The 115,343-nt window shown below is 72.5% G+C and carries 99 protein-coding genes, 2 pseudogenes and 1 riboswitch; of the genes and pseudogenes, 74 read left to right on the forward strand and 27 right to left on the reverse strand.

What is annotated here, in order from left to right; all coding sequences use genetic code 11:
- From ABT171_RS30115 to nusB, 5 genes and pseudogenes are all read left to right on the forward strand, one after another.
- Window positions 1-163 (forward strand): annotated as a pseudogene (locus ABT171_RS30115) (3-dehydroquinate synthase); the annotation flags it as partial.
- A gap of 163 nt (window positions 164-326) precedes the next feature.
- On the forward strand, window positions 327-1,211 hold the full coding sequence (locus ABT171_RS30120) for a Pro-rich N-terminal domain-containing protein (protein WP_351249287.1): 885 nt from the start codon (window positions 327-329) through the stop codon (window positions 1,209-1,211).
- Between the two features lie 183 nt (window positions 1,212-1,394).
- The gene (locus ABT171_RS30125; RefSeq protein WP_351249289.1) at window positions 1,395-2,498 is read left to right on the forward strand and encodes an aminopeptidase P family protein; all 1,104 of its coding nucleotides are present in this window, start codon (window positions 1,395-1,397) and stop codon (window positions 2,496-2,498) included.
- Between the two features lie 49 nt (window positions 2,499-2,547).
- Window positions 2,548-3,114 carry an elongation factor P gene (gene efp, locus ABT171_RS30130; protein ID WP_225836740.1) on the forward strand — a complete coding sequence of 189 codons (567 nt, stop codon included), beginning with the start codon at window positions 2,548-2,550 and terminating at the stop codon, window positions 3,112-3,114.
- A 2-nt stretch (window positions 3,115-3,116) separates the two neighbouring features.
- A complete protein-coding gene (gene nusB, locus ABT171_RS30135) occupies window positions 3,117-3,551 on the forward strand; it encodes a transcription antitermination factor NusB (RefSeq protein WP_351249291.1) in 435 nt (144 codons plus the stop codon).
- A gap of 155 nt (window positions 3,552-3,706) precedes the next feature.
- Here the strand turns inward: nusB and bldD are convergent, their stop codons facing one another.
- Window positions 3,707-4,210 (reverse strand): transcriptional regulator BldD, encoded by a 504-nt coding sequence (gene bldD / locus ABT171_RS30140; protein ID WP_014671524.1) that lies wholly within the window; start codon window positions 4,208-4,210, stop codon window positions 3,707-3,709.
- Window positions 4,211-4,463: 253 nt separating this feature from the next.
- On the opposite strand from bldD, the gene pyrR reads away from it, so the two are divergent.
- The 14 genes and pseudogenes from pyrR (at window position 4,464) to ABT171_RS30210 (ending at window position 21,015) form a co-directional block, all read left to right on the forward strand.
- Window positions 4,464-5,045 (forward strand): bifunctional pyr operon transcriptional regulator/uracil phosphoribosyltransferase PyrR, encoded by a 582-nt coding sequence (gene pyrR, locus ABT171_RS30145; RefSeq protein ID WP_351249293.1) that lies wholly within the window; start codon window positions 4,464-4,466, stop codon window positions 5,043-5,045.
- A gap of 91 nt (window positions 5,046-5,136) precedes the next feature.
- Window positions 5,137-6,108: an aspartate carbamoyltransferase catalytic subunit gene (locus tag ABT171_RS30150; RefSeq protein ID WP_351249295.1), complete on the forward strand. Its 972-nt coding sequence runs from the start codon at window positions 5,137-5,139 to the stop codon at window positions 6,106-6,108.
- Window positions 6,109-6,113: 5 nt separating this feature from the next.
- Window positions 6,114-7,400: a dihydroorotase gene (locus ABT171_RS30155; protein WP_351249297.1), complete on the forward strand. Its 1,287-nt coding sequence runs from the start codon at window positions 6,114-6,116 to the stop codon at window positions 7,398-7,400.
- Window positions 7,397-7,957 carry a PH-like domain-containing protein gene (locus ABT171_RS30160; RefSeq protein WP_351249299.1) on the forward strand — a complete coding sequence of 187 codons (561 nt, stop codon included), beginning with the start codon at window positions 7,397-7,399 and terminating at the stop codon, window positions 7,955-7,957. The genes ABT171_RS30155 and ABT171_RS30160 overlap by 4 nt, the downstream gene beginning before the upstream one ends.
- Entirely contained in the window at window positions 7,954-9,096 is a 1,143-nt protein-coding gene (gene carA / locus ABT171_RS30165) for a glutamine-hydrolyzing carbamoyl-phosphate synthase small subunit (protein WP_351249301.1), read from the forward strand. The genes ABT171_RS30160 and carA overlap by 4 nt, the downstream gene beginning before the upstream one ends.
- Window positions 9,089-12,397, forward strand: coding sequence for a carbamoyl-phosphate synthase large subunit (carB, locus tag ABT171_RS30170; protein WP_351249303.1), 3,309 nt, complete (start codon window positions 9,089-9,091; stop codon window positions 12,395-12,397). The genes carA and carB overlap by 8 nt, the downstream gene beginning before the upstream one ends.
- A gap of 55 nt (window positions 12,398-12,452) precedes the next feature.
- Window positions 12,453-13,559, forward strand: coding sequence for a quinone-dependent dihydroorotate dehydrogenase (locus ABT171_RS30175; RefSeq protein ID WP_351249305.1), 1,107 nt, complete (start codon window positions 12,453-12,455; stop codon window positions 13,557-13,559).
- Window positions 13,556-14,401 (forward strand): orotidine-5'-phosphate decarboxylase, encoded by an 846-nt coding sequence (gene pyrF, locus ABT171_RS30180; protein ID WP_351249307.1) that lies wholly within the window; start codon window positions 13,556-13,558, stop codon window positions 14,399-14,401. Before ABT171_RS30175 ends, pyrF begins: the two co-directional genes overlap by 4 nt.
- Window positions 14,402-14,701: 300 nt before the next feature.
- Window positions 14,702-15,025: an integration host factor gene (locus ABT171_RS30185; RefSeq protein ID WP_003977346.1), complete on the forward strand. Its 324-nt coding sequence runs from the start codon at window positions 14,702-14,704 to the stop codon at window positions 15,023-15,025.
- A gap of 27 nt (window positions 15,026-15,052) precedes the next feature.
- Window positions 15,053-15,643: pseudogene (gmk, locus tag ABT171_RS30190) on the forward strand (guanylate kinase); the annotation flags it as partial.
- A gap of 38 nt (window positions 15,644-15,681) precedes the next feature.
- The gene (gene rpoZ / locus ABT171_RS30195; RefSeq protein WP_003982715.1) at window positions 15,682-15,954 is read left to right on the forward strand and encodes a DNA-directed RNA polymerase subunit omega; all 273 of its coding nucleotides are present in this window, start codon (window positions 15,682-15,684) and stop codon (window positions 15,952-15,954) included.
- A gap of 115 nt (window positions 15,955-16,069) precedes the next feature.
- Window positions 16,070-17,272: a bifunctional phosphopantothenoylcysteine decarboxylase/phosphopantothenate--cysteine ligase CoaBC gene (gene coaBC / locus ABT171_RS30200; protein WP_351249311.1), complete on the forward strand. Its 1,203-nt coding sequence runs from the start codon at window positions 16,070-16,072 to the stop codon at window positions 17,270-17,272.
- Between the two features lie 251 nt (window positions 17,273-17,523).
- Window positions 17,524-18,732, forward strand: coding sequence for a methionine adenosyltransferase (gene metK, locus ABT171_RS30205; RefSeq protein ID WP_351249313.1), 1,209 nt, complete (start codon window positions 17,524-17,526; stop codon window positions 18,730-18,732).
- Window positions 18,733-18,855: 123 nt separating this feature from the next.
- A complete protein-coding gene (locus ABT171_RS30210) occupies window positions 18,856-21,015 on the forward strand; it encodes a primosomal protein N' (protein WP_351249315.1) in 2,160 nt (719 codons plus the stop codon).
- 75 nt (window positions 21,016-21,090) lie between these two features.
- On the opposite strand, the gene ABT171_RS30215 is transcribed toward ABT171_RS30210, so the two are convergent.
- Window positions 21,091-21,624 (reverse strand): hypothetical protein, encoded by a 534-nt coding sequence (locus ABT171_RS30215; RefSeq protein WP_351249317.1) that lies wholly within the window; start codon window positions 21,622-21,624, stop codon window positions 21,091-21,093.
- Window positions 21,625-21,868: 244 nt separating this feature from the next.
- On the opposite strand from ABT171_RS30215, the gene fmt reads away from it, so the two are divergent.
- The 7 genes from fmt (at window position 21,869) to ABT171_RS30250 (ending at window position 29,667) form a co-directional block, all read left to right on the forward strand.
- Window positions 21,869-22,801, forward strand: coding sequence for a methionyl-tRNA formyltransferase (fmt, locus tag ABT171_RS30220; RefSeq protein WP_351249319.1), 933 nt, complete (start codon window positions 21,869-21,871; stop codon window positions 22,799-22,801).
- A gap of 80 nt (window positions 22,802-22,881) precedes the next feature.
- Window positions 22,882-24,300 (forward strand): RsmB/NOP family class I SAM-dependent RNA methyltransferase, encoded by a 1,419-nt coding sequence (locus ABT171_RS30225; protein ID WP_351249321.1) that lies wholly within the window; start codon window positions 22,882-22,884, stop codon window positions 24,298-24,300.
- 129 nt (window positions 24,301-24,429) lie between these two features.
- Window positions 24,430-25,116, forward strand: a complete 687-nt coding sequence (gene rpe, locus ABT171_RS30230; protein WP_351249323.1) for a ribulose-phosphate 3-epimerase — start codon at window positions 24,430-24,432, stop codon at window positions 25,114-25,116.
- A gap of 90 nt (window positions 25,117-25,206) precedes the next feature.
- A complete protein-coding gene (locus tag ABT171_RS30235) occupies window positions 25,207-26,250 on the forward strand; it encodes a sugar-binding transcriptional regulator (protein WP_351249325.1) in 1,044 nt (347 codons plus the stop codon).
- A 576-nt stretch (window positions 26,251-26,826) separates the two neighbouring features.
- Window positions 26,827-27,258 carry a guanyl-specific ribonuclease gene (locus ABT171_RS30240; protein WP_351249327.1) on the forward strand — a complete coding sequence of 144 codons (432 nt, stop codon included), beginning with the start codon at window positions 26,827-26,829 and terminating at the stop codon, window positions 27,256-27,258.
- Window positions 27,255-27,575, forward strand: coding sequence for a barstar family protein (locus tag ABT171_RS30245; RefSeq protein WP_351249329.1), 321 nt, complete (start codon window positions 27,255-27,257; stop codon window positions 27,573-27,575). The genes ABT171_RS30240 and ABT171_RS30245 overlap by 4 nt, the downstream gene beginning before the upstream one ends.
- A gap of 88 nt (window positions 27,576-27,663) precedes the next feature.
- On the forward strand, window positions 27,664-29,667 hold the full coding sequence (locus ABT171_RS30250) for a tetratricopeptide repeat protein (protein ID WP_351249331.1): 2,004 nt from the start codon (window positions 27,664-27,666) through the stop codon (window positions 29,665-29,667).
- Window positions 29,668-29,670: 3 nt separating this feature from the next.
- Here the strand turns inward: ABT171_RS30250 and ABT171_RS30255 are convergent, their stop codons facing one another.
- Window positions 29,671-31,428 (reverse strand): translation initiation factor 2, encoded by a 1,758-nt coding sequence (locus ABT171_RS30255; RefSeq protein WP_351249333.1) that lies wholly within the window; start codon window positions 31,426-31,428, stop codon window positions 29,671-29,673.
- Between the two features lie 153 nt (window positions 31,429-31,581).
- Between ABT171_RS30255 and ABT171_RS30260 the strand changes: the two genes are divergently transcribed.
- From ABT171_RS30260 to ABT171_RS30275, 4 genes are all read left to right on the forward strand, one after another.
- Entirely contained in the window at window positions 31,582-32,010 is a 429-nt protein-coding gene (locus tag ABT171_RS30260; protein WP_351249335.1) for a hypothetical protein, read from the forward strand.
- A 153-nt stretch (window positions 32,011-32,163) separates the two neighbouring features.
- Entirely contained in the window at window positions 32,164-33,606 is a 1,443-nt protein-coding gene (locus ABT171_RS30265) for a GuaB1 family IMP dehydrogenase-related protein (protein WP_351249337.1), read from the forward strand.
- Between the two features lie 334 nt (window positions 33,607-33,940).
- On the forward strand, window positions 33,941-35,428 hold the full coding sequence (locus tag ABT171_RS30270) for an amino acid permease (protein ID WP_351249339.1): 1,488 nt from the start codon (window positions 33,941-33,943) through the stop codon (window positions 35,426-35,428).
- Window positions 35,429-35,455: 27 nt separating this feature from the next.
- Window positions 35,456-35,908 (forward strand): Lrp/AsnC family transcriptional regulator, encoded by a 453-nt coding sequence (locus ABT171_RS30275; RefSeq protein WP_351249341.1) that lies wholly within the window; start codon window positions 35,456-35,458, stop codon window positions 35,906-35,908.
- A 130-nt stretch (window positions 35,909-36,038) separates the two neighbouring features.
- Here the strand turns inward: ABT171_RS30275 and ABT171_RS30280 are convergent, their stop codons facing one another.
- Window positions 36,039-36,779 (reverse strand): GntR family transcriptional regulator, encoded by a 741-nt coding sequence (locus tag ABT171_RS30280; RefSeq protein WP_351249343.1) that lies wholly within the window; start codon window positions 36,777-36,779, stop codon window positions 36,039-36,041.
- A 207-nt stretch (window positions 36,780-36,986) separates the two neighbouring features.
- Here ABT171_RS30280 and ABT171_RS30285 point away from each other — a divergent pair, with 207 nt between their 5' ends.
- The 8 genes from ABT171_RS30285 (at window position 36,987) to ABT171_RS30320 (ending at window position 45,648) form a co-directional block, all read left to right on the forward strand.
- Window positions 36,987-38,147 carry an ABC transporter substrate-binding protein gene (locus ABT171_RS30285; protein ID WP_351249345.1) on the forward strand — a complete coding sequence of 387 codons (1,161 nt, stop codon included), beginning with the start codon at window positions 36,987-36,989 and terminating at the stop codon, window positions 38,145-38,147.
- On the forward strand, window positions 38,144-39,043 hold the full coding sequence (locus ABT171_RS30290; RefSeq protein WP_351249347.1) for an ABC transporter permease: 900 nt from the start codon (window positions 38,144-38,146) through the stop codon (window positions 39,041-39,043). The genes ABT171_RS30285 and ABT171_RS30290 overlap by 4 nt, the downstream gene beginning before the upstream one ends.
- Entirely contained in the window at window positions 39,028-39,846 is an 819-nt protein-coding gene (locus ABT171_RS30295) for an ABC transporter permease (protein WP_351249349.1), read from the forward strand. The genes ABT171_RS30290 and ABT171_RS30295 overlap by 16 nt, the downstream gene beginning before the upstream one ends.
- A gap of 5 nt (window positions 39,847-39,851) precedes the next feature.
- Window positions 39,852-40,922 carry an ABC transporter ATP-binding protein gene (locus ABT171_RS30300; RefSeq protein WP_503077163.1) on the forward strand — a complete coding sequence of 357 codons (1,071 nt, stop codon included), beginning with the start codon at window positions 39,852-39,854 and terminating at the stop codon, window positions 40,920-40,922.
- An 11-nt stretch (window positions 40,923-40,933) separates the two neighbouring features.
- A complete protein-coding gene (locus tag ABT171_RS30305; protein ID WP_351249353.1) occupies window positions 40,934-42,391 on the forward strand; it encodes an HAD-IA family hydrolase in 1,458 nt (485 codons plus the stop codon).
- A 95-nt stretch (window positions 42,392-42,486) separates the two neighbouring features.
- Entirely contained in the window at window positions 42,487-44,844 is a 2,358-nt protein-coding gene (locus ABT171_RS30310) for a sensor histidine kinase (RefSeq protein WP_351249355.1), read from the forward strand.
- On the forward strand, window positions 44,834-45,259 hold the full coding sequence (locus ABT171_RS30315; RefSeq protein WP_351249357.1) for a roadblock/LC7 domain-containing protein: 426 nt from the start codon (window positions 44,834-44,836) through the stop codon (window positions 45,257-45,259). Before ABT171_RS30310 ends, ABT171_RS30315 begins: the two co-directional genes overlap by 11 nt.
- 8 nt (window positions 45,260-45,267) lie before the next feature.
- Entirely contained in the window at window positions 45,268-45,648 is a 381-nt protein-coding gene (locus ABT171_RS30320; RefSeq protein ID WP_351249359.1) for a DUF742 domain-containing protein, read from the forward strand.
- 28 nt (window positions 45,649-45,676) lie between these two features.
- Here the strand turns inward: ABT171_RS30320 and ABT171_RS30325 are convergent, their stop codons facing one another.
- Complete coding sequence (locus ABT171_RS30325) at window positions 45,677-46,228, reverse strand: Repetin (protein ID WP_351249361.1); 552 nt, start codon at window positions 46,226-46,228, stop codon at window positions 45,677-45,679.
- Window positions 46,229-46,551: 323 nt separating this feature from the next.
- On the opposite strand from ABT171_RS30325, the gene ABT171_RS30330 reads away from it, so the two are divergent.
- Together ABT171_RS30330 and ABT171_RS30335 are read left to right on the forward strand one after the other, a co-directional pair.
- Window positions 46,552-47,340 (forward strand): carbon-nitrogen hydrolase family protein, encoded by a 789-nt coding sequence (locus ABT171_RS30330; protein ID WP_351249363.1) that lies wholly within the window; start codon window positions 46,552-46,554, stop codon window positions 47,338-47,340.
- Between the two features lie 49 nt (window positions 47,341-47,389).
- Window positions 47,390-49,087: a flavin monoamine oxidase family protein gene (locus ABT171_RS30335; RefSeq protein ID WP_351249365.1), complete on the forward strand. Its 1,698-nt coding sequence runs from the start codon at window positions 47,390-47,392 to the stop codon at window positions 49,085-49,087.
- Between the two features lie 39 nt (window positions 49,088-49,126).
- Here ABT171_RS30335 and ABT171_RS30340 read toward each other — a convergent pair whose 3' ends face one another.
- On the reverse strand, window positions 49,127-50,056 hold the full coding sequence (locus ABT171_RS30340; RefSeq protein WP_351249367.1) for an LLM class F420-dependent oxidoreductase: 930 nt from the start codon (window positions 50,054-50,056) through the stop codon (window positions 49,127-49,129).
- A 97-nt stretch (window positions 50,057-50,153) separates the two neighbouring features.
- A complete protein-coding gene (locus ABT171_RS30345; RefSeq protein ID WP_351249369.1) occupies window positions 50,154-50,840 on the reverse strand; it encodes a DUF5995 family protein in 687 nt (228 codons plus the stop codon).
- Window positions 50,841-51,019: 179 nt separating this feature from the next.
- Between ABT171_RS30345 and ABT171_RS30350 the strand changes: the two genes are divergently transcribed.
- Window positions 51,020-52,141: a glycoside hydrolase family 6 protein gene (locus tag ABT171_RS30350; protein WP_351249505.1), complete on the forward strand. Its 1,122-nt coding sequence runs from the start codon at window positions 51,020-51,022 to the stop codon at window positions 52,139-52,141.
- Here the strand turns inward: ABT171_RS30350 and ABT171_RS30355 are convergent.
- Both ABT171_RS30355 and ABT171_RS30360 read right to left on the reverse strand, forming a co-directional pair.
- Window positions 52,114-53,508 carry a uracil-xanthine permease family protein gene (locus ABT171_RS30355; protein WP_351249371.1) on the reverse strand — a complete coding sequence of 465 codons (1,395 nt, stop codon included), beginning with the start codon at window positions 53,506-53,508 and terminating at the stop codon, window positions 52,114-52,116. The genes ABT171_RS30350 and ABT171_RS30355 overlap by 28 nt on opposite strands.
- Before the next feature lie 86 nt (window positions 53,509-53,594).
- A complete protein-coding gene (locus ABT171_RS30360; RefSeq protein ID WP_351249373.1) occupies window positions 53,595-54,809 on the reverse strand; it encodes an MFS transporter in 1,215 nt (404 codons plus the stop codon).
- A 98-nt stretch (window positions 54,810-54,907) separates the two neighbouring features.
- Between ABT171_RS30360 and ABT171_RS30365 the strand changes: the two genes are divergently transcribed.
- Entirely contained in the window at window positions 54,908-56,125 is a 1,218-nt protein-coding gene (locus tag ABT171_RS30365; RefSeq protein WP_351249375.1) for an ROK family transcriptional regulator, read from the forward strand.
- Between the two features lie 319 nt (window positions 56,126-56,444).
- Here ABT171_RS30365 and ABT171_RS30370 read toward each other — a convergent pair whose 3' ends face one another.
- Window positions 56,445-57,188: an SDR family oxidoreductase gene (locus ABT171_RS30370; RefSeq protein WP_351249377.1), complete on the reverse strand. Its 744-nt coding sequence runs from the start codon at window positions 57,186-57,188 to the stop codon at window positions 56,445-56,447.
- Between the two features lie 359 nt (window positions 57,189-57,547).
- A riboswitch (FMN riboswitch) is annotated at window positions 57,548-57,678 on the forward strand.
- A gap of 162 nt (window positions 57,679-57,840) precedes the next feature.
- On the opposite strand from ABT171_RS30370, the gene ABT171_RS30375 reads away from it, so the two are divergent.
- The 9 genes from ABT171_RS30375 (at window position 57,841) to ABT171_RS30415 (ending at window position 65,191) form a co-directional block, all read left to right on the forward strand.
- The gene (locus ABT171_RS30375) at window positions 57,841-58,449 is read left to right on the forward strand and encodes a riboflavin synthase (RefSeq protein ID WP_351249379.1); all 609 of its coding nucleotides are present in this window, start codon (window positions 57,841-57,843) and stop codon (window positions 58,447-58,449) included.
- Window positions 58,446-59,087, forward strand: coding sequence for a nicotinamide mononucleotide transporter family protein (locus tag ABT171_RS30380; protein WP_351249381.1), 642 nt, complete (start codon window positions 58,446-58,448; stop codon window positions 59,085-59,087). Before ABT171_RS30375 ends, ABT171_RS30380 begins: the two co-directional genes overlap by 4 nt.
- Entirely contained in the window at window positions 59,084-60,373 is a 1,290-nt protein-coding gene (locus ABT171_RS30385) for a bifunctional 3,4-dihydroxy-2-butanone-4-phosphate synthase/GTP cyclohydrolase II (RefSeq protein ID WP_351249383.1), read from the forward strand. Before ABT171_RS30380 ends, ABT171_RS30385 begins: the two co-directional genes overlap by 4 nt.
- A gap of 27 nt (window positions 60,374-60,400) precedes the next feature.
- Entirely contained in the window at window positions 60,401-60,886 is a 486-nt protein-coding gene (ribH, locus tag ABT171_RS30390) for a 6,7-dimethyl-8-ribityllumazine synthase (RefSeq protein ID WP_351249385.1), read from the forward strand.
- Between the two features lie 34 nt (window positions 60,887-60,920).
- Complete coding sequence (locus ABT171_RS30395) at window positions 60,921-61,193, forward strand: phosphoribosyl-ATP diphosphatase (RefSeq protein WP_007491392.1); 273 nt, start codon at window positions 60,921-60,923, stop codon at window positions 61,191-61,193.
- A 50-nt stretch (window positions 61,194-61,243) separates the two neighbouring features.
- Window positions 61,244-62,092 carry an ATP phosphoribosyltransferase gene (hisG, locus tag ABT171_RS30400; protein ID WP_351249387.1) on the forward strand — a complete coding sequence of 283 codons (849 nt, stop codon included), beginning with the start codon at window positions 61,244-61,246 and terminating at the stop codon, window positions 62,090-62,092.
- Window positions 62,093-62,107: 15 nt separating this feature from the next.
- Window positions 62,108-62,572 (forward strand): PH domain-containing protein, encoded by a 465-nt coding sequence (locus ABT171_RS30405; RefSeq protein WP_351249389.1) that lies wholly within the window; start codon window positions 62,108-62,110, stop codon window positions 62,570-62,572.
- Window positions 62,573-62,774: 202 nt separating this feature from the next.
- Window positions 62,775-64,109 (forward strand): hemolysin family protein, encoded by a 1,335-nt coding sequence (locus ABT171_RS30410; protein ID WP_351249391.1) that lies wholly within the window; start codon window positions 62,775-62,777, stop codon window positions 64,107-64,109.
- Entirely contained in the window at window positions 64,106-65,191 is a 1,086-nt protein-coding gene (locus ABT171_RS30415) for a hemolysin family protein (RefSeq protein WP_351249393.1), read from the forward strand. The genes ABT171_RS30410 and ABT171_RS30415 overlap by 4 nt, the downstream gene beginning before the upstream one ends.
- Before the next feature lie 105 nt (window positions 65,192-65,296).
- Here the strand turns inward: ABT171_RS30415 and ABT171_RS30420 are convergent, their stop codons facing one another.
- Both ABT171_RS30420 and ABT171_RS30425 read right to left on the reverse strand, forming a co-directional pair.
- Window positions 65,297-67,159, reverse strand: a complete 1,863-nt coding sequence (locus ABT171_RS30420) for an AAA family ATPase (protein WP_351249395.1) — start codon at window positions 67,157-67,159, stop codon at window positions 65,297-65,299.
- A 429-nt stretch (window positions 67,160-67,588) separates the two neighbouring features.
- Entirely contained in the window at window positions 67,589-68,323 is a 735-nt protein-coding gene (locus ABT171_RS30425; protein ID WP_503077173.1) for a uridine kinase family protein, read from the reverse strand.
- 145 nt (window positions 68,324-68,468) lie between these two features.
- Here ABT171_RS30425 and ABT171_RS30430 point away from each other — a divergent pair, with 145 nt between their 5' ends.
- The 8 genes from ABT171_RS30430 (at window position 68,469) to ABT171_RS30470 (ending at window position 77,569) form a co-directional block, all read left to right on the forward strand.
- Window positions 68,469-69,416 (forward strand): hypothetical protein, encoded by a 948-nt coding sequence (locus ABT171_RS30430; RefSeq protein ID WP_351249397.1) that lies wholly within the window; start codon window positions 68,469-68,471, stop codon window positions 69,414-69,416.
- Between the two features lie 66 nt (window positions 69,417-69,482).
- A complete protein-coding gene (locus ABT171_RS30435) occupies window positions 69,483-71,012 on the forward strand; it encodes an amino acid permease (protein WP_503077174.1) in 1,530 nt (509 codons plus the stop codon).
- 269 nt (window positions 71,013-71,281) lie between these two features.
- Window positions 71,282-72,631 carry a C39 family peptidase gene (locus ABT171_RS30440; RefSeq protein WP_351249401.1) on the forward strand — a complete coding sequence of 450 codons (1,350 nt, stop codon included), beginning with the start codon at window positions 71,282-71,284 and terminating at the stop codon, window positions 72,629-72,631.
- Between the two features lie 107 nt (window positions 72,632-72,738).
- On the forward strand, window positions 72,739-72,879 hold the full coding sequence (locus ABT171_RS30445) for an SCO1431 family membrane protein (RefSeq protein WP_351249403.1): 141 nt from the start codon (window positions 72,739-72,741) through the stop codon (window positions 72,877-72,879).
- A gap of 78 nt (window positions 72,880-72,957) precedes the next feature.
- The gene (locus tag ABT171_RS30450; RefSeq protein WP_351249405.1) at window positions 72,958-73,611 is read left to right on the forward strand and encodes a TetR/AcrR family transcriptional regulator; all 654 of its coding nucleotides are present in this window, start codon (window positions 72,958-72,960) and stop codon (window positions 73,609-73,611) included.
- A gap of 230 nt (window positions 73,612-73,841) precedes the next feature.
- Window positions 73,842-75,014, forward strand: coding sequence for an acyl-CoA dehydrogenase family protein (locus ABT171_RS30455; RefSeq protein WP_351249407.1), 1,173 nt, complete (start codon window positions 73,842-73,844; stop codon window positions 75,012-75,014).
- 342 nt (window positions 75,015-75,356) lie between these two features.
- Complete coding sequence (locus ABT171_RS30465) at window positions 75,357-76,457, forward strand: Rv3169 family protein (protein ID WP_351249411.1); 1,101 nt, start codon at window positions 75,357-75,359, stop codon at window positions 76,455-76,457.
- A gap of 14 nt (window positions 76,458-76,471) precedes the next feature.
- Complete coding sequence (locus tag ABT171_RS30470; protein ID WP_351249413.1) at window positions 76,472-77,569, forward strand: phosphotransferase family protein; 1,098 nt, start codon at window positions 76,472-76,474, stop codon at window positions 77,567-77,569.
- 7 nt (window positions 77,570-77,576) lie between these two features.
- On the opposite strand, the gene ABT171_RS30475 is transcribed toward ABT171_RS30470, so the two are convergent.
- Complete coding sequence (locus ABT171_RS30475) at window positions 77,577-78,011, reverse strand: hypothetical protein (RefSeq protein ID WP_351249415.1); 435 nt, start codon at window positions 78,009-78,011, stop codon at window positions 77,577-77,579.
- Window positions 78,012-78,188: 177 nt separating this feature from the next.
- Here ABT171_RS30475 and ABT171_RS30480 point away from each other — a divergent pair, with 177 nt between their 5' ends.
- From ABT171_RS30480 to fxsA, 4 genes are all read left to right on the forward strand, one after another.
- Window positions 78,189-78,629 carry an Lrp/AsnC family transcriptional regulator gene (locus tag ABT171_RS30480; protein WP_043498889.1) on the forward strand — a complete coding sequence of 147 codons (441 nt, stop codon included), beginning with the start codon at window positions 78,189-78,191 and terminating at the stop codon, window positions 78,627-78,629.
- 81 nt (window positions 78,630-78,710) lie between these two features.
- Window positions 78,711-80,318 carry an amidohydrolase gene (locus tag ABT171_RS30485; RefSeq protein WP_351249417.1) on the forward strand — a complete coding sequence of 536 codons (1,608 nt, stop codon included), beginning with the start codon at window positions 78,711-78,713 and terminating at the stop codon, window positions 80,316-80,318.
- Between the two features lie 552 nt (window positions 80,319-80,870).
- Window positions 80,871-81,668 (forward strand): polyprenol monophosphomannose synthase, encoded by a 798-nt coding sequence (locus ABT171_RS30490; RefSeq protein WP_351249419.1) that lies wholly within the window; start codon window positions 80,871-80,873, stop codon window positions 81,666-81,668.
- Window positions 81,669-81,733: 65 nt separating this feature from the next.
- Window positions 81,734-82,294 carry an FxsA family membrane protein gene (fxsA, locus tag ABT171_RS30495; protein ID WP_351249421.1) on the forward strand — a complete coding sequence of 187 codons (561 nt, stop codon included), beginning with the start codon at window positions 81,734-81,736 and terminating at the stop codon, window positions 82,292-82,294.
- 71 nt (window positions 82,295-82,365) lie between these two features.
- Here the strand turns inward: fxsA and ABT171_RS30500 are convergent, their stop codons facing one another.
- The 4 genes from ABT171_RS30500 to yczE all read right to left on the reverse strand — a co-directional run bounded on the left by ABT171_RS30500 (window position 82,366) and on the right by yczE (window position 85,852).
- Complete coding sequence (locus ABT171_RS30500; RefSeq protein WP_003977404.1) at window positions 82,366-82,740, reverse strand: RNA polymerase-binding protein RbpA; 375 nt, start codon at window positions 82,738-82,740, stop codon at window positions 82,366-82,368.
- A 278-nt stretch (window positions 82,741-83,018) separates the two neighbouring features.
- A complete protein-coding gene (locus ABT171_RS30505) occupies window positions 83,019-84,368 on the reverse strand; it encodes an MFS transporter (protein ID WP_351249423.1) in 1,350 nt (449 codons plus the stop codon).
- 57 nt (window positions 84,369-84,425) lie between these two features.
- Window positions 84,426-85,202, reverse strand: coding sequence for a glycerophosphodiester phosphodiesterase family protein (locus tag ABT171_RS30510; protein WP_351249425.1), 777 nt, complete (start codon window positions 85,200-85,202; stop codon window positions 84,426-84,428).
- Window positions 85,199-85,852: a membrane protein YczE gene (yczE, locus tag ABT171_RS30515; RefSeq protein ID WP_351249427.1), complete on the reverse strand. Its 654-nt coding sequence runs from the start codon at window positions 85,850-85,852 to the stop codon at window positions 85,199-85,201. The genes ABT171_RS30510 and yczE overlap by 4 nt, the downstream gene beginning before the upstream one ends.
- Before the next feature lie 102 nt (window positions 85,853-85,954).
- On the opposite strand from yczE, the gene ABT171_RS30520 reads away from it, so the two are divergent.
- Window positions 85,955-87,463 carry an SCO1417 family PLP biosynthesis transcription factor gene (locus tag ABT171_RS30520; protein ID WP_351249429.1) on the forward strand — a complete coding sequence of 503 codons (1,509 nt, stop codon included), beginning with the start codon at window positions 85,955-85,957 and terminating at the stop codon, window positions 87,461-87,463.
- A gap of 82 nt (window positions 87,464-87,545) precedes the next feature.
- On the opposite strand, the gene ABT171_RS30525 is transcribed toward ABT171_RS30520, so the two are convergent.
- Together ABT171_RS30525 and ABT171_RS30530 are read right to left on the reverse strand one after the other, a co-directional pair.
- Window positions 87,546-89,147, reverse strand: coding sequence for a hypothetical protein (locus ABT171_RS30525; protein ID WP_351249431.1), 1,602 nt, complete (start codon window positions 89,145-89,147; stop codon window positions 87,546-87,548).
- A gap of 40 nt (window positions 89,148-89,187) precedes the next feature.
- On the reverse strand, window positions 89,188-89,382 hold the full coding sequence (locus tag ABT171_RS30530; protein WP_351249433.1) for a hypothetical protein: 195 nt from the start codon (window positions 89,380-89,382) through the stop codon (window positions 89,188-89,190).
- A 311-nt stretch (window positions 89,383-89,693) separates the two neighbouring features.
- On the opposite strand from ABT171_RS30530, the gene ABT171_RS30535 reads away from it, so the two are divergent.
- The 9 genes from ABT171_RS30535 to ABT171_RS30575 all read left to right on the forward strand — a co-directional run bounded on the left by ABT171_RS30535 (window position 89,694) and on the right by ABT171_RS30575 (window position 103,215).
- The gene (locus ABT171_RS30535; protein WP_351249435.1) at window positions 89,694-90,086 is read left to right on the forward strand and encodes an ankyrin repeat domain-containing protein; all 393 of its coding nucleotides are present in this window, start codon (window positions 89,694-89,696) and stop codon (window positions 90,084-90,086) included.
- A gap of 301 nt (window positions 90,087-90,387) precedes the next feature.
- On the forward strand, window positions 90,388-91,806 hold the full coding sequence (locus ABT171_RS30540; RefSeq protein WP_351249437.1) for a HEAT repeat domain-containing protein: 1,419 nt from the start codon (window positions 90,388-90,390) through the stop codon (window positions 91,804-91,806).
- A 188-nt stretch (window positions 91,807-91,994) separates the two neighbouring features.
- Window positions 91,995-93,122 (forward strand): glycosyltransferase family 4 protein, encoded by a 1,128-nt coding sequence (locus ABT171_RS30545; protein ID WP_351249439.1) that lies wholly within the window; start codon window positions 91,995-91,997, stop codon window positions 93,120-93,122.
- On the forward strand, window positions 93,119-94,294 hold the full coding sequence (locus ABT171_RS30550; protein WP_351249441.1) for a glycosyltransferase: 1,176 nt from the start codon (window positions 93,119-93,121) through the stop codon (window positions 94,292-94,294). Before ABT171_RS30545 ends, ABT171_RS30550 begins: the two co-directional genes overlap by 4 nt.
- Window positions 94,291-95,172, forward strand: coding sequence for an SGNH/GDSL hydrolase family protein (locus tag ABT171_RS30555; protein ID WP_351249443.1), 882 nt, complete (start codon window positions 94,291-94,293; stop codon window positions 95,170-95,172). The genes ABT171_RS30550 and ABT171_RS30555 overlap by 4 nt, the downstream gene beginning before the upstream one ends.
- 56 nt (window positions 95,173-95,228) lie before the next feature.
- Entirely contained in the window at window positions 95,229-95,918 is a 690-nt protein-coding gene (locus tag ABT171_RS30560; RefSeq protein ID WP_351249445.1) for a GntR family transcriptional regulator, read from the forward strand.
- Window positions 95,919-96,000: 82 nt separating this feature from the next.
- Window positions 96,001-97,536: a hypothetical protein gene (locus ABT171_RS30565; protein WP_351249447.1), complete on the forward strand. Its 1,536-nt coding sequence runs from the start codon at window positions 96,001-96,003 to the stop codon at window positions 97,534-97,536.
- Between the two features lie 31 nt (window positions 97,537-97,567).
- Window positions 97,568-98,446: a hypothetical protein gene (locus tag ABT171_RS30570; protein WP_351249449.1), complete on the forward strand. Its 879-nt coding sequence runs from the start codon at window positions 97,568-97,570 to the stop codon at window positions 98,444-98,446.
- A gap of 50 nt (window positions 98,447-98,496) precedes the next feature.
- The gene (locus ABT171_RS30575; protein WP_351249451.1) at window positions 98,497-103,215 is read left to right on the forward strand and encodes a hypothetical protein; all 4,719 of its coding nucleotides are present in this window, start codon (window positions 98,497-98,499) and stop codon (window positions 103,213-103,215) included.
- Between the two features lie 3 nt (window positions 103,216-103,218).
- On the opposite strand, the gene ABT171_RS30580 is transcribed toward ABT171_RS30575, so the two are convergent.
- The 8 genes from ABT171_RS30580 to ABT171_RS30615 all read right to left on the reverse strand — a co-directional run bounded on the left by ABT171_RS30580 (window position 103,219) and on the right by ABT171_RS30615 (window position 114,281).
- Window positions 103,219-104,769, reverse strand: coding sequence for a GMC family oxidoreductase (locus ABT171_RS30580; protein ID WP_351249453.1), 1,551 nt, complete (start codon window positions 104,767-104,769; stop codon window positions 103,219-103,221).
- Between the two features lie 73 nt (window positions 104,770-104,842).
- A complete protein-coding gene (locus ABT171_RS30585) occupies window positions 104,843-106,414 on the reverse strand; it encodes an APC family permease (protein ID WP_351249455.1) in 1,572 nt (523 codons plus the stop codon).
- A gap of 19 nt (window positions 106,415-106,433) precedes the next feature.
- Complete coding sequence (locus tag ABT171_RS30590; protein ID WP_351249457.1) at window positions 106,434-107,900, reverse strand: aldehyde dehydrogenase family protein; 1,467 nt, start codon at window positions 107,898-107,900, stop codon at window positions 106,434-106,436.
- A complete protein-coding gene (locus tag ABT171_RS30595; RefSeq protein WP_351249459.1) occupies window positions 107,893-109,023 on the reverse strand; it encodes an aromatic ring-hydroxylating oxygenase subunit alpha in 1,131 nt (376 codons plus the stop codon). The genes ABT171_RS30590 and ABT171_RS30595 overlap by 8 nt, the downstream gene beginning before the upstream one ends.
- Before the next feature lie 9 nt (window positions 109,024-109,032).
- On the reverse strand, window positions 109,033-111,495 hold the full coding sequence (locus tag ABT171_RS30600; RefSeq protein ID WP_351249461.1) for a GcvT family protein: 2,463 nt from the start codon (window positions 111,493-111,495) through the stop codon (window positions 109,033-109,035).
- Between the two features lie 43 nt (window positions 111,496-111,538).
- Complete coding sequence (locus tag ABT171_RS30605) at window positions 111,539-112,156, reverse strand: MBL fold metallo-hydrolase (RefSeq protein ID WP_351249463.1); 618 nt, start codon at window positions 112,154-112,156, stop codon at window positions 111,539-111,541.
- A complete protein-coding gene (locus ABT171_RS30610; RefSeq protein WP_351249465.1) occupies window positions 112,153-113,238 on the reverse strand; it encodes an S-(hydroxymethyl)mycothiol dehydrogenase in 1,086 nt (361 codons plus the stop codon). Before ABT171_RS30610 ends, ABT171_RS30605 begins: the two co-directional genes overlap by 4 nt.
- A 203-nt stretch (window positions 113,239-113,441) precedes the next feature.
- Window positions 113,442-114,281 (reverse strand): IclR family transcriptional regulator, encoded by an 840-nt coding sequence (locus tag ABT171_RS30615; RefSeq protein ID WP_351249467.1) that lies wholly within the window; start codon window positions 114,279-114,281, stop codon window positions 113,442-113,444.
- A gap of 312 nt (window positions 114,282-114,593) precedes the next feature.
- Between ABT171_RS30615 and ABT171_RS30620 the strand changes: the two genes are divergently transcribed.
- Complete coding sequence (locus ABT171_RS30620; protein WP_351249469.1) at window positions 114,594-114,917, forward strand: bifunctional 3-phenylpropionate/cinnamic acid dioxygenase ferredoxin subunit; 324 nt, start codon at window positions 114,594-114,596, stop codon at window positions 114,915-114,917.
- Window positions 114,918-115,343 lie beyond the last annotated feature (426 nt).

Genomic DNA, 115,343 nt, shown 5'->3' on the forward strand with positions numbered 1-115,343 from the left:
CTACGACCAGTGGCCCAGGCTGCTGGAGACGATGAAGGTCGACAAGAAGTCCCGCGGCGACCGGCTGCGCTTCATCGTCCTGGACGGCCTGGCCAAGCCGACCGTCCTGGAAGGACCCGACCCGGCCGTCCTCCTCGCCGCCTACGGCGAGGTCGGGCAGTAGGTCCCCGACTGTTCCGTCCGTCCGATTCCCTTTCCGGAACGGGCACTTCGAGCCGCCCCCGGTCGTTTCACCAAACGACGGCCGGGGACGGTACCGTTCGGCAAGCAGCGGGTTAACCTCTGCTACCAGCACGAATTGCCTGTACGAGACGGAGTGGCAACGGATGCAGCACGCAGTGGGGTCTCCGCTGCCGCCGCCCCACCAGCCGGGGCAGATGCCGCATGTCGGCTGGGTGTCGGCCGCGCACCACCCGGGCCCGCGCCCGGCAGCCTCCCCGGGGCCCGCCCCCGTTCCTCCGCCGCCGGTCTTCCCGGCCCCGGCCGGCGCCGTCCCGCCGACGCCCCCGCAACCTCCCGTGCCCCAGCCCCCGGCCCCGCAGCCCGTCGCGCCACCGGCCCCCGACGCCACCGGCCATGTCCCGCTGCCGCCGGGCGGCCCCGTAGGCGTGCCCACGGCACCGCCGGCTCACGCCGCGGCCCCCGACCCCGCGACCACCACGCTGGCCGTCCTGCTGATCGGCCCGGCCGGTGCGGGCAAGACCAGTGTCGCCAAGTACTGGGCCGACCACCGCCGCGTACCCACGGCGCACATCAGCCTGGACGACGTGCGCGAATGGGTCCGCTCGGGCTTCGCCGACCCCCAGTCCGGCTGGAACGACAACTCCGAGGCCCAGTACCGCCTGGCCCGCCGCACCTGCGGTTTCGCCGCCCGCAACTTCCTCGCCAACGGCATCTCCTGCATCCTCGACGACGCGGTCTTCCCGGACCGCCCGGTCGTCGGCCTCGGCGGCTGGAAGCGGCACGTCGGCCCCGGCCTGCTCCCGGTCGTCCTCCTGCCGGGTCTGGACATCGTCCTGGAACGCAACGCCGAGCGCACCGGCAACCGCCGCCTCACCGACGAGGAGGTCGCCCGCATCCACGGCCGCATGGCCGGCTGGTACGGCTCGGGTCTCCCGATCATCGACAACTCCCAGCTCGACATCCCCGGGACGGCCCGCCTCCTGGACGAGGCCCTGGCCAGAGCGATAGCGAGTCCACCGAGCTGGTAGGCGGAGGAGCTGCCTGCCGTTGAGGCGCGCGCGGCTGTACCGACATGCGGCTCCGCCGCGTGGGAGCGGGGGCCACTCGCGGACCCGCAGCCGGCGAACAACGGACACCTCCTCACCTGCCCCGCAGCCCCACTCGGCCCCCACAAATCGGCACAACCGGCACAAAACTCCTACGCTCATCTCATGTCAGAGGTGTACGCGACCCGCCGATCCCGGCTGAGAGACCATGTCACTGCGGCCGGCACCGCGGCAGCGCTCGTCACCCGCCCGGCCAACGTGCGCTACCTCGCCGCCGCAGCCCCGCAGGGCTCCGCGCTGCTGCTCGGCAGACGCGAGGACCTCCTCGTCTGCGCCGGCCCGCCCGACGACCGCCCCTACGAGGGCCGGCCGGACGAGAACCTGCGCCTGCACGTCCTGCCCTCCGGAGGCGACGCGGCCGTCACGGCGGCCGAGCTCGTCGCGGCCCAGGGCGCCGATTCACTGGCGGTGGAGGAGCACCACCTCACGGTGGCCCGGCACAGAGCCGTGGCCTCGGTCGCGCCGCGCCTCCGCCTCACCGACCTCGGCGGAGCCGTCGAGCAGCTCAGGGTGGTCAAGGACGAGGAGGAGATCTCCTGCCTCCGCATCGGCGCCGAGATCGCCGACCAGGCGCTCGGCGAGCTGCTGGAGTCCATCCTGGTCGGCCGAACCGAGCGGCACCTCGCGCTGGAGCTGGAGCGCCGCCTGGTGGACCACGGGGCCGACGGGCCCGCGTTCCCCACCTCGGTCGCCACCGGACCGAACTCCGGCCGCCGTGGCCACCGCCCCACCGACCGGCGCGTGGAGGAGGGCGACTTCCTCACGGTGTGCCTGGGCGCGACCTACCGCGGCTACCGCTGCGAGATCGGCCGTACCTTCGTGATCGGCACCTCGCCCGCCGACTGGCAGATCGAGCTGTACGACCTCGTCTTCGCCGCCCAGCGCGCCGGACGCGAGTCCCTGGCACCCGGCGCCGGATACCGTGACGTGGACCGCGCGGCGCGCCAGGTACTGGACTCGGCCGGCTATGCGGAGGCCCTGCCACCGCTGACCGGACACGGCGTCGGACTCGAAATCGATGAGGACCCGCAGTTGGCGCCCGCGGCCATGGGTAAACTGGACGCTTGCGTGCCGGTCACCGTCGAACCGGGGGTCCACCTCCCGGGCCGGGGCGGCGTCCGGATCGATGACACGCTCGTCGTACGCCCCGAGGCGGACGGCGGACCCGAGCTACTCACCATCACGACCAAGGAGCTGCTCGCCCTCTAGGCAGTGGCGTGCGCCGGGGTCGTACGTCAGTCCAGGAGATTCCGCAACCGTGGCTTCCACGAACGACCTCAAGAACGGCATGGTGCTCAAGCTCGAAGGCGGCCAGCTCTGGTCCGTCGTCGAGTTCCAGCACGTCAAGCCCGGAAAGGGCCCGGCATTCGTGCGTACCAAGCTCAAGAACGTGCTCTCCGGCAAGGTCGTCGACAAGACCTTCAACGCCGGCGTCAAGGTCGAGACGGCCACTGTCGACAAGCGCGACATGCAGTTCTCGTACATGGACGGCGACTACTTCGTCTTCATGGACATGGAGACCTACGACCAGCTGCACATCGACCGGAAGGCCGTCGGCGACGCCGCGAACTTCCTGATCGAGGGCTTCACCGCCACCGTCGCGCAGCACGAGGGCGAGGTTCTCTTCGTCGAGCTCCCCGCCGCGGTCGAGCTGACCATCGCCGAGACCGAGCCGGGCGTCCAGGGCGACCGCTCCACCGGTGGCACCAAGCCCGCCACCCTGGAGACCGGCCACCAGATCCAGGTCCCGCTCTTCATCACCACCGGTGAGAAGATCAAGGTCGACACCCGTACGAGCGACTACCTCGGCCGGGTGAACAGCTAACCGTGGCTGCCCGCAACACGGCCCGCAAGCGCGCCTTCCAGATCCTCTTCGAGGGCGACCAGCGCGGCGCCGACGTCCTGACGGTCCTCGCCGACTGGGTCCGGCTCTCCCGGTCCGACACCCGGCAGCCGCCGGTCAGCGAGTACACGATGCAGCTGGTCGAGGGCTACGCGGAACACGCGAAGCGGATCGACGAGCTGATCGCCCAGTACGCGGTCGGCTGGACGCTCGACCGGATGCCGGTCGTGGACCGCAACATCCTGCGGCTGGGCGCGTACGAGCTGATCTGGGTCGACGAGACCCCGGACGCCGTCGTCCTGGACGAGATGGTGCAGCTGGCGAAGGAGTTCTCCACGGACGAGTCGCCCTCGTTCGTCAACGGCCTCCTGGGCCGCCTGAAGGAGCTCAAGCCGTCCCTGCGCCGGGACCAGGCGTAGCACCGGCCGATACGCCATCCCGGAGGGCCCGCAGCACGCTCGTGCTGCGGGCCCTCCGGCGTTCCCGCGATGACCGGGAAAAGCCGCCGGGGTGGCCGGAACCGTGAAGTTCCGGCCACCCCGGCGGCACGTTTCTGCTCAGGCGCTGGAAGCGGTCACGCCTCTTCGTGCGTGGCCACCGCGCGGCGCGCGTCGGCGTCCAGGACGCCCCAGCTGATCAGCTGCTCGGTGAGGACCGAGGGCGACTGGTCGTAAATGACGGCGAGAGTGCGCAGGTCGTCCTGGCGGATGGAGAGCACCTTGCCGTTGTAGTCACCGCGCTGGGACTGGATCGTCGCCGCGTAGCGCTGCAGCGGGCCCGCCTTCTCGGCCGGCACGGTGGCCAGCCGCTCCAGGTCGAGGACCAGCTTCGGCGGCGGCTCGGCGGCGCCGCCCGGCGTGGTGCCCGGCAGGAGCTCCTGCACAGGAACGCCATAGAAATCGGCCAGCTCGGCGAGCCGCTGGACGGTCACCGCACGGTCGCCACGCTCGTAGGATCCGACCACCACGGCCTTCCAGCGCCCCTGGGACTTCTCCTCGACACCGTGGAGGGAAAGGCCCTGCTGGGTGCGGATGGCCCGGAGCTTGGCCCCGAGCTGTTTGGCGTATTCGCTGGACATATAGCTCCCCGGACACTGTGTCGACGCGGCCGGACGGTATTCCCGCCGCGCGGCTGGTAACTCACTGTGAGGTTACGCAGCGTGACTCTCGTGCGTCAAGCCGAATGGTCCACCCCGACTCTTCCGTGGTAGTGGCGACCGGTTCCGCCAAGGGGGTGATCGAGGCCCCCTCCATCACCTGCTACGGTGGATGGCGCAAATCCGACGTCCTTTAAGGTCCGTCCCGTGAGGCGGAGAAGGAGGTCCGTTTCGTATGGACAAGCACGACTCGCCCGCGCAGGCGCAAGCGTCCGATGCGCGGCCCGTTCTGGAAGGCCCCGACATCGCGCGGGTGCTGACCCGTATCGCCCACGAGATCGTCGAGCGCGCCAAGGGCGCCGACGACGTGGTGCTCCTCGGCATTCCCACCCGGGGCGTCTTCCTCGCCCAGCGGCTCGCCGTCAAGCTGGAGCAGATCACCGACCGCAAGGTGCCGGTCGGCTCGCTCGACATCACCATGTACCGCGACGACCTGCGCATGCACCCCCCGCGTGCGCTGGCCCGCACCGAGATCCCCGGTGACGGCATCGACGGCAAGCTGGTCGTCCTCGTCGACGACGTGCTCTTCTCCGGCCGCACCATCCGCGCCGCCCTCGACGCCCTGAACGACATCGGGCGCCCCCGCGCGGTCCAGCTCGCGGTCCTGGTCGACCGCGGCCACCGCGAACTGCCGATCCGCGCCGACTACGTCGGCAAGAACCTCCCCACGTCGCTGCGGGAGACGGTCAAGGTCCAGCTCGCCGAGGAGGACGGTCGCGACACCGTGCTGCTCGGTGTGAAGCAGACCGGCCAGTAGCAAGTCGGGCGCCGGGCCGCTTCGGCATGCCCGCACACGCCCTGATTTGCCCCCATTCTCCCGACCTGAACTGCCTTACGGAGCCTGACAGATGCAGCGTCATCTCATCTCGGCCGCCGACCTCACCCGCGACGACGCCGTCCTGATCCTCGACACCGCCGAGGAGATGGCCCGGGTCGCCGACCGGCCGATCAAGAAGCTGCCGACCCTGCGCGGCCGCACGATCGTCAACCTCTTCTTCGAGGACTCCACCCGCACGCGGATCTCCTTCGAGGCCGCCGAGAAGCGCCTGTCCGCCGACGTCATCAACTTCTCCGCCAAGGGCTCCAGCGTCTCCAAGGGCGAGTCCCTGAAGGACACCGCCCAGACCCTGGAGGCCATGGGCGTCGACGCCGTCGTCATCCGGCACGGCGCCTCCGGAGCCCCGTACCGCCTCGCCAACTCCGGCTGGATCGACGCCGCCGTGATCAACGCCGGCGACGGCACCCACCAGCACCCCACCCAGGCCCTGCTGGACGCCTTCACCATGCGCCGCCGGCTGGTCGGCCGGGACGCCGGCCTCGGCCAGGACCTCAGCGGCAAGCGCATCACCGTCGTCGGCGACGTCCTGCACAGCCGGGTCGCCCGCTCCAACGTCGACCTGTTGCACACCCTCGGCGCCGAGGTCACCCTCGTCGCCCCGCCCACGCTGGTGCCGGTCGGCGTCGAGACCTGGCCGTGCGAGGTGTCGTACGACCTCGACAGCGCGCTGCCCAAGTGCGACGCGGTGATGATGCTCCGCGTCCAGCGCGAGCGGATGAACGCCGCCTTCTTCCCGACCGAGCGCGAGTACTCCCGCCGCTACGGCCTCGACGGCGACCGCATGGCCAGGCTGCCCGAGCACGCCATCGTGATGCACCCCGGCCCGATGGTCCGCGGCATGGAGATCACCGCCGAGGTCGCCGACTCCGACCGCTGCACCGCCGTCGAGCAGGTCGCCAACGGCGTCTCCATCCGGATGGCCGTCCTGTACCTGCTGCTCGGCGGCAACGAGCCCGCCCAGACCCGCACTGAGGAGAAGTAAGACCCATGAGCAAGATCCTGATCCGTGGTGCGAAGGTGCTCGGCGGCGAGCCGCAGGACGTGCTGATCGACGGCGAGACGATCGCGGAGGTGGGCACCGGGCTGTCCGCCGAGGGCGCCGAGGTCGTCGAGGCCGGCGGCAAGGTGCTGCTGCCGGGCCTGGTCGACCTGCACACCCATCTGCGCGAGCCGGGCCGCGAGGACTCCGAGACGGTCCTGACCGGCACCCGCGCCGCCGCGTCCGGCGGCTACACGGCCGTCTTCGCCATGGCCAACACCTTCCCGGTCGCCGACACCGCCGGTGTCGTGGAGCAGGTCTGGCGGCTCGGCCGGGAGCACGGCTACTGCGACGTGCAGCCCATCGGCGCCGTCACCGTCGGCCTGGAGGGCAGGAAGCTCGCCGAGCTCGGCGCCATGCACGAGTCCGCCGCCGGGGTCACCGTCTTCTCCGACGACGGCAAGTGCGTGGACGACGCCGTGATCATGCGCCGCGCGCTGGAGTACGTGAAGGCCTTCGGCGGTGTCGTCGCCCAGCACGCGCAGGAGCCGCGGCTGACCGAGGGCGCCCAGATGAACGAGGGCGTCGTCTCCGCCGAGCTGGGCCTGGGCGGCTGGCCGGCCGTCGCCGAGGAGTCGATCATCGCCCGCGATGTGCTGCTCGCCGAGCACGTCGGCTCCCGCGTCCACATCTGCCACCTGTCGACCGCCGGATCCGTGGAGATCGTCCGCTGGGCCAAGTCCCGCGGCATCGACGTCACCGCCGAGGTCACCCCGCACCACCTGCTCCTCACCGACGAGCTGGTGCGCACGTACAACCCGGTCTACAAGGTCAACCCGCCGCTGCGCACCGAGCGGGACGTGCACGCCCTGCGCGAGGCCCTGGCCGACGGCACGATCGACATCGTCGCCACCGACCACGCCCCGCACCCGCACGAGGACAAGGACTGCGAGTGGGCCGCCGCCGCCATGGGCATGGTCGGCCTGGAGACCGCGTTGTCAGTGGTCCAGGAGACCATGGTCGACACGGGCCTGCTGGACTGGGCCGGCGTCGCCGACCGCATGTCCTCCAAGCCCGCGCAGATCGGACAGGCCACCGGACACGGCCGTCCCGTCTCGGCTGGTGAGCCCGCGAACCTCACCCTCGTCGACACGGAATACCGTGGCCAGGTGGACCCCGCGGGCTTCGCCTCGCGCAGCCGCAACACCCCGTACCAGGGGCGTGAGCTGCCGGGCCGTGTGACGCACACGTGGCTGCGGGGCAAGGCCACGCTCGTCGACGGGAAGCTCACGTGACACCTGTAATCCTGCTGGCCGAGGCGAAGAGGTCGGCCGAGGTCACCGACTGGCCGGCGCGCATCGGCTGGCTCGTCGGACTGCTGCTCTTCATCGCGCTCGTCTACTGGCTGATGCGCGAGGGCTGGAAGTGGCGCGGCACCCTGCAGAGCGACCTGCCCGCGCCGCCCAGCGCGCCGGAGGAGACCGGCCCCGCCAGACTTGAGCTGAGCGGCCGCTACCACGGCTCCACCACCGCGGGCCAGTGGCTGGACCGCATCGTGGCCCACGGCCTGGGCACCCGCAGCCGGGCCGAGCTCACCCTGACCGACCAAGGGCTGGAGGTCGAGCGTCCCGGAGCGAGCGACTTCTTCATCCCCACCGCCGCACTGCGCGGGGCCCGGCTGGACAAGGGCATCGCCGGCAAGGTCCTCGCCGAGGGCGGACTGCTGGTGGTGACCTGGAAGCTCGGCGACAAGCTGGTCGACTCCGGCTTCCGCTCCGACCAGGCGGCCGAGCACACCGAGTGGGTCGACACCCTGAACCACATGATCAACGACACGGAAGGCGCACGATGACGACCTCCACCAGGGGAGCTGCCAGGGTTCCCGCCGTACTCGTCCTGGAGGACGGCCGCATCTTCCGCGGCCGTGCCTACGGGGCCGTGGGGGAGACCTTCGGCGAGGCCGTGTTCTCCACCGGCATGACCGGCTACCAGGAGACCCTGACCGACCCGTCGTACGACCGCCAGATCGTGGTCGCGACCGCCCCGCAGATCGGCAACACGGGCTGGAACGACGAGGACGACGAGTCGAGCCGCATCTGGGTCTCCGGATACGTCGTGCGCGACCCCGCGCGCGTGCCGTCCAACTGGCGTGCCAAGCGCTCCCTGGACGACGAGCTGGAGCGGCAGGGCGTGGTCGGCATCTCCGGCATCGACACCCGCGCCCTCACCCGCCACCTGCGCGAGCGCGGTTCCATGCGCGCCGGCGTCTTCTCCGGCGAGGCGATCGCCCCCGAGTCCGAGCTCCTCGCGCGCGTGCAGGCCCAGCCGCACATGAAGGGCGCGAGCCTCTACGAGGAGGTCGCGACCAAGGAGGCCTACGTCGTCCCGGCCATCGGCGAGAAGAAGTTCACCGTCGCCGCGATCGACCTCGGCATCAAGGGCATGACCCCGCACCGCATGGCCGAGCGCGGCATCGAGGTGCACGTCCTGCCCGCCACCGCCACGGCCGACGAGGTCTACGCGGTCAACCCGGACGGCGTGTTCTTCTCCAACGGCCCCGGCGACCCGGCGACCGCCGACGGTCCCGTCGCCCTCATGACCGCCGTCCTGGAGCGCAGGACGCCGCTCTTCGGCATCTGCTTCGGCAACCAGATCCTCGGCCGCGCCCTCGGCTTCGGCACCTACAAGCTGAAGTACGGCCACCGGGGCATCAACCAGCCGGTCCAGGACCGTACGACCGGCAAGGTCGAGGTCACCGCGCACAACCACGGCTTCGCCGTCGACGCGCCGCTCGACCAGGTCAGCGAGACAAAGTTCGGCCGCGCCGAGGTCTCGCACGTCTGCCTGAACGACAACGTCGTGGAGGGGCTGCAGCTGCTCGACCAGCCGGCCTTCTCCGTCCAGTACCACCCCGAAGCGGCAGCGGGCCCGCACGACGCCGCCTACCTGTTCGACCGCTTCGTATCCCTGATGGAGGGCCAGCGTGCCTAAGCGCACCGATATCCAGTCCGTCCTGGTCATCGGCTCCGGCCCGATCGTCATCGGCCAGGCCGCCGAGTTCGACTACTCCGGCACCCAGGCGTGCCGCGTGCTCAAGGCCGAGGGCCTGCGCGTGGTCCTCGTCAACTCCAACCCGGCGACGATCATGACCGACCCGGAGATCGCCGACGCCACCTACGTCGAGCCGATCACCCCCGAGTTCGTCGAGAAGATCATCGCCAAGGAGCGCCCCGACGCCCTGCTGCCCACCCTGGGCGGCCAGACGGCCCTGAACACCGCCATCTCGCTGCACGAGAACGGTGTGCTGGAGAAGTACGGCGTCGAGCTGATCGGTGCCAAGCCCGAGGCGATCCACAAGGGCGAGGACCGCGACCTGTTCAAGGACGTCGTGGAGGAGGTCCGGCGCAAGACCGGGCACGGCGAGTCCGCGCGTTCGGTCATCTGCCACTCCATGGACGACGTCCTCAAGGGCGTCGAGACCCTGGGCGGCTACCCGGTCGTCGTCCGCCCGTCCTTCACCATGGGCGGCGCCGGCTCCGGCTTCGCCCACGACGAGGAGGAGCTGCGCCGCATCGCCGGCCAGGGTCTCACCCTCTCGCCGACCACCGAGGTGCTCCTGGAGGAGTCCATCCTCGGCTGGAAGGAGTACGAGCTGGAGCTGATGCGCGACAAGCACGACAACGTCGTGGTCGTCTGCTCCATCGAGAACTTCGACCCCATGGGCGTGCACACCGGTGACTCGATCACCGTCGCCCCGGCGATGACGCTGACCGACCGCGAGTACCAGATCCTGCGCGACATCGGCATCGCCGTCATCCGTGAGGTCGGGGTCGACACCGGCGGCTGCAACATCCAGTTCGCGGTGAACCCCGAGGACGGCCGGGTGATCGTCATCGAGATGAACCCGCGCGTGTCCAGGTCCTCGGCGCTCGCCTCCAAGGCCACCGGCTTCCCGATCGCCAAGATCGCCGCCAAGCTGGCCGTCGGCTACACCCTGGACGAGATCCCGAACGACATCACGCAGGAGACCCCGGCCTCCTTCGAGCCCACGCTCGACTACGTGGTCGTCAAGGCCCCGCGCTTCGCGTTCGAGAAGTTCCCGCAGGCCGACTCGACGCTGACCACCACCATGAAGTCGGTCGGCGAGGCCATGGCCATCGGCCGCAACTTCACCGAGGCCTTCCAGAAGGCGCTGCGCTCGCTGGAGAAGAAGGGCAGCCAGTTCGCGTTCACCGGGGTCCCCGGTGACAAGTCGCTGCTCCTGGAGGAGTCCCGGCGTCCCACCGACGGCCGGATCAACACCGTCATGCAGGCCATCCGCGCGGGTGCCACGCCCGAGGAGATCTTCGAGTACACGAAGATCGACCCGTGGTTCGTGGACCAGCTCTTCCTGATCAAGGAGATCGCGGACGAGCTGGCCCAGGCCCCGGAGCTGACCGCCGACCTGCTCGCCGAGGCCAAGCGGCACGGCTTCTCCGACCAGCAGATCGGTGAGATCCGCGGCCTGCGCGAGGACGTCGTCCGCGAGGTCAGGCACGCCCTCGGCATCCGCCCGGTCTACAAGACGGTCGACACCTGCGCCGCCGAGTTCGCCGCGAAGACGCCGTACTTCTACTCCTCCTACGACGAGGAGAGCGAGGTCGCCCAGCGCGAGAAGCCGGCCGTGATCATCCTGGGCTCGGGCCCGAACCGCATCGGCCAGGGCATCGAGTTCGACTACTCCTGCGTCCACGCCTCCTTCGCGCTGTCCGACGCCGGGTACGAGACCGTGATGGTCAACTGCAACCCGGAGACCGTCTCCACCGACTACGACACCTCCGACCGGCTGTACTTCGAGCCGCTGACGCTGGAGGACGTGCTGGAGATCGTCCACGCCGAGCAGCAGGCCGGCCCCGTCGCGGGTGTGATCGTCCAGCTGGGCGGCCAGACCCCGCTCGGCCTGTCGCAGGCCCTGAAGGACAACGGCGTACCGATCGTCGGCACCTCCCCGGAGGCCATCCACGCCGCCGAGGACCGCGGCGCCTTCGGCCGGGTGCTGGCGGAGGCGGGCCTGCCGGCCCCGAAGCACGGCACGGCCACCACCTTCACCGAGGCCAAGGCCATCGCCGACGAGATCGGCTACCCGGTCCTGGTCCGGCCGTCGTACGTGCTCGGCGGGCGCGGCATGGAGATCGTGTACGACGAGACCCGCCTCGCCGCCTACATCGCCGAGTCGACCGAGATCAGCCCGTCCCGGCCGGTCCTGGTCGACCGCTTCCTGGACGACGCGATCGAGATCGACGTCGACGCCCTCTACGACGGCGAGGAGCTGTACCTCGGCGGCGTGATGGAGCACATCGAGGAGGCCGGCATCCACTCCGGCGACTCGGCGTGTGCCCTGCCCCCGATCACCCTGGGCGGCTTCGACATCAAGCGGCTGCGCGCCTCCACCGAGGCCATCGCGCGCGGTGTCGGAGTGCGCGGCCTGATCAACATCCAGTTCGCGATGGCCGGCGACATCCTCTACGTCCTGGAGGCCAACCCCCGCGCGTCCCGTACGGTCCCCTTCACCTCGAAGGCGACCGCGGTGCCGCTCGCGAAGGCCGCCGCCCGGATCTCGCTGGGCGCGACCATCGCCGAGCTGCGCGCCGAGGGTCTGCTCCCGAAGCACGGCGACGGCGGCGAGCTGCCGCTGGACGCGCCGATCTCCGTCAAGGAGGCCGTCATGCCGTGGTCCCGGTTCCGGGACATCAAGGGCCGCGGCGTCGACACGGTGCTGGGCCCGGAGATGCGCTCCACCGGCGAGGTCATGGGCATCGACTCCGTCTTCGGCACGGCGTACGCCAAGTCCCAGGCGGGCGCCTACGGCCCGCTGCCCACCAAGGGCCGCGCGTTCATCTCGGTCGCCAACCGCGACAAGCGCTCGATGATCTTCCCCGCGCGGGAGCTGGTCGCCCACGGCTTCGAGCTGCTGGCCACCTCCGGCACCGCCGAGGTCCTCAAGCGCCACGGCATCCACGCCACGGTGGTGCGCAAGCAGTCCGAGGGCACCGGCCCGAACGGTGAGAGGACCATCGTCCAGCTGATCCACGACGGCGAGGTCGACCTGATCGTCAACACCCCGTACGGCACCGGCGGCCGCCTCGACGGCTACGACATCCGTACGGCCGCGGTGGCGCGCTCGGTCCCGTGCCTGACGACCGTGCAGGCGCTCGCCGCGGCGGTGCAGGGCATCGACGCCCTCAACCACGGGGACGTGGGCGTCCGCTCCCTCCAGGAACACGCCGAACACCTGACCGCGGCCCGCGACTAGCAGCCCTTGAGGGGGACACCGGAAACGGTGTCCCCCTCTTCATGAGGACACAGATATGTACGAGCTTTTCTTCCGTCTGGTTTTCACACGGATGGACCCCGAGAAGGCCCACCACCTGGCCTTCCGCTGGATCCGCCTCGCCGTCCGCATCCCCGTGCTGCGCACCTTCCTCGCGGCCGCCCTCGCGCCCCGCTACAAGGAGCTGCGCACGGAGGCCTTCGGGCTGCGGATGCACGGCCCCTTCGGGCTCGCCGCCGGCTTCGACAAGAACGCCGTCGCGATCGACGGCATGTCGATGCTGGGCTTCGACCACGTGGAGATCGGCACGGTCACCGGCGAGCCGCAGCCCGGCAACCCCAAGAAGCGGCTGTTCCGGCTCGTCGCGGACCGCGCGCTGATCAATCGCATGGGCTTCAACAACGACGGCTCACTGGCCGTCGCCGCCCGCCTCGCGACCCGTCGGCCGGTCTTCAGGACCGTCGTCGGCGTCAACATCGGCAAGACCAAGGTCGTCCCGGAGACGGAGGCCGTCGGCGACTACGTGAAGTCCGCCGAGCGCCTCGCGCCGTACGCCGACTACCTGGTGGTGAACGTCTCCTCGCCGAACACGCCCGGCCTGCGCAACCTGCAGGCCACCGAGGCCCTGCGTCCGCTGCTGAGCGCCGTCCGCGAGGCCGCCGACCGCACCGTCGCGAACCGGCGCGTCCCGCTGCTGGTGAAGATCGCGCCCGACCTCGCCGACGAGGACATCGACGCCGTCGCCGACCTGGCCGTGGAGCTGGGCCTGGACGGCATCATCGCGACCAACACCACCATCGCGCGCGAGGGCCTCGGGCTGCGGTCGCGGCCCTCGCTCGTGAAGGAGACCGGCGGCCTGTCCGGCGCCCCGCTCAAGGCGCGTTCCCTGGAGGTCCTGCGCCGCCTGTACGCGCGCGTGGGCGACCGGATCACCCTCGTGGGCGTGGGCGGCGTCGAGACCGCCGAGGACGCCTGGCAGCGCATCCTGGCCGGTGCCACGCTGGTCCAGGGGTACAGCGCCTTCATCTATGAGGGCCCCTTCTGGGCCCGCGCGATCCACAAGGGCCTCGCCGCCCGCCTGCGTACCAGCCCCTACGCCACCCTCGCCGACGCGGTCGGCGCCGACGTGAGGAAGCCCGCATGACCTCGTACGAGCCCTTCGGCGCCCGTCTGCGCCGCGCCATGGACGAGCGCGGCCCGCTGTGCGTCGGCATCGACCCGCACGCCTCCCTGCTCGCCGAGTGGGGTCTGAACGACGACGTGGCCGGGCTGGAGCGGTTCAGCCGCACGGTCGTCGAGGCGGTGGCCGACCGGGTCGCCGTCATGAAGCCGCAGAGCGCGTTCTTCGAACGCTTCGGCTCCCGCGGTGTCGCCGTCCTGGAGACGGTCGTCCAGGAGGCGCGCGCGGCCGGCACGCTCGTCCTGATGGACGCCAAGCGCGGCGACATCGGCTCCACCATGGCCGGGTACGCCGAGGCCTACCTGCACAAGGACGCCCCGCTGTTCTCCGACGCCCTGACCGTCTCGCCGTACCTGGGCTACGGCTCGCTCAGCCCGGCCGTGGCGCTGGCCCGGGAGAGCGGCGCCGGCCTGTTCGTGCTGGCGCTCACCTCGAACCCGGAGGGCCCCGAGGTCCAGCACGCCGTCCGCGCCGACGGCCGCACCGTGGGCGCGACCATGCTGGCCCACCTGGCCGCCGAGAACGCGGGGGAGGAGCCGCTGGGCTCCTTCGGCGCCGTCGTCGGCGCCACGGTGGGCGAGCTGTCGTCGTACGACCTCGCCATCAACGGCCCGCTGCTCGCGCCCGGCGTCGGCGCGCAGGGCGCGACGCCGGCCGACCTTCCGAAGGTGTTCGGGCCGGCGCTGCGCAACGTGGTGCCGAACGTCAGCCGGGGTGTGCTGCGTCACGGTCCCGACGCCGGGGCGCTGCGCGCGGCCGCCGGGCGCTTCGCGGAGGAGATCCAGGCAGCCGTGGCGGGCGCCTGAATCCTCCGATGAGCGCCCCGGCGAGCGGTGTCCCGGCGACTTGAGTGTGAATACATCCTCAAATCGAGGGCATTATGTCGGAAATGTCCGGCCTGGCGGAGGCTGACCAGGACTTTTCCGCTGTTCTCGCTGACTCCAGCGGACTTGACCGCTAGTCTCCGAGCTGTGGGGACACCCCCACACCCATCAGGTAGTGGGGGAGAACGGGTGAAGCGTGTTGCTCGTAGCTCCCCAGGTGTGGGGCGACTAGGTTCCTCACCGGTCCGTATCCGACAGTTCGACATCCGAGGTGACGTAGGCGTGGCTCTTCCGCCCCTTACCCCCGAACAGCGCGCAGCCGCGCTCGAAAAGGCCGCCGCGGCTCGCCGGGAGCGGGCCGAGGTCAAGAATCGACTCAAGCACTCCGGCGCCTCCCTGCACGAGGTCATCAAGCAGGGCCAGGAGAACGACGTCATCGGCAAGATGAAGGTCTCCGCGCTGCTTGAGTCGCTGCCGGGCGTGGGCAAGGTCCGCGCCAAGCAGATCATGGAGCGTCTGGGCATCTCCGAGAGCCGCCGCGTGCGCGGTCTCGGTTCCAACCAGATCGCTTCCCTGGAGCGTGAGTTCGGCAGCACCGGCTCCTGAGTCCGGCGCCCGCCGGACCGGGAGTCCCGGGCACTCCGGGATTGCTGGAATAATCGCTGCATGAGTGAACGTCCGCGGCTGACCGTGCTCTCCGGCCCCTCGGGGGTCGGCAAGAGCACGGTCGTCGCCCATATGCGCAAGGAACACCCCGAGGTCTGGCTCTCGGTGTCGGCCACCACCCGCAAGCCCCGCCCCGGCGAGCAGCACGGAGTCCACTACTTCTTCGTCACCGACGAGGAGATGGACAAGCTGATCGCCAACGGCGAGCTGCTGGAGTGGGCCGAGTTCGCCGGCAACCGCTACGGCACGCCCCGCGCGGCCGTGCTGGAGCGGCTGGAGAAGGGTGAGCCGGTGCTGCTGGAGATCGACCTCCAGGGCGCCCGGCAGGTCCGGGAGTCGATGTCCGACGCTCGGCTGGTGTTCCTGGCTCCGCCCTCCTGGGAGGAGCTGGTGCGCAGGCTGACCGGCCGGGGCACCGAGCCGCCCGAGGTCATCGAGCGCCGCCTCCGGGCGGCCAGGACCGAGCTGGCGGCCGAGCCGGAGTTCGATACGACCTTGGTCAACACCTCCGTCGAGGACGTGGCGCGCGAGCTGCTAGCCTTGATGGACATTGTGTGATCGTGACTGATCTTTTCCCCTCATTCGGAAGGTAGAGCGTGTCCTCTTCCATCACCGCGCCCGAGGGCATCATCAACCCGCCGATCGACGAGTTGCTTGAGGCCACCGATTCGAAGTACAGCCTCGTGATCTACGCCGCCAAGCGGGCCCGTCAGATCAACGCGTACTACTCGCAGCTGGGCGAGGGCCTCCTTGAGTACGTCGGTCCGCTCGTCGACACCCACGTCCACGAGAAGCCGCTCTCGATCGCCCTGCGCGAGATCAACGCCGGTCTGCTGACCTCCGAGGCCGTCGAGGGCCCCGCCCAGTAACACCGCGCAGCAGTACTTTCAGACTGCGGTTGACTTGTCCACAGGCCCGGCAGCGCGACTGCCGGGCCTGTGGTGTCTCATGGGTGTGCCAGGTTTTCGAGTCCGGGGAGAGACGGTGGACAAGCCGAAGGTCGTTCTGGGGGTCAGTGGCGGCATCGCCGCCTACAAGGCCTGTGAGCTGCTGCGAAGGCTCACGGAGTCGGGCCATGACGTCCGCGTGGTGCCCACCGCCTCCGCGCTCCAGTTCGTCGGCGCCGCGACCTGGTCCGCCCTGTCCGGCAATCCGGTCTCGACGGAGGTCTGGGACGACGTCCACGAGGTTCCGCACGTCCGCATCGGCCAGCACGCCGAGCTCGTGGTCGTCGCGCCCGCCACGGCCGACATGCTCGCCAAGGCCGCCCACGGCCTCGCCGACGACCTGCTCACCAACACGCTGCTGACCGCCCGCTGCCCGGTCGTCTTCGCGCCCGCCATGCACACCGAGATGTGGGAGCACCCGGCCACCCAGGAGAACGTGGCCACGCTCCGCCGCCGCGGCGCCGTCGTCATCGAGCCCGCCGTCGGCCGCCTCACCGGCGTCGACACCGGCAAGGGCCGGCTGCCCGACCCGGCGGAGATCTTCGAGGTCTGCCGCCGGGTGCTGGCCCGGGGTGCCACCGGGCCCGACCTCGGGGGGCGGCACGTCGTGGTCTCCGCGGGCGGCACCCGCGAGCCCCTGGACCCGGTCCGCTTCCTCGGCAACCGCTCCTCCGGCAAGCAGGGCTACGCCCTCGCCCGCACCGCCGCCGCGCGCGGCGCCCGGGTCACCCTGATCGCGGCCAACACCGGCCTGCCCGACCCCGCGGGCGTGGACGTCGTACCGGTCGGCACGGCCGTCCAGCTGCGTGAGGCCGTGCTGAAGGCGGCGGCGGACGCCGACGCCGTCGTCATGGCCGCCGCCGTCGCCGACTTCCGTCCGGCGGTCTACGCCAGCGGCAAGATCAAGAAGAGGGACGGCCAGGACCCCGACCCGATCGTCCTGGTACGGAATCCAGACATTCTCGCGGAGGTTTCGGCCGACCGGGCGCGGCCCGAACAGGTGGTCGTGGGCTTCGCCGCCGAAACCGACGACGTCCTCGCCAACGGCCGTGCCAAGCTCGCCCGAAAGGGCTGTGACCTGCTGGTCGTCAACGAGGTGGGGGAGCGCAAGACCTTCGGGTCCGAGGAGAACGAGGCGGTGGTCCTGGGCGCCGACGGCAGCGAGACACCGGTGCCGCACGGCCCCAAGGAGGCCCTGGCCGACATCGTCTGGGATCTGGTGGCACAGCGGCTGGAGTGACGCAGGAGGGCCCGGAAACCCGGTTGACGAAGCGCCCGGAGCCCGGTCAAATCGGGTGCGGCGGCACCTGGCCAACACCGCCCGGCATTGGGCAGAATGCCCGTGCCGCAGGTCACAGCGCTCCCGAGAGGCGAGACACGTGCCCCATCGGCCGAGTGCGACCGATAAACTGTTCACGGTCGACGCCGGGCGCAGCCCCGCGCGTCGCCGCAAATGATCAGCCAGCAGCCGCTGCAACCACAGGGAGCGTTGTGTCCCGTCGCCTGTTCACCTCGGAGTCCGTGACCGAGGGTCACCCCGACAAGATCGCTGACCAGATCAGCGACACCATTCTCGACGCGCTTCTGCGTGAGGACCCGTCCTCCCGGGTCGCCGTCGAGACGCTGATCACCACCGGCCTGGTGCACGTGGCCGGCGAGGTGACGACCAAGGCCTACGCGGACATCGCGACCCTGGTCCGCAGCAAGATCCTTGAGATCGGCTACGACTCCTCGAAGAAGGGCTTCGACGGCGCCTCCTGCGGCGTGTCGGTGTCCATCGGGGCGCAGTCCCCGGACATCGCCCAGGGTGTCGACACGGCGTACGAGTCCCGGGTCGAGGGCGACGACGACGAGCTGGACAAGCAGGGCGCCGGCGACCAGGGCCTGATGTTCGGCTACGCGTCCGACGAGACGCCGACCCTGATGCCGCTGCCGATCTTCCTGGCGCACCGGCTGTCGAAGCGCCTGTCCGAGGTCCGCAAGAACGGCACCATCCCCTACCTGCGCCCGGACGGCAAGACGCAGGTCACCATCGAGTACGACGGCGACAAGGCCGTACGCCTCGACACGGTCGTCGTCTCCTCGCAGCACGCGAGCGACATCGACCTGGAGTCGCTGCTCGCCCCCGACATCCGCGAGTTCGTCGTGGAGCCGGAGCTGAAGGCGCTCCTGGACGACGGCATCAAGCTGGACACCGAGGGCTACCGCCTGCTGGTCAACCCGACCGGCCGCTTCGAGATCGGCGGCCCGATGGGTGACGCCGGCCTCACCGGCCGCAAGATCATCATCGACACCTACGGCGGCATGGCCCGCCACGGCGGCGGCGCCTTCTCCGGCAAGGACCCGTCCAAGGTCGACCGCTCCGCCGCGTACGCGATGCGCTGGGTCGCCAAGAACGTGGTGGCCGCGGGCCTGGCCTCCCGCTGCGAGGTCCAGGTCGCCTACGCGATCGGCAAGGCCGAGCCGGTCGGTCTGTTCGTGGAGACCTTCGGCACCGCCCAGGTCGACGCCGAGAAGATCGAGAAGGCGATCGACGAGGTCTTCGACCTGCGTCCGGCCGCGATCATCCGCGACCTCGACCTGCTCCGCCCGATCTACGCCCAGACGGCGGCCTACGGCCACTTCGGCCGCGAGCTGCCCGACTTCACCTGGGAGCGCACGGACCGCGTGGACGCCCTGCGCAAGGCCGTGGGCCTGTAGGCCCTCCGCTCTTCTCACCGAGGCCCGGTCTCCCCGTCGGGGGGCCGGGCCTCGGCGTGCGCGCCCACCGCGGGTATCCGCCGGCCGGCCCCGTTGTCAGTGCCGTTTGGTAAGAATGCAAGCGTGAGCAGCGAGAACGGGGCGCCCCGGGCAGACGGGGACGGCGGGGCCGCAGGGGCGCCGCCGGAGCAGCTCGCGCTCATCCGGGAGAGCGTGCGCCAGGCCAGGACGCCCCGCGCCAAGCCGCGGACCTGGCGGGGGGCCGCGCTCGCCAAGGAGCTGCCGGTCGCACGGGTCCTGGTCGACAAGGGCGTGCTGCACCTCGACCGGTACTTCGACTACGCGGTGCCCGAGGAGCTGGACGAGCAGGCGCAGCCCGGCGTGCGGGTGCGGGTGCGGTTCGGGGCCGGGCGCGGCCGGGTGCGCGACGGACGCCGCGAGGGCGGCGGGCTCATCGACGGCTTCCTCGTCGAGCGACGGGCCGAGTCCGACTACGCGGGGCCGCTGGCCGCCCTTGCCCAGGTCGTCTCGCCGGAACCGGTGCTCAGCGAGGAACTGCTCGGCCTGGCACGGGCCGTCGCCGACCGGTACGCCGGCAGCCTCGCCGATGTGCTGCAGCTGGCCGTGCCACCGCGCAGCGCGCGAGCCGAACAGCGGTCCTCGCCCGCGCCACTGCCCCCGCCCAGGGCCCCCGAGACGGCCTCCTGGCGGCGGTACGAGCACGGAGCGGCGTTCCTGGAGGCGCTGGCCTCCGGAGGGTCGCCCAGGGCTGTCTGGAACGCCCTGCCGGGTCCGCAGTGGAGCGACGAACTGGCCCGCGCCGTCGCCGCCACGCTCGCTTCCGGACGCGGCGCCCTCGTCGTCGTACCGGACGGCCGGGCCGCCGCGCGGGTCGACGCCGCGCTCACCGCGCTGCTCGGCGCGGGCCGGCACGCGCTGCTCACCGCCGACGCCGGGCCCGAGAAGCGGTACGGACAGTGGCTCGCCGTGCGACGGGGGTCCGTACGGGCCGTGGTCGGGACGCGGGCGGCGATGTTCGCGCCCGTACCGGACCTGGGGCTCGTCGCCATCTGGGACGACGGCGACGACAGCCACAGCGAGCAGCACGCCCCGCAGCCGCACGCACGCGACGTGCTGCTGCTGCGCGCCGCGCTGGACAAGTGCGCCTTCCTGCTCGGCGGATTCGCCTGCACCGTCGAGGCCGCCCAGCTCGTGGAGAGCGGCTGGGCCCGGCCGCTGGCCGCCGGGCGCGAGCAGGTGCGCCGGGCCGCGCCCCTGGTCCGCACGGTCGGGGACGAGGACCTCGCGCGGGACGAGGCCGCGCGTGCCGCCCGGCTGCCGAGCCTCGCCTGGCAGGCGGCCCGCGAGGGGCTGCGGCACGGTCCGGTGCTGGTGCAGGTGCCCCGACGCGGTTACGCACCGCGTATGGCGTGCGCGCAGTGCCGGGCGCCCGCGAGGTGCCGGCACTGCGCGGGACCGCTGCAGGGGCAGGACGCGGGGGTGCTGCGGTGCGCCTGGTGCGGGCGCGAGGAGAGCGAATGGCACTGCCCCGAGTGCGGCGGCTTCCGGCTGCGGGCCCAGGTCGTGGGGGCGCGGCGGACGGCCGAGGAGCTGGGCCGCGCCTTTCCCGCCGTCCCGGTGCGCACCTCGGGACGGGAACACGTGCTGGACACGGTGCCGGGCACGCCCGCGCTGGTCGTGAGCACCCCGGGCGCCGAACCGGTCGCCGAGGGCGGGTACGCGGCGGCCCTCCTCCTGGACGGCTGGGCCATGCTCGTACGCCCCGACCTGCGGGCCGGCGAGGACGCGCTGCGCCGCTGGATCGCGGCGGGATCGCTGGTGCGGCCGCAGAGCGAGGGGGGCACGGTGGTCGTCGTGGCCGAGCCGACCCTGCGGCCCGTGCAGGCGCTGGTGCGCTGGGACCCGGTCGGGCACGCGGTGCGGGAGCTGGCCGAGCGGGCCGAGCTGGGTTTCCCGCCGGTGTCGCGGATGGCGGCGGTGTCGGGGCCGCCCGCAGCCGTCGCCGAGTTCCTGTCCTCGGTCGAACTGCCGCCGGACGCGGAGGTGCTGGGGCCGGTGCCGATGTCGCCCACGCCGCCCGGCCGGCCCCGCAGGCCCGGAGCACCGCCGCCGGGCGAGCACTGGGACCGGGCGCTGGTGCGGGTACCGCCGGGCAGCGGGGCCGCGCTGGCTTCCGCGCTCAAGGCGGCCCAGGCCGCTCGCATGGCACGGGGGAGCGGGGAGCCGGTGCGAGTGCGGATCGATCCGGCGGACATCGGGTGAGGGGACGCGACCGCCCCATGCCCCCCCCTTGCGTGTGCCCTCCCGGACGCTCCCGAGAGGGCAGGGGCAGGACCGTCAGCCGTTGCGCGGGCTGGGGAAAGCAGTCGGGCGGGCGTCGTCGCGCAGGGCCGGGCTGCCCGCGGTCGGCTGCGTGGGCATCGAGCGGGCGGCCGGGACCGTGGGCAGCCCGGCGCTCACGCCGACCGTGCGGGTACCGGACGGCTCCGGGGCCCGCTCCGCCTCGGCGGCCGCCTGGGCCGCGGCGCGGCGGGCGCCGTAACGGCGGTGCACCGCCTGCTTGGTGACCCCGAGCGCGGAGCCCACCGCGTCCCACGAGAAGCCGAGGGAGCGGTCGAAGTCCACGGCGGCCGTGACCAGGGTTTCGACACTGTCCCGGAGCTCCTGGGCGAGGCGCACCGTCGGAGCGGGAGCGCGTCCGTAGACGACGAAGCCCGTGGACGGGCCGGAGCGGCGCGGGCGGTAGACGTTGCCCAGCTGGGCGGTGAGCGTGCGCAGCGCGTCCACCTGCCGGCGGACCCGCTCGATGTCCCGCACCAGCAGGTGCAGGCTGGCCCGGGCCTGGGCGTCGTGGGTGGCGTGGTCGGCCATGAACAAGCCTCTCGAACCGGCGTTGAAAGGAATCGGGCCGCGAAAAGGCCCTATGTGGTCAACTCTTTCTTGACCAACGCGTGTGCGCTCCACGGGTCACGGGGTGGGGGCGTACGGGCATATGCGCACGCCCTGCGTCCGCGGTCACGAGCCGGGCCTCCACGGTCCTGACCCGCCCTTCCGTCCGAGGTCATAGACTGGTGCGCTGCCCGCCAACCCCAGCCCGAGAGGCCCGATCCCGCCCATGAAGCTCGTCTTCGCCGGTACCCCCGAGGTCGCCGTTCCCGCTCTGGACGCCCTGATCGCCTCCGGGCGGCACGAGGTGGCCGCCGTCGTCACGCGGCCCGACGCGCCGGCCGGGCGCGGGCGCAGGCTGGTCGCGTCACCCGTGGCCGAGCGCGCGGAGGAGGCCGGGATCGAGGTGCTGAAGCCCCTCAAGCCGCGCGACCCGGAGTTCCTGGAGCGGCTGAGGGAGATCGCCCCGGACTGCTGCCCGGTCGTCGCCTACGGCGCCCTGCTGCCCAGGGCCGCCCTCGACATCCCGGCGCACGGCTGGGTCAACCTGCACTTCTCGCTGCTGCCCGCCTGGCGCGGGGCGGCACCGGTGCAGCACTCCATCATGGCGGGCGACGAGATCACCGGCGCCTCCACCTTCCTCATCGAGGAGGGCCTCGACTCGGGGCCGGTGTACGGCACGGTCACCGAGGCGATCCGGTCCACGGACACCAGCGGCGACCTGCTGACCCGGCTCGCCTTCGCCGGCGCAGGGCTGCTCGCCGCGACCATGGACGGCATCGAGGACGGCACCCTGAAGGCCGTGCCGCAGCCGGCCGAGGGCGTCACCGTCGCGCCGAAGATCACCGTCGAGGACGCCCAGGTCGACTGGTCCGCGCCGGCGCTGCGCGTCGACCGGGTCGTGCGCGGCTGCACCCCGGCGCCCGGCGCCTGGACCACCTTCCGCGGCGAGCGGCTCAAGCTCATCCAGGTCACGCCCGTGCCCGAGCGCACGGATCTCGCACCGGGGCGGATGGCGGTCGGCAAGAACAGCGTGCACGTGGGCACCGGTTCGTACGCCGTCGAGCTGCTCTGGGTGCAGGCACAGGGCAAGAAGCCGATGCGCGCCGCCGACTGGGCCCGCGGCGTGCGCATCGCCGAGAGCGAGACGCTCGGCGGCTGAGCCCCGGGCGGCGGGGCCGACGGCGTGCCGACGTACGCTGGACACCGCATCCTCCTCTTCACATCCGGAGCACCTTTTACGTGAGTGAGCAGTCCCGGCGGCCCCGCAACCCCGCCAAGCCCTACCGCCGTCCCCAGAAGGACCCCGTCCGCATCCTGGCCTTCGAGGCGCTGCGCGCGGTCGACGAGCGGGACGCGTACGCCAACCTGGTGCTGCCCCCGCTGCTCAGGAAGGCCCGCGAGAAGGGCGATTTCGACGCGCGGGACGCCGCACTCGCCACCGAGCTGGTGTACGGCACACTGCGCCGGCAGGGGACGTACGACGCGGTGATCGCCGCCTGTGTCGACCGGCCGTTGCGCGAGGTCGACCCGCCGGTGCTCGACGTGCTCAGCGTCGGTGTGCACCAGCTGCTCGGGACGCGGATCCCCACGCACGCCGCCGTGTCCGCCTCCGTCGAACTGGCGCGGGTGGTGCTCGGCGACGGGCGGGCCAAGTTCGTCAACGCCGTGCTGAGGAAGGTGGCCCAGAACGACCTCGACGGCTGGCTGGAGAAGGTCGCCCCGCCCTACGACGAGGACCCGGAGGATCACCTCGCCGTCGTGCACTCGCACCCCCGCTGGGTCGTCTCCGCGCTCTGGGACTCGCTCGGCGGCGGCCGCGCGGGCATCGAGGACCTGCTGGAGGCCGACAACGAGCGGCCCGAGGTGACCCTGGTCGCGCGGCCGGGGCGGGCCACCACCGACGAGCTGCTGCGCGAGGAGGCCGCCGTACCGGGACGCTGGTCGCCGTACGCCGTGCGGCTCGCCGAGGGCGGGGAACCGGGCGCGGTGCAGGCCGTGCGCGAGGGACGGGCCGGAGTACAGGACGAGGGGAGCCAGCTGGTCGCCCTCGCGCTCGCGGCCGCACCCCTGGAGGGCTCCGACAGCAAGTGGCTGGACGGGTGCGCCGGGCCCGGCGGCAAGGCCGCGCTGCTGGCCGCGCTAGCCGCCGAGCGGGGCGCCACGCTGCTCGCCTCCGAGAAGCAGCCGCACCGGGCAGGCCTCGTCGCGAAGGCACTGGCCGGCAACCCGGGCCCGTACCAGGTCATCGCCGCCGACGGCACCCGCCCGCCGTGGCGTCCCGGCACCTTCGACCGCGTCCTCATGGACGTGCCGTGCACCGGACTCGGCGCCCTCCGCCGCCGCCCCGAGGCCCGCTGGCGCCGCCGCCCCGAGGACCTGGACAACTTCGCCCCCCTCCAGCGCGCCCTGCTGCGCACCGCGCTCGACTCGGTACGCGTCGGCGGGATCGTCGGCTACGCCACCTGCTCACCGCACCTCGCCGAGACCCGCGCGGTCGTCGCCGACGTCCTCAAGAAGCGCCCGGAGGCGGAACTGATCGACGCCCGCCCGCTGCTGCCGGGCGTGCCCGCACTGGGCGAGGGCCCCGACATCCAACTGTGGCCCCACCTGCACGGCACGGACGCGATGTACCTCGCACTGATCCGCAGAACCGCCTGACGCCGGGCAGGGCAGTGCCGCTCGGGGCCGCGGGGAACTGCGCGACCAGCCCCCACCGGCCCGCAGACGAACCACGACCGCAATGGACCGCCGTTACGGCCGAGCGCAGCGACATGGCAGGCTAGGGGCATGGCCGCGCAGATCAACCCCAGCATCCTGTCCGCCGACTTCGCCCGCCTCGCGGAGGAGGCCAAGGCGGTCCAGGGCGCCGACTGGCTCCACGTCGACGTCATGGACAACCACTTCGTCCCCAACCTCACGCTCGGCGTGCCGGTCGTGGAGTCCCTGGCGCGTGCGACGGACACCCCGCTGGACTGCCACCTGATGATCGAGGACCCCGACCGCTGGGCGCCCCAGTACGTCGAGGCGGGTGCCTCCTCCGTGACCTTCCACGTGGAGGCGGCCGCCGCGCCCGTGCGGCTCGCCCGGGAGATCCGCGCCAAGGGTGCCCGCGCCTCCATGGCGCTCAAGCCCGCGACGCCGATCGAGCCGTTCGAGGACCTGCTGCCGGAACTCGACATGCTGCTGATCATGACGGTCGAGCCCGGCTTCGGCGGCCAGGCCTTCCTCGACATCATGCTGCCGAAGATCCGCCGCACCCGTGAGCTGATCAGCAAGCACGGCCTGCAGCTGTGGCTCCAGGTGGACGGCGGTGTCTCGGCCTCGACAATTGAGCAGTGCGCGGACGCGGGAGCGGACGTGTTCGTGGCGGGTTCGGCCGTGTACGGGGCCGAGGACCCGGCGGAAGCGGTCCGTGCCCTGCGGGCGCAGGCGGAGGCGGCGACCGCCAAGGCGTCCTGGGCATGCGACCACTGAGCCACAGATACGTGAACGGTTAAGTGAACGCCGCCCTTCAGGGCGGATCAGCCGCGCCGAATCTGCAAGGATGAACGGCGAATCCAGAGTGTGAACAGCAGTGAGGAGATCGCCGTGTCGGGTATGTCGGCGGGCCGGTCAGCCATGCGGATGGGACCCGCTGAGCTGGTGCAGGCGGCGGCCATGGCCCGCCGCTTCTACCTTGAGGGCAAGTCCAAGATCCAGATCGCGGAGGAGTTCGGCGTCAGCCGCTTCAAGGTGGCCCGGGTCCTGGAGACCGCTCTCGAACGGGATCTCGTGCGCATCGAGATCCGTGTCCCGGCCGAGCTGGACGCCGAGCGCTCCGACGCGCTCCGCGCCCGCTACGGCCTGCGGCACGCCGTCGTGGTCGAGTCCCCGGCGGAGGCCGAGGAGACCCCCGACCCCGAGAACCTCGGCGAGGTCGCCGCGGACCTGCTGGGTGAGCTCGTCAACGAGGGGGACGTGCTCGGGCTGGCCTGGGGCCGGTCCACCATCCACATGGCGGCGGCGCTCGACCGGCTGCCGCCCTGCACGGTGGTGCAGCTGACGGGTGTGTACGACGCCGGGACCTCGGAGCGCGGCTCGGTCGAGGCCGTGCGCCGCGCGGCCCAGGTGTCCGGCGGCGACGCCCATCCCATCTACGCGCCGATGCTGCTGCCGGACGCGGCCACCGCGGCGGCGCTGCGCCACCAGACCGGGATCGCCCGGGCCTACGAGTACTTCGACAAGGTCACGGTCGCCTGTGTCTCCATCGGCTCCTGGGAGCCGGGCATCTCGACGGTGCACGACATGCTCAGCGACGAGGAGCGGGCCCACTACGCCTCGCTCGGGGTCGCCGCCGAGATGGCCGCGCACCTCTTCGACGCCGACGGGCGCCGGATCGGGCGGGACCTGGGCGAGCGGTGCATCACGGTCAAGGCCGACCAGCTGCGCCGTGTCCCGGAGGTCGTGGCGATCGCCGGCGGGCAGCGCAAGGCGGCCGCGATCGACGCGGTACTGCGGTCCGGGCTGGTCACCAGCCTGGTCACGGACACGTCCGCCGCGGACTATCTGATGACGGCAGGACCGACCCCGAAGCCCGCACTCAGCCGCGCGGACCCGGACGGCCACTGAGGCCCTCCGGGCTCGTCGTGGTCCGGCCCCGGCGGGCGGCCCGGCCGATGCCGGCTCCGCGGCGGATCGCGACCGACTGCGCGGCGAGTCCGGGCCGGCTCTGCGGCGACTCGCGTCGGGCGCGGCGGTCGTGGCGGGGCGCCTGTGGGGCGGTTCGGGGTGCCTGGCGCTTGTCGCTGGCTGTGGGTCGTTCGGGGTAGCTCGTGATGATCGTGGCTGACCTCATGGGGGGTTGAGGTCGGCTTTGCGGCGGGGCGGCGACCCCTGCGGTTTGCCGGGGACGGCCGGGCGCGCGGGGCTGCGGATCGGCTCCTCGGCGAGGCGAGTCCGGCGGCGTGGCGGCCGTGGGGGTCGGAGCGGTTGCGGTGGCGGCGGCTCCGACTCCGCGGTGGGCACGGCGGCCGGGGCGGGCCGCGTCCGCACCAGCGGGTCGTGGCGGCGTCGGGGCGGGGCGGCCGTGGCAGCATCGTCGGCATGTTGCCGCGGTTCGTCCCCCACACCCACAGACGGTCCCTGACACCTCCCCGAACGCCCGGAAGCGCCTTGAGACCGTCCCGCCCGCCGGGAAGGTACCCGGTGTCACCCCGCGCGCTCGTGGGGCTGCTGGGCCTTCTCCTGGCTGTACTGCTCGCGGGGTGCTCCTCCGGTTCCGGATCGGGGCCGGGCGCCGGCGCGGGTACGGGGACGAGTCCATCCGGGACGAGCGTGTCCGTCCCGGCGTGGGCGCACGGCATGGGCACGGTCAGGGAGTCCCGGCTGCCCGCCGAGGCCCGGCGGACCCTCGCCCTCATCGACAAGGGCGGCCCCTTCCCCTACGCCAGGGACGGCGTCGTCTTCGGGAACTTCGAGGGACGGCTGCCGCAGCACCAGCGCGGCTACTACCACGAGTACACGGTCAGGACACCCGGCTCGCGCGACCGCGGGGCCCGGCGCATTGTCACCGGCCAGGGCGGGGAGATCTACTACACCGATGATCACTACCAATCGTTCCGGGCGGTGCTGAGATGAGCGACGACCTCGCGGGTCGCCTGACGGTCACGCTGGACCTCCACGGCGTCACGGACAAGGCCGGACTGATGGACGCCGTGGCGCGGACTCTGGCCCTGCCGGACTGGTTCGGCCGCAACTGGGACGCGCTCCTCGACAGTCTCACCGATCTGTCGGTCTGGCCCGAGGAGGCGGCGGGCCGCGGGCTCCTCCTCGTCGTCACCGGCTGGCGGGCGTACGCGGACGCCCGCCCGGAGGAGTGGCGGGTGGCGCGGGAGGTGTTCACCGAGGCCGCCGACCGCACCGCGCCGTTCACGGTCGCCGTCGCACTGGAATGACGCCTCGACACGTGATGGCGTGTCAACTCCATTCGCTGGATAGGCTCCTGCCGATGCGGAGCGATTCGGGAGGGGTGTCCAGCGACACATGGCGTACCAGATTCCGCCGGAGCCGGCGCACTTCGTGGACCGTGAGCGGGAGCAGGCAACGGCCCGGCGACTGGTCGCGGAGCGGCAGACGGCGGGCGGCGCGGCGCGGCCGCTGTGCCTGCTGCTGAGCGGTTACGCCGGCACCGGAAAGACGGAGCTGGCCTTCCGGCTGGCCCGGGCCCTGCACGAGCGCTACCCGGAGGGCGTGCTGTATGTCGACCTCGACGACGTCCGCCGGGGCGGCGCCGTCGAGGTCGCCGACGTCCTCGGCGACCTGCTGCGCGGCCTCGGCGCGGAGTGGATCGCGCCCGTGTTCCGGGAGCGGGCCCGCCAGTACTGGTCCCTCACGCACGGCGGACGGCTCGTCGTCATCGTCGACAACGCCCGCTACGGCACCGAGGTGGAGCCGCTGCTGCCCGCCTCCGGCGACAGCCTCGTCATCGTCACCAGCCACGGGCCCCTGTACGACCTCCAGGCCGGGGCGGCCACCGAGCTCCCCCTCGGGCCGCTCGAACCCGCCGACGCCCTTGACCTGCTGGAGCGGGTCACCCGGGACGCCCGGCTGTCCGCCGAGCCGGAGCAGACGCGCACCCTGCTGGCGCTGTGCGCGGGGCTGCCCGCCGCGCTGCACGTGGCCGGGCAGTGGCTGCGCCGGCACCCGGGGCGCTCGCTGGCCCGGCTGCTCGGCCGGCTGACGTCCGAGCTGCACGACAAGGGCATCCCCGAGGTGGAACAGGTGTGGGACGCGGCCTACGACAGCATCGGCCCCGACGCGGCCCGCCTCTACCGGCTGCTGGGCTCCTTCCCCGGCCCCTCCTTCACCCTCGCCGCCGCCGACGCCCTGCTGGGCCGGGGTGCCGAGGCCGCCGAGGACGCGCTCGACGAGCTGCGCGCGGCCGGGCTCCTGGACGGCCGCAGCACCGATGGCCGACAGCGGCTCCCGGAGCTGCTGCGCGCCCACGCCCGCCGCCGGGCGGAGGGGCACGGCGACCCCGTGGAGCGGGAGCAGGCGCTGCGACGGCTCGTCCGCTGGTATCTGCGCCAGGCCCAGCGCGCCGACCTCGCCGCGGCCGGGCCCCGGCTGCGGACGGCCGCCCCGGTGGAGCCGGTGCCCGGCACCACGGATGTGCTGTTCGACCGGCCCGGCGACACGGCGGACGGCACGGCGGCCCGGGCGTACCGGTGGCTGGAGGCCGAAAGGCACGCCCTGTTCGGCTGTGTCCGCCTGGCCCACGCGGCCGGCGCGGCCGGAGACTGGGGACCGGAGGAGGCCTCGGCGCTCTGCGAGCCCCTCTGGACGCACTTCCTGAACCATCCGCACCACGGCGACCACATCGACGCCTTCCGCACGGGCGTGGCCGCCGCCCAGCGCGCCGGTGATCCGCGGACGCTGGTCCGCATGCGCTGCCAGCTGGCCCGGCCGCTGTGGGAACAGGAGGAGTTCGAGGAGGCGGAGCGGCAGCTCGGCCAGGCGTGGTCCACCGTCCGGGCCGCCTTCGGAACGACCCCGGAGGAACGCAAACTCGCCGCGTCCACCTGGGAGTTCACCGGCATGCTGCGGTCGGCGCGCGGCGACTGGGCGGGCGCGGCCGAGGAGTTCGCGGCGGCGCGGGCCGTGCACGAGGAGATCGGGAACACCTACGGGGTCGTGCTGCAGACGTACCGTCTCGGCGAGGCCCTGGCCCGCCTCGGCGAACTGGAGCGGGCCGAGGCGCTGCTGGCGCAGGCGCGCACGTGGTTCGCCGAGGACGGGCGGACCCGGCTGACCGCGCGGGCCGAGTTCGCCCTGGGCGGGGTGCGGGCCGGGCTCGGCCGGACCGACGAAGCGCGCGAGCTGTACCTGTCGGCACTGTCCGGGACGCGTGCGGTGAGCGGCGCGCGCGACGAGGCACGGGTCCTGGACGCCCTCGCCGGGCTCGCCGCCGACGCGGGACGGCAGGCCGAGGCCGAGGAACACCGGGCGGCGGCGCGGGACATCCGGGCGCGGCTGGGGCTGGCCTGAGGGCTAGACCGGCGTCGCCGCCTCCTCGGCGCTGGCCGGGGCGAGGCGTACGCCGACCGTGTGGGGGCCGATCGCGCAGGTGAACGAGGCGTCCTCGGTGCCCGGGCCGGCGACGAGTGCGGCGTGCACCGCTGAGAGGACGGGGACCGGATCCACCGGCGGGACGCGCCGGTCCGCCCGCCGCGGCTCGATGCGGGCCGACAGCAGGGGGCCGGTGGCGTGCCGTACCAGGCAGTGGGTGTCGCGGACGACGACCGCGGCGGTACGGCGGCCTCCCGGATGGTCCGCCAGGATCCGGCTGGTCCACAGGTCCGCCGGCTCCGTCACCGCGCCGGGGTGTGCTGCCGCCCTGCGGTGCAGCAGTGCGGCGCTCTGGGTGTACCGGTGGTGCGCGGAGCCGGCCTCGGCGGCGAGGTGATGGGCCGGGGCGGGGGGCGCGAGGTGCGCGGGGTGCCGGAACACCCGGATCGTTCCCCTTGCCGGTCCCTGCTCGCCGTACCCGCCGTATCCGTCGTCCCCGTCGTATCCGTCGTACTCGACGCGGACGGCGAAGGCGGCGGGGCTGATCGGTGCCGGTGCCGGGTCGGGCAGCAGCCGGGGGAGCACCGGATGGGCGGGCGGGGCGAGGCCGAGCAGCTCGTACACCGCCTCCCGGAGACGGTCCAGCGCGTGGCCGCGTTCGGCGAACACCGACTCCGTCAGCGCGCTGGTGCTGCCCGGCCGGTGCTCGCGGAGTGCCGCCACGATGCGGCGGGGGTCGGCGTCCAGGCGCGGGATCCGGTCGAGGAGGTCGGCCATGGGGCTGCCGGGGAGCAGCTCGGTGCCGCCGTCGTAGGCGCCGAGCAGTGGGCGGTCGAGGGCCGCGGGGTACAGGGCGGCCGAGCCGTGGTCGGTGACCAGCACGTCCGCGGCGACGGCGGCCGAGGCCCACTCCTCGTGGACGCCGGGCAGGAGCAGGCCCGCCTGCAGCGCCGGGGCCAGGTACTCCTCCAGGTCGAGTGCGCCGCGGCGGACGCGTTCGTTGGGGTGCAGCACCAGGGCGAGCTGGTACTCGTCGTGGGGGAGGGTGGCGGCCAGGTCGGCGGGGAGGGTGGGGCGGCGGCCGATGAGGGATTCCGGGCCCCAGGTGGAGAGCATGACGACGAGGGTGCGGGTGCCGGTGCGCAGGGCGGCGCGGTAGCGGTCGCGGAGGTCCCGTGACTCCAGGAACCGTTCGAGGAGCGGGTCGCCGACGACCGTCGAGCGGGCCGCCGCCTCGGGGCTGACCTCGGCGAGCCGGGATATCTGGCTGGGGTGGGAGAAGAGGTACCGGGCGGCGAGCGGGGAGCCGTCGGGCAGGAGGAGATGGGCGGGGTCGAGTCCGGAGGCGGAGTCCGCGGTGCCCTCGTCCGGGAGGGACTTGTTGAATCCGGCGCCGTGCGGGAGCAGTGCGCGCGGGCCGTGCAGGGCGTGCAGGTCGCCCTTGGGGCTGGCGGCGAGGACGAGATCGAAGCGACGGGCCGCCGCCTCCGGCCAGGGCAGGGTGCGGCCGCCCGCCCGTTCGACGGCGGTCAGCGCGTCGAGGGAGAAGTCCGATCCCGGGACGAGGGTGAAGTACCGCTGGACCCGGCCGTCACCCGCGAAGACGGGCAGGGTGTCGAGCAGCCGGTGCAACGCGTTCTGCGACCGCGCGGCGAACAGCACCGAGACCCGCGCACCGCCGTGGCCCGTCGCCCGTCGCCCGTCGCCCGTCGCCCGTCGCCCGTCGCCCGTCGTACTCAAGCGTGTTCTCCAGTCTACTTGGCGTGCTCCTGCCATGTCTGGCTTTTCGCAGGTCGGCGCGGGCCCGTGGACGCCTTCCGGGCTCGGCGTGGCGATCGTACCCGTGGCCGAATCCGCCCCGCCGGTGTGCCGTGCCCCGGCAGAATGCGCCGCATGAACGAGTGGCTCATCGCCCTGTCCGCCGCGGTCATCGGTGCCGCGTCCGCGCTCGGCGGCAGTGTCATCTCCGCTCGCTCCACGCGGGCGGCGGGGGAGCGGCAGGCGGGGGCGGCGCTGGAGGCGCTGCGGCTGAGCGCCGAGGAGCAGCGGGCGGCGCGCGTGCACGACCAGCGCCGGCAGGCGTACGTCCGGTTCCTCGACGCACTGGGCGCCGTCGCCGAGACCCGGCGTACCGGCACGGGGCAGCCCGGCGACCGTACCGACCTGCAGCGGGCGCTCGACGTCGTGCAGCTGGAGGGCCCGGCCGAGGTGGCGGCCGCCGCCCGCGCGCTCATGGACCTGGTCCGGCGCGACGCCCGCCCCGACGCGCTCGACGCCGCCCGGGAGGCCTACCTGGAGGCTGCGCGCCGCGGCCTCCGGTGAGGCGTTCGGTGGATCCTCCGAAGATCCACTGGGCACCCTGGAGGTTCCGTCGGGGCGTGACCGCGGCGCCGGCATGGGAGAATGAAGTACGTGCTCTTTCCCCCTGGCGCACCCGTCCGGGGGTCACCTCTGATCGACTGGGATGTGCAGCACGTGCGTTTCCTCAATGACATCCAGCCCGCGTACGACCTGACGTACGACGACGTGTTCATGGTGCCGAGCCGCTCCGCGGTGGGCTCGCGTCAGGGCGTGGACCTCGGCTCGCCGGACGGGACGGGCACCACCATCCCGCTCGTCGTCGCCAACATGACCGCCATCGCCGGCCGCCGCATGGCCGAGACGGTGGCCCGCCGCGGCGGCCTGGTGGTCATTCCGCAGGACATCCCGATCGAGGTTGTCACCGACGTCGTCTCCTGGGTGAAGAACCGCCACCTGGTGCTCGACACGCCGATCGTGCTGGCCCCGCACCAGACCGTCGCCGACGCCCTGGCGCTGCTGCCCAAGCGCGCACACAACGCCGGTGTGGTCGTGGACGAGGACCAGCGGCCCGTCGGTGTGGTCACCGACCGGGACCTGACCGGCGTCGACCGCTTCACCCAGCTCGAAGTGGTCATGTCCAAGGACCTGCTGCTGCTCGACGCGGACATCGACCCGCGCGAGGCCTTCAACACCCTCGACCACCACAACCGCCGCTACGCCCCGGCCGTCGACAAGGACGGCAAGCTGGCCGGCATCCTGACCCGCAAGGGCGCCCTGCGGGCCACGCTGTACACCCCCGCCGTCGACAAGGACGGCAAGCTGCGCATCGCCGCCGCCGTCGGCATCAACGGCGATGTGGCGGGCAAGGCCAAGCAGCTGCTCGACGCGGGCGTGGACACCCTCGTCATCGACACCGCGCACGGCCACCAGGAGTCGATGATCAGCGCCATCAAGCTGGTGCGCGCCCTCGACCCGCAGGTGCCGATCGTCGCGGGCAACATCGTCTCCGCCGAGGGCGTCAAGGACCTGATCGACGCCGGCGCGGACATCATCAAGGTGGGTGTGGGCCCCGGCGCGATGTGCACCACCCGCATGATGACCGGCGTGGGCCGGCCGCAGTTCTCCGCGGTCCTGGAGTGTGCGGCCGAGGCGAAGAAGTACGGCAAGCACGTGTGGGCCGACGGCGGTGTCCGCCACCCGCGCGACGTGGCCATGGCGCTCGCGGCCGGCGCGTCCAACGTGATGGTCGGCTCGTGGTTCGCGGGCACGTACGAGTCGCCGGGCGACCTCCAGCACGACGCGAACGGCCGTGCGTACAAGGAGTCGTTCGGCATGGCCTCCGCGCGTGCCGTGGCCAACCGCACGTCCGACGAGTCGGCGTACGACCGCGCCCGCAAGGCGCTGTTCGAGGAGGGCATCTCCACCTCCCGCATGTTCCTCGACCCGGCCCGCCCGGGCGTCGAGGACCTGATCGACTCGATCATCGCGGGCGTCCGCTCCTCCTGCACCTACGCCGGTGCCGCCTCCCTGGAGGAGTTCGCCGAGAAGGCCATAGTCGGCATCCAGAGCGCGGCCGGCTACGCCGAGGGCAAGCCGCTGCACGCCAGCTGGAGCTGACCCCTTCCGCGTCCCGCACGGCCCCCGTTCCTCCCCGGCAGGGAAGGGCGGGGGCCGTTCGCGTACGCGGGAGACGGGCGGGTGGGCAAAGGCCGCTGTGAGGTTGCCGTGCAACGGTCGACAGCCTGCGCGCAACGATTTGTCATTCCGGTCCGATGAACGCAATGATCATCCGGGGACGCGCAAGGTTGCTGCATTACGCCCGTGAAGGCCCGCCTCATAGGGTGCTCGTCTGTACGTGGTGTGGCGGGGACCCCGCTCGGTGGGTTTTCCGCCCTCGCAGGGCTGCCACCGGTCCCCGCCCGCAATGACCGCAGGATTAAGGAGCCAGCGCGTGCTCGACCAAGGCGCACCCCCGCACGACCGCACAGCGACCGCCCCCGCCCCCCGAGGCGTCGCCGCGCGCCTCATGCGGCGCAAGCCCGTGGAACGCCTGGTCGCGGAGGGCGGCCACGGCGAGGGAGGCTCGCTTCGGCGCTCCCTCGGGCTGTGGCAGCTGACCATGATCAGCATCGGCGCCACGCTCGGTACGGGCATCTTCGTCGTCCTTGGCAACGCCGTGCCCAAGGCGGGCCCGGCGGTCACCCTCTCCTTCGTGATCGCCGGTCTCACCGCGCTGTTCTCGGCCCTGTCCTACGCCGAGCTGGCCGGCACCATCCCGGTCTCCGGCTCCTCGTACTCGTACGCATACGCAACCATGGGCGAACTGATCGCCTGGGTCTGCGGCTGGTGCCTGCTGCTGGAGTACGGCGTCTCGGTCGCCGCGGTGGCCGTCGGCTGGGGCGAGTACCTGAACGAGCTGCTGGACGGCACCCTGGGCGTGACCATCCCGACGGCCCTGTCGGCGCCGCCCGGCGACGGCGGCATCTTCAACCTGCCGGCCCTGATCGTCGTGCTCCTCGCGATGGTGTTCCTGCTCGGCGGCGCCAAGGAGTCCGCGCGGGCCAACACCATCATGGTGTGTGTGAAGATCGCCGCGCTGGTCCTGTTCTGCGCGATCGGCTTCATGGGCTTCAAGTCCGGCAACTACTCCCACTTCATGCCGCTCGGCATGGCGGGCGTCAGCGGCGCCGCCGGCACGCTGTTCTTCTCGTACATCGGCTTCGACGCCGCCTCCACCGCCGGTGAGGAGGCCAAGAACGCCCAGCGTGACCTGCCCCGCGCGATCATGCTGTCGCTGGTCATCGTGACCGCCCTGTACGTGCTGGTCGCGGCCGTCGCCGTCGGTGCCAAGCCGTGGCGGCAGTTCAACGACTCCGAGGCCGCGCTCGCCCAGATCATGAAGGACGTCACCGGTCAGAGCTTCTGGGCCACCCTGCTGGCCGCCTGCGCCGTCATCGCCATCGCGAGCGTCGTCCTGACCGTGCTCTACGGCCAGACCCGCATCCTGTTCGCCATGTCCCGCGACGGCCTGGTGCCCAAGGTCTTCGCCAAGGTCCACCCGAAGACCGGTGCCCCGCGCGCCAACACCGTCATCGTGTCGGTGTTCTGCGGTGTCCTCGCCGCCGCGATCCCGCTGGGTCAGCTCGCGGACGCCACCAGCATCGGCACGCTGTTCGCCTTCGCCCTGGTCAACGTGGCCGTCGTCGTGCTGCGCCGGACCCGCCCGGCCATGCGGCGCACCTTCCGCGTCCCGCTGTCGCCGCTGCTGCCCGCGCTGGGCTTCGGCTTCTGCATCTGGATGATGGGCAGCCTGTCGGCCGTCACGTGGATCGTGTTCGGTGTCTGGATGGCAGTCGGGCTCGTGTTCTACTTCGTGTACGGCTATCGCCGTTCCCGTCTCGCGACCGGTGAGGATCTCGCGGTGACGGCAGAGAAGTGACCGAACCGAAGAAGTGAACCACCCCCTGTGCTGAACGATCTCGACGAACGCATCGTGCACGCCCTCGCCGAGGACGCCCGCCGCTCCTACGCGGACATCGGGCAGATGGTCGGCCTGTCCGCGCCCGCCGTGAAGCGGCGCGTGGACCGGCTGCGGACCACCGGAGCGATCACCGGATTCACCGTACGGGTGGATCCGGCGGCGCTCGGGTGGGAGACCGAGGGATACATCGAGATCTACTGCCGGCGCAACACCTCCCCCGAGACCATCCAGCGGGGTCTGGAGCGCTACCAGGAGGTGGTGGCCGCGTCGACCGTCACCGGCGAGGCGGACGCGATCGCCCAGGTCTTCGCGTCGGACATGCGTCACTTCGAGCGGGTGCTGGAACGTATCGCCGGGGAGCCGTTCGTGGAGCGGACCAAATCGGTGCTGGTGCTGTCGCCGTTGCTGCGGCGCTTTTCCTCCGGGGCGCCGGGGTAGGCGGCTTCCGGCTCGGGGCACATGGCCGTATGCCGGGTGCGGGTCCGTCGGGGCTTGTCGCGCAGTTCCGGGAACCGCGCGCGGAACCACGACGGACCCGCACCCGGCGACGACGCGTGTGCCCCGAGTCCTACTCCGCCGTCTTGCGAGCCAACGCGTTGCTGCCTGTCGAGTTGCGCACGCTGAAGCTGACCGCGTCCGGGCGGTACCGGTCGTCGGACCACTCGACGGGCCGGCCCTCACGGGTCGTGGTGACGCGCCGCACCCGCAGCAGCGGACTCGTCCGGCGGACACCCAGCAGCTCGGCGTCCCGCGCACCGGCGGCGACCGCGTCGATCACGTGCTCCCCGTAGGCGAAGACCAGCCCCGTGTCGTCGTACAGCCGCTGCGTGACCGAGGGGCACTCGGGCTCGATCGACTCGACCGCGGGGGAGATCCAGTCGGCGTACACCGTGCGCTCCAGCAGCACCGGCTCGCCGTCCAGGCCGCGCACCCGCAGCACGTGCAACACCGGTACGCCCACAGCCAGTTGGAGACGTACCGCGTCCTCGGCCGTGGCCGGGCGGTACTCCTGGGCCACCACATGGCCGGTGGCCTCGCGGCCCATCGCGCGGGCCCACTGGGCGAAGCTGCGCAGTTCCTCGAAGCTCTGGCTGCGGCGGCTGGCGAGCACCACGCGCCGGGCGCCCTGACGGGAGCCGATCAGGCCCTCGGCGGTGAGGGTCGCGACGGCCTGGCGGACCGTGCCGCGTGAGACGCCGTAGTGCGTCGCGAGCTCCGACTCCGAGGGCAGCCGGCTGCCGACCGTGTACTGCTCGCGGTCGATCGCTCGCCGCAGCTCGTCGGCGATCTCCTCGTGTCGCGCCGTCATGCTTCCCCTCTGCTCAGGTCGCTGTGCACAGCGTGACCAGCCTAATCGAGACCTGAGCGTGATCTGCAACGGTCTGGAATGTGCAGCCAGGCAGGGCCCAGAGTTTCGCTCACGTTTACGGACAGGACACCGTGAGCGGGCGTACTGTGACGCAACTTGTTCAGACAAGTTCTCCCTCCCCTCCTCCTGCGTCCCCCTGGAGAGACCGTGACCGTGTCCCTGCCGAGAAACGCCGTGCTCGGCGGCTGCACCGCCGTCGTCGCCGCCCTCGCGCTGAGCGCCTGCGGCGCCGCCCCCGACAACGCGTCGACCACCACCAAGGACGGCAAGAGCGCCGCCACCGCCACCTCCGCCGCCGCCTTCGGCGGCATGGACGCCCTGGTCAAGGCGGCCAAGAAGGAGGGGACGCTGCACATCATCGCGGTGCCCCGCGACTGGGCGAACTACGGCGCCCTCATCGACGGCTTCCAGAAGAAGTACGGCATCAAGATCGACGACGAGAGCCCGGACGGCACCAGCCAGGACGAGATCAACGCCGTCACCTCCAGGAAGGGCCAGGACCGCGCGCCCGACGTCCTCGACCTGGGCAGCTCGTTCGCGCTGAGCGCCGCGCAGCAGGGCCTGCTCGCGCCCTACAAGGTGGCGTCCTTCGCCGACATCCCCGAGGCCCAGAAGGACCCGCAGGCCCGCTGGTACAACGACTACGGCGGCTATGTCTCCATCGGCTGCGACGCCAAGCGCGTCAAGCAGTGCCCGACCAGCTTCAAGGACCTGCTCAAGCCCCAGTACAAGGGCCAGGTCGCCCTCAACGGCAACCCCACCAAGTCCGGTTCGGCCTTCGGCGGCGTCTACGCGGCGGCCCTGGCCAACGGCGGCTCCTTCGACACCGCCCAGCCCGGCCTGGACTTCTTCGCCAAGCTGAAGAAGAACGGCAACTACACGCCCGTCGAGTCCACCCCGGCCACCGTCGAGAAGGGCGAGACGCCCATCTCCATCGACTGGGACTACCTGAACGCCGGGTACGCCGACGAGTTCAAGTCCAAGGGCCTGGACTGGAAGGTCGTCATCCCGGGCGACGGCCAGTACGCCCAGTACTACTCCCAGGCCATCAACAAGGACGCCCCGCACCCGGCCGCCGCCCGCCTGTGGCAGGAGTACCTGTACAGCACCGAGGGCCAGAACCTGTGGCTCAAGGGCTACGCCCGCCCGGCCCTGATGACCGCCATGGAGAAGGCCGGGACGCTGGACAAGACGGCCGCCGCCAAGCTCCCCGAGGTCACCGGTACGCCCTCCTTCCCGACCGAGACCCAGCAGAGCAAGGCCAAGACGGTCATCGCGCAGGGCTGGGGGAAGGCCGTCTCCGGATGACCACCGCCCTCCCGCGCGCGGACGTGGCGCCCGTCGCTTCGGCGAAGCGGCGGCGCCGCGCCCCCGGCTGGCTCGCCGTGCTGCCGCTGCTCGCGTTCACGGCCGTCGCCTTCGGGCTGCCGGCCGTGGCCATCCTGAACGGCGCCTTCACGGTCAAGGACGCCACCACGGGCGCCACCTCCTACACCGGCGCCAACCTGACGGCCTCACTGCAGGGCCCGTACCTCACCGCCCTGCTCGGCAGCGTCAAACTGTCCGCGATCTCCGCCGCGCTCGGCGCCCTGCTCGGGCTGCCGCTCGCCCAGGCCGTGGTCTCCTCCCGCTCCCGCTGGCTGCGCGAGGCCGTGCTGACCGCCTCCGGCGTGCTCGCCAACTTCGGCGGGGTCCCGCTGGCCTTCGCCTTCGTCGCCACCCTCGGCAACGCCGGTGTACTGACGGTGCACCTCGGCCTGAAGGACAGCGGCTGGGACCTCTACAGCTTCTGGGGCCTGGTCCTCGTCTACCTGTACTTCCTCATCCCGCTCATGGTCCTCACCATCACCCCCGCGCTGGACGGCCTGCGCTCCCAGTGGCGCGAGGCCGCGCTGAACAACGGCGCCACCGGCGTCCAGTACTGGCGGCACGTGGCCCTCCCCGTGCTCGCGCCCTCGCTGCTCGGCGGTCTCGTCCTGCTCTTCGGCAGCGCCTTCGCCGCCTACGCCACGGCCGCCGCGATGGTCGGCAGCGCGGTCCCGCTGGTCACCCTGCAGATCGCCGACGCCCTGTCCGGCAACGTGCTGGTCGGCCAGGAGAACGTCGCCCTCGCCCTCAGCCTCGACATGGTGCTGGTGGCGGGCCTGGTGATGGCCGTGTACCTGCCCCTTCAGCGACGGAGTGCCCGATGGCTCGACGCCTGACCCCGTGGCGGTGGGTCGTCCTCGGCCTGGCCGCCCTCTACTTCCTGGTGCCGCTCGCCGCCTCCGTGATCTTCACGGTGGACGTGCCCGGTCAGGGCGTGACCTTCGACGCCTACACCAGGATCCTCTCCACCGACGGCTTCGTCTCCAGCCTGCTGCTCTCGCTGGAGCTGGCCGTGGCCACCATCGTCGTCGTCCTGCTGCTGATGGTGCCCGCCGTGGTCGCCCTGCGGCTCGGCGCACCCCGGCTGCGGCCGGTGGTGGAGGTGGTGTGCTCGCTGCCGCTGGTGGTCCCGCCCATCGCGTTCGTCGCCGGGATCGCCACCGTGCTGAAGTGGGGCCCGGAGTACTTGTCCCGGACGCCGCTGTTCGAGACCTTCGTGGTGATCCAGGACGACAGCTTCCCCGTCGTCCTCGTCCTCGCCTACGTCGTGATGGCCCTGCCCTTCGTCTACCGCGCCCTGGACGCCGGACTGCGCGCCATCGACGTACGCACCCTCGTCGAGGCCGCCCGCAGCTGCGGCGCCTCGTGGCCGCAGGCCCTCGTCCGGGCCGTCCTGCCCAATCTGCGGGGGGCCCTGCTGAACGCGGCCTTCCTCACCCTCGCCCTGGTGCTCGGCGAGTTCACCGTCGCCAGCCTGCTCGGCTACCGGCCCTTCGCCGTATGGATCTACGACGTCGGCGGCTCCCAGGCCCAGATGTCCGTCGCCGTGTCCGTGCTCAGCCTGCTGGTCACCTGGGCCCTGCTCCTCGCGCTCGCCGGTGCCGGCGGCCGCGACCGAACCGCTTCCTCCCGGGGATGACACACATGACCGCCACCCTCACCGAGCCCCTCACACAGGCCGCCACCGTCGAATTCCGCTCGCTGCGCCGGGAGTTCGGGGCCACCGTCGCCCTCGACGGACTCGACCTGACCGTCCGCCCGGGGGAGTTCCTGGCCCTCCTCGGCCCGTCCGGCTGCGGCAAGACCACCGCGCTGCGCATGCTCGCCGGGTTCGAACACCCCGACTCCGGCGCCGTGCTCGTGGACGGCCAGGACGTCACCCACGTCCCGGCCCACCGCCGCGACGCCGGCATGGTCTTCCAGTCGTACAGCCTCTTCCCGCATCTGAACGCCGTCGACAACGTCGCCTTCGGGCTGCGCATGCGCGGCGTCCGCACGGCCGAACGGCGCGCCCGCGCCGCCGAGCTGCTGGAGCTGGTCGGCCTCGCCGACAAGGGCGAGCGCTATCCGCACCAGCTCTCCGGCGGCCAGCAGCAGCGCATCGCGCTGGCCCGCGCCCTGGCCCTGCGCCCGCGCGTGCTCCTGCTCGACGAGCCGCTGTCCGCGCTGGACGCCAAGGTGCGGCTCACCCTGCGCGAGGAGATCCGCCGCCTCCAGCAGGAGCTGGGCATCACCACGCTCTTCGTCACCCACGACCAGGAGGAGGCACTGTCGGTCGCCGACCGGGTCGCCGTGATGCGCGCCGGCCGCCTCGAACAGTGCGCCGGACCGGCCGAGTTGTACGGCCGCCCCGCCACCGCCTTCGTCGCCGAGTTCGTCGGCACCATGAGCCGTATCCCGGGCGAGCTCAAGGACGGCACGGTCCAGGTGCTCGGGCAGCGGCTGCCGGCCGACGGCGAGGTGTCCGACGGCGCGGTGGACGTGCTGGTGCGGCCCGAGGCCGTACAGCTGCGCCCGGACGAGCAGGGCGGCGCCCGGATCGTCGCCACCGCCTTCCTCGGCGCGGTCGTCCGGGTCACCGTACGGCTCGCCGACGGCACCGAGGCCAAGGCCGACCTGCCCGCGCACGAGGCCACCGGGCTCGGCGCCGGAACCCCCGTCGACGTGTCACTGCCCGAGCGGCCGGTGCTCGTGGCCGGACGCACCCAGAAGTGAGGACCCACTCCGTGACCCCCCACACCGCCCTTCAGGCGGTTCTGTTCGACATGGACGGCACACTCGTCGACACCGAGCGGCTCTGGTGGGAGGCGGTCGAGCAGGTCGCCGGACGCCCGCTGACCGAGGCCGACCAGCCGGACGTGCTCGGCCGCCCGGTCGAGCACACCGCCGCCTGGCTCGCCGCGGCCGCCGGCGGGCGGGCCGCCGACCTCGCGGCCCGCCTGCACCGCGAGTTCGCCGCACGTGTCCGCACCGGGATCGTCCCCCGGCCCGGGGCCCTCGGCCTGCTGGACGCGCTGGCCGCCGCCGGCGTCCCCGCCGCCCTGGTCACCGCGTCCCCGCGCGCGGTCGCCGATGTCGTCCTGGACGCCCTCGGCGCCGAGCGGTTCGCGGTCTCCGTCACCGCCGACGACACCGCCCGCACCAAGCCCGCCCCCGACCCGTACCTCGCCGCCTGCCGCACCCTCGGCGTCGACCCCGCCGGCTGCGTGGCCGTCGAGGACACCGAGACCGGCGTGACCTCCGCCGAGGCCGCCGGCTGTGCCGTACTCGCCGTGCCGTCCCTCGCGCCGATCGGCCCGGCGCCCGGCCGGACCGTGCGGGACAGCCTCGCCGGGGTCACGGTCGAGGAACTGCGGGGGATGATCGCCCCGGAACTGCGGGTCATGAGCTGGAACCTGTGGCTGGGCGGCAGCGAGGTCGACGACCACCGCGCCAAGCAGCTCAAGGTCATCATCGACTGCGGCGCCGACGTCGTCGGACTGCAGGAGACGGGCGGAACCGCCGCCCGGGAGCTGGCCGAGGCGCTCGGCTGGCACCACCACCGGGCCGGCGAGAACCTCGGGGTGATCAGCCGGCACCCGATCACCGCCCGCTTCGGCGACCCGGACGTCGGCTTCTACGGCGCCGCGGGCGTCCGGATCGCCCTCGCCCCCGGCCGCGAGGTCGACGTGTGGACCGCGCATCTGCACTACACGCCGTACGGCCCGTACGAGTCCGCCTTCGACGGGCTGCCGGCGGCGGAGCTGATCGCCCACGAGGAGCTGCGGCTCGCGCAGATGCGGGACACGCTGGGCCGCATCGCCGAGTCGTCCCGGGACGGCGTCCCGGTCGTCCTCGTCGGCGACTTCAACTGCCCCTCGCACCTGGACTGGCCGGACGTCGTCTGGCCGGTCACGAAGGCCGCCGAGGACGCGGGCTTCGCCGACTCCTACCGCGAGGCCCACCCGGACCCCGTCGCCGAGCCCGGCCACACCTGGTCGCCGGTCCACCCGGTGCACGAGGACGGCAGCGGACGGCCCGAGCCGCAGGACCGGATCGACTACGTCCTGCACCGCGGCCTGACCGTGCGGGACGCGCGGACCGTCGTCACCGGCAGCCCGCGGCCCTGGCCGGACGTCGCGGACAACGACTGGCCCTCCGACCACGCGGCGGTGGTGACCACCTTCGCCGTGACCCGGATGTGACCCGAGGTTACCGCAGGTCACCATTGCGGTCCGGGGTGATCGTCCCGTAGGTTGTGCCGAACTTTGTACTGACTGGTAACAGCGGCAGGTACCCCATGCGCTGGCCCCTCGGCCGTCCCACCACCGTCCGCGCGCGGATCGTGGCGCTCGCGCTCGCCCCGGCCGTCGCGCTGATGGGGCTGTGGAGCTTCGCCATGTGGTCCGTCACCGGCGAGACGCGCGCGCTGATCCGGCTCCAGGGGGTCTACGAGGACTTCGGCACGCCCGTGGACACCGCGATCGGGCAGATCCAGATCGAGCGCCGGATGTCCGCCGCCTACCTGGGGGGCCGCCTCGACACGGCCGCCGCGGGCGACCTGCTCGGGCAGCAGCGCCGCACCGACCGGGCCGTCGACGCCATGCGGCAGGCGGTCCGGGACGGCGACCGCGGCCGGCTCACGGCACGGCAGCGGCAGGCGCTGGACACCATGGTCACCGCCACCGGCAAGCTGGACGACCTGCGCGCACAGGTGCTGTCCCGGCACATCACCTGGGACCGCGCCGTGGACCGGTACAGCGCGCTCGTCGAGCCCGGCTTCGACGTGCAGTCCACCCTCACCGCCCTGCAGGCCGGACAGCTCGCCCGAGAGGCACAGGTCGTCATCGAGCTGGTGCGGGTACGGGAGTTCGTCTCGCGGGAGGACGCGCTGGTCGCCGGGGCGCGGGCGGCCGGCACACTGACCGACCGGCAGTACGACACCCTCGCCGCGACCATCGAGGACCGGCGCGTCTTCCAGCGGACGTACGTGCCGGACCTGCCCGGCGACTCGCGTGCGCTGTTCGAGCAGTTCCAGCGCGGCGACCTGTACGGCTCGCTGGCGCGCGGCGAGGACGCGCTGCTGCGGGCCGGGGCGGCCGGCGCCGGGAAGGCCGTCGCCGCGGACAGCTGGCGGTCCACCACCGACCGGGCCGTCAAGCGGTACATGCAGCTGTGCACGCGGTCCGCCGAGAACTCCGCCGTCCGCGGCCGGGCCTTCGCCTACCGGGAGCTGACCAAGGCGGCCGTCGTCGGCGTGGTCGGACTCGGCGCCGTCGGGTTCTCCCTGTGGCTCGCGGTGCGCGGTGCCCGGCGCATCTCACGGCGCCTGGAGACGCTGCGGGACGCGGCCGATGTCCTGACGAGGGAACAACTGCCCGAGGTCATGCGCCGGTTGAGCGCGGGCGAGGAGGTGGACGCGGTGGCGGAGGCGCCGCCGCTGGCCGCCGACGAGGTGCGTGACGACGAGATCGGCCAGGTCGGCCGGTCCTTCAACACCGCGCGGCTCGCCGCCGTCGAGGCCGCCGTCAGGCAGGCGACCCTGCGCCGCGGCCTGTTCGCGGTGCTGCTCAACATCGCCCGCCGCAACCAGGCCCTCGTCCACCGGCAGCTGAAGCTCGTCGACACCCTGGAACGGCGCACGGACGACCCCGACGTGCTCCGCGAGCTGTTCCGCATCGACCACCTGACCACACGCATGCGCCGGCACGCGGAGAGCCTGATCATCCTCTCCGGCGCCACGCCCGGCCGGCGCTGGCGCCGGCCCGTGCCGGTCGCGGACGTCGTCGCCTCGGCCGTCAGCGAGATCGAGGACTACGCGCGCGTGGTGGTGCCGCCGATGCCGGAGACGGGCGTCGCGGCGGACGCGGTCGCCGACGTGGTGCACCTGATCGCCGAACTGCTGGAGAACGCCACGGTGTTCTCGCCGCCGCACACGCAGGTCACCCTGCGGACCGGCCGGGCCGGCAGCGGGTTCGTGCTGGAGATCGACGACCGGGGGCTGGGCCTGGACGCCGACGCCCGCGCGCAGGCCCACCGCACCCTCACCGACCCCGACGCCTTCGACCCCACCCGCCACGACCGGCTCGGTCTCTACGTCGTCGGCCGCCTCGCCGCCCGGCACGGCATCGAGGTCACCCTGCGCGACTCGCCGTACGGCGGGACGACAGCGGTGGTGCTGCTGCCGCAGGGGGTGCTGGCGGAGGTGGAGCCGGTGGTGCCCGAGCCGCGAGAACAGGGGGCGGCGGTGCCCGAGCTGCCGTCCAGGAAGCGATCCGCTGCGCGGGCCGGGCAGGAGAGCCCACCCGCGGCGGAGCCGCCGGCACCCACCCGGCTCACGCCCGTGCCCGCGCCGGGCCCGGCGGCCGGGCCCGCCCTGCCCACCCGGATCCGGCAGGCGTCTCTCGCACCGCAGCTGCGGGAGGAGCCGCCGGCCAGGGAGAACACGGAGAGGGCACCGGAGGCCGACGCCGAGGAGATGCGCGCGGTCTTCGGCGCGTTCCAGCGGGGCCTGGACCGCGGCCGCAGAGGCCTGCCGGCGACCGACGGGGCTGACCGCGGCTCCGGCGCCACACCCGACCACCCATCCGCACCCGACCATGCGGAGCCTCCCCTCATCGACACCCACGAAGGGACGGACACCGACGATGCCCGGTGACGAACAGGGGCCCGAGCAGCCCGCCGACCCCAGCGGAGCACTCGACTGGCTGCTGGACGACCTCGTGGCGCGCACCGACCACGTCCGCCAGGCCGTCCTGCTGACCGCCGACGGCCTCCCCCTCAGCAGCTCGGAGGGGATGCGCCGGCGGGACATCGAGCATCTGGCCGCCGTCTGCTCCGGCTTCCACGGCCTCGCCCGGTCCGCGGGCGAGCGGTTCGCGGCGGGCCGGGTGCGGCAGACCATGGTGATGCTCGACGACGCCTACCTCTTCATCACCCCGGCCGGTCACGGCAGCCGGCTCGCCGTGCTCAGCGAGGCCCGCACCGATGTCGGCCAGCTCGCCCACGAGATGGCCCTGCTCGTCCGCCGCCTCGGCCGCCACCTGGACGCGGCCACTCGCGATCCCGGCTGATCCCGCACGTGAGCGACGAGCACTGGTACGAGGACGAGACCGGGTCGATGGTGCGCCCCTACACGGTGACCCACGGCCGCACCCGGCCCTCGGGCGCGCACGCCATCGACCTGATGTCCCGGGTCACCGCGCTGGACGCCGACGCGCCGGGACCGGACGTCGACCACGCCCGGGCCGCGCTGCTCGACCTGATCCGGCGCGGCCCGCGTCCCGTCGTGGAGCTGGCCGCGGACGCCGATCTGCCCCTGACCGTGCTGCGGGTCCTGCTCGGCGACCTGGCCGAGGCGGGCCTGATCCGCATCGACGAGCCGCGCCGCCTCCCGGCCGGCGGCCCGACCGCCGACCCTGGGCTGCTGCGGGAGATCGTGCAGCGCCTGCGGGAGATCTAGCGGCACTGCCCGTCGGCGAGTGGGGGCACTAGAGCTTCGGCTGCCAGGGCACGACCTTGAAGTCACCCGTGCCCTGCTTCACCTTCTCGAACGGGGCCGACGACACACACGGCGGCAGGTCCTCGGTGTCCCTGGGGCTGCCGACCGCCGCCCAGCTGTAGCCGAGGCGGTCGTGCCGGCCGAGGTCGTGGACCGTGATGCCGACCCGCTTGCCCTTCGCCCCCGGCAGGTCGGACGCGGTGATCACACCGGAGACGACGGCGACCTGGCCGCCGGTGACCAGGCAGTCGACCTTGGCCTTGGCCCAGGCCCCCTGACCGTGCAGGTAGTGGCTGAACTCGAAGGTGCCGGTGGCCTTGCGCGGGTTCATGTTGTCCTTCCGCGCCAGATGCGCGTCGAAGCTGAAGGTGATGTCGTCCCCGGCCGACCGGTACAGCTTGGCCGTACCGGTGAGGGAGGCGGCCTCCCGCTGGGGGTGGTGCGCCCCGCCGCCCGAGGCCAGCGCCGCCCCGGCCGTTCCGGCGGTGATCAGCAGGGCGGTGGTGAGGGTGACGGCGGCGATCTTCGTACGACGCTTCATGACGGTCCTTTCCGCAGGTCAAGCGCGTGAACTGAACGATCACCACTCTCCCGGCCACGGGCCGCCCGCACATCGCTCCCCGGTCGGGACCCGGCCTCCCCCGTCCGGCGGGGAACCTCCTGAACGACCTGCGCCTCGGGAAGGACCGGAACCGGGGACCCAGCGCGTGCAACGAATCGCCGCCACGCCCCCCTTCCACGCAACGAACCGCGCACAGGCGCGCAACGGCTCCTTCTTGTCCGGTCGAGCGCGCCGACCGTACCTTCTTCATGGCCCCAGAACTTCCGGCCACCCACAAAGACCTCTTTCCGGTGAGGACCCGCATGCGCACCGCCCTGCTCCAGAGCTCCGGCCGCCCCGGCTCGATCGTCGAGAACCTCAAGGTCCTCGACGAGGCCGCGGGCCGTGCCGCCGCCGCGGGCGCCGTGCTGCTCGCCGCACCGGAGATGTTCCTGACCGGGTACGCCATCGGTGACGACATCGGCCGCCTCGCCGAGCCCGCCGACGGCGACTCCGCCGACGCCATCGCGGACATGGCCACCCGGCACGGCATCGCGATCGCCTACGGCTACCCGGAGCGCGACGGCGAGACCGTCTACAACTCCGCCCAGCTGATCTCCGCCGACGGCACCCGTCTCGCGAACTACCGCAAGACCCACCTCTTCGGCTGCGCCGAGCGCGAGCACTTCACCCCGGGCGAGCAGTCGCTCGTCCAGGCCCGCCTGGGCGGCCTGACCGTCGGCATCATGATCTGCTACGACGTCGAGTTCCCGGAGAACGCCCGCGCCCACGCCCTGGCCGGCACCGACCTGCTCGTCGTGCCGACGGCGAACATGCACCCGTTCCAGTTCGTCGCCGAGGCCATGGTGCCGGTGCGTGCCTGGGAGAACCAGATGTACGTCGCGTACGTCAACCGGATCGGCCACGAGGGCGAGTTCGAGTTCTTCGGGCTCTCCGCCCTCGCAGGGCCCGACGGCATCGCCCGTACCCGCGCCGGCCGCGGTGAGGAACTGGTGCTCGCCGATGTCGACCCGGCCTTCCTGGCCGCCTCCCGTGAGGCGAACCCGTATCTGAAGGACCGCCGCCCCGGTCTGTACGGGTCCCTCGTCTGAACCCCCCAGCCTCCCCCCGAGTCACCCCCGCGCAAGGAGTCCGTACCCCATGACGTCCACGGTGCCCAACGCCGTCGAGCACACCGACGAGCAGCAGCCGCCGATCACCATGTTCGGCCCGGACTTCCCCTACGCCTACGACGACTTCCTCGCCCACCCGGCGGGCCTCGGCCAGATACCCGCGACCGAGCACGGCACCGAGGTCGCGGTCATCGGCGGCGGGCTGTCCGGCATCGTGGCCGCGTACGAGCTGATGAAGATGGGCCTCAAGCCCGTCGTCTACGAGGCCGACCAGATCGGCGGCCGGCTGCGCACGGTCGGCTTCGAGGGCTGCGACGAGTCGCTGACCGCCGAGATGGGCGCGATGCGCTTCCCGCCGTCCTCCACCGCCCTGCAGCACTACATCGACATGGTCGGCCTGGAGACCAGGCCCTTCCCGAACCCGCTGGCCGAGGCCACCCCCTCGACCGTCGTGGACCTCAAGGGCGAGTCGCACTACGCCGAGACCATCGACGACCTGCCCCAGGTGTACCGGGACGTCGCCGAGGCGTGGAACAAGTGCCTCGAAGAGGGCGCCGACTTCTCCGACATGAACCGCGCCATGCGCGAGCGGGACGTCCCGCGCATCCGCGAGATCTGGGCCAAGCTCGTCGAGAAGCTCGACAACCAGACCTTCTACGGTTTCCTCTGCGACTCCGAGGCCTTCAAGTCCTTCCGGCACCGCGAGATCTTCGGCCAGGTCGGCTTCGGCACCGGCGGCTGGGACACCGACTTCCCGAACTCCATCCTGGAGATCCTCCGCGTCGTCTACACCGAGGCCGACGACCACCACCGCGGCATCGTCGGCGGCTCCCAGCAGCTGCCGCTGCGCCTGTGGGAGCGCGAGCCGGAGAAGATCGTCCACTGGCCGTACGGCACCTCGCTGAAGTCCCTGCACGTGGACGGCGAGCCGCGCCCGGCCGTGACCCGGCTGCACCGCACCGCGGGCAACCAGATCACCGTGACGGACGCGAACGGCGACATCCGCACCTACAAGGCGGCCATCTTCACCGCCCAGTCCTGGATGCTGCTGTCCAAGATCGCGTGTGACGACTCGCTGTTCCCGATCGACCACTGGACCGCCATCGAGCGGACCCACTACATGGAGAGCTCCAAGCTCTTCGTCCCGGTCGACCGGCCGTTCTGGCTGGACAAGGACGAGGAGACCGGCCGGGACGTCATGTCGATGACGCTCACCGACCGCATGACCCGCGGCACCTACCTGCTGGACGACGGCCCGGACAAGCCCGCCGTCATCTGCCTGTCCTACACCTGGTGCGACGACAGCCTGAAGTGGCTGCCGCTGTCCGCGAACGAGCGGATGGAGGTCATGCTGAAGTCACTCGGCGAGATCTACCCGAAGGTCGACATCCGGAAGCACATCATCGGCAACCCGGTGACGGTCTCCTGGGAGAACGAGCCCTACTTCATGGGCGCGTTCAAGGCCAACCTGCCCGGCCACTACCGCTACCAGCGGCGCCTGTTCACCCACTTCATGCAGGAGAGGCTGCCCGAGGACAAGCGGGGCATCTTCCTCGCCGGCGACGACATCTCCTGGACGGCCGGCTGGGCCGAGGGCGCCGTCCAGACCGCCCTGAACGCGGTCTGGGGTGTCATGCACCACTTCGGCGGCCAGACCGACCCGGCCAACCCCGGCCCGGGTGATGTGTACGACGAGATCGCCCCCGTGGAGCTGCCCGAGGACTGATTCAGAAGCGAGCAAGGACCAAGGCGCGGACGGCCGGACTCAGACTCCGGCCGCCCGCGCCTTTTCAAACACCTCGGCGGCGATGTCCTTCAGCTCCTGCGCGTCGCGCTGGGTGGCCTGCAGGTCGATGAGGATCTCGTCCAGGCCGATCCCGGCGTGCCGGACCAGGTCCTCGACGATCTGGTCGGTGCTGCCCTGGAAGGCCCGGCGGTCGTCGCCCTCGTACGGCTTGGCCGAGTGGGCCGTGTTCACCCGCAGGACCGTCTGGATCGGCTGCTGCCGGCCGCGTTCGGCGGCCAGGTCCTGCAACTCGGCCCACTGGGCGGCGATCTGCTCCACGCCCATGCCGACGGGCAGCCAGCCGTCGGCGTGGTCGACCAGCCGGCGCTGTGCCCGCTTTCCGCTCGCCGCCAGCAGGACCGGGATCGGCCGGGCCGGTTTGGGGCCGACCACCGCCGAGGCGATCTTCGTGATCCGGCCGTCGTACACCACCGGGTCCGGGCCCCACACCGCCCGGCACACGTCGATCAGCTCGTCCAGCACCTGGCCGCGCTCCTCGAAGGGCCGCACCCCCGAGGCCGCGTACTCGTCGTGGGACCAGCCGGTGCCGAAGCCGGCGAGCACCCGGCCGCCGCTCGCCGCGTCCAGCGTGGCGAGGGCCTTGGCGAGCTGGAAGGGCTGATGCAGCGGTGCCACCAGCACGCTGGTGCCCAGCCGGACGCGTTCGGTGGCGGCGGCCGCGAGGGTGAGGGTCACCAGCGGCTCGGCGACGCCACGGTAGGAGTCCGGCCAGGGCAGGCCGGGGATGCCGTACAGGCCCTGGGTGGCGGGCTCCGCGAACAGGGCGCGTTCGTACACCCAGAGGCTGTCGTATCCGATCCGCTCGGCCGTGCGTGCCACGTCGGACACGTCCTTGCCGAGGTCGTACTGCCGATTCTGCGGGAGGCCGAGTCCGAGTCGGGTCGCCATGCGCGTGAACTCCTTCGCGATCGGTTGCCGGTTCAACCTACAGACGGCGCAGCGGAGTTCCGGGAGGCCCGGCGAAGGTTGGCCGGATCCGCCCCGTTCAGTCGCCGTACGGCGTCAGCAGCATCCGCCCCGCGAACCCCACCGCCGCGTCCAGCCGTTCGGTGAACTCCTCGGCCACGTCGCCGCAGTGGCGCAGCGCCCACAGGGCCCGTACCGCCGCCCAGGCCGCGTCACGGGCCCGCTCCAGGCTCCAGGAGCCCAGCAGATGGGTGAGCGGGTCGGCGATCTGCAGCAGGTCGGGGCCCGGCATCAGGTCCTCGCGGACGCGCTCCTCCAGCGAGACGAGGATCTCGCCCACGCGGTCGAACTCGTCCTCCAACTCGGCCGGTTCGCAGCCGAGCGTACGACAGGCGTCCACCACGGCGAGCGCGAGATCGTGCCCGATGTGCGCGTTGATGCCCGCCAGCGCGAACTGCAGCGGCCGTACCCCGGGATGGCGGCGGAGCTGGAACAGCGGACGCCAGCAGGCGGGTGCCCGGAGGCCCCCGGCCGTCGCGTCGACCGCCGCCAGGTACCGCTCGGCGAACCGCACGTCCAGCGCGATCGCCGCCCGTGGATCCGGGAACTCCCCGGCGCCCAGACGCCGGTCGACCTCCTCGGTGACGGTGAGGTAGACGCGGTTGAACACGGCGACCCCGTCCCGCTCGGGCAGGGCCGCGTCCAGGGCGCGCATCCGGGAGACGACCGCGTCGACGGGAGTGGTGAGGTGTTCCAACTGCGTCATGCGGGAAGGGTCCCAGCCCTGGGCCGACGGGCGTGCCGACCGGCCCGGTGCTTCGCCGGAACGGGGGAACGGACGGCGAGCCGCGGATGCGAGGGGGGAACGGCACCGTGTCAGGCTTACGTACCCGGCGTCTCGCCGAGCGCCGGGCCGCGCGCAGGCGCGCCGTGCGGCGCGGGCTGATGGTGGTGGCGGCCTCGGTGGTGACCGCGGTCGGCTCGGTCACCGGGGTGGTGTCGGCGCTCGACTCCGGCCTCGGCGCCGCCCGGTCCCGCGCCGAGGCCACCCGGGCGGCGCCCGTGCCCGGGTCGGCCGCGCCTTCCCCGGACAGGGCCGCCACCAGGACGCCGACGCCGACGCCGACGCCGAAGCCGACGCCGACTCCGCCGGGCACGCCCACCCCCACCCCGGCCGGGAGAGAGCGGCGGGCCGTCCCCGTGCCACCGCTCCTGTACCGCCACCCCGGCTCCCAGGTGCTGGACTGGGTCCGCGCCCACCCCGCGGATCCGCGTGCCGACGTCATAGCCGCCCGGATCGCCGACCGGCCGGCCGCGGTGTGGTTCACCGACCCCGATCCGGACACCGTCACCGCCCGGGTGCGGTCGGTCACCGCGGACGCGGCGGCGCGGGGCCGGGTCCCGGTGCTCGTGCCGTACGCGATCCCGGACCGGGACTGCGGCGGTGCCTCCCGGGGCGGCGCGCCGGACCTCGCGGCCTACGACACCTGGATCGGCGCCTTCGCGCGGGGGCTCGGCCCGGACGAGGTGGTGATCGTCCTGGAACCGGACTCGATCGCTCAGTCGGACTGTCTGCCGGAGGCCGGCCGCGCGGCCAGGTTCGCCTCGCTGGCCCGTGCCGGGCGGGTGCTGAAGGCCGCCGATCCCAAGGCGCGCGTCTACTACGACGCCGGCCACTCCGGCTGGCACCCGCCGGCCGAGCAGGCCGCCCTGCTGCGCCAGGCGGGAGCGGCGGACGCCGACGGTGTCTTCAGCAACGTCTCCAACTTCCGCAGCACGGCCGACGAGATCGCCTACGACCGTCAGGTCCTCGACGCGCTCGGCGGCCCGGCGGGCCTCGGCGCGGTGATCGACACCAGCCGCAACGGCAACGGCGCCCCGCCGGACGGCCAGTGGTGCGACCCGGCCGGCCGGAAGCTCGGCCGGGCCCCGACCCTGGACACCGGCGAGGCCCGGATCGACGCCTATCTGTGGGTCAAGCTGCCGGGGGAGTCCGACGGCTGCCGGGGCGCGGCCGGTACGTTCACGCCGTCCTACGCCTACGACTTGGCGCGCGGAGCCTCCTGAGCGTCGTAGCTGGACGTGCCCTCGTCCAGCAGCGGCTGCTGCTGCTTCAGATGGGCCGGGGCGAAGGCGCGCAGCGCGTGGTAGCCGGTGATGACGACCACGGTGCCGAGGGCGATGCCGCTGAGCGAGAAGGTGCTGGTGAACTTCATGCTGACGTTGCCGACGCCGATGATGATGCCCGCGGCGGCCGGCACCAGGTTCAGCGGGTTGCGCAGGTCCACCTTGGCGTGCAGCCAGATCTGCGCGCCGAGCAGGCCGATCATGCCGTAGAGGATCACGGTGATGCCGCCGAGGACGCCGCCCGGGATCGCGGCCACGACCGCGCCGAACTTCGGGCAGACACCGAAGAGCAGGGCGAAGCCGGCCGCTGCCCAGTAGGCGGCGGTGGAGTAGACGCGGGTCGCGGCCATCACGCCGATGTTCTCGGAGTAGGTGGTGTTCGGTGGGCCGCCCACCGCGGTGGACAGCACGGATGCGACGCCGTCCGCCGAGATCGCCGTACCGAGCTTGTCGTCCAGCGGGTCGCCGGTCATCTCGCCGACCGCCTTGACGTGCCCCGCGTTCTCCGCGACCAGGGCGATCACGACCGGCAGCGCGACCAGGACGGCCGACCACTGGAAGGACGGCCCGTGGAAGTGCGGCAGGCCGATCCAGTCGGCCTTGGAGACACCGGAGAGGTCGAGGCGCCAGTGGTCGGTGACCTGGCCGCTCGGGCTCATCGAGTGGATCCTGCCGAAGATCCGGTCGAAGGCCCACGAGATGCCGTACCCGAAGACCAGCCCGAGGAAGATCGCGATGCGGGACCAGAAGCCGCGCAGGCAGACCACGGCCAGGCCCGTGAACAGCATGACCAGCAGGGCCGTCCACTGGTCCTGGGGCCAGTAGGTGGAGGCGGTCACCGGTGCCAGGTTGAAGCCGATCAGCATGACCACCGCGCCGGTGACGATCGGCGGCATGGCCGCGTGGATGATCCGCGCCCCGAAGCGCTGCACGGCGAGGCCCACCAGGAACAGCGCGACGCCGACCACGAGGACCGCGCCGGTCACCGTGGCACTCGTACCGCCCTGCGCGCGGATGACGGCGGCCACGCCCACGAAGGACAGGGAGCAGCCCAGATAGCTCGGCACCCGGCCGCGGGTGGCGAGCAGGAAGATCGCGGTCGCGACGCCGGACATCATGATCGCGAGGTTGGGATCCAGCCCCATCAGTACCGGGGCGACGAAGGATGCGCCGAACATCGCGACCACGTGCTGGGCGCCCAGGCCCACCGTGCGGGGCCAGGAGAGCCGTTCATCGGGGCGTACCACCGCTCCGGGCGCGGGCGTGCGCCCGTCACCGTGCAGTTTCCAGCGCACGCCGAGGTCCATGGTGGTTTCGCTTTCTTACGTACGAGAAGGGGTTCCGAACTATTGTCCGGGTAACGGCGGCCCTCCGCTCGCACGCGGCCCTGCGCTCAGGGCCGTGGGCCGGGAACCGGTGCGGCCTGCGGACTGATCCGCTTCCGGCCGCCGCGCTCCGCCGTGCGCAGCACCCCCGCGAACACCGCGAGCCCGCACGCCAGCGCCGTCACCACACAGAACGACACCACCAGGCTGGTCGCCTGGGCCACCCCGCCGATCAGGCTCGGCGCGATCAGCCCCGAGGTGTAGATGATCGTCGCGACGCCGGCTATGGCCTGGCTCGGGTTCGGCCCGGCGTGCCCGGCCGCCGCGAAGCACAGCGGGACGACCACCGCGATGCCGAGCCCGGTCAGCGCGAACCCGCCCATCGCCACCGCCGGATGACCGGCGACGACGATCAGCAGACCACCCAGCACGGCCAGGACGCCGCCGGCCCGTACGGTGCGGACCGCGCCGAAACGGTTCACCACCGCGTCCCCGGCGATCCGGGCCACCGCCATCGTCAGCATGAAGCCGGTCGTGCAGGCCGCCGCCACCCCGGCCGAGCTGTCCAGCCGGTCCCGCAGGAACACCGCCGACCAGTCCAGGCTCGCGCCCTCCGCGAACACCGCGCAGAAGCCGACCGTGCCGATCAGCAGCGCCGAGCGCGGCGGCAGCGCGAACCGCGGCGGCGGCTCCTCCTCCCCGGCGGGCTGCAGATCCAGCACCCAGGCGCAGACCCCCAGGCCGAGCACGGTGAGCACGGCGGCGGTGAGCGTGAAGTGCAGCCGGGCGTCCGAGCCGAGGTGGGCCGCGAGCGTGCCGGCCGCCGAGCCGGTCAGCGCACCCGCGCTCCACATACCGTGCAGCCCCGACATGATCGACTTGCCGAGCAGCCGCTCGACCTCGACACCGAGCGCGTTCATCGCCACGTCGGCCATGCCCGAGCTCGCGCCGTAGGCGAACATCGCCAGGCACAGGGTGGCGAGGTCCGGCGCGAGCGACGGCAGGACCAGGGAGAGGGTCCACAGGGCGAGCAGCCCGCGCAGGGCCGTACGGCTGCCGAAGCGATGGCTGATCCGTCCCGCCAGCGGCATCGCGCACGAGGCGCCGAGCGCCGTGAAGGCCAGTGCGAACCCCAACTGGCCCGAGCTCAGCGAGGCGTGGTCCTGGATCCACGGCACCCGCGTGGCGAACGTGCCCGTCACGGCGCCGTGCACGGCGAACACGGCCGCCACGGCGTACCGGGCGCGCCGGACCTCGTCACGTGTGAACGCCACGTCACCCATGTTCCAGCCCCTCCCCGAGCATTACCCTGCGTCACGCGGCGTAAATTATCAGGGACCCTGCCTGATAGATAGATGGCCGATCTGGGAGGCTTCCCGTCATGCCCGCATCACCCAGCACCGCCCGGGCCATCAACGACCGCGTGGCCCTGCGGCTGTTGCAGCAGGAAGGCCCGCTCACCGCAGGGCAGTTGAAGCAGTTGACGGGCCTGTCCCGGCCGACGGTCGCCGACCTCGTGGCACGGCTCACCACCGCCGGGCTGATCACGGTCGTCGGCGAGTCCGGCGAACAGCGCCGCGGCCCCAACGCCCGGCTGTACGGCATCGTCGCCGACCGGGCCCACCTGGCCGCGCTCGACGTCCGCACCGGGGGTGTCGGGGTGCTGGTCTCCGACCTGGTCGGGCGGGTGCGCGCCGAGGCCTCCGTGCCGATCGGCGGGGACACCGGCACCGGACCCGCCGTGGAGCAGGCCGTGGCCGCGGTGGAGCGGACCGCGACGGAGGCCGGAGCGGACCGGCTGCACACCGTCGGCATCGGCGCACCCGGCCTCATCGACCCGGCCACCGGCGATCTCCGCGACTCCGGCGGCCTGCCCGCCTGGCACCGCAGCCTGGCCGCCGCCCTGCAGCAACGGCTGCCCGGAGCCCGCGTCACCGTGGAGAACGAGACCAACCTCGCCGCCCTGGCCGAGCAGCGCGAGGGCGCCGCGCGGGACCGGGACACCTTCGTCCTGCTCTGGCTGGGCCACGGCGTCGGCGCGGCGGTCGTCCTCGACGGCAGACTCCGCCGCGGCGCCTCGGGCGGCACGGGCGAGATCGGCTTCCTGCCGGTCCCGGGCACCGTCTCACTGCCCTCGGCGAGCGACTGCGACGGAGGGTTCCACTCGCTGGCGGGTGCCGCGGCGATCGGCACCCTGGCCGCGGAGTGCGGCCTGCCGGTACCGGCCGCCATGGACGGACCGGGCGCGGCGCGCGTGGTCCGGCGGGCCGCGGCGGAGGCGGCGGAGGAGGACTCCGCCGCGCCGCACGCCGCCGCCGAACGCCCCGCCGGCCGGTTTCTCCACGCCCTGGCCGACCGGATCGCCCTCGGGGCCGCGTCCGTGGTGGCCGTGCTCGACCCCGGCTGCGTCGTGCTCGGCGGCGAGGCCGGCCAGGCCGGCGGCGCGCTCCTCGCGGGTCTCGTGGAGGACCGGCTCCGCCGTATGTCGCCCCTGCCCACCGAGGTCCGCGCAAGCACCCTCGGCGGCACGGCGGTGCTGCGCGGAGCCCTGCTGACCGCCAGGGACCGCGCCCAGGAGGACCTGTTCGCGCGGCCCTAGGGCCCTGTCGTCCTCGCCAGGCGGTTTCGGCGCACGGGGCCCTTCCGCCCGGCCCGGGCGTGCGGGGCCCCGCGACCCCGGGCAGGATCCGGAAGCGCGGCCCCGGCGCCGCCGCACGGGTGAACCGGCCGCCCCGTCGCTCCGTCAGCCGCCGAACCGATGTTCCAGGTGCTCCTCGAACGTCGTCCTCGTCAGGCGGTTTCGGCGCACGGGGCCCTTCCGCCCGGCCCGGGCGTGCGGGGCCCCGCGACCCCGGGCAGGATCCGGAAGCGCGGCCCCGGCGTCGCCGCACGGGTGAACCGGCCGCCCCGTTGCTCCCTCAGCCGCCGAACCGATGCTCCAGGTGTTCCTCGAACGTCGTCCTCCCCACCGCCCGTTCCGGCGTCAGCAGACCGCCCGCGCGGACGGCGCGATAGGTCCCGCCGAACAGCGGCACCCGGGCCACCGCACGGCGCCGGCCGGTCGCGCGGAGGTAGGAGCGGGCCAGGGAGTCCAGGGTCCGTACCTCGGGGCCGCCCATGTCCGCCACCCGCCCGGCCGGACCGGCGAGCGCCAGCCCGGCCAGCCGGTCCGCGACTTCGGCCACCTCCACCGGCTGGTCCGGCACCCCGGCCGGGACGAGCAGGACGGGCGCCTTGGCCAGTCCGCCCAGGACCGAGACGAGCAGGTCATGGAACTGGGTCGTGCGCAGGATGGTCCAGCCGAGCCCCGACGCCTCGATCAGCCGCTCCACGGCCAGCTTGGTCCGGTAGTAGCCGAGCGGCACCCGGTCGACCCCGACGATGGAGATGTAGACCAGATGGCCCAGTCCGGCCCGCCGCGCCGCCGCGACGAGATGCTCGGCCGCCTTCTCGTCCCCGCCCCGCTGGCTGCTCGCGCAGTGCACCACGGTCTCCACACCGGCGAGCGCGGCGTCGAGCCCGCTGCCGCCCGCGCGCAGATCGACGGCGTACGGCTGTGCGTGCCGGCTGAGCACCCGCACCTCGCGCCCGTCCGCCCGCAGCCGTCGCGTCACGCACCGGCCGAGCGTGCCGGTTCCGCCGGTGACCAGGATCGTGGTCATGCTGTGTGTGTCCCTCCGGACTCCGGGCACCCCCCTTCGAGGCACCCTCCTTCCGATGGGACGGCGCGGACCTCGGTGAATGTGACATGCCCCGGCTGGTCCGGCCCGGCGCGGCGGCAGTCGGCGGCGGCCCGGCGGCGGGCAAGGGCCGTCGTCACCGCCGCCGGACCCGTCCGCACCCTAAAAGGACTAGACCAGAACGGTCAATGGTCTGGTCCAGGTCAAACGACCTCGTCCGCCCGCCAGTTGTCCGGCGTGACTGCGCGGCGCAAGGCCGGTGACACGCGCTGTGAGGGAGCCCACACCGCACACCTGTCTGGACGGCGGCCCGGCATGGCACACTGGCCCTGTACCAGAAGCAGCGCACTCCGGGGTCGGTGAAAGTCCGAACCGGCGGTTACAGTCCGCGACCCGGTCGCTTCCAGCGGCCGGTTGACCAGGTGAAATTCCTGGACCGACGGTTAAAGTCCGGATGGGAGGCAGTGCGCGGCGGGCGGGCATGCGTTGTTCCGTGTGCGCGCCGCCGTATCTGGGCGCGCCCCCGCGTGGACGCGTCCGTTCCGGCGACGCCCCGGTGTGTGCTCACCCGTAGATTCTGTCGTCATCGACAGGCCCCGGAGTCCGTGCCCGAAGAGGCAGGAGGACCCGGGAAGTGTTCACCGGAATCGTCGAAGAGCTGGGTGAGGTCACCGCCGTCGAGAACCTCGGCGACGCCTCCCGCTTCCGGCTCCGTGGCCCCGTCGTGACCGAGGGCGCGCAGCACGGCGACTCCATCGCCGTGAACGGGGTCTGTCTCACCGTCGTGGAGCACGAGGGCGACGAGTTCACCGCCGACGTGATGGCGGAGACCCTGAAGCGTTCCAGCCTCGGTGCGCTCACCGTCGGCTCCCGCGTCAACCTCGAACGCCCCACCGCCGTCGGCGCGCGCCTCGGCGGGCACATCGTGCAGGGCCATGTCGACGGCACCGGCCAGGTGCTGGCGCGCACTCCCTCCGAGAACTGGGAGATCGTCAAGATCTCGCTCCCGGCGGACCTCTCCCGCTACGTCGTCGAGAAGGGCTCCATCACCGTCGACGGCATCAGCCTCACCGTCGTCGAGGCCGGCCCCGACCACTTCACCGTCAGCCTCATCCCGACCACCCTCGGCCTGACCACGCTCGGCGTGAAGCAGCCCGGCGACCCGGTCAACCTGGAGGTCGACGTCATCGCCAAGTACGTCGAGCGGCTCCTCGGCGACCGCGCCCAGGGAGCCACCAAGTGAACTGGCTGAACTCCGAGGCCTTCACCCTCTTCGGCCAGCACATCATCTGGTCGGACATGGCCGGCAACATCCTCGGCCTGATCACCCTCGCCCTCGGCTGGCGCCGCTCCCTGTGGACCTGGCCCGTGCAGTTCCTCTCCGGCCTCGTCCTCTTCGCCGCCTTCTACGGCCATCTGACCGGCAGCGCCGGCAAGCAGGTCGTCGTCATGGCCGTGGCCCTGTACGGCTGGTGGCAGTGGCAGCGCACCAAGGACCGGTCCACGGACGGCCACATCACCCCCCGGTTCGCCACCTGGCGCGAGCGCACGGCGATGCTCGGCGCGGCCGCCGCCGGGACCGTCGCGGTCGCCCTGCTCTTCACGGCCTACCCGTCCCTGTCCTGGGACCCCTGGCCCGACGCCTACATCTTCGTCGGCACCCTCGTCGCCATGTACGCCCAGGCCAAGGGCATGGTCGAGTTCTGGATCGCCTGGCTGCTCGTCGACCTCGTCGGCGTCCCCCTCAACTTCGCCAACGGCTACGCCTTCTCCGGTTTCGTCTACGTCATCTACGGCGCACTCGTCCTGTGGGGCATGCGCGACTGGTGGCTGCGCTCCCGCAGGAGCCCGCAGCCCGTCCTGGAAGGAGCGCCGGCATGACCTCGGCACCGCTGCTGTACGACACCGCCGACCTTGAGGAGTTCCGCCTCGACCCCGTCGAGCGCGCCATCGCCGACATCGCGGCCGGCCGCCCGGTCGTCGTCGTGGACGACGAGGACCGGGAGAACGAGGGCGACCTCGTCATCGCGGCCGAACACGCCACCCCCGAGATCGTCGCGTTCATGATGAGCGAATGCCGGGGACTCATCTGCGCCCCCATGGAGCCCGAGGAGCTCGACCGGCTCCAGCTGCCGCAGATGGTCCAGGACAACACCGAGTCGATGAAGACCGCGTTCACCGTCTCCGTGGACGCCTCCGCCGCCCACGGCGTGACCACCGGCATCTCGGCCGCCGACCGTGCCACCACGCTCCAGCTGCTGGCCGGCGGCACCGCCGAGCCCACCGACTTCGTCCGCCCCGGCCACGTCTTCCCGCTGCGCGCCAGGCCCGGCGGGGTCCTGGTCCGCAACGGCCACACCGAGGCCGCCGTCGACCTCGCCCGGCTCGCGGGCCTGCGCCCGGCCGGTGCCATCGTGGAGATCGCCGGCGAGGACGGCCGTATGCTGCGGCTGCCCGAGCTGATCCCGTTCGCCCGCAAGCACGGGCTGTCGATCATCTCCATCGAGGACCTGATCGCCTACCGCCGCGGCAGCGAGCCCACCGTCCGCCGCGAGGCCGAGACCCGCCTGCCCACCGCGCACGGCACCTTCACCGCCTACGGCTACCGGTCCACCGTCGACGGCGTCGAGCACGTGGCCCTCGTGCACGGCGAGATCGGCGCCGGCGAGGACGTCCTGGTCCGCGTCCACTCCGAATGCCTCACCGGGGACGTCTTCTCGTCCCTGCGCTGCGACTGCGGCCCCCAGCTGGACACCGCCCTCGAACGGATCCAGGCCGAGGGCAGGGGAGTGGTGGTCTACCTGCGCGGCCACGAGGGGCGCGGCATCGGACTGCTCTCCAAGCTGCGGGCGTACGAACTCCAGGAGCGGGGCCGCGACACCCTCGACGCCAACCTCGAACTCGGGCTGCCCGCCGACGCCCGCGACTACGGCGCCGGCGCGCAGATCCTCGCCGACCTCGGTGTGCGCAGCGTCCGCCTGATGACCAACAACCCCGAGAAGACCGACGCACTGCTGCGCCACGGCCTCAAGGTCAGCAGCCGTGAGCCGATGCCGATCGAGGCGGGCGAGCACAACCTCCGCTACCTGCGCACCAAGCGGGACCGGATGGGGCACGACCTGCCCTGGCTGGACACACCTGCCGTATCCACCTGCGGCAATCAGTAAGCAAGCGAGAAAGCACTTAGGAGAGACGTGAGCGGCAAGGGTGCACCGGAACTGTCCGTACGCAACGCGAGCGACCTCAGGGTCGCCGTCATCGCGGCGCAGTGGCACGAGAAGGTGATGGACGGTCTGGTGAACGGCGCCCTGCGCGCCCTGCACGACCTGGGCATCGACGAGCCGACCCTGATCCGGGTCCCCGGCAGCTTCGAACTTCCGGTCGCCGCCAAGGTGCTGGCCGGGCGCGGCTACGACGCCGTGGTCGCCCTCGGTGTCGTCATCCGCGGCGGCACCCCTCACTTCGACTACGTGTGCCAGGGAGTCACCCAGGGCCTCACCCAGGTCAGCGTCGAGACCGGCGTCCCCGTTGGCTTCGGCGTGCTCACCTGCGACACCGAGGAGCAGGCCCTGGACCGGGCCGGCATCGAGGGCTCCACCGAGGACAAGGGCCACGAGGCGGTGACGGCCGCCGTGGCGACAGCGGCCACGCTCCGCTCAGTATCTGAACCCTGGCACTGAGGTACGGACCGAACCGCGTAGGGTGGGCACCACCATGTCCAAGAAGACGTTCGAGGAGCTCTTCACCGAGCTCCAGCACAAGGCCGCCCACGGCGATCCCGCCACCTCCCGCACCGCAGAGCTGGTCGGCAAGGGTGTCCATGCCATCGGCAAGAAGGTCGTCGAAGAGGCCGCCGAGGTCTGGATGGCCGCCGAGTACGAGGGCAAGGAGGCGGCCGCCGAGGAGATCTCGCAGCTGCTGTACCACGTCCAGGTGATGATGGTCGCCCGCGGGATCTCCCTGGACGACGTCTACGCCCACCTCTGAGCCGTACCCGCACACAGTCCCGTAGAGAACGAGCAAAGGAAGCCGACCTCATGCTGCGCATCGCCGTCCCCAACAAGGGTTCACTGTCCGGCCCTGCGGCGGAGATGCTGCATGAGGCCGGCTACCAGCAGCGCCGGGAGTCCAAGGAGCTGCGGATCGTCGACCCGGAGAACGAGGTCGAGTTCTTCTACCTCCGCCCCCGCGACATCGCGATCTACGTCGCCTCCGGCCGCCTCGACCTGGGCGTCACCGGCCGCGACCTGCTGATCGACTCCGGCGCCGACGCCGAGGAGATCCTGCCGCTCGGCTTCGCCCGCTCGACGTTCCGCTTCGCCGCCAAGCCGGGCACCGCGAACGGCATCGAGGACCTGAAGGGCAGGACGGTCGCCACGTCGTACGAGGGGATCGTGGCGGGGCACCTCGCCGACAGCGGCGTCGACGCCTCCGTCGTCCACCTGGACGGCGCCGTCGAGACCGCCATCGAGCTGGGCGTCGCCGAGGTCATCGCCGACGTCGTGGAGACCGGCACCAGCCTGCGCAACGCGGGCCTGGAGGTCTTCGGCGAGCCGATCATGAAGTCCGAGGCCATCGTCATCCGCCGCACCGGCGCCGACGGCGAGGAACCGAAGGTCCAGCAGTTCCTGCGCCGCCTCCAGGGCGTCCTGGTCGCGCGGACCTACGTGATGATGGACTACGACTGCCGCGTCGAGCAGCTGGAGAAGGCCGTCGCGCTCACCCCCGGGCTGGAGTCCCCGACCGTCTCCCCACTGCACAACGAGGGCTGGGTCGCCGTCCGCGCCATGGTCCCCGCCAAGGAGGCGCAGCGGATCATGGACGACCTCTACTCCATCGGTGCCCGCGCCATCCTCACCACGGCCATCCACGCCTGCCGCCTGTAAGGGGTACGCACCGCGATGTCCGACACTCCCACCCTCCCCTCGCTTCCCGTCACCTTCCGGCCGGGCCACACCCGGGCCATCCTGCTCACCGCCGGTGTCGCGATCTTCCTGACCATCTCCGGGGTCGCCCTGCTGCTGGAGCAGCTGGGCCCGGGGGAGCGGGCCAGCTTCGTCGTCACCGGGGCGCTGATCTTCTGGGTGCTGGCCCAGCTGGCCCGGGTGAAGGTCGTCGCCGACGAGTCCGGCGTCACCGTGGTGAACATCGCCAGCAAACGGCGCCTGGACTGGGCGGAGATCCTTCAGGTGAACCTCCGTCCGGGCGACCCGTGGGTGTTCCTCAACCTCAGCGACGGCACCAGCCTGCCCGCGCTCGGCATCCAGCCGGGCCTCGCCAAGCAGCGTGCCATCGCCGACGCCAAGGCGCTGCGAGCCCTCGCCGAAGCCCGCTCCACGACCCACCCGGTCGAAGATCAGGGCTGACTCGGGGGCGCCCACCCTGCCCGAGTGGCCCCTGTCTTGATTAATCTGGTGGCGGAGGCCTCTTCGCTGCGCCTCCGCCCCTGCGTGCCGCCCGGTGCCAGGGGTTCCTGCTACCCGAGGAGTGACTCCCTCCAGCGATGGACGGATCGTCCTGTAGTACCTGCGCCGCCCCGACCCGACATACCGGGAAGGCGGTGGCAGCGTGACCATCCCCCTGCTGCTCCTCGGAGCGGCCTTCCTGCTCATCCTCGCCAACGGCTTCTTCGTGGCCGCGGAATTCGGCCTGGTGACGGTCGAGGCGACGGACGCCGAGAAGGCCGCCGCCGAGGGCGACCGACGGGCCCGTAGGGTCGCCGAGTCGCTCAAGGAGCTGTCCTTCCAGCTCTCCGGCACCCAGCTCGGCATCACCATCACCTCGCTGGTCGTCGGCATGCTCGCCGAACCGGCGCTGGCCCGGCTGCTGCACGGCCCGTTCGCCGCGCTCGGCATCCCCGGCGGAGCCGTCTCCGGCGTCGCCGTGGTCGTCGGCATGCTGCTGGCCTCCGCGATCCAGATGGTGATCGGCGAACTCGTGCCCAAGAACTGGGCGGTGTCCAAGCCGCTGCAGGTCGCGCGGTTCGTGGCCGGCCCGCAGCACCACTTCTCCCGCCTGTTCCGCCCGGTGATCGCCGCGCTCAACACGGTCGCCAACCGGCTGGTGCGCGCGCTCGGCGTCGAGCCCGCCGACGAACTGGCCTCCGCCCGCACCCCGGGCGAACTCGTCTCCCTGGCCCGCCACTCCGCCCAGGCCGGCGCCCTGGAACAGGACACGGCCGACCTGTTCGTCCGCACCCTGTCCCTGGGCGAGCTGACCGCGCAGCACGTCATGACCCCGCGCGTGAAGGTCAGTGCCCTGCAGGACACGGCCACCGCCGAGGACGTCGTCAACCTCACCCGGGCCACCGGCCTGTCCCGCTTCCCCGTCTACCGGGAGAAGATCGACGACGTCGTCGGCATGGCCCACCTCAAGGACGCGCTGGCGGTCCCCGTGCAGGACCGGCTGCGCACCCCGGTCGGCCGGATCGCCCGCAAGGCGCTCCTCGTCCCCGAGACCCTGCCCGTCCAGCCGCTCCTCGCGCGACTGCGCAGCGAGCAGCCGATCGCGGTCGTCGTCGACGAGTACGGCGGCACGGCTGGCGTGGTCACCCTGGAGGACATCGTCGAGGAACTCGTCGGCGAGGTCCGCGACGAGCACGACGCCAAGGACGTGCCCGAGCTGCTCCCGGCCCCGCCCGAGGACGGCAGTCCCGCCTGGGACGTGGACGGCAGCTGCCGCGTCGACATCCTGCAGCGCATAGGCCTCGACGTGCCCGAGGGGCCGTACGAGACGGTCGCCGGACTGGTCGCCGACCTGCTCGGCCGGATCCCTGCCCCCGGCGACCGCGCCGAACTGCCCGGCTGGCGGCTCTCGGTCCGCCAGGTCGGCCACTACCGCGCCGAACGGGTCCGCCTGGTCAGGACGGTCCCGGCGGTCAACGTGGTGGAGGCCGTGCGATGAGCGTCCTCCAACTGGTCTTCGCCGCGCTGCTCGTGCTCGCCAACGGCTTCTTCGTCGGCGCCGAGTTCGCGCTGGTCTCCGTCCGCCGCAGCCAGATCGAACCGCTCGGCACCGCCCGCGCCCGCCAGGTGCTGTACGGCCTGGAGCGGCTGCCGCAGATGATGGCCGCGGCCCAGTTCGGCATCACCGTCTGCTCCCTGACGCTGGGCGCGGTGGCCGAGCCGACGGTGGCGCGGCTGCTGGAACCGGTGTTCGCGGCGGTGCACCTGCCCGACGGCGTGATCCATCCGCTCGGCTATGTGATCGCGTTGGCCGCGGTGGTCTTCTTCCACCTGGTCATCGGCGAGATGGTGCCGAAGAACCTGGCGATGGCCGCCCCCGAGAAGGCGGCGCTCTGGCTGAGCCCGGGCCTGGTCTACTTCGCCCGCCTGTGCAAGCCGATCACGGCGTCCCTCGGCGCCTGCGCCCAGGCCGTCCTGCGGCTCTTCCGGGTCGAGCCCAAGGACGAGGTGGAGGCCGTGGTCACCAGCGAGCAGCTCAACCGTCTGCTGGAGGACTCCGGCCAGGCGGGCCTGCTCGGCCCCGAGGAGCGGGAACGCCTGGAGGACGCGCTGGAACTGGGCTCCCGTCCGGTGACGGACGTCCTGCTGCGCCGGGAGTCGCTGGTCACGGTGAACCCGGCGGTCACCCCGGGACAGATCGTCGAGCTCACGGCCCGTACGGGGTACTCCCGCTTCCCGGTCGCCGCGACGGACAAGGGCCCCTTCATGGGGTACGTCCACGTCAAGGACGTCCTGGACCTGGAGGACTCCGACCGTGCGGTGCCGCAGCACGTGTGGCGCCCCATGGCGACCCTGCGGGCCGAGCTGCCGCTCGACGACGCGCTGACGGTGATGCGCCGGGCGGCCACGCACTTGGCCCAGGTCGCCGACGCGTCCGGCAAGGTGCTGGGGCTCGTCGCCCTGGAGGACGTGCTGGAGATGCTGGTCGGTGAGGTGCGGGATCCGGCGCACCGAGAGATGCCCGACGTGAGACTGACGGAGCCCAGGGTGAGCGGGGAGCCTGAGGGAGCGCTCGCCTAGGACCTCGGACGGTGGCGGGGAGCCGTGCGGCTGCCGGTGCGTCGTGGCTGGTCGCGCGGTTTCCCGCGCCCCTGGGGAAGCCGACCGGCCGCAGCCCACCGGCACCTACAGGGCCGACGGATCCTGAGGGCCCCGGCCCGACAGCACCTCCCCGTACGCCTGCATCAGGTCGGGCAACCGCAGCGTCGCCAGGTCCTCCCGGGACAGGGAACCCGCATACGTCGACAGCCGCAGATCCCGGTACGCACAGCTCTTCTCGTACAGCGTCCGCAGGAACCGCCCGTTCCCCAACTCGTCGATCCACCCCTGATCGACCACGTGCGCGGCGATCGAGCGCAGCTCCTCCAGCGCCTCCTCGTCCCACACGTCCCCGTTCTCGGAGGCCAGCACCTTGCCGATCTCGGTGAGTTCCAGCGGCCGGTAGGAGGGGAAGTCGACCCGGGTCGTGAAGCGGGAGGACAGCCCGGGGTTCGCGGCCAGCAGGCGGTCCATGCCCTCCGGGTAGCCGGCGAGGATCACCACCAGGTGGTCCCGGTTGTCCTCCGCCCGCTTCAGCAGCACCTGCAAGGCCTCGTCGCCGTACGCGTCGCCCTTGCCGTAGCCCGAGTTGGACAGCGAGTACGCCTCGTCCACGAACAGCACTCCGCCGATCGCGGAGTCGATCAGCTCGTTGGCCTTCACGGCCGTCTGCCCGAGGTACTCGCCGACCAGGTCGGCCCGCTGCGCCTCGACCAGGTGGTCACCGCCGAGCAGCCCGAGGGCGTAGAAGACCCGGCCGAGGATCCGGGCCACCGTCGTCTTCCCGGTCCCCGACGGCCCCGAGAAGACGAAGTGCCGTTTCGGCGGCTGCACCGGCAGCCCCTGCCCGGCCCGCAGCCGGGCCATGTTCAACTGCGCGGACAACGCCTTGACCTGGCGTTTCACCGGCTCCAGCCCCACCATGCGCTCCAGCTCGGCGAGCGCCTGGGCCAACAGGGCGGGATCGGTCGGTCCGGCGGGGAGCGGCGAGGACGCGACCCCCGTCTTCGTCCGCACCGCCGGATCGGTCACCGAAGGCAGGGGCCCCGTCGGCAGGTCCGGCTCCGGCAGCCGCAGATCCCGGCCCTCGGTGCCGAAGACCGGGTCGTACCCGTCCGGGCCGTCCACGCTGTCCTGTCCGGCACCCGTCAGGGTGATCGCGGCGAGGTCGGCGGTGTCGTCGTACCCGTCGCCCTCGGCGATCGCCGCGAGCCGCGCCGAGGTGTCCATGAACGCCGGGTCGACGCGGTGCACGGCCCGGTACAGGGGGAGCGCCGCGGCGCTGCGGCCCGTGCCCTCGTGCGCCCGGGCCAGCCAGTAGCGCAGCTCCTTGCGCTGCGGCTGCTCACTGCGGCAGCGCATCAGCGCCGCCGACAGCAGCGGCTCGGCCTGGCCGTACATCTCCAGCCGGACCCGCGCCATGCCGCCGAACAGGCCCGCCTCGATGCCGAGCATGGGATCGTCCAGCAGCGGGTCGGTGTGCCGTACCAGCTGGTCCCAGTCCTTCACCAGATAGGAGCGGCAGGCGTGCAGAAAGCGGACCTGGGGGTCGGCGTCGACCGGGGGCAGTCCGGCGAGGGCGCGGTCCAGCTCGGGCACGTGCCGGCCGTCCAGCCAGTGCGAGGCGTGCGCCAGCAGCAGATCACGCGGGCTCTCCAGCACCGGTTGCACCCACCAGCCCAGCCAGTACCAGGAGTTGAGGGTACGGCGGTGCCGGGCGCGCTGTTCGCCGAAGCGGTCGCGGTGCCGGAACATCCTGAGCAGCGAGGTCGTCGTGTCGACCCGGAGCGCGTGCAGTCCGAGCCAGCCGTCCGCCATCCCCGGGTCCATCCGCACCGCGGTGCGGAACTCCTCCTCCGCCTGCGGATAGGCGCCCATGGTGTAGGCGTCCACCCCCCGCAGCCAGGCCAGGTCGGCGGGGGCCTCGGGGCCCTGCGTGCCGAAGTCCATCCCGTCCCCCCACAGACCGTGCCCCCGTGGTTCACCACCGGGCAGTCGCCCGACGGCCGCCGCGCATCGAACCGCCGTGCCCCGGACCGGAGTTACCCGGGCGCGAGGCAGCCGCGAAGGTCGCACCGAGGGCATCGTACCCGCGTGCAGACCGCGTGCCGAAGGGTGCCGCGCAGGCCGTTTGACGAGGTGGGAGCAGACGGGGCGCACAGGGCTTCGTGACCGAGGGTGAGCGGATCGGTGCGCCGGGCGGCCGGAAAAGCGTCCGCGGGCAGAACGAAGCCCCCGATCACGGGGGAACAACCGGGGGCTTCGCGTCTGGGAGCGGCTCCGAAAGGCCGCACATTGAGAACGTAAGACCTGTACGGCCCCCGGGTCAAGCCGAGTTGAGGCCTTCGGGGAAGTTCGTCCGCACGGGTCTTCACATCTTCACCACGACGCGGAGGGTCCGTCACTCTGGGTCATGCTCTGGTCCGACCCAGGGGTTGACGCCGGCCCCGGCAGCACCTCATACCCCTCGGGTGTCTGGTGCACCAGAAGATCCGCATGGGGGCGCGAGGGGTCCACGGCGAAGTGCGCGCGCTCCGCCGCCACCCAGCCGTCCCAGAACTCCCTCTGCTCCGCCCCGTCCCGCAGCCGGCCGCGCGTCCAGGACTCCTCCCGGGGCAGCTCCATCCACAGCAGCAGGGCCAGGTGCGGCCGCAGCGCCCGGCGGCCCGCGCCGACACCCTCGACCAGGACCACCGGCGCCGCCGGCAGCGGGCGGGGCGCGGTGAACGTACGGGTCCGCCAGTCGTACGGCGTGTAGTGCCCGCTCTCGCCGCGGGCGAGCGGCTGGATCACCTGGGTCATGAGCCGGTCGGTCCACTCGAAGAGCTGCTCGTGGCTGGCGATGTCGTCCAGATGCAGTACCGGAGCCCCGCCGAGCGCCGCGGCCAGGTGCCCGGCGAAGGTGGACTTTCCCGAGCCGGCGTGCCCGTCGACGCCGATCAGCCGGACCGGCCCGACGGAGGGGGGAAGCCCGCGCAGCCGGGCGGCGAGGTCGCGAATGATGGTTCCCCGGTGTGGGTCGGTGTGGGCGGTTTTCCGGAAACAGTGTAGTAGCACCCATAGCGGCCGGACCGCCGAGGCCGCCGCACCCGAAAACGTCTGGGTTTGAATCATCGGCTGGCAGCCAGCCAATGGCTCGGATAAACATTCGCGATTCCCCTGACCGATATGTCGAATTCGGCGTTCCGGGTGCGCCCGTAGCTGAGTAAGGTGCCTCCAGCGCAACCGGTGTGCGTCGTATGGGAACGGGCAGGGGGACATGGCCGCGGGGCTATTCGAAGGGCACTATGTGTGGCATCCGGCGGCCGACGACCGTGTCCTGGCGAGTGTATGCGTCGATGTGCGCGCCGGGCGTTATCGATACGCGTACGAGGCCCTCGCCGAGACGCGTTCCGACTTCGCCCTGCGCGCCCACCGCTCGCTGGTCCTCGCCTCCGAGGCGGCCGGCACCGATCTGGTCGAGCGCTGGCTCGCCGAGGAGCCGACGCCCGAGGCAGCGCTGATGTGGGCCCGGGTCGCGGTGCAGCGCGCGCTGCGGGCCGCCGACGCGCGCGACGAACGCGCCGAGGCGCTGGAGCGGATCGCGCTCACCGCCTGCGACCGGGCCGCCGCCCTGGCCCCCGGGGATCCCACGCCCTGGGTCGCCAAGCTCGCCATGGCCCGGCTGCACCGGCTGCGCGACCCGGCGCCGCAGGGCCTGCTGACCGCACCGCCCGGTCCCTGGCGGCTGTTCGCGCACATCCTGTCCCTGGACCCCTGGCACCGCGAGGGCCACCACCGCTTCCTGTCGTGCTTCTTCACGCGCTACGGCGGTTCGGTCAACGCGGCCTGGGACGTGGCCGCCTTCCTCAGCCAGCGGGCGCCCGCCGACTCAGCCCTGCGGCTGCTGCCGCTGGTGGCCCTGGTGGAGAGCTACAACCCCACCCAGCTGCTCGCCGACCGTGTCTGGGAACAGCCGCAGTGGCGCTCCACCGCGCTGGCGATCTACCACAACTGGCTGCCGGCGGTCGCCGGTTACCGCTTCACGCCGGTGCTCGACCTGGCCTACCTCGCGCATGCGCTGGTGATGGCCCAGCGCGAGTTCGAGGCCCGGGCGGTGTTCGCGGCGATGGGTCCGTACGCCTCACGCATGCCCTGGAGCGCCTTCGGCGACCCCGCCGAACAGCTCTCCCGGGCCCGGCGTGCCTGCGGCCTGCCCGTCCCGTGACCCGACCGACCCTCTTCGTTCGTCCCCGCTCCCCATCGAGAGAAAGGCCGATCTGTGTCGGAACGTATGCCGACCCCACGGGCGAAGGCCCGCGCGGGAGAAGACCCGGTCGTGCTCGACGACGACGCGACCCTGCACGCGATGGGTTATCCGCGGAAACTCACCCGACGCTTCCAGGCGTTCGACAATTTCGCGATCTCCTTCACCATCATCAATATCCTCTCGGGTATTTTCTCGTCCTTCGGATTCGGTATGAATGCGGGCGGCCCCCGTATCCTCGTGTTCGGCTGGATAGGCGTCTGCGTCATGGTGCTGCTCATCGGCGCGGCCATGGCGGAAGTCGCCTCGGCCTATCCGACGAGCGGTGCGCTCTATTTCTCCGCCGGTAAACTTGCAAAGCGGCACAAGGGGGCCTGGTCCTGGTACACGGGCTGGCTGAACTTCGTCGGCCAGATCGGCGGCACCGCCGCCACCGGCTACGCGGCCGCCACCTTCGTCCAGGCCTTCATCCAGCTGCAGTGGCCCTCCTACCAGCCGACCACGCACCAGACCGTGCTGATCACGGCCCTGATCATCGTCGTGCACGGCCTCGCCAACACCTACACCGTCCAGCTCGTCGCCGTGCTGAACCGCATTTCCGTGTGGTGGCTGCTGATCGGACTCGTGGTGATCGTGGGTGCACTCATCGTGATGCCCGATCACCATCAGCCGGCGTCGTTCGTGATGCATTTCGCGAACAACACCGGCTTCACGAGCGGACTTTACGGGGGCATGCTCGGCCTGCTGGTCACCAGCTGGACGTTCACCGGGTTCGACGGCAGCTTCCACATGTCCGAGGAAACGGTCCGCGCCACCGTCAACGCGCCCAAGGGGATCACCCGCGCCATCGGCTATTCGGCGATCACCGGTCTCATCCTGATGCTGGCACTGGTCTACAGCATTGGCGACTACGCCAAGGTGGCCGGCTCCAGTGCGCCGCCGGTCCAGATTCTCATCGACGGCCTGGGACTGGGCGCCGCAAAGGTCATGCTCCTCATCGTCATCGGCGCGATGCTCTTCTGCGGTCTCGCCAACCTCACCAGCAACACCCGGCAGATCTTCGCCTTCTCCCGCGACGGAGCCATGCCCGGCTCCCGCTGGTGGCACTCGGTCTCGCCGCGCACCCGTACGCCCGTGAAGGCGGTGTGGCTCGCGGTGGTCTGCTCGGTGGCGCTGGTGGTGCCCGGCTGGTGGTCCCACACCGCCTTCACCGCCATCGTCAGCGTCAACGTGGTCGGCCTCTTCCTCGCCTACGCCGTGCCGGTCTTCCTGCGGCTGCGGCTCGGCGGCGGGTTCCAGCCGGGGCCCTGGCACCTGGGCCGCTGGGGCCGGCCGGTCGGCTGGCTCGCGGTGATCTGGATCGTGTTCAGCAGCGTCCTGTTCATGCTGCCGCAGGCCTCGCCCGTCACCGCCGACACCTTCAACTACGCGCCGGTCGCGCTCGCGGTCGTGCTGGTCGTGGCGACGGTGTGGTGGTTCGCCACGGCCCGCCGGCGCTTCCAGGGACCGGTCAGCTACGGCCGCCCCGACGAGGTCGCGGCGATGGATCTGGTCTGACCCCGAGCCGTTCGAAGAGGCGTACGGCTCGGGTGTTGCGGGGAACTGTGCGGCTGCCGGTCAGTGGCGGGCTGGTCGCGCGGTTCCCCGCGCCCCTCAGGGGAGCCGCAGGCCCGGTCGGTTCCAGGAGGCTGCCTCCACTGGACCAGACCAATAGTCGTGGCGCGCGCATGCGCCGAAGTGCTGGCAGGGGCATGCCCGCTGCTCCATAGTGGGCGCACACGTGCAGCAGATCAGCCCCGACCCGGACACTTGGGGGAAGCGCGCCCATGAACCGAGCCCGACAGCCGTCCCGCAGAACCGTCCTGACCGCCGCCGTCGCCGCGGCGGTGGCCGGCGGAACGGCCCCCGCCGCTGCCGCCGCCGACGATCCCGACCGGCCGCAGGCCCGCCCGATCGACTACCAGGCCTGGACCACGTACCGCGAGTGGCGCCTCGGTGCCGCCCAGGGCGTCCGCACCGTGGCCGGCGCCCGCCCCGGCGTCGTGATCGGCACCCCGGCCGGCCGCAGCGACTACACCGACCCGCACACCGGCACCACCGCCACCTGGGAGTACGCCACCTGGACCGGCCCGGTCCACCGGCTCGCCGTCCCCGCCACCGAACTCGTCGCCTCCTGGAACGCCCACACCCCCGACGGCACCTGGCTCCAGGTCGAGCTGCAGGGCACGTACTCCGACGGCACCGGGACCCCCTGGTACGTGATGGGCCGCTGGGCGTCCGGTGACCTGGACATCAAGCGCACCTCGGTGGACGGCCAGACGGACGGCAGGAGCAGCATCTCGACCGACACCTTCGCCATCGACGACGCGAGCACCGGCCTGCGCCTGTCGTCGTACCGGCTGCGCCTCACCCTCTACCGCAAGCCCGGCACGGGTCTGACGCCCACCGTGTGGCGGCTCGGCGCCATGGGATCGGACATCCCCGACCGCTTCACCGTCCCCGCCTCCGCCCCTGGCCTGGCCCGTGAGCTGGCCGTCCCGCGCTACTCGCAGGAGATCCACAAGGGCCAGTACCCGGAGTACGACAACGGCGGCGAGGCCTGGTGCAGCCCGACCTCCTCGCAAATGATCATCGAGTACTGGGGCGGCCGGCTCACTCCCGGGCAGCTGTCCTGGGTCGACCCCTCCTACGCCGATCCGCAGGTCGACCACGCCGCCCGCTTCACCTACGACTACCAGTACGAGGGCTGCGGCAACTGGCCGTTCAACGCGGCCTACGCGGCCACGTTCCCGGACCTCCAGGGTGTGGTCACGCGGCTCACCTCGCTCACCGACCTGGAGACGCTGATCGCGGCCGGCATCCCGGCCATAACGTCGCAGTCGTTCCTGAAGACGGAGCTGACCGGCGCCGGCTACGGCACCGCCGGCCATCTGATGACCGTGATCGGGTTCACGGCGGACGGCGACGTGATCGCCAACGACCCCGCCTCGGCGAGCGACGACGCGGTACGGCGGGTCTATCTGCGCCGGGAGTTCGAGAACATCTGGCTCAGGACCAAGCGGTACAACGCCTCGGGCAAGGTCGTCTCCGGCCCAGGAGGGGTCTGCTACCTCTACTTCCCGGCCCACCCGAGCCCGCGCCAGCGCAGGGCGCTCGCGGCGGTGGGCGTGCGCTGACCCGGCCCCTGTGAGCAACGTCTCCGCCGCAGACGCCGTCGCGGGTGGCAAGGTGGACAAATGGGTGGGGGGATTCCGCTCAGTACGTCCGACCTCTGTGAGAGACCATGACCGCACACCCGGCCACCGCCACCCGCGTCCGCACCGGCGGGCCCCAGGAAGACGGCCCGAAGATCCTGGAACACGCCATGGGCTGGGTCCTCGTCGCGGTGATCGCGATGCTCGTGACCCAGGTGGGTCTGCTCTGACCGAGCCGCGTGCGGCAGGCATGTTCTGACATACTGCGGACGTCCCGCCGGCCTCCCAGACCAGGGTCGAAATTGAATATGCCTCAGCAGCGTGCCGCCGTCCGCCCCCGGGTGCACGGTACCGAGCGCTCGGTGGCGCGTCGCGCCGAACTCATCGCCATCGGGCGGAAGTTGTTCGCCGACACGTCCTACGACGCGCTGTCCATGGACGACATCGCCCGCCAGGCGCATGTCGCCAAGGGGCTGATCTACTACTACTTCCGGTCCAAGCGCGGCTACTACCTGGCGATCATCCAGGACTCCGTCGCCGACCTGGTCACCTCCGCCGCGGGCGGTCCGGAGATGCCCGCCGTGGACCGCGTCCAGCGCACCATCGACGGCTATCTGCACTACGCCGAGCACCACCAGGCCGCCTACCGCACCATCGTCAGCGGCGGCGTCGGCTTCGACGCCGAGGTGCACGCGATCCGGGACGGCGTGCGCGAGGCCATCATCGCCACCATCGCCGAAGGGGCCTACGGCCGCGGCGACATCCCTCCGCTGGCCCGGATGGGCCTGCTCTCCTGGGTGTGCGGCGTCGAGGGCGCGACGCTGGACTGGATCGACCGCCCCGAGCTGTCCCGCGCCACCATGCGCGAGCTGCTGGTGAAGACGCTCGGCGGAGCCCTGCGCGCCGTCGAGGAACTGGACCCCGCCTACCCGGCGCCGCAGCCGGCCCGTCGAGACCGCTGACCCAGCGGAGCGGAAGCTCACTCAGGGTGACGTCGATTTTCCTGAAGTAAGCGGTCGTTAACTGGTGACGCGAGGTCGCCGATCGGGCATACTCACAGCGCACAGCCGCTGGTCAGCCGCTTCCGAGACCCGGGAGCGGGCACCTTCGGCCATCACGGAACGACCAGGCGGACCGCCCCCACCCGACGGGCCCAGACCGCCGGCGCCCGAACAGGGAGGAGACCGACGCCATGTCCGACCGCGACCCGCAGCCGGTGGAGCGTCAACTGCCCACGGAGGAGGCGCGGGATCTGCTCGCGCTCGTCCGGGACATCGCCCAGCGCGAGATCGCGCCGAAGGCGGCAGAGGAGGAGGACGCGGGACGCTTCCCGCGCGAGGTCTTCACCCTGCTCTCCGAGTCGGGCCTGCTCGGCCTGCCCTACGACGCCGAGTACGGCGGCGGCGACCAGCCCTACGAGGTCTACCTCCAGGTTCTGGAAGAGCTGGCCGCGGCCCGGCTCACCGTGGGCCTCGGCGTCAGCGTGCACACGCTCGCCTGCTACGGGCTCGCGACCTACGGCACCAAGCAGCAGCAGATCGAGCATCTGCCCGCGATGCTCGGCGGCGGCCTGCTGGGCGCGTACTGCCTCTCCGAGCCGTCCGCCGGTTCCGACGCCGCGTCGCTGCGTACGAAGGCACTCGCGGAGGGCGACGCATGGGTGATCAACGGCACCAAGGCCTGGATCACGCACGGCGGCATCGCCGACTTCTACACCGTGATGGCCCGCACCGGCGAGGAGGGCCCGCGCGGGATCACCGCCTTCCTGGTCCCCGGGGACGCCCCGGGCCTGAGCGGGGCCCTGCCCGAGAAGAAGATGGGCATGAAGGGCTCGCCCACCGCACAGGTCCACTTCGACGGCGTCCGGGTCGGCGACGACCGCCGGATCGGCGAGGAGGGCCAGGGCTTCTCCATCGCCCTGTCCGCCCTCGACTCCGGCCGGCTCGGCATCGCCGCCTGCGCGATCGGCCTCGCCCAGGCCGCACTGGACGAGGCGGTCGGCTACGCCACCCAGCGCCGGCAGTTCGGCCGTCCCATCGCCGACTTCCAGGGCCTGCGCTTCATGCTCGCCGACATGGCCACCCAGATCGAGGCCGGCCGCGCGCTCTACCTCGCGGCGGCCCGGCTGCGCGACGCCGGCAGGCCGTTCGCCAAGCAGGCCGCCATGGCCAAGCTGCACTGCACCGACACGGCCATGAAGGTCACCACGGACGCCGTGCAGATACTCGGGGGGTACGGCTACACCGCCGACTTCCCGGCCGAGCGCTATATGCGCGAGGCCAAGGTGCTGCAGATCGTCGAGGGCACCAACCAGATCCAGCGGATGGTCATCGCCCGTCACGTGGCGGGACCCGAAGGTCGCTGAACTGGCCCGTGCGGACCGTCGGCGCCGCCAGCCTGATCCACTCCGGGTCATGGCGGCCCGGCAGGGTCCGGCCCCGGTCGGCCCAGGTCCGCATGAGATCGCGGTAGATGGGCGGGTCCTGCGGCAGGGGCGGCGGAACCGATTCTGCGGGGCGGGGCACGAAGATGCGGCGCTGACGCCCGGTGGCCGTGTACATGGGGGTCATACCCGGGCAACGCGGCAGCGGCCGGGCAGGTCACCACCCGGCGGTATCGAGCGTCAGTTCAGGCCCGTCCGGTTCCCCCTCTGGCCACCTCCGGTCAACTGACGTACCGTCAGCCGACCATCGTTCAGGGGGTGCCCGTGGCCGACGACCGTCCCGTACCGCTCGACGAATACCCGGTGCACCAGGTGCCGCTGTCCATGAAGCACGTGGCGACCGGGGACCGAAACGCCTACGACCGCTGCATCTTCCACGTCCTCGACCACGCCGGGCGCGCCCTGCTCATCCTCGGCCTCGGCGTCTATCCCAACCTGGGCGTGATCGACGCCTACGCCACCCTGCGCACCGGGGACACCCTGCACGCCGTTCGCGCCTCCGACGCCCTGGGCGATGACCGGATGCGGCTCGCCGTCGGTCCGCTGCGCATCGAGGTACCGCGCCCGCTGACGGAGCTGCGCCTGATCTGCGAGGACGAGCAGCTGTCGTACGACCTCACCTGGACGGCCGCCTTCCCCGCCCTCTGGGAGCCGCACCATCTGCAGCGCCGGGGAGACCGGCTCACCCTGGAGGGGCGCCGCTTCGTCCAGGCGGGCACCGCGGCGGGCGTGATCCGGGCCGGGGGAGAGGAGTTCCGGGTCACCGCCGACGACTGGACCGGCACCCGGGACCGCAGCTGGGGGGTCCGGCCGGTACCCGGTGAGGACGGCGGGCGGCTCGCCGCGGACCACCCCACCGAGGGCTTCCACTGGATCTGGTGCCCGGTCCGCTTCGAGGACCGCTTCCTGATGGTCATCACCCAGGAGGACGCCGACGGCCACCGCTCCCTGAACGACGCCACCCTCGTCCGGCCGGGCCGCCGCGACCGCCAACTGGGCTGGCCGCAGGCCGAGATCACCTACCGCTCCGGGACCCGCCACCCGGAGCGGGCGGTCATCCACCTCGGCGACGCCCGAGCACCGCGGAGGCTGGAGGCCGAGATCCTGAACTCCTCGCCGCTCGCGCTCGGCGCGGGCTATCCCCCGGCGGACGACTGGCAGCACGGGACCTGGCGGGGCCCCGGCTGGACCGACCGCCGTACCTACGACATGACCCTGCCCCACCCCCTGGCCGCCTACGGCGTCACCGACCACTCCGCCCGCTTCCGGCTCGACGGGCACACCGGTTACGGCATCTTCGAACACGGCTCGTTCGGCCGGCACGACCCGAGCGGCTTCACCGGCTTCGACTCGGTCGCACCCTGAGGGAGGAACCCGGCATGGCGACGGCACCGCGTCCGCGCACCACCACCCGCGACCCCGAGGACCTCGCCCGGCGCCTCACCGCCTGGCTCGACGTCCGGCTGCCCGGCGCCAAGGCCACCGGCGTCACCGTCCCGGCCTCGAACGGCATGTCCAGCGAGACCCTGCTGTTCGACATCGAACACCCCGAAGCCCCCTGCCGGGCCTGCGCGTTGAGGCTGGCGGCGGACCCGCGGGCGTACACCGTCTTCCCCGAGTACGACATGGCCCGCCAGTACCGCACCCTGCGCCTGGTGGCCGAGCGTACGGACGTGCCCGTGCCCCGGGTGCTGTGGCTGGAGGAGGATCCGGCCCCGCTAGGGGCGCCGTTCTTCGTCATGGAGCGGGTCGCCGGACGCGTGCCCCCGGACGTCATGCCGTACACCTACGAGGGCAGTTGGCTGCAGCGCGCCGGCGACGCCGAACGCGAGCACCTGGAGGCGGCGACCGTCGGCCTGCTGGCCCGCCTGCACGACCAGGTACCGGCCGCGGAAGCCGATTTCCTCGCCGCACCCGGTACGGCGGACGCACTGCGCCGGCATGTGACGGCCCAACGCGCCTACTACTCCTGGGTGACCGACGGCCTGCCCCGCTCACCCCTCATCGAGGCCGCCTTCGACCGGCTGGAGGAACTGTGGCCGCGCGAGCCCGGCGAACCCGTCCTCACCTGGGGTGACGCGCGCATCGGCAACATCGTCTACGCCGGGTTCGACCCGGTCGCCGTGCTGGACTGGGAGATGGCGGCGCTCGCCCCGCGCGAGGTCGACCTCGGCTGGACCGTCTATCTGCACCGCTTCTTCCACGACCTCGCGGTCGCCTCCGGGCAGCGCGGACTGCCGGACCTCCTGCGCCGCGACCGCGTGGAGGCCCGTTACGCCCGCCTGACCGGGCACACCCCGCGGGACATGGACTTCCACACCCTCTACGCCGCGCTGCGGCACGCGATCGTCATGCTGCGCGTCGCCTACCGGCAGGCGTACTTCGGGGAGATCGCCGTACCGGCGGACCCGGACACACTGATCCTGCACCACGGCAGCCTGCGCGCCATGGTGCAGGGCACCTACTGGGTGCGGTGAGGGAGGCTCAGGCGGCCTGGCGGCGCATCACCGGCACGCGCATCGGGCGCGAGCCCGGGCCGCCGGCGTGCGAGAAGGGCTGCGTCCGCCAGTCCAGACCCTGGGGGAGCGTCAGCAGCAGGGCGGTGTCCTGCTCCTGCGGCAGGGCGGACTCGTCCGCGGGGCGGGCCTCGGCGGCCTTGCGGCCCGTACCCGCGCAGACCGTGAGACCGAACGGGTTCCACGGCGAGGCGCACAGCGCGTGCTCCGGCAGGACCTGCTCGTCCGCCAGCAGGGCGATCGGCTGGGCGCAGTCCGGGCAGATCACCCGGTACATCTCGAACGTGTCGTAGGCGTCCGGTTCGTCGTCGAAGACGTCGGGTTCGACGCCCTCCGGCTCGGGTTCGACGACCGGCTGCTGCCGCTTGGACGCGGATCGACCAGGGCGATGGACACTCTGCATGGGATTCTCCCCCTAAGGCTGGGCCGTGACGGCGCTGCGGCCTCGACCACAGCAAGCACTTCCCGTCCGTCCTCGGCGGTAATCACGAGAACATCACGGAGCCCGTTCGGGGTGTGTGTCGTTCGTCACATGCCGCGTGCAGGTGCGGAGATCAAGCGCACTGTAGGTTTTGGCGCCATGGAGGAGCTGGACCGACAGATCGTGCAGCTGCTCGTCAAGGACGGGCGGATGAGCTACACAGACCTGGGCAAGGCCACGGGCCTGTCCACGTCGGCCGTGCACCAGCGGGTGCGCCGGCTGGAACAGCGTGGCGTCATCCGCGGCTATGCCGCGGTGGTCGACCCCGAGGCCGTCGGGCTGCCGCTCACCGCGTTCATCTCGGTGAAACCGTTCGACCCCAGCGCCCCCGACGACATCGCGGACCGCCTTGCCGGCGTCCCCGAGATCGAGGCCTGCCACAGCGTCGCCGGGGACGAGAACTACATCCTCAAAGTGCGGGTGGCGACCCCGCACGAACTGGAGGAACTGCTGGCCCGGCTGCGCGGCCTCGCCGGCGTCTCGACCCGCACGACGGTGGTGCTGTCCACGCCGTACGAGGCCAGGCCGCCGAGGATCTGAGGCGGCGGCCGGCCGCGCCGGGCACGGTTTCGACACGCCCCAGGTGCGGCCTCCTCCCGGTGACAGGAGAAACTGTCCGCTATGAGTGAGCGCACCGCCGAGCCCCCCACCACCGTCCTCCTCCGCCGGGGAGAGGTGCACAGCCCCGCCGACCCCTTCGCGACAGCGATGGTCGTCGAGGCCGGCCAGGTCGCCTGGGTCGGCTCCGAGGGCGCCGCCGACGCCTTCGCCGACGGCGTGGACGAGGTGATCGACCTCGACGGCGCCCTCGTCACCCCCGCCTTCACCGACGCCCATGTGCACACCACCGCCACGGGCCTCGCCCTGACCGGCCTCGACCTGTCCGGCGCGCCCTCCCTGGACGCCGCCCTCGCCCTGGTCCGCGACTTCGCCGCCGCCCGCCCGGACGACCGCGTCCTGCTGGGCCATGGCTGGGACGCCGCCCGCTGGCCCGGCGGCCGCCCGCCCACCCGCGCGGAACTCGACGAGGTCACCGGCGGCCGCCCGCTGTACCTCTCGCGCATCGACGCGCACTCGGCTGTCGTCACCACCGCCCTGCTGGACCTGATCCCCGGTGACCTTCCGCGCGAGGACGCCCCGCTCACCCGGGACGCCCACCACGCCGTACGCGAGGCCGCGTTCGCCGCCATCACCCCCGCCCAGCGCGCCGAGGCCCAGCGCGCCGCCCTCGCCCACGCGGCCTCCCTCGGCATCGGCTCGGTGCACGAGTGCGGCGGCCCGCAGATCTCCTCCGAGGACGACTTCACCGGCCTGCTGAAGGTCGCCGCCGAGGTGTCCGGCCCCCGGGTCGTCGGCTACTGGGCGGAGCAGAACGTCGACAAGGCGCGGGAGCTGGGTGCCGTCGGCGCCGCGGGCGACCTCTTCGCCGACGGCGCCCTCGGCTCGCACACCGCCTGTCTGCACGAGCCGTACGCCGACGCCGACCACGCCGGGACCGCCTACCTGGACGCCGGGGCCGTCGCCGCCCATGTCATCGCCTGCACCGACGCGGGCCTGCAGGCCGGCTTCCACGCGATCGGCGACGCCGCCGTGAGCGCCGTGGTGGAGGGCGTGCGCGCCGCCGCGGAGAAGCTCGGCCTCGCGCGGATCCGCGCCGCCCGCCATCGTGTCGAGCACGCCGAGATGCTCACCCCGGAGACCGTCGCCGGCTTCGCCGAGCTGGGCCTGACCGCCTCGGTCCAGCCCGCCTTCGACGCGCTGTGGGGCGGCGAGGACGGCATGTACGCCCGGCGCCTCGGCGCCGGGCGGGCCCGCACCCTCAACCCCTTCGCGGCCCTGCTGCGGGCCGGTGTGCCCCTCGCCTTCGGCTCCGACAGTCCGGTCACCCCGCTCGACCCGTGGGGAACCGTCCGTGCCGCTGCCTTCCACCGCACGCCCGAGCACCGGGTCTCCGTCCGGGCCGCGTTCACGGCGCACACGCGCGGCGGCTGGCGGGCCGTGGGCCGCGACGACGCGGGCGTCCTGGTGCCGGGCGCGCCCGCCGACTACGCGGTCTGGCGCACCGGCGAGCTGATCGTCCAGGCCCCCGACGACCGCGTGGCCCGCTGGTCGACCGACCCCCGCTCCGGCACGCCCGGACTGCCCGACCTCACCCCGGGCCGCGACCTGCCGGTCTGTCTGCGCACCGTGGTGGGCGGACGGACGGTGTTCGTACGGCCGGGCGAGTGATCTACGGGGGTGGCGCGGCCCGGCGGGGACCCCGCCGCCCCGCCGCCCGACCTGCGCATCCTCTGCCGCGGTCGGTCCGTCCGGAGTGTCGTAGCAGGTCAGACGGGTGTTGACAGTCGACGGCCGAGGGCCGGTAGGTTCGTCCGAGTCCACCACCGGACGCCCGACCGGGGGCGTTCACGCAACTCGTCGCAGCGCCGCTGGGTCAGGGACGGTGTGCCGTACCGGGCATCGTCGCTGGGAGCCAGGCTCAGCGCCCGCGCCGCCGAGGGAACGTTCCGGCCCGGCAAGGTGTGACCCGGGTGGGGCCCGTGCGCTCAGTAGACAACGGCTTTCGGTCGATCCGCAGCCAGCGGGTCCCAGGTCGGCCCGAAGGGCGCCGGGCCCCCATCCGCCGTGGCGGGAAGTCGCCGACGGTGCGCCTCGAAGATGCCCAAAGCAGCATTCTTACCCCACTCTTGTGGAATCGACACAGCCATACGTACAAGTGGGCACGTCTTACCAGGCGGTGGCCACTATGGTGGATCCTGCGTACAACCAGAAGGGGCAGCAGTGAACGACGGCGACGGGACCCTCGCGGCCAAGGCCCAGGGGAGGCAGTTCGGTCCGCTCGGGACGGCCTTGGTGATCATTCCGACCTACAACGAGGCGGAGAACATCAAGACCATCGTCGGCCGGGTACGCAAGGCCGTCCCCGAGGCGCACGTACTGATCGCGGACGACAACAGCCCCGACGGCACGGGCAAGCTCGCCGACGAGCTGGCCGCCGAGGACGGCAACGTCCAGGTGATGCACCGCAAGGGCAAGGAGGGCCTCGGCGCCGCCTACCTGGCGGGCTTCCGCTGGGGTCTGGAGCGCGGCTACGGCGTCCTGGTCGAGATGGACGCCGACGGCTCCCACCAGCCCGAGGAGCTGCCCCGGCTGCTCACCGCCCTCAAGGGCGCCGACCTGGTGCTCGGCTCCCGCTGGGTGCCCGGCGGCCGGGTGGTGAACTGGCCCAAATCCCGCGAGTTCATCTCCCGCGGCGGCAGCCTCTACTCCCGGATCGCCCTCGACCTGCCGCTGCGCGACATCACCGGCGGCTACCGCGCGTTCCGCCGCGAGACCCTTGAGGGGCTGGGCCTGGACGAGGTCGCCTCGCAGGGCTACTGCTTCCAGGTCGACCTGGCCCGCCGCGCGGTCAAGGCCGGCTACCACGTGGTCGAGGTCCCGATCACCTTCGTCGAGCGCGAACTCGGCGACTCCAAGATGAGCAAGAACATCCTGATCGAGGCGCTGTGGCGGGTCACCGCCTGGGGCGCGGGGGAGCGGGTCGCCAAGCTCACCGGCAAGAACAAGCGGACCTCGTAGCACTTCCCGCTCGGGTCGATCATCCCCTTATCCCGCGCTGAGGCGCCGCCAGGCACACTGGGAGCATGACGACTGGCGCTCCGACCTCTCCGTACACCACCAGCAGGCCCCGGCGCTCCCGGCTGCGCAGGTATCTGCCGCTCGGGGTCGCCGCCTGGCTGGTGCTGGAGATCTGGCTGCTGGCCGTGGTCGCGGGCGCGGCCGGCGGGCTTGCCGTGTTCCTGCTGCTCGTCGCGGGCCTCGTGGCCGGCTCCGTGGTCATCAAGCGGGCGGGCCGCCGTGCCTTCCAGAACCTCAACGAGGCGTTGCAGCACGGTGGTTCGCCGGAGCGCGGCGGCGGCAACGGCCTGATGATGCTCGGCGGCCTGCTGCTGATGATCCCCGGCCTGGTCTCCGATGTGGCCGGCCTGCTCCTGCTGCTCCCGCCGGTACAGAAGGCCGTGAGCCGGTACGCCGAGAACGCTCTGGACAAGCGGCTGCGCACGGCCGCCCCGGGCAGTTTCGGCGACGCCTTCCAGCGAGCCCGCATCCATCGGCCCGACGGCAAGGTGGTGCAGGGCGAGGTCATCAGGGAGGACCGGACCGGGCCGGGCGAGCAGCGGCAGTGGCCGCCCCTGACCGGCTGAGCCCGCTGCGGACACAGCAAGACCGCGGGCGCCGTACATCATGTACGGCGCCCGCGGTCTTCGTGCGCGTGTTATGCGGACTTACGGCTGTCCCGGGGATGGACCGCGATGTTCATCGCCCCCGAGCGCAGAACCGCCAGGCGCTCCTCAAGGACCTCTTCGAGCTCCTCACGGGTGCGCCGCTCCATCAGCATGTCCCAGTGCGTACGCGCGGGCTTGGCCTTCTTCTCCTCAGGGCCGTCGCCGTCGACGAGGAGTGCCTGGGCCCCGCAGACCTTGCACTCCCACTCCGGCGGGATCTCCGCCTCGACCGAGAAGGGCATCTCAAAACGGTGCCCCTTCTCACATGCGTACTCCACGGCCTGGCGCGGGGCCAGGTCGATACCGCGGTCCGTCTCGTAGCTGGTCACCACGAGGCGCGTACCGCGAAGAGCTCGCTCACTCATGAATCGTGCCTCCCGGGCTTGTCGCCCACAGGACAGGTGTCGCTGTCGTCGTCATCCGGTCAACGTCCGGTCGGCGGTAAAGATTCCCGTCCCGTGTCCCGTTCCGGGTCATGCGTCGCCGTCGTAGCCGCCCCTTGTTGTACCCACCGGCGCCCGGTTTGTCACATCTGAAAGCAGATGTCACCCAGCGTTTCGGCATCTTTGACGCGCAGTAACGGTACGCCTGGCAGGCCAAAGGCGTACACTACCGCCCTTTTGTGTTGAGCGCTAAATCGAAGCTAAATTCTTTCCGGAACCGGGTTGCCCGCCTCGCCGATGGCCCGGCGCACCGGCACGCGCGCCAGCAGCGCGAATCCGATGACGAAGAACGCCACCAGCGAGACGATCGCGGACCGATAGCTTCCGGTCAGCTGGTAGGTCAGGCCGAACAGCAGCGGCCCGAGCCAGCTCATCCCGCGGTCGCTCACCTCGTACGCCGAGAAGTACTCGGCCTCCTTGCCGGGCGGCACGAGATGCGAGAACAGCGACCGGGACAGCGCCTGGCTGCCGCCGAGGACCAGCCCGATCCCGGAGGCCAGCACGAAGAAGAACACCGGAGCCTTCGCGGGCAGGAAGTAACCGGCCGCCAGCGTGACCGTCCACGCCACCAGTGAGCCCAGGATCGTCCGCTGGGCGCCGTACGTCCGTGCCAGCCGCCCCATCGTCAGCGCCCCGGCCACGGCCAGCACCTGCACCAGCAGCACGGCGACGATGAGCGTCGACTGGCCCAGTCGCAGTTCCTGCGAGCCGTAGACGGATGCCTGGGAGATCACCGTCTGGATGCCGTCGTTGTAGACGAGGTACGCCAGCAGGAAGGCGAGCGTCAGCGGGTGCCGGCGCATGTCCCGGACCGTTGCCGCGAGCTGCTTCAGCCCGGGCGTCGTGGCACGCTCCACGCGCGCGTGCCGCCGGTCGCGCAGCCTGCGCAGCGGTACGAGCGTGAAGGCGCCCCACCACAGGCCCGCCGAGGCCAGGCAGACGCGGACGGCGGCCGTCTCGGTCAGCCCGAAGGAGTCGTGCGCCGAGTACAGGACCAGATTGGCGACGAGGACCGTCGAGCCCGCCGCGTACCCGAAGGCCCAGCCGCGTGAGGAGACGGCGTCGCGTTCCTCGGGCGGGGCGATCTGCGGCAGATAGGAGTTGTAGAGCATCATCCCGACGGACTGCGCCGCGTTGGCCACCACCAGCAGCACCCCGCCGAGCAGGTACCGGTCGCCGTCCAGGAAGAACATGCCCGTCGTCGCGGCCGCCCCGGTGTACGCCGCCGCCGCGAGCAGCGGCTTCTTGCGGCCCGTACGGTCGGCCAGGCTGCCCACGAGCGGCATCACCACGACCGCCAGGATCACCGACAGCGACACCGAGTAGGCGAAGAAGGAGCCCGCCCGGACCGGGACGCCCAGCGGGTGCACATAGCCGTCGGCGTCCGCGGCCCGCTCGGCGACCGCGGTGAGGTAGGGCCCGAGGAAGACCGTCACCACGCTCGTCGAATAGACCGAGCAGGCCCAGTCGTAGAAGTACCAGCCGCGCTGCTCGCGCCGCAGGCCGGCGGTCTCGTCCGGCGTCCGTGTCCGCACGGTGTCGGTTCCCACCCGTGCCCTCGCTTCCCCGCTTGATCCGCGAAGGCTCGGGTCCCGGCGGCCGGGTCGTCAGACCCAGACGCCGCGGTCCTCCATGACCTTGCGCAACGTGTCGATGTGATCGGTCATGATGCCATCGACGCCCAGGTCCAGGAGCCGGTGCATGCGCTCCGGTTCGTTGACCGTCCACACGTGCACCTGCAGCCCGCGCGCGTGGGCGGCGCGGACGAAGCGGTGGTCGACCACCGGGACGCCCGACTGGGCCTCGGGCACCTGGGCGGCGACGGCCGACCGGCGCACGGCGGCCGGCAGCCCCCACGACCGCAGCCGCAGATTCAGCACCCCGCGCGTGCCGAACGAGGTGGCCAGCCGCGGTCCGGCCAGCCGCTGGGCGCGCAGCACCCGGGCCTCGGAGAACGAGCCCACACAGACCCGCTCCCAGGCGTCCGTGCGCTCGATCAGCTCCAGCAGGGGACGCAGGGCGGGCTCCGCCTTGACGTCGACGTTCCAGCGGACCTCGGGGAAGGTCTCCAGCAACTCCTCGAACAGCGGCACCGGTTCCCGTCCGCCCACGCGCGCGTGCCGCACGTCCGCCCACGGCAGGTCGGCGATGCGGCCCGCGCCGTCGGTGACCCGGTCCAGCGTGGAGTCGTGGAAGGCGACGAGCCGGCCGTCGGCCGTGGCGTGCACGTCGGTCTCGATATAGCGGTAGCCCAGCTCCACCGCGCGCCGGAACTGCGCCACGGTGTTCTCCAGCCCGTCGGCGGCCCCGCCCCGGTGGGCGAAGGCGATCGGGCCGGGATGGTCGAGATACGGGTGGCGTATGGGCGGTGTCGTGAGGCTCACGGCCGCAGTATGACCTGTTCCGGTGTCGCGGTGGCAACGACCGTGCTGCCGCCCGATGCCGCCGGGACGGCGAACACCCGCAGGAACAGCTGCGCCAGCGGGCCGATGGACACGGCGTACAGCACGGTACCGACCCCGATGGTGCCGCCCAGCAGGAACCCGGTGACCACGACCGCCACCTCGATCCCCGTCCGCATCAGCCGGATCGAGCGGCCGGTGCGCCGGTGCAGCCCCGTCATCAGCCCGTCACGCGGACCGGGCCCGAAGCGCGCCGAGATGTAGAGGCCGGTCGCCACGCCGTTCAGCGCGATCCCCGCCAGCAGGAGCGGGACGCGTACGACGAGGGAGTGCGCGTCCGGGACGAGCGCGAGCGTGCCGTCCATCGCGAGGCCGACGGCGAAGACGTTGGAGACCGTGCCGAGCCCCGGCCGCTGCCGCAGCGGGATCCACAGCAGCAGCACCGCCGCTCCCACGATGATCGACACCACTCCGATGGTCAGCCCGGTCAGCTTCGCCAGCCCTTGGTGCAGTACGCCCCAGGGTTCCATGCCCAGGCCCGCCCGCAGGAGCAGCGCGGCACTCGCACCGTAGAGCGCGAGCCCGGCGTACAGCTGGATCAATCGGCGTCCGAGGTGGTGCCGAGTGGACATGAGATACCCCCCTGGGTGGTGGCGGTGGCCTGACACATGTCACTCTGTGGCTTGGGAAGAATTCGCTTCCATGGCCAATTCGGGGAAGGTGGACTGATCGACATGGCGCAGTGGACCTCTGCGATGGGGGCCGCGCAGCTCGCCCGGCTCCTCAACTCCCAGCAGGACCGCCCGGCCGGCCCCGGCACCCGCCGTCCGCCCGCCTACCGCGCCCTCGCCGACGGCATCCGGCTGCTCGTCCTCGAAGGACGCGTGCCCGTCGCCGCCCGCCTCCCCGCCGAACGCGAACTGGCCCTCGCCCTGTCCGTGAGCCGTACGACGGTCGCCGCCGCCTACGAGGCGCTGCGTACCGAGGGCTTCCTGGAGTCCCGGCGGGGTGCCGGCAGCTGGACGGCCGTACCGGCGGGCAACCCGCTGCCCGCCCGCGGCCTGGAACCCCTGCCGCCCGAGGCGCTGGGCTCGGTGATCGACCTCGGCTGTGCCTCGCTGCCGGCGCCGGAACCGTGGCTCACCCGGGCCGTGCGGGGCGCCCTGGAGGAACTCCCGCCGTACGCCCACACGCACGGCGACTACCCGGCCGGACTGCCCGCCCTGCGCGCGATGATCGCCGAGCGGTACACCGCCTGCGGGATCCCCACCATGCCCGAGCAGATCATGGTGACGACCGGCGCGATGGGCGCCATCGACGCGATCTGCCACCTCTTCGCGGGCCGCGGTGAACGCATCGCGGTCGAGTCCCCGTCCTACGCCAACATCCTGCAGCTGATGCGTGAGGCCGGCGCCCGTCTCGTCCCCGTCGCGATGGCCGAGGGGCTGTCCGGCTGGGACATGGACCGCTGGCGCCAGGTCCTGCGCGAGGCCGCGCCCCGGCTCGCCTATGTCGTCGCCGACTTCCACAACCCCACGGGGGCCCTCGCCGACGAGGACCAGCGGCGCCGGCTGGTGGACGCGGCGCGTTCGGCCGGTACGGTGCTCGTCGCCGACGAGACGATGACCGAGCTGTGGCTGGACGAGGAGTTCGCGGGCGGCGGGATGCCGCGCCGGGTCTGCGCCTTCGACCCGGCCGGCTCGACCGTCATCACGGTCGGCTCGGCCAGCAAGGCGTTCTGGGCGGGAATGCGCATCGGCTGGGTGCGGGCGGCTCCGGACGTCATCCGCAGCCTGGTCGCCGCGCGGGCCTACGCGGACCTGGGCACCCCTGTGCTCGAACAGCTCGCCGTCAACTGGCTGTTCAGTACGGGGGGTTGGGAACAGGCGGTGGAGCTGCGCCGGGCCCAGGCCCGGGAGAACCGGGACGCGCTGGTGACGGCGCTCCGCCGGGAACTGCCCGAGTGGGAGTTCAACGTGCCCAAGGGCGGGCTGACCCTGTGGGTGCGCGCCGGTGGCCTGTCGGGCTCCCGGCTCGCCGAAGCGGGCGAGCGGACCGGGGTCCGCGTCCCCTCCGGCCCCCGGTTCGGCGTGGACGGTGCCTTCGAGGGGTACGTCAGGCTGCCGTTCACCGTCGGGGGAGCGGTGGCGGAGGAGGCGGCGGTCCGCCTGGCCGCCGCGGCCCGACTGGTGGAGAACGGGGGTGCGGGGGGTACGGAGGCGCCGCGTACGTTCGTGGCGTAGCTCGCCTCCCGGCTCGGCGCGCCGGGCGCTTCGGCGACCACGACGGACCCGCGTTCGGGAGACGACACGAACCCCAACGGCGCTAACCGGCTGCCTCAGCGGTCACCGGTTGCGCATCGACCGCCGGCTTCGTGAGATCCGTCGGCTCGGCCCGCACGGCAGTGGCCCGCGGCGGCAGCAACTCCAGCACCGCCTGCCGGTCGGCGTCGCTGGTGGCGTCGTCGTACGGATCCGGCGTACGCGGCACCTGGAGCCGGTGCACCGGTCCCACGCCCAGCCGCGCATATCCCCGCCCCGGCGGCACATGCCCCAGCGGCGTGGTGTGCGGCGGAGCCCCCAGCACCGCCTCCACCTGCCGGGGCACCGCAGGCCCGAGCACGACACGCGCGCGCGTGTGCTGTCGTACCGCCTCGCCCAATGCCTCCGCGCTGTCGAACTGCTCGGCCACCACGACGGTCACGTTCGCCGCGCGGCCGTGCCGCAGCGGCACCTGGAGCAGAGCCTGCGGGTCCTTGTGGCCGTCCGCCCCGGCGAGGTGGGTGAAGACGGACGGGCGGTCCAGCATGATCCACAGCGGGCGCCGGGCGTCGGCCGGCGGCGGGTCGCCCGCCTGCCGGGCCAGGTTGATGGCGATCAGCCGCCGCTCGGTCTCCTGCGCGGCCCACTCCAGGCTCGCCAGCGCCCCGGGCAGCGCGCACTCCACGGCCAGCACACCGTCCCGGCCGGTCAGACACGCGTACTCGCCGGTGCCGCCGCCGTCGACGATCAGGACGTCCCCGTGCAGCAGGGCCTGCAGGGCGATCGAGCGCAGCAGGGTCGAGGTGCCGCTGCCGGGGTGCCCCATGGCCAGCAGATGCGGCTCGGTGGAGCGCACGCCGGTGCGCCAGACGACCGGTGGGACGTCGATCTGTTCCTCTCCGTAGGAGAGGGGAAGCGTGCGCTGCACCTCGCTCGGGTCGGTGAAGCCGAGGACGGTCTCGCCCGGCGCGGTGACGAAGTGCTGGGCCGGGATGTCGGCGGGCAGCGGCGGAAGGACGGTGACGGTGAGCTGGTTGCCCTCCTCGTCCCAGGTGAAGTGGTACTCGCGGCCCCGCCCGGCCTTCGCGGTGAGCAGCTGCTCGATCCGCGCGCGGGCGTCGTGCTCGCCGTCCGGGAAGTAGGCGGGATAGCGGATCACGAGATGACCGACGCGCCCGGCGTCGTCGAACTCGTGGGCCAGGAACGCCTTCCCCCACTCCCCGCCGTGCGCGTACAGCGGCGCCGGGTCCTCGGGGCTGGAGAAGTACGGCACCAGGGCATCGTAGAGGGACTGGAGCCGTTCGCTCTGGGACTCGTCGGGCCCTTCGGGGGCCGGCGGGGTGCGGTCGCGGCCCTGCCAGGCCGCCGCCGACATCAGGGTGATGACGGCGAGCAGCGGCCCGTACGGCACCAGCACCACGGCCAGGACCACGGAGGCCGCCAGGAACAGCAGCTGCCCGCGCTTGTCCTTCGGTGTCTCCGCCCATCTGCGCCGCCCGGCCGAGGCCAGCCGGCGCAGCCCGCGCGTGACGGTGATCAGCGGGTGGAGGACGTCGGTTGCGCTGTCGGCCGCGGTCCGGGCCAGCTCCCGGCTCCGGGCGAGCTGCATCCGGGCGATCTGGGCGCTGTCCTTGCTCAGGATGCGGGGGAGGGGGCGCCGGGCCACTGCTGACTCCTGGTCGTGCGTGCGGGTGGGGCGGGCGGGATCAGAACTTGAGGCCGCCGAGGAGACTGGCCAGGCTCTCGCCGCCGGCCTTGATGCTCGGGGCGATGGCCGTGCTCGACAGGTAGAAGCCGAACAGAGCCGAGACCGTGGCGTGCGAACCCTTCAGCCCGTCCTTGCGGAAGAAGAGGAAGACGACGATGCCGAGGATGAACACGCCGGACAGGGAGAGGATCATTTCGGGCCTCCTGGTGTCGAAGGTGGGGGACAGTCACCATGAGTTCTTCCAGGATCACACTATGTATCCATACGATTAAAGGTGCAACTGGGTGAAATCCGGTCGATTTCGCCCGCGCGGCGGAGTTGCCCTGACCCGGTCGACCAGGCCGGTTGCCTCCGGTGGGGTCTGTCGCTGATCTTTACCTCCGACACATCGGGTCATGTGCCGCGGAAGCCAGTACGCTGGCGATTCACTCGTACGGCCGTGTTCCGCTCGCTGCCGTACGCTCCCTGCAGTCCCCGAAGTTTTGAGGAGAGGCGGTCCCGCCGATGAGTGAAGCCCCCGACCCCGAGGTCGTGGAGCTGGCGACCAAGATCTTCGATCTGGCCCGGCAGGGGCAGACCGAGGCGCTCGTGGCGTACGTCGACGCCGGCGTTCCGGCCAACCTCACCAACGACCGCGGTGACTCCCTGGTCATGCTCGCCGCCTACCACGGCCACGCCGACGCGGTGCGCGCCCTGCTCACCCGGGGCGGCGCGGCGGACCAGGTCAACGACCGAGGCCAGACCCCGCTCGCGGGCGCTGTCTTCAAGGGCGAGACCGAAGTGATCAAGGTGCTTCTGGAGGGTGGAGCCGATCCCGCGGCGGGAACGCCGTCGGCCGTCGACACCGCCCGGATGTTCGGCAAGACGGAACTCCTGGAGCTGTTCGGCGCGCACTGACGCGCATGTCCTGACCAGGTACGACACAGAAAACGGGGGAGGCGGTAAAGGGCCGCCGGAAATACGGTCGCGGCAGCGCAAACGGCCGGGTCATCATGACGACGTGATTCACGGACGCGATGGCTGGGCAGGGGTTGCCGCACCGCGCGGGCCGTGATGCGGTCCGCATGGGCCACAGACGAGAGGCAGAGAGAGATGGTCTTCAGCAAGCAAGAGACGGCGGGCGCTCCGACGTTGTGTCACGCGGCCAGGTAGTGCGTGTTCCCCGGTTGCGTCGACGCTTGATGTGAGGCTGTTTCCCATGTTCGATCCGGTCATAGCGCCCAGCGGTACGCTGCTCGGCCTGCTCCAGCGGGGCCGCGGCGACGGCACACTGCACGCGCTCACCGCCCCGCGCGCCGAAGCGCTCGCGGCCCTGAACCAGTGCGTGCTGCGCGATCCCCGCCACGACTGGCAGGTGGAGAACCGCTCCCTCTACTACGCCCGGCTCTACCTCGACCTGAACGGCGAGCTGGACGCCATCGAGGCACACCTGTTCGGCCCCGAGGACATCCTCGACACCGACGAGTCCCGCACCGGCCTCGCCCTGGCGGTCCTCGGGCACCTCGCCTCCTACGGCAGGCGCGACGCCCTCGCGCTGTTGCGCCGGTACGCCGCCCACGGCTCGAACTGGGCCTGGGCGCTGGACGAGCTGGCCCTCAGGGACGACGACGCCGGCCTGCGTGCCCTCGCCGCGCCCGTCCTGGCCCGCTTCCCCGCCGATCCCGAGGGCGAGGCCGAGCTGGCCGCCGCCGTACGCGACGCCTTCGAGCCGAGGCCCTGGCGGCTGTGGGCGGAGGATCCGCGCGAATCGATCGCCACGCGCGTGCGTGCGGCCCAGGAGACCGGCTGTTTCGACCGCTGGCAGCGCCAGCTGCGGCCCACCGGTCCACGCCCCGGCTGGAGTGTGCGTGCCGTGTTCGAGTGGGCCCAGCAGGGCATGGAGCGCGGCGCCGCCCTCCATGTGCCGGCCGCCCGCTGCCTGGTGGCCGTGGCGGGCCCCGAGGACCGGCCGGAGATCGTCCAGGCCGCCCGGAGCGGCATCGACGGAGCCCGCTGCACCGCCCTGCGCTATCTCGCCGACAGCAACGACCCGGACGCGCTCGACCTGATCGAGGCCGCGGTCACCGACGGCACCGGCGTCGTCGTCGAGGCCGCCGTCGACGCCTTCGAACGGATGCGCGGCGTCGCCGCCGTCGACCGCGCGCGCCGCTGGGCCCAGCGCCCCGACGCGCTCGGGGCCGCCGCCGGACGCATGCTCGCCTGCCACGGCGGCGTCGAGGACCGCGACCTCGTCCTCGGCGCCCTCCGTGAGGCCGTACGCGGCGAGGGCCCCGACGCGCCGACGCTGTGGACCCTCGTCGACGGTGCCGGACGTCTCGGCATCGCCTGCGCGGCCCCCGTCCTGCGCCATGTCTACCGCGAGACGGCGTCGTCCCATCTCCGCGGCCGGGCCGCCCGCGCCCTGGCCGCCACCGATCCCTCCTTCGCCACCGGCTTCGCCGTCGAGTGCCTGTGGGACTGCGAGGAGACCACCCGCGAACTCGCCGCCCGGCACGCCGAGACCGGTGACACCCGGGTCGTGGAGCGCCTGCGCCGCCTGGCCGCCGATCCGGCCGAGGAGGCGGAGGTGCAGACGGCGGTACGCAGCCGCTTCGGACCCGACGCCGCCCTCGGCTGAGCCCCCACCGCACCCGCACGACCCGGGCGGACGACCGCCCGCCGGGTGAACACCGGGTGTCCCGCAGGTCAGGCGGTCATGACGGCCGTCTGACCTGCTCGGGTGTGCAGCCCAACGCTCATGGGACGTTCCCCGGGCGGAAAGATCGAAGTCGACGCTGCCACGTCCGGCGCGGCGACAACACCCGTATGCGTGTCGTCATCGTGACCGAATCCTTTCCCCCCGATGTGAACGGCGTGGCCCACTGCGCGCTCCAGACCGCCCGGCACCTCGTAGATCGCGGTCACCATCCGCTCGTCGTCGCCCCCGCCCCCGCTCCCGGCAGCGGACCGGACACGGACGCCCCGTGCCCGGTCGTCCGGACCCCCTCCCTCCCGCTCCCCGGCTACCCCCAGGTCCGCGTCGCCCTGCCCAGCCGGCGGCTCGCCGCGGCGCTCGTCGAGCACCGCGCCGACCTGGTGCATCTCGCCAGTCCCTTCGTCCTCGGGGTGCGCGGCATGGCCGCCGCCGCCCGGCTCGGCATCCCCGCCGTCGCCGTCTACCAGACCGACCTGGCCGGCTACGCCCGCACCTACATGGGCGCCGGCAAGGCGGCCGCCTGGCGGCGGATCCGCTCCGTGCACGCCGCCGCCGACCGCACCCTGGCCCCCTCCAGCGCCGCCCTCGGTGACCTGGAGGCGCACGGCGTGCCCCGGGTCCGGCTGTGGCCGCGGGGCGTGGACACCGTACGTTTCCGGCCAGACCACCGTGACGAGGCGCTGCGCCGCGAACTCGCCCCGAACGGCGAGCTGATCGTCGGCTACGTCGGCCGGCTCGCCCCGGAGAAGCACGTCGAACTCCTCGCCGGGGCCTGCGCCCTGGAAGGCGTCAAGGTCGTGGTCGTGGGCGACGGCCCGAGCCACGCGCACCTCGCCGAGGCCCTGCCCGGCGCCGTCTTCCTCGGCCGCCGCACCGGCCACGACCTCGCGCGGATCTTCGCCTCGCTGGACCTCTTCGCGCACACCGGCCCCTTCGAGACGTTCTGCCAGACCGTCCAGGAGGCCATGGCCAGCGGCGTCCCGGTCGTCGCACCGGCCGCCGGCGGCCCGCTGGACCTGGTCGCCCACGGCCGCACCGGACTCCTCGTGCCGCCCTGCGACGCCACCGCCGTGACGCAGGCCATCCGCACGCTGGCCGCCGACCCGGCGCGCCGGACCGCGTTCGGCACCGCCGCGCGCACCATGGTCGAGGGCCGCACCTGGGCCGCCGTCGGCGACCAGCTGATCGCCCACTACGACGACGTCCTCGCGGTGCGCAGGACGGTGGTGGCGGCATGACCGGCCAGTCCCTGCGCATCGTCCGGCTCGCCAACTTCGTCGCCCCGGCCTCCGGCGGCCTGCGTACCGCCCTGCGTGAACTGGGCAGGGGCTTCCGGGCGGCCGGCCACGACCCCGTGCTGATCGTGCCCGGCGAACGGCACACCGACCGCGACACCGAGCAGGGCCGGGTCATCACCCTGCCCGGCCCGCTGCTGCCCGGCACCGGCGGCTACCGCGTCCTCACCGACAAGCGGCGCGTGGCCGCCCTGCTGGAGGAGCTGGCCCCGGACCGCCTGGAGGTCTCCGACCGTACGACCCTGCGCTGGACCGGCCGCTGGGCCCGCCGCGCGCGCGTTCCCTCCGTGATGGTCTCCCACGAGACCGCCGACGGCGTGCTGCGCACCTGGGGCCTGTCCGAGAACCTCTCCCGCCGGGCGGCCGACGCCCTCAACACCCGTACGGCGCACTTCTACTCGCGGGTGGTGTGCACCACCGAGTTCGCCGAGCGCGAGTTCGTGCGCATCGGCGCGCGCAACGTCGTACGCGCCCCCCTGGGCGTCGACCTGACGGCACGCCACCCGGTGCTGCGCGACCCGGGCCTGCGCACGCTGCACGCGCGCGGGGGCGAGGCGCTGCTCGTCATGTGCTCCCGGCTGTCGGTCGAGAAGCGCCCCGGTACCGCGCTGGACGCCCTGGAGGCGCTGATACGACGCGGGCGGCGGGCGGTGCTCGTGGTGGCCGGGGACGGGCCGCTCAGGGCCCGGCTGGAGCAGCGCGCGCGGGAGCACGGGCTGCCGGTGACGTTCCTCGGGCACGTCTCCGACCGGGCCGCGCTCGGCGCCCTCCAGGCGACCGCGGACATCGCCCTCGCGCCCGGTCCGGCCGAGACCTTCGGGCTCGCCGCGCTGGAGGCCATGGCGTGCGGCACCCCCGTCGTGGCGAGCGCGTCGTCCGCGCTGTCCGAGGTCATCGGGTCCGCCGGGGCGACCGCGGCCGACCGCGGCGAGGCGTTCGCGGACGCCGTGGAACTGCTCCTGGACCGCGGCGAGCACACCCGGCGCGAGGCGGCACGCGCGCGTGCGGAGTGCTTCGGCTGGGGAGCGGCCGTGGAGGCGTTCCTGGCGGCGCACGACGCGGAGGTGCTCCGCCCCACCGGCGTCCGTCGCGGTGTACCGGAGGGCGTGGCATGAGCCCCGTCCGCTTCGTCGCCCTCGGGGACTCGCTGACCGAGGGCGTGGGTGACCCTGCCGGGGACGGCTGGCGGGGCTGGGCCGCCCTGCTGGCACCCTCCCTCGCCGCGGCACCCCACGCCGTCGCGTTCACCAACCTCGCGGTCAGCGGCGCCCAGACCCGGGACGTGCTGGAACGGCAGACCCCGGCCGCCCGCGCGCTCCGCCCCGACCTGGTGTCGGTGGTGATCGGCGTCAACGACACGCTGCGCCGCACCTTCGACATCCAGGCGGTGGCCGCCCACCTCGACGAGGTCTACGCGGCCTTCACGCGCGACGGTGCCACCGTCCTCACCGCCTGCCTGCCCGACCCCGGCGCGATGCTGGGTCTGCCGGGCGCCCTGGCCCGCCCGCTGGCCCGCAGGCAACGGGCCGTCAACACGGTCGTCCACGCGCTGTCCGAACGCTACGGGGCCGTCCACCTGCACGCCGCGGACGGTGCCTGGATCACCGACCGGGCCCTGTGGAGCGCGGACCGGCTGCACCCGGGTGAGCGCGGGCACCGGCAGCTCGCCGTGCGCTTCCACGCCCTGCTCGCCGGGGCGGGCCGGGCGACGGGACAACCGCCGTCCCCGGTGCCGGAGTTCCCCGCGCCGACCCGGACGGCGAGCCTGCTGTGGCTGGCCACGGCCGGCACCGCATGGGTGGCCAGGCGCTGCCAGGACCTGCTGCCCCAGCTGCTGCGCCTGGCGGCCGACGAACTCCACCACCGGGCCCGCGGCACCGGCGCCCACCTCGACCTCCGTGCCTCCGCCGCGGCGACCGCGGCCCTGGCCGCCCTGACACACCACCCCGTCGCGGGTGCCGAGCGCCTGACGGGTGCGACGATGGATCGTTGAACAATCCTTCCATACCCGCGTTGTTTCGTTCCGGTGTGTGCGATTGAATTCCGGGCATGGCAGAGCAGCTGACGGCACTGGCCGACGACCGGGCGCTCCTGGGGCGCACGAGCACGGCGGAGCGCGTCTCGGACATCCTCCGCACCCGTATCGCCGACGGGTACTTCCCGCCCGGTACGCGGCTGTCGGAGGACGCGATCGGTGGGGCTCTCGGCGTCTCCCGCAACACCCTGCGCGAGGCGTTCCGGCTGCTCACGCACGAGCGACTGCTGGTGCACGAACTCAACCGCGGGGTGTTCGTGCGGGTCCTGACCGTCGAGGACGTCGAGGACATCTACCGCACGCGCTCCCTGGTCGAGTGCGCCGTCGTCCGCGGGCTCGGGGAGCCGCCGTACCGGCTGGACGGCGTGGCCGCGGCGGTCGCCGAGGGAGAGGCGGCGTCCGCCGGGCACGACTGGAAGGCGCTGGGCACCGCCAACATCCACTTCCACCGGGAACTGGTCGCCCTCGCCGGCAGCGAACGCACCGACGAACTGATGCGCAGCGTCTTCGCCGAGCTGCGACTCGCCTTCCACGTCGTCGACGACCCGCGCCGGCTGCACGAGCCCTACCTCGCCCGCAACCGCCAGATCCTGCAGACGCTCCAGACCGGCGACAAGCGCACGGCCGAGCGGCTGCTGGAGACGTACCTCGCCGACTCGCTGGACCGGGTGGTCGAGGTCTACCGGCGCCGGGTCGCCCCGTAAGCGGCGCGCGGCCGTGCCGGTGCCAAACCGGCGGAGCCGCTCGTTTGGGTCGATGTCAGACCAAGGACCTAGTCTGTGCACCGTGACTTCGCCTGCATCGACGGACAGCGTTCCGCCCCAGCTCAGCGCGGGGCCGCGCCCGGCATCGGGCCCGGCCGCCGACGAGGGGCTGGCGCGCCGGCTGCGCGCGCTCGCCTGCACCGCGCCGCTGCACGACCTCGACGCGCGCAAGGCCAACCTGGCCGGTGAGTACTCGGTGTACGGCATGGCCGAGGTGGCCCTCGCCGCCATCGACCTGGTCACGCTCAACATGGACTTCGACACCGGCGCCGACCACGAGCAGATCGTGGCCAGGCTCGTCCCGCGCATCGCCGCCCAGGCCCCGCACCGGCCGGCCGCCGAGCACGAGCGCGTGGCCCGCTGGGTCCTGGAGAACCTGATCAACGTCGGCAGCGTCGACCGCGGCTTCCGCGCCGTGTACGGCACCTTCGCGCCGGACGGCACGTACGTCCGCAGGGACTACGACTTCAAGCTGATCGAGGAGGTCCCCGGCCCCGGCGGCACGGTCTATCTGCGCACCACGGACGAGGCGGTCAACGTCCTGGTCGGCGCCCTCGACACCGACGTCACCAGCGCCCAGATCGCCGCCGAGGTGAAGCTGGAGGTGCTGATCAACCGCGGCCGGCTCGCCGACGCCCAGCTCGCCGCCGAGCAGGCCCGCTACCGCACGGTGCAGTACTCGGAGACCCTGCGCCGGGCCCTGGAGGCCACCCGGCGCAACGTCCGCGCGGTCGACTGGCTGGGCGCCGTGCCCGACATGATCGCCGAGGCCCTGGACCACGTGGCCGAGCGCTACCGCCACGAGAACGCCATCCTCACCAACATCCGCAAGGCCCGCGACGAGACCGAGGAGCCCGAGCACAAGCGCCGCGCCGCCGAGCTGGTCGACATCGTCAAGGACTGCATCCGGCGGCACACCCAGCTCCAGTCGCGGCTGCTGGAGGCGGGCCCGCTGTTCCGCGCCGAGCAGGACCGGCAGGCCTTCGCCACACCGGCCACGACCTCCGGGATAGACCTGTACGGCCATCTCGTCGCGCCCGTCCTGCCGTTGCCCGTGGAGCGGGCGATCCGGGTCACGGACGCGTTCTTCGCGAACGGCACGGGGCTGCGGACGCCTGTGTCCGTGCGGGTGGCCGATCTCGTCGACATCCTGCTGACGCCGCCCGTCGAGCGGGAGCACCTCGGCGCGGAGATGCCCGAGCCCGACCTGATCGCCACGCCGGACGACAGCCGGTTCAGCGAGGAGCAGCTCGCTGCCGCCATGGAGCTGCTGGATCTTCCGGCCGACGCGCCGCGGAGGCTGTCCGGACTGCTGGCCGAGGCCCGGAGCCGGCACCCGGACGACCGGGACCTGGCCTACCTGGTCGCCCTGCTGGCGGTCCACGCGGCCAGCCCCGCCGTCGGCACCGCCTACCGGCAGGGCGAGGAGAAGCTGCTGTTCGCCGTGGACGACGGCACCGAGCTCGACGACCCGGAGTTCGGCGGGGCCGACCTCATCGTGGGGACCGCCCTGCTGGACGCGGCGGGGATGGCCGCGGACCGGACGGAAGCAGCATGAGTGAGTACCAACGCGACAAGGAGCCCAAGCCGTGACCGAGCACGTCGACCGGAGTGAGCCCGAGCCCGCCGCCGCGCCGGCCGGTTCCGCCGTCACCCCCGCCGACGCCGCCGACGCGGCACGGCTCGTCGCCTTCGGGCTGCAGCCCAAGCTGCAGCCCGCGCGGGACCAGGAGTACACCGACCTGCTGCGCCGCTACCGCGAGGACCCGGCGTTCGCCCGGCTCGCCGACGCGGTCGCCGCCGGTCTGGGGCTCGTCGTGCTGGAGGTGTCCCCGCGCGCGGGCATGGCCGTGACGGCCGCCGAGGACTCGGTGTTCGCCGTCCGCATGGGGGACTACGCGCGTCGCACCGCCGCCGACTCCGGCGACCGCTTCCTGCACGGACTCGCCCATCTCGCCGCCGCCGCCCTGGCCTTCCCGCGCCCGGAGGACCTGGCCGACGACTCCTACATCGGCCGCGTCACCGTCAACGGCGTCGACGCCTTCGTACGACAGGCCTGCCGGCGCCTGGAGGAGCGGGCCGAGGAACTGGGCGAGAACACCGACCCGGCGACCGACGCACCCGGACTGGAGGCCGCCTGGCGGATCTGGGCCAGACGCAGCGCCACGGGTGCCACCAAGGACGCCCGCCGGCCGGCCGCCTCCACCACCGGCATGGTTGCCAAGGCCCTGGCCTTCCTCACCGACTCGGGCTTTCTGCAGCGCACCGGCGACGACAGCGGCGGCACCTACCGCACCACCGCCCGCTACCAGCTCCAGGTCCGCGACCTGGCCGGCAGCGCCGCCATGGCCGAACTGCTCGAACTGGGCGTCGTACCGGTGACCGACGGCACGGCCAGCCTGCTGCCCGCCGAGGACACCGAGGACCTGGAGCTGGTGGCCGACGCCGGGCTGCCGTTCCACTCCTGAACCTCCAGAACCACCGCACGTTTTCCGAAGACTTAACGCGAGAGTCCGCCATGTACGAGCTGTCCCGGGTCCGCCTCTACTCCATCGGTCCCGCCGGTGCGCGCTACGCCGACACCGTGCTTGACCTGCGGGGTGTCGGCGAGCCCGTGCCCGACCCGGCGCCCACGCAGGCGGAGTTCTTCGCGGAGGAGCCCTCCGGCCCGCCGCGCCGGCCCGCGCCCGCGGGCGTGCTCTTCCTGGAGAACGGCGGCGGCAAGTCCGTGCTGCTCAAGCTGATCTTCTCGGTGATGCTGCCGGGCCACCGCAACACCCTCGGCGGCGCCAGCTCCGGTGTGCTGCGTAAGTTCCTGCTCGCCGACGACTGCGGTCATGTGGCGCTGGAGTGGCAGCACGTGCAGACCGGCGAGTGCGTCGTCGTCGGCAAGGTCAGCGAATGGCGCGGACGGCAGGTGTCGAACGACCCGCGCAAGTTCGCCGAGGCCTGGTACTCGTTCCGGCCCGGGCCGGGGCTCAGTCTGGACAACCTGCCCGTCGCCGAGTCCACCGCCGTACGGCCCCCCGTCGAGGGCGCCTCGGGCGCCCAGGGACGCCGCCGGACCATGAAGGGCTTCCGCGACGCCCTCATGGAGGCCGGCAAGGCCTACCCGCACCTGGAGGTGCACTGGGAGGAGATCCACGACCGCTGGATCGAGCACCTCGGCGACCTCGGCCTCGACCCCGAACTCTTCCGCTACCAGCGGGAGATGAACGCCGACGAGGGCGAGGCGGCCGGTCTCTTCGCGGTCAAGAAGGACTCCGACTTCACCGACCTGCTGCTGCGCGCCGTCACCGACACCCGCGACACCGACGGCCTCGCCGACCTCGTCAGCGGCTTCGGCAACAAGCTGGGCCGGCGCGCCGAGCTGATCGCCGAACGGGACTTCACCGCCGGGTCGGTCGACCTGCTCGGGCGGATCGTCGAGGCCGCCGACGCCCGCTCACGCGCGCGTGACGTGCACGCCGGTGCGGAGCGCCGTACCCGCACGCTCGCCCGGCGGCTATCCGCCCGGGCCGTGCGGGAGCGGGTCCGGGCCGCCGACCTCGCCCAGCGGGTCACGGCCGCCGCGTACGCCGTCACCCACTCCGAGGGCGCGCGGGAGCGCAGCGCCCTGATCGCCGCCGAGCTCGCCTACCGGCACGCCTCCCTGGCGCTGGCCGCGGCCGAGAAGTCCGCCGCCGCGCAGAAGCGCGAGCTGGCCGACGCACGCACCCTGCACTCCGCCTGGCAGGCCGCCGAGGCCGTGCTGCGCCACCGGGCCGCCGCCGACCGTGTCGCGCGCGTGTCCGCCGCCATCCAGGAGGCCGAGCGGGACGCCGCGCCCGCGCTCGCCGCCCGGGCCAAGGCGGCCGTGGACCTCGTACGGGCCCTGCACGCCGCCGCCGAGAGCGCCGAGGCCCTCGCCAACGAGGAGGAGGAGCGCTCCGCCGCCCTGCAGGAGGTGAGCGACTGCGCCTACCGCGACTCCACCACCGCCGCCACCGAGGCGCAGCGAGCCCGCAGCGAGGCCGGGCACCTGCGCCAGCGCCTCACCGAGGTCGAGCAGGAGACCGCCGAGGCCGTCCGCGCCGGCTGGCTCGACGACAGCGCCCCGGACGCCGACCCGGCCCGTGCCGCACTCGCCGCCAGCGACGCCGAGAAGACCGCCGTCGCCGCCTGGGACGCGGCTCGTGAGGCCGCCCGCAAGGTCACCGAGCACGCGCGCGAGGCGGCCTCCGCCGAGTCGCGCGCGGAACTGACCGCGGCCCGCGCGGCCGACGCCGCCACGGCGGCCGAGCGCGCCCACGAGGCCGAGCGGCGGCTCGCCGAGTCCCTGGCCGCCGAGGAACGGCTCGCGGAGCTGCTGAGCCTGCCGGGTGCGTTCGCGTCCGGGCACGTCGGAGTGCCCGGGCCGCGGTCGGGGGCGGACGACGCGCTGGGCGCCCGGGGCGGCACGCGCGGCGGCGCGACCGACGAGGGTGAGGGCCACGGTGCCGCAGATCCCACGGGAGCGGGCGCCGACGGCGCTCCTCGCCCGGCCGCCGAAGCCCCCCTCATCCCCGAGCAACTCGACCGCTTCGCCGACGAGTTGCGCGAACTCCTCGACGACGCCGTCTCGACCGCCGAACGGCACCTCTTCGACCTGCGCACCGCCGCCGCCGACGACTCCCGCATCCTCGGCGCGCTCGGCGACGGCGGACTGCTGCCGCCCGGCCCGGACGTCCTGGCCACGGTGGAGTTCCTCGGCGAGCACGGCATCCCGGCGCTGCCCGGCTGGCGCTATCTCGCCCAGGCCGTCGACCCCGCCGACCACGCACGCGTGCTCGCCGCCCGCCCGGAACTGGTCGACGGTGTGATCATCACCGACCCGGACACGCACGCGCGTGCCCGCGAGGCGCTCGCCGACGCCGCCCTGCTGCCGCGCTCCGCCGTCGCCGTCGGCACGGCCGCCGCCCTGCTCGCCCCGACTCCCGCCGACAGCGCCGCCCCCGGTGACGTGTTCCTCGTGCCGCCGAACCCGGCCATGCACGACGAGCACGCCGCCGACGAGGAGCGCCAGGCGCTGCGCGCGCGGGCCACCGCGCGCGACGAGGAGATCCGCGCCCTCGCCGCCCGGCTCGGCAAGGACCGTGAACTGGCCGCCCGGCTCGCCTCCTGGCGCACCGGCTGCCCCGCCGGACGCCTCACCGAACTGGCCCAGGCCGCCCAGGAGGCCCGTGCGTTCGCCGAGGAGTCCGAGGCCGAGCTGGCCGAGGCGCGCACCCTGCGCGCGGAGGCCGAGGAGGCCGCCGCCGAGGCCGTACAGGTCCGCGACGAACGGCAGGAGGCCGCGCAGAAGGCCCGTCGTGCCGCCGACGCCCTCGCCGGACTCGCCTACCGGCTCCGCGAGCGCGCCGGCTGGCAGGTGAAACTGCGCGAACTCGCCGACGAGGCCACCGAGTCCGAGGCCCGCGCCCAGGCCTGCCTGGAGCGCGCCCGTGCCGCCGACGAGGACCGCCGCGCCGCCCAGCGCGCCGCCGACGACGCGCGCCGCACCGCGCGCGCCCTGCGCGCCGAGCGCTCCGAGATCGCGGGCGCCCCCGACGACGTACCGGTCGAGGAGGCGGACGCCCCCAAGGCGTCCCTGCCCGCCCTCCGCGAGGCCTACCGGGCGGCCTCCCAGGTGTACGAGAAGGTCGGCGTCGGCGCCGACCTGCGTGCCGAGCAGGCCCGCGCGGAGAGCGACGAGAGCGCTGCCCGCGCCGAACTGGACCGGCTCAGCAACAAGGTCCGCACCCGCGCCGAGCAGTTGCTCCAGTCGCCCGACGGCTCCGACGGCCCGTCCCGGCAGGCCGCCGCGGCGCGTGCGGAGGAGCTGGTGCAGCTCCTGGAGACCCGCATGTCCAGCGCGAGCGAGCAGCTCGGGCGGCTGCGCGGCGAGGCCGAGCGGCACGCCCCCGAGGACGGCGAGGCGCACACCGAGCTGCCCGGGGAACTCGTCCCGCGCGACGCCGAGCACGCCCAGGCGCTGCTGCGCACCGCGACGGGCGAACTCGCCGCCCGCACCGGGGCCCTGGCCGAGGCCCGGGACGCGCATGCCGAGCTGCTGGAGGCCAACCGGGCCGCCGAGGACGCGGCCGGCGGCTTCGACGAGATCGCCGCGATGCTCCGTGACCTGCTGCGCGAGCACGCCGCCGAGGAGGAGCAGGAGGAGCCGGAACCCTACCCGGGCAGCCTGGAGGAGGCCCGGCACTCCGCCGCCGAGGCCCGCCGCTCGCTGCGCGGCTGCGCCGCCGACCTGTCCGCCGCCGAGGCGGCCGTGCGCGAGGCGAGCGACGTGCTCGTCCGGCACGCCAACTCCACGCGCTACGAGCAGGTCCGCACCCCCGCCCGGCAGCAGATCCGCGAGCTGCCCGCCGCCGCGCTGCCCGAGCACGCGCAGAAGTGGGCCGACGCCTTCGCGCCCCGACTGCGCGTGCTGACCGACGAGTTGGCGCAGCTGGAGCGCAACCGCGACTCGATCGTGGACCGCCTGCGGGGCCTGGTGGAGTCCGCCCTCGCGACCCTGCGCTCCGCCCAGCGGCTCTCCCGCCTCCCGGAAGGCCTCGGCGAGTGGTCGGGGCAGGAGTTCCTGCGCATCCGCTTCGAGGAGCCCGACCAGGCCACGCTCGCCGAACGGCTCGGCGAGGTCATCGACGACGCCACCCGCGCGGCCGTGAAGAAGAACTCCGACCTGCGCCGCGACGGCATGTCCCTGCTGCTGCGCGGCGTCGCGGCGGCGCTGCAGCCGAAGGGCGTGGCCGTCGAGATCCTCAAGCCCGACGCCGTACTGCGCGCCGAGCGGGTGCCCGTCGGGCAGATGGGCGACGTGTTCTCGGGCGGCCAGCTGCTCACGGCGGCCATCGCGTTGTACTGCACGATGGCCGCGCTGCGCTCGAACGACCGGGGCCGGGACAAGCACCGGCACGCCGGCACCCTGTTCCTCGACAACCCGATCGGCCGCGCCAACGCCACCTACCTGCTGGAGCTGCAGCGGGCCGTGTCGGACGCGCTCGGTGTGCAGCTGCTGTACACCACCGGCCTGTTCGACACGACCGCCCTGGCGGAGTTCCCGCTGGTCATCCGCCTGCGCAACGACGCCGACCTGCGCGCGGGCCTGAAGTACATCAGTGTGGAGGAACACCTCCGGCCCGGGTTGCCCCAGCAGCCCCAGGCCGGAGAGACGGTGCACAGCGAGATCACGGCGACCCGGATGTTCAGAAAGCCGGCGTAGTCGTCAGCGGTCGTCCTTGATCAGGTCCGCGCACTTCTCGCCGATCATCATCGTCGTGACGCACGGGTTGACCGCGATCAGGTCCGGCATCACCGACCCGTCGGCGACCCGCAGCCCCTCGACCCCCTTGACCCGCAGCCGCGCGTCGAGCGGGGCCGAGGGATCGCCGTCGGCACCCATCTTCACCGTGCACGACGGGTGGTAGACGGTGTTGTGCGTCTTGTGGATGTAGTCCAGGAGCTCGTCGTCGGTACGGACGTCCGGGCCGGGCGTTAGCTCGGCCCCGGTCCAGCCGCTCAGGGCCGGCTGCGCTGCGATACGGCGGGCCAGCCTGAGCCCGTACGTCATCACCCGCACATCGTGCTCGTGCGTGAAGTACCGCGGGTCCACCTTCGGCTTGTCCCGGTAGTCCCGGGTCCGCAGCCGCACCGTGCCGCGCGACTTCGCCTTGGTCACGTTGGGCGTCAGACAGAACGCGTTCTCCGAGGTGGGGTAGCCCCAGCGTGCGGTGTTCATGTCGAACGGCACCGAGCCGTAGTGGAACATCAGGTCGGGCCGGTCCAGGCCGGGCTCGGTGTCGTAGAAGATGCCCGCCTCCCACCACTGGCTCGACGTGGTGGGCATGGGCCGCTTGGCCTCCCACATGATCACGCCCTCGGGGTGGTCCTGGAGGTTCTCGCCGACGCCGGGGGAGTCGACGACGACGTCCACGCCGACCTCGCGCAGATGCCCGGCGGGGCCGATGCCGGACAGCATCAGCAGTTTCGGGGAGTCGATCGAGCCGCAGGAGACGACCACCTCGTGCCGGGCCCTCACCGTGCGGGTGTGCACCAGGTCCGGGTCCAGGTACTCGGCGCCCACGCACCGCCGGCCCTCCAGCACCAGCTTCTTGGCGCGTACTCCGGTACGGATGTCCAGATTCGGACGCTTGCCCATGACCGGGTGCAGATAGGCCACCGAGGACGACTGGCGGACGTTGTTCTCGTCGGAGTTGATCTGGAACCAGTTGGCCCCGCGCACCACCGTCTTCCCGGTGTTGAACGGGACCGTGGGTATCCCCGCCTGCGCGCACGCCTCCAGCAGGGCCGCGCCGCAGGGGTCGCCGCCCTTCAGGGTGCGCAGCTTCACCGGGCCGGTGCGGCCGTGGTGGTCGCCGGGCGCGTCGTTGTTCTCCAGCCGCCGGTACAGCGGGAACAGGTCGGCCGCGCTCCAGCCCGTACAGCCCTGGGCCGCCCAGTCGTCCAGGTCCTCGGCCGGCGCCCAGAAGGCGATACAGGAGTTGTGCGACGAACAGCCGCCCAGCACCTTCGCACGCGCGTGCCGCATAAAACTGTTGCCGGTGGCCTGCGGCTCGACCGGGTAGTCCCAGTCGTAGCCGGACTCCAGCAGGCCCATCCAGCGCTCCAGCCTGAGGACGTCGTCGTCGCCGACGTCGCTCGGCCCCGCCTCCAGCACGCACACCGTCACGGACGGGTTCTCGGAGAGCCGCGCCGCCACCACGTTGCCCGCCGTGCCGCCGCCGACCACCACGTAGTCGAACTCGTCGATGCTCATATGACCTCCTTGCCGGCCGGAATCCGGCCGGAATCAGTCGTTGTCGGTCGTAATCGGTGGGTGTGGGGCGGCGTCAGTCGGCCGCCGGGGCGGTGAGGTGAGCCGAGGCCGCGGCGGACGCCGCTTCCAGGCGGTGCTCGGCGAGCACACCGGTGCGGTGGCGCTGGACGAACCAGTAGTAGGCGAAGCCGCCTCCGGCGATGACCGCGACGAACAGCACCGCGCCCCAGCGCAGGTACCAGTGGTACGGCGCGCTCGCGTTGTAGACCGCGGCGCGCGGCCAGATCAGGTTGACCGTCATGGCCGCGCCCCACACGACCGCGACGATGTTGACGAGCAGCCCCCAGCGGCCCAGCGAGAACCGGCCCCCGCCCGCCGGCTGCCACCTGCCGCGCAGCCGGGCCACCAGCATCGGCGCCGTGACGCCCAGGTAGGCGAGGTAGATCATGATGATGCCGATGCTGGTGACGACCGTGATGATCTGCGGCTGGCGGATGTTGACCACGAGGATCGCCAGCGCCAGCACGCCGATGATCACGGCCGGCAGGACCGGGGTCTGGAAGCGCGGGCTGACCCGGGCCAGCAGCGAGGACGCGGGCAGGTTGTTGTCCCGTGCCATGGCGAACGCCAGCCGGATCGCCGCCGTGTGCACGGCCAGCGCGCACACCGTGACCGCGATCAGCACGCACCACAGCATCGCCTTGCCGGCCGTCGGACCGAGCACGTCGAGCACGATGTACTGCAGGCCGTCCGTGGACAGCTTGTCGCCCTTGAGGCTGGAGACACTCATCAGCGCCAGCAGCAGGACCAGTCCGCCCAGGACGAAGGAGGCGACGATCGCGCGGATGATGGCGCGCGGGGCGTTCCGGGACGGGTCCAGGGACTCCTCGCCGAGCGAGGCGGCGGTGTCGAAGCCGTACATGACGTACGCGGAGGCCAGCGAGGCCACCAGGAAGGCGCCGAGGTAACCCGTCGAGTAGCCCGATCCCATGTGGTTCGTCTGCATGACGACTTGAGGGCCACGGGTGATGTGGACGGCGAACAAGATGATCAATACAACGGTGGCGATCAACTCGATGAAGACGCCCGCCGTGTTGATCGTGGCCATCAACTTGACGCCGAAAGCATTGATCAGCGTGGTGAACAGGATCAACACGGCAGCCAGGACGACCGCGTTCGTCGCCACGTCGTACTTGCCGGTGCCGTCCCCGATGAACTGGAACGTGGACGAGATCTGCGGCAGCGTCAACTGGTAGGCCAGCGCGACCGCGGAGATGGACACGATGGACGCGATCAACATCATCCACCCGGCCAGCCAGCCGAGATGGGGATTGCCGATCTTCTTCGACCAGTTGTAGACCGAGCCGGCCACCGGGTAGCGGGCGGCGAGTTCGGCGAAGCACAGGGCGACCGCGAACTGGCCGGCGAACACCATCGGCCACGACCACCAGTAGGCCGGACCGCCGCTGCCGTAGCCGAAGTAGAACAGCTGGAAGGTGCCCGTCAGGATCGAGATGTAGCTGATCCCGGCGGCGAAGGTGTGGAAGTTGCCGAGCGTGCGCTTGAGCTCGGGTTTGTAGCCGAACTCCGCGAGCTCGGCGTCGTCGTGGTGGTGGGGGCCTGGCGATTGGTCGGTGGTCGTCATGAGCGGACTCCTCTGGCTGTCAGTCGAACCAGCCCTGCGGTGCCGGCGCGGTGGTGCGCCAGATGTGTTTCGTCTCGCGGTACTCGGCGAGCCCCGCCGGTCCGAGTTCACGCCCGAACCCGGACTGCTTGTAACCACCCCACTCGGCCTGGGGCACATACGGGTGGTAGTCGTTGATCCAGACCGTGCCCAGGCGCAGCCCCGCCGCGACCCGGGCCGCCCTGGCCTCGTCGCCGGTCCAGACGGCGCCCGCGAGGCCGTAGATCGTGTCGTTGGCGAGCCGTACGGCCTCTTCCTCGGTGGTGAACCGCTCGACGGTCAGCACCGGCCCGAAGGACTCCTCCCGGACCACGGACATGCCGCTCGTGCACGCGTCCAGGACGGTCGGCAGGTAGTAGAAGCCCTCGTCGTGGCCGGGGCCGGAGGGCCGGGCGCCGCCGCAGCGCAGCACCGCCCCCTCCTCGATGCCCCGCGCCACATAGGCCTCGACCTTCGCCCGGTGGGCCGCCGAGATCAGCGGCCCGGCCTGCGCCCGCTCGTCGAACGGGCCGCCCAGCCGGATCAGCCGGGCCCGGCGTACGACCTCGTCCACGAACCGGTCGTGCAGCGCGTCCTCGACCAGCAGCCGGGCCCCGGCCGAGCACACCTGCCCGGAGTGCAGGAACACCGCGGTCAGCGCCATGTCGACCGCCGCGTCGAAGTCGGCGTCCGCGAAGACGATGTTGGGGTTCTTGCCGCCGAGTTCGAGTGCGACCTTCTTCACCGTCCCGGCGGCGGCCGCCATCAGCCTGCGGCCGGTCTGCAGACCGCCGGTGAAGGAGACCAGGTCGACGTCCGGATGCTCGCCCAGCGGGGCGCCCGCCTCCGGACCGGCGCCCAGCACCAGATTGGCCACGCCCGCCGGCAGCCCCGCCTCCGCCAGCAGCCGCACCAGGTGGATCGCCGTGTGCGGGGTCAGCTCGCTGGGCTTCAGCACGAAGGTGTTGCCCGCCGCGAGGGCCGGCGCGACCTTCCACGCGGTCTGCAGCAGCGGATAGTTCCAGGGCGTGATCAGCGCGCAGACGCCGACCGGTTCGTACACCACCCGGCTGTCGACGTCCTCCCGCCCCGTGTCGACCACCCGCCCCGTCTCGCTCGCGACCAGCCGCCCGAAGTAGCGGAAACAGTTGACGACATCGTCAATGTCGTACGCACTCTCCACCAGCCGCTTGCCCGTGTCCAGGGACTCGGCGCGGGCCAGGGCGTCCTTGTCACGGACGAGCAGGTCCGCGACCCGCAGCAGCAGGTCGCCGCGCTCCTGCGCGGGCGTACGCGGCCAGGGACCGGTGTCGAAGGCGCGCCGGGCCGCCGCGATCGCCTCCACGGTGTCCTTGCCGCCGGCCTCGTCCACGACGCCGACCAGCGAGCCGTCGGCGGGGCAGCGGATCTCCCGGGTGCGCTCGTCCAGGGCGCTGCGCCACGCGCCGTCGATGAAGAGATCAGGCACGGGCGTCTCCCAGCCGGGTCAGCAGCCACTCGTGGAAGATCCCGATGTGGTGCTCGTTCGGGACCAGCACCCCGCCCCCGCGGTACGCGCGCGACGACATGGCCGGCTGGGTGCGTTCGCACGCCTCGAAGTCCTGCACGTTGACCCGGTGGAACAGTTCCACGGACTTCGACACGTCCGCGCCCGACGCCACCACCTCCGGCGCGTACAGCCAGTCGCACTCCACGACCGTGCGGTCCTCGGCCAGCGGGACCATGCGGTGCAGGATGACGTGGTCCGGGACCAGGTTGACGAACACGGTCGGCTTGATCGTGATGGCGTAGTAGCGGCGGTCCTGGTCGTCGCTCACCTCGGGGAGCCTGCCGAAACCCTCGCTGCCGTCGACCGTGAAACCCTTGATCCGCTCACCGAACTCCGCGCCGTGTCCGACGTAGTACTGGGCGGCGTACCCGTCGGCGAACTCCGGGAGCACCTCGGTGAGTTCGGGGTGGATCGTGGCGCAGTGGTAGCACTCCATGAAGTTCTCGACGATCAGCTTCCAGTTGGCCTTCACGTCGTACGTGATGCGCTTGCCGAGGGCCAGCCGCTCGGTGCCGTAGCGCTCGATGGCGGCGGCGTCGCCGAGCCGTTCCACGGCCGCGTGCATCACGGTGTCCTCGAAGGAGGGCGGTTCGTCGGCGAGGCACACCCAGGCGTAGCCGAGCCATTCGCGCAGGGCCACGTTGATCAACCCGTACGCGACTCGATCGATGTCCGGCATCTTGATCAAGTTGGGTGCGGCGATCAACTTGCCGTCAAGGTCGTATGTCCATGCGTGGTACGGGCACTGCAGAGTGCGGCGCACCTCGCCGGACTCCTCCATGCACAGCCGGGCGCCCCGGTGCCGGCACACGTTCAGGAAGGCGCGCAGCTCACCCGTACGCGTGCGGGTGATGATGACGTTCTCGCGGCCCACCTGGACCGTGCGGAAGGCACCCGGCTTGTCCAGGTCGGCGCTGCGGACCGCGCAGAACCACAGGGACTCGAAGAGGTTCTCCTGCTCCTGCCGGAAGACGTCCGGGTCGGTGTAGTAGCGGCCCGGAAGCGTCGCGATGAGGCTCGGGGAGATCGGGGTCGTCGTCACGGACGTCTCCTAACGGCGGATGCGGGTCATCTTCGGGTCGAAGAGCGGCTCGTCGGCGACGGTGGCCGGCACCTTCTCGCCGAAGTACGCGATGTGCACGCCCGTGCCGGTGGCAAGGCCCGCCGGGAGCCAGGCGTAGGCGATGCAGCGCCCGAGCGTGTAGCCGTACGACGCGCTGGTCACATAGCCGGCCGGGACGCCGTCGACGAACACCGGCTCCTTGCCGAGCACCACGGCCGCGGGGTCGTCGAGGAGGAGCGGGGTGAGCCGGCGCGAGGGCTCACCGGCCCGCTCCAGTGCCGCCCTGCCGACGAAGTCCTCCTTGTCCATACGGACCGCGAAGCCGACGCCCGCCTCGAACGGATCGTGCTCGTCGGTCATGTCGGCGCCCCAGGCGCGGTACCCCTTCTCCAGCCGCAGGGAGTTGAAGGCGGACCGCCCGGCCGCGATCACGCCGTGCTCCTGCCCGGCCTCCCACAGCGTGTCCCAGAGCCGGAGCCCCAGGTCGGCCGTGGTGTACAGCTCCCAGCCCAGCTCGCCGACGTAGCTGAGGCGCATCGCCGTCACCGGCACGTGCCCGAGGTAGGTCTGCTTGGCCCGGAAGTAGCCGAAGCCCTCGTGGGAGAAGTCGTCGCGGGCCAGCGGCTGGACCAGGTCGCGGGCGAGCGGCCCCCAGACGCCGATGCAGCAGGTGCCGGAGGTGATGTCCCTGACCTGGACGTCGTCGGGCGCGTGCCGCAGCAGCCAGTCGAGGTCGGCGGGGGAGTTCGCCCCGACCTGGAAGCGGTCGGCGGCGAGACGGGCGACGGTGAGGTCGGAGCGGATGCCCCCGGTCTCGTCCAGGAGCAGGGTGTAGGTGACCGCGCCGGGCTTCTTGCGGAGGTTGTTGCTGGTCATGCGGTCCAGGAAGGCGAGCGCGCCGGGTCCGGTCACCTCCAGGCGGCGCAGCGGGGTCATGTCGTACAGAGCCACCTTCTCGCGGGTCGCCCTGGCCTCGGCGGCGGCGATCGGGGACCAGTAGCGGGCCGACCAGGCATCGCGCTCGGGGAGGTCGCCGAGGGCGTCCACGAGCGGGGCGTTCGCCTCGTACCAGTGCGGACGCTCCCAACCGGCGCCCTCCAGGAAGAAGGCGCCGAGCTGCTGCTGACGGGCGTGGAAGGGGCTGACGCGCAGCGGCCGGGGCTGTTCCATCGGCTGGAGGGGGTGCAGCACGTCGTACACCTCGACGAACTGCTGTGAACCGCGCTCACGGACATACGACGGTGAACGCTGCGCCTCCTCGAACCGCGTGAGGTCGCACTCGTGCACGTCCACCGACGGCCGCCCGTCGACCATCCACTCGGCCACCGCCTTCGCCACCCCGGCGGAGTGCGTCACCCAGACCGCCTCGGCCAGCCAGAAGCCGCGCAGCTGCCGGGTCTCTCCGAGGACCGGCATGCCGTCCGGGGTGAAGGAGAAGACGCCGTTGAAGCCGGTCTCGATCTCCGTCGCCCGCAGCGCGGGCAGCAGCCGCCGGCAGTCCTCCCAGCTCGGCGCCCAGTCCTCCTCGGTGAACGGGTACGAGGACGGCATCTCCATGTCCCGCGCCCGAGCCTCGTCGTACGGGAACACGGCGAACGGGTCCACCGGCAGCGGCCGGTGCGCGTACGAACCGATGCCGATGCGGTCCGTGTGCTCACGGAAGTACAGATCGCGGTCCTGGAAACGCAGGATCGGCTTCGAGGCCTCGGCCGTGGCGCCGCTCAGCTCGGGGAGCGGCCTGGTCCCCGCGTACTGGTGCGCGAGCGGCTGCAGCGGTACGTCGACCCCGGCCATGCGGCCGATGACCGGCCCCCAGAACCCGGCCGCGGAGACCACGTGGTCGGCGGGGAAGGTGCCCCGGTCGGTGACCACGCCGGTGACCCGGCCGTCCGCCTGCTCGATGCCGGTGACCGTGTGGCGGTCCAGGAAGCGGGCGCCGCGCGCGGTGGCCCGGTCCATCTGGGCGCGGGCCGCGAACAGGGCCCGGGCCAGGCCGTCGTCGGGCGTGTGGAATCCACCGAGGACGACCGACTCGTCCAGCAGCGGCCACAGTTCCTTGCAGCGGGCGGTGCTCACGACCTCACCGCGGATGCCCCAGGAGGCGGCGTAGCCGGCCCTGCGGTGCAGCTCGGCCAGTCGCTCGGGGGTCGTCGCGAGTTCCAGGCCGCCGACCTGCTGGAAGCAGGAGACACCGTCGACCTGGAGGGAACAGAACTTCTCGACGGTGTACTTGGCGAACTCCGCGAGCGTCTTCGAGGGACTGGTCTGGAAGACGAGTCCGGGAGCGTGGGAGGTGGAGCCGCCCGGGGCGGGGAGCGGGCCCTGTTCGAGGACGGTGACGTCGGTCCAGCCGCGGGCGGTCAGCTCGTCGGCGAGGGAGCAGCCGACGATGCCGGCGCCGATGACGACGACGCGGGGGCCCTGGGACCGGTGTTCGGGGGTGCTGGACATGCCCCTCCTTGTGGTGGCGGGGATGGCAGGTGCGGGAAGTCGCTCAGGCGGGGACGTTCGGCCGCTCGGCGGCGATCGTCGTGTCCTGGCCGTGCCCGGTGTGGACGACGGTGCCGCCCGGCAGGGTGAGCAGCCGGGCGCGGAGTGACGCCAGGATCGTGGGGCGGTCCGAGTAGGAGCGGCCGGTGGCGCCGGGACCGCCGTGGAAGAGGGTGTCGCCGGTGAAGACGGAGCCGAGGAAGGGGGCGTACAGGCAGCAGCTGCCCCAGGTGTGGCCGGGGGTGTGGATGACCTGGAGTTCGATCCCGGCGACCGTGAGGACGCGGCCGTCGGTCAGCTCGCCGTCCGGCTTGCGGTCGGGGTGGGCGTGGGACCACAGCTCGTGGTCGTCCGGGTGGAGCAGGACGGGTGCTCCGGTACGGGTGGAGAGCGCGGCCGCGGCGCCGATGTGGTCGTCGTGGGCGTGGGTGCAGACGACGGCGCCGACCCGGCGGCCCGCCGTGGCGCGGTGGATCGCCTCGGCGTCGTGCGCGGCGTCCACGATCAGCACCTCCTCGTCGTCGCCGACCAGCCAGACGTTGTTCTCGACGTCGAAGGTCTCGCCGTCGAGGCTGAACGTGCCCTGCGTGACGACGCGTTCGATGCGTACGGCGCCCTTCACAGGACGACCACCGAGCGCAGCACCTCGCCGCGGTGCATCTTGCCGAACGCCTCCTCCACCTGGTCGAGGGAGATGGTCTCGGAGACGAAGGCGTTCAGGTCGAGCAGGCCGTACAGGTACTGGTCGACCAGGAACGGGAAGTCCCGGCTCGGCAGGCAGTCGCCGTACCAGGAGGACTTGATGGCGCCGCCGCGCGAGAAGACGTCGATCAGCGGGAGTTCGACCTTCATCTCGGGGGAGGGCACCCCGACCTGGACCAGCAGACCGGCGTGGTCGCGCATGTAGAAGGCCTGCTCGAAGGTCTCCGGCCGGCCGACCGCGTCGATGGCGATGTCCACGCCGTGCCCGTCGGTGAGGGCGCGAACCGCCTCGACCGGGTCGGTGCCCAGGGAGTTGACGGTGTGGGTGGCGCCGAACTTCTCCGCCTGGTCGAGCTTCTTGTCGTCGATGTCCACGGCGATGACCTTCATGGCGCCGTTCAGACAGGCGCCCGCGATGGCCGCGTTCCCGACACCGCCGCAGCCGATGACGGCGACCGAGTCACCGCGCCCGACCTTGCCGGTGTTGACCGCCGCCCCGTAACCGGCCATCACCCCGCAGCCGATGAGACCGGCCGCCTCCGGACGCGCCGCCGGGTCGATCTTCACCGCCTGCCCGGCCGCGACCAGCGTCTTCTCGGCGAACGCGCCGATGCCGAGGGCATTGCTGAGCGGGGTGCCGTCCAGCAGGGTCATCGGCTGGGCGGCGTTGCGGGAGTCGAAGCAGTACCAGGGCCGGCCACGGCGACAGGAACGGCAGCCGCCGCAGGGCGCCCGCCAGGCCAGCACCACGTAGTCACCGGGCTCCAGGTCGGTGACACCCGCGCCGACCGCCTCGATCGTGCCGGCCGCCTCATGGCCCAGCAGGAACGGGAAGTCGTCGTTGATCGCGCCCTCCCGGTAGTGGAGATCCGTGTGGCACACCCCGCAGGCCTGCACCCTGACCAGGACCTCGCCGGGCCCCGGGTCGGGAACCACGATCGTCCGCACCTCCACGGGTGCGCCCTTCTTCACAGCGACTACGGCACGGACCTCGTGTGGCACGACAAGCTCCTCTGCTGTTGCGCATTGCACGATGGGTTGCGCGATGGGGAACATACTGAGAACGGCGTCACACGGCCGTCAAGGGGTGCGCGTTAACCCTTGGCAAAAGGAATCCGCGGGGCGAAACCCTTCGGACACACGGCGGCGCGGGACCGGTGTCGCCCACCGGTCCCGCGCCGCCGTGACGGTCTGCCGCAACTCCTTCAGAAGCCGTAGCCCATACGGCGCGACAACTCGGCGCCGGCCGCCACCGTCCGCTTCGCCACCTCCGGCAGCCGGTCCGGATTCAGCCGGTACACCGGCCCCGAGACGCTGATCGCGGCGATCACCTTGCCGTCGTGCGCACGCACCGGTGCCGCGACGGCGGCGAGCCCCAGCTCCAGTTCCTCGATCGTGACGCCGTAGCCCTGTTCGACCACGGCCTCCAACTCGGCGCGCAGCATCGCCGCCCCGGTGATCGTCCGGTCGGTGAACCGCGGCAACGAGCGCGCCAGCAGGCCTTCGCGCAGGGTGGGCGGCATGTGCGCGAGCAGCACCTTGCCGCTGGAGGTGGCGTGCAGCGGGGTGCGTCTGCCGAGCCAGTTCTGCGCGGTGACGGAGGCGGTGCCGCGGGCCTGCATGATGTTGACGGCCGCGTCCTCGTCGAGCACGGCGATGTTCACCGTCTCGCCCAGTTCGTCGGCGACCTCGCGGCAGACCGGGACGCCCTCCTGGGAGATGTCCAGCCGCACTGCCGCCGCCCCCGCCAGGCGCAGTACGCCGGCCCCGAGGTAGTACTTGCCGCGGTCCTTCGCCTGGGCCACCAGGCCGCGGTTCTCCAGGACGCCGAGCAGCCGGAAGGCCGTGGACTTGTGCACGTCCAGTTCCTCGGCGATCTCGGTGACGCCCGCCTCGCCGTGCCGGGCGAGGATCTCCAGCACACTCACGGCGCGGTCCACCGACTGCACCGCGCTGACCGCGCCGCGGCCGTTCTGCCTCTCCGGGACTCGGGGGTTCTCCGTGGTCTCCTCGCTGCGGTCAGACTGCTTCTGCGTGCGGGTCATGGCTCAACTCTCACCACCTGTGGGCCCGGTTCGGGCCGCATCTGCGGGAAGCCCTTGACGCGGCGGTCGTCCCGCGCGGATTCTGTTGCGCATGGCGCTAGCTCGTGCGCCATACGAAACATCATGTTACCGAAGCGTCCGGATCCCGGAAGGGTGCCGGACGACCCGGACCCAGACGTCCGGCCTTGCTGTGCCGCTGCACTCCCTTACCGCTGCCCGGCCGGACCACCGCGGGTCCGGCTCCCGGCTGCATCCCTGACGCCTGCATCGAGCAGGTCCCGGACCGAGCGTCCCGGACCGAGAGGGGGGCCCGTGATTCCCGTCTGCCGCCTCGAAAACCTCCCCGAGGGTGAGTCCGTCCGCGTCGAGACCACACCGCCCATCGCCGTGTTCCGCACCGAAGACGGCGGGCTCTACGCCGTCGACGACACCTGTACCCACCAGGACGCGTCCCTCTCCGAGGGCTGGCTGGAGGGCTGCCTGGTCGAATGCCCGCTGCACGCCGCGTCCTTCGACCTGCGCACCGGCGAACCGACCTGCCTGCCGGCCCGACGGCCCGTCCGCACTCACCGCGTCACCGTCGAGGACGGCGTCATCCACGTCCACCTCACCGCGGAGGAGGGCACGGCCGCATGAAGACCACCCAGAACCGCCGCGACCGAACGAGGAGCGCCCGCGGCTGCCGGAGCCGACCGAACTTCGCCAGGCCGAGGGACGATCGCATGAACGCGGCCCGGGGCGGGTGGGGCTGGGTGAGGCCGGCCCGGGCTGGGTGGGATTGCATGAGGTTGGCGAGGGGCCGGTGGGATCGGGTGAAGCCCGCTGGTGGTGGGCGGGGCTGTGTGAAGCCGGCCCAGGGCCGGTGGGGTTGTGGGAAGGAGGCCCAGCGCCGGTGTGACTGCGTGGGGACGGCCGAGGGCCGGTGGGACCGTGTGAAGCCGGCCGAGGGGCGGCCGGTCCGCGTGAAGACGGCCCGGGGCCGGGCGGAACGGCTGGACTCCGTCGGCGATCGCCACGGCGACGACAACTCCCTACGCGGGCGCCGGTGCCGCACGGCCCGTG

The organism is Streptomyces sp. NPDC001851, from assembly GCF_040297165.1.
Lineage (GTDB): Bacteria > Actinomycetota > Actinomycetes > Streptomycetales > Streptomycetaceae > Streptomyces.

Excerpts from the sequence above, each read along its gene's own strand:
- ABT171_RS30445 (WP_351249403.1), top strand. The coding sequence starts at position 72,739 with ATGACCGCACACCCGGCCACCGCCACCCGCGTCCGCACCGGCGGGCCC.
- ABT171_RS30345 (WP_351249369.1), bottom strand. The coding sequence starts at position 50,840 with ATGACGCAGTTGGAACACCTCACCACTCCCGTCGACGCGGTCGTCTCC.
- ABT171_RS30310 (WP_351249355.1), top strand. The coding sequence starts at position 42,487 with ATGCGCTGGCCCCTCGGCCGTCCCACCACCGTCCGCGCGCGGATCGTG.
- pyrF (WP_351249307.1), top strand. The coding sequence starts at position 13,556 with ATGACCTCGTACGAGCCCTTCGGCGCCCGTCTGCGCCGCGCCATGGAC.
- ABT171_RS30370 (WP_351249377.1), bottom strand. The coding sequence starts at position 57,188 with ATGACCACGATCCTGGTCACCGGCGGAACCGGCACGCTCGGCCGGTGC.
- ABT171_RS30360 (WP_351249373.1), bottom strand. The coding sequence starts at position 54,809 with ATGGGTGACGTGGCGTTCACACGTGACGAGGTCCGGCGCGCCCGGTAC.
- rpe (WP_351249323.1), top strand. The coding sequence starts at position 24,430 with ATGGCCGCGCAGATCAACCCCAGCATCCTGTCCGCCGACTTCGCCCGC.
- pyrR (WP_351249293.1), top strand. The coding sequence starts at position 4,464 with ATGGACAAGCACGACTCGCCCGCGCAGGCGCAAGCGTCCGATGCGCGG.
- ABT171_RS30470 (WP_351249413.1), top strand. The coding sequence starts at position 76,472 with ATGGCGACGGCACCGCGTCCGCGCACCACCACCCGCGACCCCGAGGAC.
- ABT171_RS30435 (WP_503077174.1), top strand. The coding sequence starts at position 69,483 with ATGCCGACCCCACGGGCGAAGGCCCGCGCGGGAGAAGACCCGGTCGTG.
- ABT171_RS30500 (WP_003977404.1), bottom strand. The coding sequence starts at position 82,740 with ATGAGTGAGCGAGCTCTTCGCGGTACGCGCCTCGTGGTGACCAGCTAC.
- ABT171_RS30335 (WP_351249365.1), top strand. The coding sequence starts at position 47,390 with ATGACGTCCACGGTGCCCAACGCCGTCGAGCACACCGACGAGCAGCAG.
- ABT171_RS30120 (WP_351249287.1), top strand. The coding sequence starts at position 327 with ATGCAGCACGCAGTGGGGTCTCCGCTGCCGCCGCCCCACCAGCCGGGG.
- ABT171_RS30560 (WP_351249445.1), top strand. The coding sequence starts at position 95,229 with ATGGCAGAGCAGCTGACGGCACTGGCCGACGACCGGGCGCTCCTGGGG.
- ABT171_RS30125 (WP_351249289.1), top strand. The coding sequence starts at position 1,395 with ATGTCAGAGGTGTACGCGACCCGCCGATCCCGGCTGAGAGACCATGTC.
- ABT171_RS30555 (WP_351249443.1), top strand. The coding sequence starts at position 94,291 with ATGAGCCCCGTCCGCTTCGTCGCCCTCGGGGACTCGCTGACCGAGGGC.
- ABT171_RS30340 (WP_351249367.1), bottom strand. The coding sequence starts at position 50,056 with ATGGCGACCCGACTCGGACTCGGCCTCCCGCAGAATCGGCAGTACGAC.
- ABT171_RS30315 (WP_351249357.1), top strand. The coding sequence starts at position 44,834 with ATGCCCGGTGACGAACAGGGGCCCGAGCAGCCCGCCGACCCCAGCGGA.
- ABT171_RS30425 (WP_503077173.1), bottom strand. The coding sequence starts at position 68,323 with ATGATTCAAACCCAGACGTTTTCGGGTGCGGCGGCCTCGGCGGTCCGG.
- ABT171_RS30530 (WP_351249433.1), bottom strand. The coding sequence starts at position 89,382 with ATGATCCTCTCCCTGTCCGGCGTGTTCATCCTCGGCATCGTCGTCTTC.
- ABT171_RS30520 (WP_351249429.1), top strand. The coding sequence starts at position 85,955 with ATGGCGCAGTGGACCTCTGCGATGGGGGCCGCGCAGCTCGCCCGGCTC.
- ABT171_RS30580 (WP_351249453.1), bottom strand. The coding sequence starts at position 104,769 with ATGAGCATCGACGAGTTCGACTACGTGGTGGTCGGCGGCGGCACGGCG.
- bldD (WP_014671524.1), bottom strand. The coding sequence starts at position 4,210 with ATGTCCAGCGAATACGCCAAACAGCTCGGGGCCAAGCTCCGGGCCATC.
- ABT171_RS30175 (WP_351249305.1), top strand. The coding sequence starts at position 12,453 with ATGTACGAGCTTTTCTTCCGTCTGGTTTTCACACGGATGGACCCCGAG.
- ABT171_RS30355 (WP_351249371.1), bottom strand. The coding sequence starts at position 53,508 with ATGGACCTCGGCGTGCGCTGGAAACTGCACGGTGACGGGCGCACGCCC.
- ABT171_RS30430 (WP_351249397.1), top strand. The coding sequence starts at position 68,469 with ATGGCCGCGGGGCTATTCGAAGGGCACTATGTGTGGCATCCGGCGGCC.
- ABT171_RS30575 (WP_351249451.1), top strand. The coding sequence starts at position 98,497 with ATGTACGAGCTGTCCCGGGTCCGCCTCTACTCCATCGGTCCCGCCGGT.
- ABT171_RS30545 (WP_351249439.1), top strand. The coding sequence starts at position 91,995 with ATGCGTGTCGTCATCGTGACCGAATCCTTTCCCCCCGATGTGAACGGC.
- ABT171_RS30350 (WP_351249505.1), top strand. The coding sequence starts at position 51,020 with ATGGTGGTGGCGGCCTCGGTGGTGACCGCGGTCGGCTCGGTCACCGGG.
- ABT171_RS30215 (WP_351249317.1), bottom strand. The coding sequence starts at position 21,624 with ATGGCCGACCACGCCACCCACGACGCCCAGGCCCGGGCCAGCCTGCAC.
- ABT171_RS30540 (WP_351249437.1), top strand. The coding sequence starts at position 90,388 with ATGTTCGATCCGGTCATAGCGCCCAGCGGTACGCTGCTCGGCCTGCTC.
- yczE (WP_351249427.1), bottom strand. The coding sequence starts at position 85,852 with ATGTCCACTCGGCACCACCTCGGACGCCGATTGATCCAGCTGTACGCC.
- ABT171_RS30585 (WP_351249455.1), bottom strand. The coding sequence starts at position 106,414 with ATGACGACCACCGACCAATCGCCAGGCCCCCACCACCACGACGACGCC.
- fmt (WP_351249319.1), top strand. The coding sequence starts at position 21,869 with ATGAAGCTCGTCTTCGCCGGTACCCCCGAGGTCGCCGTTCCCGCTCTG.
- ABT171_RS30385 (WP_351249383.1), top strand. The coding sequence starts at position 59,084 with ATGACCTCGGCACCGCTGCTGTACGACACCGCCGACCTTGAGGAGTTC.
- ABT171_RS30395 (WP_007491392.1), top strand. The coding sequence starts at position 60,921 with ATGTCCAAGAAGACGTTCGAGGAGCTCTTCACCGAGCTCCAGCACAAG.
- ABT171_RS30440 (WP_351249401.1), top strand. The coding sequence starts at position 71,282 with ATGAACCGAGCCCGACAGCCGTCCCGCAGAACCGTCCTGACCGCCGCC.
- carA (WP_351249301.1), top strand. The coding sequence starts at position 7,954 with ATGACGACCTCCACCAGGGGAGCTGCCAGGGTTCCCGCCGTACTCGTC.
- ABT171_RS30415 (WP_351249393.1), top strand. The coding sequence starts at position 64,106 with ATGAGCGTCCTCCAACTGGTCTTCGCCGCGCTGCTCGTGCTCGCCAAC.
- ABT171_RS30480 (WP_043498889.1), top strand. The coding sequence starts at position 78,189 with ATGGAGGAGCTGGACCGACAGATCGTGCAGCTGCTCGTCAAGGACGGG.
- ABT171_RS30250 (WP_351249331.1), top strand. The coding sequence starts at position 27,664 with ATGGCGTACCAGATTCCGCCGGAGCCGGCGCACTTCGTGGACCGTGAG.
- ABT171_RS30455 (WP_351249407.1), top strand. The coding sequence starts at position 73,842 with ATGTCCGACCGCGACCCGCAGCCGGTGGAGCGTCAACTGCCCACGGAG.
- ABT171_RS30475 (WP_351249415.1), bottom strand. The coding sequence starts at position 78,011 with ATGCAGAGTGTCCATCGCCCTGGTCGATCCGCGTCCAAGCGGCAGCAG.
- ABT171_RS30535 (WP_351249435.1), top strand. The coding sequence starts at position 89,694 with ATGAGTGAAGCCCCCGACCCCGAGGTCGTGGAGCTGGCGACCAAGATC.
- hisG (WP_351249387.1), top strand. The coding sequence starts at position 61,244 with ATGCTGCGCATCGCCGTCCCCAACAAGGGTTCACTGTCCGGCCCTGCG.
- ABT171_RS30290 (WP_351249347.1), top strand. The coding sequence starts at position 38,144 with ATGACCACCGCCCTCCCGCGCGCGGACGTGGCGCCCGTCGCTTCGGCG.
- ABT171_RS30260 (WP_351249335.1), top strand. The coding sequence starts at position 31,582 with ATGAACGAGTGGCTCATCGCCCTGTCCGCCGCGGTCATCGGTGCCGCG.
- ABT171_RS30450 (WP_351249405.1), top strand. The coding sequence starts at position 72,958 with ATGCCTCAGCAGCGTGCCGCCGTCCGCCCCCGGGTGCACGGTACCGAG.
- fxsA (WP_351249421.1), top strand. The coding sequence starts at position 81,734 with ATGACGACTGGCGCTCCGACCTCTCCGTACACCACCAGCAGGCCCCGG.
- ABT171_RS30615 (WP_351249467.1), bottom strand. The coding sequence starts at position 114,281 with ATGACCCGCACGCAGAAGCAGTCTGACCGCAGCGAGGAGACCACGGAG.
- ABT171_RS30325 (WP_351249361.1), bottom strand. The coding sequence starts at position 46,228 with ATGAAGCGTCGTACGAAGATCGCCGCCGTCACCCTCACCACCGCCCTG.
- ABT171_RS30300 (WP_503077163.1), top strand. The coding sequence starts at position 39,852 with ATGACCGCCACCCTCACCGAGCCCCTCACACAGGCCGCCACCGTCGAA.
- ABT171_RS30485 (WP_351249417.1), top strand. The coding sequence starts at position 78,711 with ATGAGTGAGCGCACCGCCGAGCCCCCCACCACCGTCCTCCTCCGCCGG.
- ABT171_RS30600 (WP_351249461.1), bottom strand. The coding sequence starts at position 111,495 with ATGTCCAGCACCCCCGAACACCGGTCCCAGGGCCCCCGCGTCGTCGTC.
- ABT171_RS30280 (WP_351249343.1), bottom strand. The coding sequence starts at position 36,779 with ATGACGGCGCGACACGAGGAGATCGCCGACGAGCTGCGGCGAGCGATC.
- ABT171_RS30330 (WP_351249363.1), top strand. The coding sequence starts at position 46,552 with ATGCGCACCGCCCTGCTCCAGAGCTCCGGCCGCCCCGGCTCGATCGTC.
- ABT171_RS30245 (WP_351249329.1), top strand. The coding sequence starts at position 27,255 with ATGAGCGACGACCTCGCGGGTCGCCTGACGGTCACGCTGGACCTCCAC.
- ABT171_RS30420 (WP_351249395.1), bottom strand. The coding sequence starts at position 67,159 with ATGGACTTCGGCACGCAGGGCCCCGAGGCCCCCGCCGACCTGGCCTGG.
- ABT171_RS30365 (WP_351249375.1), top strand. The coding sequence starts at position 54,908 with ATGCCCGCATCACCCAGCACCGCCCGGGCCATCAACGACCGCGTGGCC.
- ABT171_RS30405 (WP_351249389.1), top strand. The coding sequence starts at position 62,108 with ATGTCCGACACTCCCACCCTCCCCTCGCTTCCCGTCACCTTCCGGCCG.
- ABT171_RS30550 (WP_351249441.1), top strand. The coding sequence starts at position 93,119 with ATGACCGGCCAGTCCCTGCGCATCGTCCGGCTCGCCAACTTCGTCGCC.
- ABT171_RS30155 (WP_351249297.1), top strand. The coding sequence starts at position 6,114 with ATGAGCAAGATCCTGATCCGTGGTGCGAAGGTGCTCGGCGGCGAGCCG.
- ABT171_RS30295 (WP_351249349.1), top strand. The coding sequence starts at position 39,028 with ATGGCTCGACGCCTGACCCCGTGGCGGTGGGTCGTCCTCGGCCTGGCC.
- ABT171_RS30150 (WP_351249295.1), top strand. The coding sequence starts at position 5,137 with ATGCAGCGTCATCTCATCTCGGCCGCCGACCTCACCCGCGACGACGCC.